We start from the raw sequence: 115,343 nt of genomic DNA, 5'->3' as shown, positions 1-115,343 counted from the left end.
ACGGGGTCACGTTCGGTGTCGAGGCGGGGGAAGCCGTCGGGTACGTCGGGCCGAACGGTGCCGGCAAGTCCACGACGATCAAGATGCTGACCGGGATCCTGGTGCCGACCAGCGGCCACATCCAGGTCAGCGGTGTGGATCCGGCGAAGGAGCGACGCGATCTCGCCAAACGCATCGGCGTCGTGTTCGGCCAGCGCAGCCAGCTCTGGTGGGACCTGCCGCTCAAGGACAGCTTCGACCTGCTGAAGTCCATCTACCGCGTGCCCGCGCGGGACTACGGGGTGAGGCTCGAGGAGTGCGTCGAGCTCCTCGGCCTGCAGGAGCTTCTGATGACCCCGGTGCGGCAGCTGTCGCTCGGGCAACGGATGCGCGGGGAGATCACGGCGGCACTGCTGCACGCCCCGGAACTGCTCGTCCTCGACGAACCGACCATCGGCCTGGACCTGGAGTCGAAGGAACGCCTGCGGGAGTTCCTGAAGGAAATCAACACCCGCCGCGGCACGACGCTCCTGCTCACCACGCACGACCTGGACGACATCGAGCGGCTCTGCCCTCGGCTGATGGTGATCGACCACGGCCGGGTGCTCGCCGACGGGCCGCTCGACGAGCTGCGGGCCGAAGTGACCCCGGAGCGTGAGCTCGTCATCGACCTCAGGGAACCCGGACCAGCGCCGGACGTCCCCGGAGTGACAGCGGTGCGCAGCGAGGCCAACGGAATGCGACACCATCTCACGTTCAGACGAGCGGAGACGACGGCGGCTCAGTTGATCACTCAGGTGGTGCGCCAGGTCGAGGTGCACGATCTCGCCGTGGTCGAACCGCAGATCGACGACGTCATTCGGAAGCTCTACCAACGCGAGGTCGCGCAGGATGTACATCGGTAGAGTCGTAAGCAACACAAACGGACACATCGGGCAGAAGGAGAGCGAATGCGCCTAGTCGGACCGCTGGCGGCAGCTGTCATCGCGTTGGGTGGCCTGACGGCCTGCGACACGATCCAGGGCGTCAGTGACACCGCGGACAAGGTGAAGCTGTGCGCTGACGCGATCCAGCTGGTGGGTTTCTCGCCGGACATGAGCGACCCGCAGAAGGCGCTGGAGGACACCAAGGCCAAGGCCGCCGAGCTGGAGAAGCTCGCGACCTCGTCGCCCGACGAGCAGGTGAAGAAGGCGCTCGAGGAAGCGGCGAACGGGATGCAGAACGTCAACTCCGCAGCCGATTGGGTGACGCAGAAGGCCGCGCTCGTCGAGAAGGTTTCCACGGCCTGCGGCGGATGAGCACTTGAGCCCTGTTGCGCGCCTCCGGTGTCGGCCTAGGCTTTAACGCGTTCAACGCGCCATGCCTCACGCCGCACACCGGAGGTGTCGCAGCACATGCACGCAACAGTTGGTGACAGGCTCCACGTCCACAGCCGCTCAGTGGGGCTCGAGGAGCGTCTGGGCGAGATCCTCGAAGTGCGCGGGACCGACGGCCAGCCGCCGTATCTGGTCCGCTTCAACGACGGCCACGAGGGCCTGGTCTTCCCCGGTCCCGACTGCATCGTCGAGCCGCGCGGAGAGATCTAACCCAGGACCGTGCTGATCAACTCCTCGGCGAGCTGAGGAGTCGCTGCCGCCACGCCTGACCACCGGTGGGTCAGGTCGGGTTCGAACGTGAACGGCCGCCCGCGCAGGTCGACCAGCACCCCGCCCGCCGCGGGCACGGTGACCAGTGCCGTCGCGAGGTCCATGATCCGGTGCGTGTCGGTGCCGGGGTCGATGAAGGCGTCGACGGTGCCCTCTGCGACGAGCATCGTCTCCAGGCAGGTCGTGCACAGCACCCGGATGCGGTCGGCGCGGTTCGCGATGCGCAGCCACGCGTCCTGTGTGCCGGTCTTGGGACGCATCAGGCAGACGGACGCGCCATCCAGAGTTGTACGTCCGGTCGTGCGGAACGACGTCGGAACTCCTGCGCGCGCATGCCACGCACGGCCTGTGTCGAACCACGTCGTCAACGCTTCTTTGGCCGTGCCGTCCTCGACGAGCGCACCGGCGAAGCAGGAGAGAGGAACGCCGAACGCGGCGTTCGCCGACCCGTCGACCGGGTCGATGACCAGGGTGATCGAGGAACCGTTGTCGACGAACCCGGCTTCCTCGGAGAGCAGGTTCACGCGGTTGCGGTGGATGGACTCCAGCACCGCGTCCTCGACGATGCGATCGACGCGCATCGTCGGTGTTCCGTCGGCGCCGTCCGCCACTTCCTCGCGGAGTTCGAGGCGCGTGTGCAACGAGCGGGCGCGCCCGTACGCCGCCGACGCCGCGCGGGCGGCATCGGCGAGCGCAGGGTGCACGTCATCGGAGATCTGTGGCTGGGGCACGTCCCATGGAATCCGCACGTGCCCCACATTGCCACGGATCAGATCAGGCCGAGGCCCTTCACCGCGTCGCGCTCCTCGACCAGCTCGGCCACGGAAGCGTCGATGCGGGCGCGGGAGAACTCGTCGATCTCGAGGCCCTGGATGATCTCGTAGCTGCCGCCGGAGCACTTGACCGGGAACGACGAGATGATGCCCTCGGGCACGCCGTACGAGCCGTCCGACGGGATGGCCATCGAGGTCCACTCGGTGCCGTTGACCCAGTCGTAGATGTGGTCGATGGCGGCGTTCGCGGCCGAAGCGGCCGAGGAGGCGCCACGGGCCTCGATGATCGCCGCACCGCGCTTGGCGACGGTCGGGATGAAGTCGTTCTCGAGCCACGCCTGGTCGTTCACGGCCTCGGCGGCGGTCTTGTCGCCGACCTTGGCGTGGAACAGGTCCGGGTACTGGGTGGCCGAGTGGTTGCCCCAGATCGTCATGTTCTTGATGTCCGTGACCGCGACGCCCAGCTTCTTGGCGAGCTGCGACAGGGCGCGGTTGTGGTCCAGGCGGGTCATCGCGGTGAAGCGCTCGCGCGGGACGTCCGGCGCGTGCTGCTGGGCGATGAGGGCGTTGGTGTTGGCCGGGTTGCCGACCACGAGCACCTTCACGTCGTCCGCGGCGCCGGCGTTGATCGCCTCGCCCTGCGGCTTGAAGATGCCGCCGTTGGCCTCCAGCAGGTCGCCGCGCTCCATGCCCTTCGTGCGGGGGCGGGCGCCGACGAGCAGGGCCACGTTCACGCCGTCGAACGCGGTCTTCGCGTCGTCGGTGATCGTGATGCCCTTGAGCAGCGGGAAGGCGCAGTCGTCGAGCTCCATCGCGGTGCCCTCTGCGGCCTTCAGCGCCGGGGTGATCTCCAGCAGGCGCAGGTTGACCGGGGTGTCCGGGCCCAGCAGGTGGCCGGAAGCGATGCGGAAGAGCAGTGCGTAGCCGATCTGGCCGGCTGCACCGGTGACAGTGACGTTCACGGGCGTGCGGGTCATGAGCCTTCCCGAATGACGGTCCTCGTTGACGTCGGGCAGGTCGCCCGGCGTCCCGCACGTTACCAACACGTGGACAGTGGCAGAGTGTGAGAGTGGACAACCCTTCGGAAGAGATCGCGCCGGAAATCGATGCCGACTACGCCGACGCCAACCTGCCGGGCCAGCACTGGGAGAAGCGGTCTTTCACCGACTGCGACTTCACCGAAGCCGATCTCCGCGAGCTCGTGACCTCGGGCTGCACGTTCACCCGCTGCGACTTCACCCGGACGGACCTCGGTGAGTCGAAGCACCAGGCGACCGCTTTCCGGCAGTGCACCTTCGACCGCACGGTGCTGACGAGGTCGACCTTCACCTCGTGCAGCCTCATGGGTTCGAACTTCGTCGACTGCGTGCTGCGGCCGATCACCTTCACCGAGGTGGACTTCACGCTGGCGTCGTTCGTGAAGGCGCCGCTGTACGACCTGAAGCTGAACGGGCAGCGGTTCCGCGAGACGAACCTCAGCGAGGCCGACCTGCGCAACACCGACCTCGCCGAGGCGGACCTGATGGGCGCGCGGCTGCTCGACGCCAAGCTGGAGGGCGCTGACCTGCGCGGGGCGAAGGTGGACGCGAACGGGCTCCGGCAGGCCAAGCTCGCCGGAGCCCTCATCGACGTCGACCAGGCGATCGCTTTCGCGGCCGCCCACGGACTAGTTGTGTCGTGACGTGATGCGCACGGACGGGTGGATGCGCACGCGCATCTCCCCGTCCCCGAAGTCCACGGCGACGTGCGACTCGCCGTCACCGGACCACACGCGCAGCCGGTTCGCGTCCTCGCGGTAGAGATCGACCACCGGCTCGTCACCCTGGAACCACCGCACCCGCACGGAAGCGGCGTGCTCGTCGAACGAGACCAGCACGTCCTCGATCCGGACGACCTTGATCCACGGCTCGTCCTCGGCTTCGGGGGCGACGCCGAACGCGTCGACGAACTCGTCGTCGGACGGCACCTGCATCATCGCGCTACCCCTTCGGGATGATCGTGGTGAGCCGCAGGCCGTCCGGCGTGACCTGCCAGGCCGACTCGAAGTGCAGGAAGCCACCTGGCCCCGCGAACAGCGAGTCGCGGATCTGGAACGTACCGTACTCGTCGGTGTAGGTCCGTTTGATGTTCGCGTCGCTGGTCACCGCGTCGTCGAGGTGCTTTTTGATCAGCGCACGGCCCTGCGGCGTGTCGTGCACGCCGATGCGTGCGAGCTGTTCCTTGTTCTGCTTGGACCTCGCCGCGTTGTGCGAGTTCGAGTCGACCTTGCCGAAGAGGTAGTCGTACTTGCCGTTGTCGACCAGCGCGCGGCCGCGCTTGGCCTCCTCCAGCTTCGAACCCGTGTAGATCAGGTCGCCGCCCTTGCGGATGTTCTTCAGGTACCGCAGGAAGAACAGCGATCCCATCGCCCGGTCGGCACCGGACAGCTCCTCGCCGGTCATCGGGTCACGACCGGACACCGCGCCCCACAGGCCCTTCGCGTCACCGACGAACGGCACGAAGTCGACGGCCAGCGAGAACCAGCTGTCCGCCCTGGCCAGTTCCTCCGCCGACGCGCGCTGCCCCCAGATCTTGTCCAGACCGGACAGGTCGAGGTTGTCGAGCGTCACGCGGTAGGTGCTGAAGAAGTTCCACCCGCCGTTGTTGAGCGCGTCGACCGCGCGGTTCATCTTGCCCACGGCGGCGTTCATCTGCGCCATCGCCGCGTTCATCTGGGTGAGCGCGTTGTTGACGACGTCGAGGGCCCGGTTCATCTGGTCCATCGCCGTGTTCATCTGGTCGATCACGACGTTCATCTCGCCGAGGATCCGGGTGGACTCGGTGACCGTGGCGTTGATGTCCGTGAGGGCCGAGTTCATCTTCTCGTAGCCCTGGATCATCTGGTCGAGGATGCCGGGGGTGTCGTTGAGCAGCTGCTTCGTCGTCTTGACGAAGTCGACGGTCATCCTGGTGATCTGGACGGTCCAGCCGAGGCCGGCCTTGGCGAGGTCGACGGCCTGCTCGAACGTCACGTGCGTGCCGAGCTCGCGCCGCACGATCTCCCACAGCGCGGCCATCGGGCCACCGGGTGCCATCGCCGCGTCCACAACGGACTTGAGCGTCTGCTTGTCCGCTTCCTCCAACGGATGCGGGTTCGCCGCGTACTTCGCGACCAGCGGCGCGATCGTGGCCTGGTTGTCCTGCACGAACTTCGTCGCGGCCGTCATGGCGTGCACGATCGGTGAGTCCGGGCCGAGGCTCTGCTGCAACCCGGCACGCAGCTCGCGCAACCCGCGCTCGGTGAGCAGCACGCTCGCGCCGACCGAGGCGATGCGGTGCACCTTCTCCAGCGGGTTCAGGCCGGTGCAGCCGGTGGTCTGCGGCGCGATGTCGCGGGTCGCCGCCCAGCCGGTGCCGATCGAAGTGCTGGGCATGGCGTCGTTGGGCTGCGTGCTGACCCATTCGCCGAGCGCGGGCACGAACCGGTGCCACCACAGCTGGTCGCCGTAGAGCCCGAACAGCGTGTCCGCACCCGCGGAGCCGATCGAGCGGAACCGCTGCCAGCCCTGACCGACCACCGCGTCTCGCTGGAGCCACGTGCCGTCGGAGTAGTGGTGCCGAGTCAGCTCACCGGACGGCGTGCGCGCGTAGAGCACACCGGGTCCGGCCGCGACGATCAGGTTGTATCGGTCCCAGCCCTTGGCGAGCTCCTGGCCGTCGACCGTCCACTTGGCACCGTCGTGGGCGAACCGGCGCAGCGTGCCGTCGGCGTCCACGCGGTAGATGTCACCGACGGCGTCGACGGTGACGAGGTCACGCGCGGTGGTGGCGAACCGTTCCCAGCCCTGCGCGAGCAGGGAACCGGTGCCGTTGTCCCAGCCGGTGCCGTTCCAGGCGAACCGCTTCAGCGCTCCGCCGGTCTCGACGCTGTAGACCTGCCCGCTCGGCCCGGCCATGGTGCGGCCGTTCCACCCGGAGCCGACCTGCCGCGCCTGACCCCAGGTCGGTTTCCCGGACCTGGTCCCCTGGTGCGGATAGAGCCACAGCTCGCCGTTGTCCCGTGCGGCGAACACCGGTACGTCCGTGACGCACGTGGCAAACGCCGCTGCCGGGATCCAGTTGACAGCCTGCGCGGGTTGCGCGGGCACGATGATTCCTGCGCCGACGGCGGCCGTGAGCACGGCGGCACGCCAGCGTCCCCCAGATTTGAACACGGCGAGGAATATAGAACCGCGCCGTCTCGAAATAAAACCGCTGCTCGCTCGCGTGTGGCCAGGATCGCAGGCCTGGCCACACGCGGACGGGCGTCAGTTGTCGGCCGAGCCCGTGATCTCCACGAGGACGCCGTCGGCGACCATCTCCTCGATCGCCTTCGGCAGCAGGTAGGCGGTACCGCCACCGGGCTGCTCGAACCACGGCACCGCGACGCCGGTCAGCACCTCGAGCGGGCGGCGCAACCGGTACACGCGGTACGGGCGGTTGATCCACGACGGCACGAGGCTGCGTTCCGGGAACGGCGTGCCCGCCACGTAGACGAGGTTGCCGCTCTGGTCGCCGTAGCGGTCGACCTCGGTGCCCGCCGGCAGCTCGAACATCTGCTTGTGACGGAACAGCGTCAGCGGCGGTTCGCCGGCGAGCGGGGTGATCGGGAACTTCCGCTTCGACGGCTCCTCCTGCGCGACCGCGGCAGCCACCGGTGCCGGTGCGGGTGCCGGGGCCTGCGGTGGTGGCGGAAGCGGCGGAGCCTGCTGTGCCTGCGGCTGAGGCATCGGCGGGCGCTGCGGCGGGACGGGGCGGCGCGGCTCCTCGCGGAAACCGTTGGCCATCGGGCGCTGCGGCGGCGGAGGCGGGGGCGGCGTCCGCACGATCGTGCGGAAGTTGCCCAGCACCAGCTTGCCGACCAGGTACGCCGAGGCGTCCTCGACCTTGTCGAAGCGCATGGGGCTCTTCGGGCCGTGGTCGAACCAGCACACCTCCCAGCTGTCGCCGTCGAGGCGCAGCGTCCAGGTGCGGTCGGCCGGCTCGCCGATCCGGTACACGCCGTGCGGCACGTTGAGGTCGTCGAGCGCGCGGCGGGTGCCAGCCAGCTCGCGGTCCTCCTCCGGCGTGACGGTGCGCGGCGGTTTCACCGGTTCCGGCTCGGGTTCGGGTTCCGGCTCCGGTTCGTTGAACAGCGCCGCGTCGAACTCGGTCGTCTCCTCGACGTGGGCGGGCGCGGGCACCGGCACCGGCACCGGCACGGAGACCGGCACCACGGGAGGCGCCACCGGCGAGGGCTCGGGGACGGGCTCCGGTTCGAACGACTGGGGCTCGAAGGGCTGTTGTTCGAACGGCTGCTGCTCGAACTTCTGCTGCTCGAACTTCTGCTGTTCGAACGGCTGCTGCTCGAACGGCGGCTGGTCGAAGGCCTGGGGCTCGAACGCGGCGGTGGACTCGATCTCGTCCTCCGCCAGGTCCGGCTCGTCCTCGGCGACCGCGACGACCGGGTGCTCCTCGGTGACCTCGGCCGCGGTCTCCAGCGGCTCGTCGAGGACCGGGCTCCACGCCATCGTGTCCTGCATGACGTCGCGCGGGCGTTCCTCGGTCTCGGCGACGAGGCTGTCCGTGCGCTCCTCCTCGCGGTGGTGCGTGAGGAGCTCCGGCTCGTCCGGGCCCGCGGTCGGGATCTCGGGTTCGTCGGCAACGTCCACGGCGTCGTCTTCGTGGCCGAGGTCCGTTTCGTTCGGTTCGTCGGCGACGATCTCCGCGACGGGCTCGGGTTCCTCGGTCTCGCTCGCGTGCGGGGCGAAGAGGTCCATGCCGGCGCCGTAGGTGTCGCGCAGGCGCCGCTCGTCGACGTGGTCGGGCACACCGTCGGAGTCGAAGACCACCCGATAGGGCGGACCGTCTCCGGCCTGCACCGGCACCGCGACCGTGGGGCCGACGTCGCCGGACTCCTGCTCGTCCTCGACCTGCGGCTGCTCGGTGGTGACCTCGGCGGCCTGCGGTTCGGGCACCAGCGGCTCGAAGTCGTACTCCTCCGGCTCCTCCTCGTCCTCGAACTTCGGCTGCGCCACGTACATCGTCGCGTCGGACTGAGGCTGGGGTTCCGGCTCCGGCTCCGGTTCCGCCTCGAGCAGCTGGGTGCCGGGAGGCGCGGCTGGCGCGCCGAGGTTCGCGGCGGCGGCGAGCCTCGACTCCTCGGAGACCTCCGGCAGGCTGAAACCGGCGGCCCTGGCGCGTTCGACCAGCTCGGGCTCCGGCGGCACGCCGTACTTGCGCAGGTAGTACGAGACTCCCGCGGGCCAGATCCACGCGCCGTCCGTCTGGAATCCGGACGGCACGACCTGCGGCGAGTCGGGGTGCAGGACGTCGGCGTCGAAGCCGCGCCCGGCGACCGCGACCGGCGCGTTCGACAGGTACGCGAGCAGCGGCGCGACCTCGGGCTCCGGCACCGGTGGCCGGTTGACCGAGGGACGGCCGCCGGGACCGGCGCCGTCGAACACGCGGACGGTGCGGAACACCGGCGTCGGCGGGTTCAACCTGCGGCGCAGCCAGTCGGGGACGTTCTCGTCCACGCGGGGGAAGAACCGCATCTCGTCGAAGTACGCCTGCTGCGGAGGAGGTGTCTGCCAGCTCGGCTCGGCGCGGTCGAAGTCGAGGTTGTAGCTCGACGGGTGATCGAGCTGGTAGCGGGCGTTCGTCCAGCTGCCCCGCCCCTCGCGATGCATGCCCGCCCGCAGCCGGGCGAACAGCGAGGCCACGTCCTGCGGCGGCGCCCAGGAGTGCGAAGTGCCGTCCTGCAGCCGCAGCTCGGCCTCCAGCTCGAAGTACCGGCCCGTGGCTCGGTACTGCGCGATCACGCTGCGCCAGTCCTCCGGCGCGGCCCGCATGAGAGTCAGGCCGATCTGCTTAACCAGAGCGTCCTGCTCGGTAGGGTTCAACGGCTTCGGCTCGGACACGCCAACATCTTCCCCTGCAAGTCGCCGGATCGCACACGTCCCCCGCCGCTGCGCCGAACGGTGGAGGCCCGACCATAACGCGGTGGACCTCCCCGGTTAAAGCTGATCAAGAACACCCCCGTCTCGGCTGGAGGAGCTTTGTCGCGGTCCGCGCAGTTGACCGGAGGCCTGCTGGCGGCGGTCGGCGGAGTGGCCATCGCGGTCCAGGGGCGGGTCAACGGAACCCTGGCGCAGTCGTTGCAGAACGGGTTCCTGGCGGCGTTGATCTCCTTCGGCGGCGGGTGGCTCGTGCTGGTCGTGGTGGTCCTGTCGCGACAGTCCGGGAGGGACGGGCTGGCGCGGTTGCGGGAGTCGCTGGTCAGCCGCCGGATTCGCTGGTGGGAGTGCGTCGGCGGGCTCTCGGGCGCGTTCCTGGTGGCCTCGCAGGGCATCGCGATCGCGACCATCGGTGTGGCGGTGTTCACGGTCGCGGTGGTCGTCGGCCAGGTGGTGAGCAGCCTGGTCGTGGACCGGAGCGGGATGGGACCCGGTGAGCCGAAGCCGTTCACGGTGACCAGAGGGCTCGGGGCGGCGGTCGGCGTGGTCGCGGTGGTGGTCGCCGTGTCGCACCGGTTCACGTCGCCCGGTTCGTTGTGGCTCGCCGTGCTGCCGCTGGTCGCCGGGCTGCTGATGGGCTGGCAGCAGGCGGTGAACGGGCTGGTCCGCGAGGCCGCCGGACACTCGGTGACCACCATTCTGGTGAACTTCACCACCGGCACCGCGGCGCTGCTGCTCGTGAACCTCGTGGCCGCCCGCGGGGTGGCCGAGTTCCCCGCACAGTGGTGGCTCTATCTCGGCGGGCTGCTCGGCATCGTCGGCGTGGGTGGCGCGATCGTGTCCGTGCGGTTCATCGGCGTGCTGATGGTCGGGTTGTGCGCGGTGTGCGGGCAGCTCGTCGGGGCCGTGCTGCTGGACGCGTTCAGCGGGCACCTGGCGTTGCCGACGGTGATCGGCGTGGTGCTGACGCTGGTGTCGGTGGGCGTGGCCGCGCTGCCCAGTGGGAAGATGAGACCGTGACTGCGACGCTGCTCAACGGCAACGAAACCCGGAACGCGCTGTTCGAGGACCTCAAGGCGCGGGTCGCCGCGCTACCGGTGCCGGTGGGTCTGGCCACCGTGCTGGTGGGGGACGACCCCGGTTCGCACTCGTACGTGAAGGGCAAGCACAGGGCGTGCGAGAAGGTCGGCATCAAGTCGATCCGCCGCGACCTGCCGGAGGCGACCACGCAGGAGGAGCTGGAGGCCGTCATCGACGAGCTGAACGCCAACCCCGAGGTCACCGCCTACATCGTGCAGCTGCCGCTGCCCAAGCACCTCGACGCCGGCCCGATCCTGGAGCGCATCGACCCGGCCAAGGACGGCGACGGCCTGCACCCGGTCAACCTGGGCAAGCTGGTGCTCGGCATCGACGCCCCGCTGCCCGCGACGCCGCGCGGCATCGTGGAGCTGCTGCGCCGCTACGACGTGCCGCTCGCGGGCGCGAACGTCACCGTGGTCGGCCGCGGTGTCACCGTGGGCCGCCCGATCGGCCTGCTGCTCACCCGCCGCAGCGAGAACGCCACCGTCACGCTGTGCCACACCGGCACCAAGGACCTCGCCGCCGAGGTGCGCCGCGCGGACATCGTGATCGCGGGCGCCGGCAGCGCGGGCCTGATCACCAAGGACATGGTCAAGCCGGGCGCGGCCGTGATCGACGTCGGCATCACCCGCACCGAGGCCGGCCTGGTCGGCGACGTGGCTCCCGACGTCCGCGAGGTCGCCGGCTGGCTGGCCCCGATCCCCGGCGGCGCCGGCCCGATGACCGTGGCGATGCTGCTGACCAACACCGTCGAAGCCGCCGAGCGCGCCCATGCAGCGGTCTGACGCAGAGGCGCTCATGCCGGAACAGCGCTGGCGCTCGGGTCCCGCGAAGCACCTGCCGTTCGCGCTGGTGCTCGGGATCAGCGTGCTCGGGCTGGTGCGGATCTTCCAGTACCACTGGCGGCAGGGCGCCGTGCTGCTCGGCGTGTCGCTGCTGGTGGCGGCCGTCCTGCGGATCCTCGTGACCGACGAGCAGGCCGGGCTGATCAAGATCCGCGGCCGTGGCATGGACGCATTCCTGTACTCCACCCTGGGCATCGTGGTGATCGCCGTGGCTCTGACGATCACCGGCGGCCCGCTGAGTCGTTAGCTCGGGCCGATGGCGCGGTCGACGAGGACCTCGACGACTTCGTCGAGGTCCATCGGCTCCACGATGCCCGGCAGCGTCAGCCGCTCGTAGATCAGCCCCGTCATCGCGAAGTACATGAGGATGACGGTCATCCGGTCGCCCGGCAGCTTCGAGTCCTCGTTGAACGCGATGTTGAACTCGAGGTTGTCTGCCATCGTCCTGGTGAGCGCGGTGCGGAGGTCCGGCCTGCGCGTGGCCTCCAGCCGCAGCTCCATCAACGCCAGGTAGCTGGCCTGGTCGGCATCCGCCCGCTTGATGATGTCGTGCATGAACTTGACGCTCAGCGACTTGTCGCGGGGCAGCGCGAGCGACTCCGCGATCGACTCGTCGGACGGCGTGAGCCGCTGGGTCACCCTGATCGCCACCTCCGACATCAGGTCGTCGCGGCTCGCGAAGTAGTTGGACGCCGTGCCCGCCGGCACCTCGGCCTTCGCGTCGATCGCGCGGTAGGTCAGCCCCCGCGCACCCTCTTCCGCCAGGACTTCGATCGCCGCGTCCAACAGGGCGGTTCGCCGTGCTTCGTTCCGGACCACAATTCCTCCTTGACAACCACTACAGACATAGTACTACAGTTGTCGTGGTTGAAGCGAGTTCGTGTCGGTCGTCGACTTCCAGACGAACTCGCCGCCGTCTGCGGAGCAGCGGCAATCGAACACTGAGGGGATTGATCTGTATGCGAAAGCTCGTCTACTACGTTGCAGTGACGCTGGACGGGTTCATCGCGGCCGAGGACGGGACCTTCGACGGGTTCATCTTCGAAGGCGACCACATGGCCGGCATCAACGCCGAGTACCCGGACACGCTGCCCACCCAGTTCCGGGAGGCACTGGGCCTGCTGGACGCACCGAACCCGAACTTCGACACGGTGCTCATGGGGCGCAACACCTACCAGGTGCCGGGCGGACTCGCCTCGCCCTACGCCCACCTGCGGCAGTTCGTGGTGACGTCGCAGGAGCTCGACACACCGGACGACGTCGAGCTCATCCGCGAGAACGTCGCCGGCCGCGTGCAGGAGCTGAAGGAAGAGGACGGCCTCGACATCTGGCTGTGCGGCGGAGGCAAGCTGGCCGCCGAACTGCTGCCGTTGATCGACAAGTTGCTCCTCAAGATCCACCCGGTCGTGTTCGGCCGCGGGATCCCGCTGTTCGACGGGAAGGCCGACATCACGCGGTTCAAGCGCACCGACGCGCGCCTGTTCGAGAGCGGCGTTTCGTTCATGACTTACGAACGCCCTTAAAAATGATTGACGCACGCCGTGTGCGCCCGTAATACTTGACCCATCATCAAGCCGAAAGGGAACGTCATGACGAGCCAGCAGATGCGAGTGGAGCGCTTTGACAGTGCTGCTTTCGCTGACGCGCAACCGTCTGACGATCGCGGCTCACGACGCCCGTTCGCGTCGTTCACCTGCGGAAACGGCTCCCTGCCGTGACTTGAGATCCAGGTCGCAACCAAGGAAGCCGCCCCCATCGGGAAACCGATCGGGGCGGCTTTCTTCATTCCGTGCACACATTTCTTTTTCCGCTTCACCGCACCCTTGTAGCTCAATGGAAAGAGCGCGGCGCTACGAACGCCGAAGTCCAGGTTCGACTCCTGGCAGGGGTACGAAGCTCACGTGGCCCAGCGGCTAGGGCACCGCATTGTCGATGCGGCGATTCGCGGGTTCGAGTCCCGTCGTGAGCGCAGTCGCCCAGGCCGGCCTGGGCGCACCAACGGATGCGAGGGAGACGGCAACCCGCCTCATTTGGGATGAGGACACACCGCGTTCGACTCGCGGGCATCCGACTGGCGCTCCATCGGGGGCGCACCAGGCTCTTCAGCTCAACTGGCAGAGCACCGGGGTGAAGATCCGGAGGACGGGGTTCGACTCCCCGGGGAGCCACGCAGCACTTGGAGGATTGGCCGAGCCCGGTAAGGCATCCGTCTCGAAAACGGTGGTCGGCGCGCGAGCGCCGCGCAGGTTCGAATCCTGCATCCTCCGCCATGCCCCTCGAACCCCGTCATGAACCCTGACCGACGGTATCAGCGTCGTCGCGGAACGTGACAGGATTCGGACGATCAGCGGAAGTCGCGTGACTTCGACGGGATGCGCAGGTCGAGGTGCTGCAACCGGTCCGCCATCAGGCTGACCACACCCTCCGCCGACTCGACCACACCTCGCACGAGCATCGCCCCGCTGCTGCGCGCCACTCGTCGATACCGCGCCCAAAGCCCAGGCGAGCACACGACGTTCACCATCCCCGTCTCGTCCTCGAGGTTGAGGAACGTGACCCCGCCCGCCGTCGCCGGCCGTTGCCGATGGGTCACCGCGCCACCGACGAGCACCCGAGTCCCCGGCTCGACCGAGGACAGCGCGGCGGTGGGCAACGCACCCATGGAGTCCAACGTGGACCGCACGAACTGGGTCGGGAAGCTGTCCGGCGACAGGCCCGTGGCCCACACGTCCGCCACCGCCAGCTCGACGTCGTCCATGCCCGGCAACGAGGGCGCGTCCACCCCGACCGTGGTGCCCGGCAAGCGATCCGGCCGGATCGCGGCCACCGCGCCCGCCGCCCACAACGCCTCACGGCGTTCGAGGCCGAAGCAGGAGAAGGCACCGGCGGTGGCCAGTGCCTCCACCTGGGCGGTGGTGAGCTGCACCCGTGAACCGAAGTCCTCCATGTCGCGGAACGGTTGTGCCGCAACGATCCGCTCAGCGTCCGCGGTGCCGATCCCGCGCACCGCCTCCAGTCCGATGCGGACGGCGTTGGCACCCTCGAAGGGTTCCAGGCCCGCGTACGGCAGTGACGAGTTCACGCACGGACCGTGCACGGTGACGCCGTGGCGGCGGGCGTCGGCCACCAGGGACTGCGGCGAGTAGAAGCCCATCGGCTGGGCGCGGAGCAGGGCCGCGCAGAACGCCGCCGGGTAGTAGAGCTTGAACCACGCGCTCACGAACACCAGATGCGCGAACGACAGCGCGTGCGACTCCGGGAAGCCGAAGTTCGCGAACGCCAGCAGCTTGGCGTAGATGCGGCCTGCCAGTTCCTCGCCGATGCCGTTCGCCGTGCAGCCCTCGTAGAAGCGGTCACGCAGGCGTTCCATGCGGGCGGTCGAACGCTTGGCGCCCATGGCCCTGCGCAGTTCGTCGGCCTCGGCGGCGGTGAAGCCGGCCACGTCGACCGCGATCTGCATGAGCTGTTCCTGGAACAGCGGCACCCCGTAGGTCTTCCTGAGCGCGTTCTCCAGCAGCGGGTGGTCGTAGTCCCACTTCTCGGTCTCGTTGCGGCGCCTGATGTACGGGTGCACCGAGCCGCCCTGGATCGGGCCCGGCCGGATCAGGGCCACCTCGACGACGAGGTCGTAGAACGTGCGCGGCTTCAGACGCGGCAACGTCGCCATCTGCGCGCGGCTCTCCACCTGGAAGACGCCCACGGAGTCGGCTTTCTGCAGCATCTCGTAGACACGTTGGTCGGTGAGGTCGATGCGGCCCATGTCCACGTCGACGCCCTCGTGGTCGCGCACGAGGTCGATGGCGTAGTGCAGGGCCGAGAGCATGCCGAGGCCCAGCAGGTCGAACTTCACCAGGCCGATGGACGCGCAGTCGTCCTTGTCCCACTGCAGCACCGTGCGGTTGGGCATGCGCGCCTTCTCCACCGGGCACACCTCGCTGACCGCGCGGTGGCAGATCACCATGCCGCCGGAGTGGATGCCGAGGTGGCGCGGGAAGTTCTCCAGCTGCGCGGACAGTTCCAGCACCGGACGCGGGATGTCGCAGTCGTCGGTGGTGGTGCTGAGCGGTCCCCACCTGTCTATCTGCTTGCTCCACGCGTCCTGCTGGCCCGGCGAGTGGCCGAGGGCGCGGGCCATGTCGCGCACGGCGGAACGGGCGCGGTAGGTGATGACGTTCGCGACCTGCGCGGCGTGGCGGCGGCCGTACTTCTCGTAGACGTACTGGATCACCTCCTCGCGGCGGTCGGACTCGATGTCGACGTCGATGTCGGGAGGGCCGTCGCGGGCGGGGGCGAGGAAGCGTTCGAAGAGCAGGTCGAAGCGGACCGCGTCGACGTTGGTGATGCCGAGCGCGAAGCACACCGCGGAGTTGGCGGCGGAACCCCTGCCCTGGCAGAGGATGTCGTTGCGCTTGCAGAAGTTCACGATGTCCTGCACGACCAGGAAGTAGCCGGGGAAACCGAGCTCTTCGATGATCTTCAGCTCGTGCTCGATCTGTCGGAACGCCTTCTCGTTGTCGTCGTCGTACCTGCTTCGCGCGCCCTCGTAGGTGAGCTTGCGCAGCCAGGTGCTCTCGGTGTGGCCTGGCGGCACGTCGAACGGCGGCAGCTTCGGCGCGACCAGCCTCAGGTCGAACGCCAGCTGCATGCCGAGCAACGCGGCGTTGTGCACGGCGCCGGGGAAACGCCGGAACCGGTGCCACATCTCCTCTCCGCTGCGCAGGAACGCGGCGGGCGACGGCGGCAACCAGCCCGCCATGTCGTCGAGGCTGCTCCTGGCGCGCACGGCGGCCATCGCGGCGGCGAGCCTGCCGCGGTTCGCGGTGGCGTAGTGCACGGCATTCGTCGCCACGACGGGGAGTTTGAGCTGCTGCGCCATCGCGAAGAGCAGGTCGTTGCGCCTGCTGTCCTCCGGCAGTCCGTGGTCGGTCAGCTCGACGTAGACGCGCCCAGAGCCGAACAGGTCGGTGAGCCGCACGATCTCCCGGTACGCCGCCTCCGGTCCCTCTCTGGTCAGTGCTCTGCGGACGGTTCCCTTGCGGCAGCCCGTCAGCACCACGACCTCGCCCTTGGTGTCCTCGACGATCTGGTCGAGGTCGTAGACGGGCTTGCCCTTCTCCGCGTCGTCGTGGAGGTGGCCGGTGGTGAGCGTGCGGCACAGCCGGTGGTACCCCTCCTGCTGGCGCGCGAGGAGGAGCAGGTGGTCGCCCTCGGGATCCGGTTCGCCGTTGGCGGGCTTGCGGAGCCCGATGCTGAGCTCGGCGCCGAACACCGTGTGCATCCCGAGCTCCTTCGCGGCCTCGGCGAAGCGGACCACGCCGTACATGCCGTCGTGGTCGGTGATCGCGATGGCGTCGAGCTTGAGCCGCTGTGCCTCCTCGACGAGCTCCTCGGGGTGGCTCGCGCCGTCGAGCCAGCTGAAGTTGGAGTGGCAGTGCAGCTCCGCGTACGGCACGCGCTTGCGGGTGACCGCGAGCTCGTCCACGCGCAGCTCGAAACCCGGCGGCGCGGTGTACCGGTCGCGGTGGCGTGACCACCCCGGACCGTCGCCGCCGTCGGGTTTCTGCTCGACGGGTTTGCCGGAAAGCGCGCGTTCCAGCTCCTTCCATCGAACCGGCGGGTTGTTCCAGCCCATCAGGAACCTTTGCGCGGCAACGGGATCAGGAGCTCCAGCAGATCCCAGTACTGCTCGTCGTGCATCAGTCGTACACCCCTTCCAGAAACCACCTCTGGTCCCTGCGGATCAGCAGGAACGCCTGGTCCGGCGTCTGCACCTGGATGCGCGCGGCCCGGTGCGGGTCCGGCGCCCACCACCGCTCGTCGACCGGCCACGGTCCGGCCCACGCGGTCACCTCCTGCGCTTTTCCATTCACCACAAGGCTTTTCGGCCGTGCGGTGAGTTCGAGACGGCCGGTCACACCGACCTCGTCACCGGCCGCGTCCCTCAGCTCGGCGGGGTCGTCGGCGAGCGTCGCGGGTGCCCTGGTCAGCCGGCCAGGCCACGGGTGGTCCGGGTTCTGCAGCGGCACCCGTTCATCACCCCACGGCACGAGCCTGACCTGTTCCCTCGGTCCCCTGCCGCCGTCGAGCACCGGCGTGAGCACGCCGTCCGGGCCGAGCAGGCCCTGGACGTGCAGGAGTGCCCGCACCGCGCGTTCGTCGTCGTGGCCCCACAACCCGAGCTGGAGCGCGGTGCCGTTGACGACCTCGACCGGTTCGAGGGTGAGCGTCCTGATGCCGGAGGTGAGGCGTTCGCGGGTGAGCCAGCCGTCGAGCTGCCAGCGCACGCGGTCCGCGATTCCCCGCGGTGTCAACGGTTCCGCGGCCCGCCACACCCGGTGCAGCTCCTCGTCGTTCTCGGTGCGGGCGTGGATGCCGAGCCTGGTGCACGCGAGACCGCGGTTCGCGAGGTTCTCGTGCAGCCTTTCCGAGAGGATCTTCGCGGCGAACGCGGCCGAGTCGATCCGGTCGACCGGATCGTCGAAGGTCTCCGCGACGGCCAGCTCCGGTGCGGGCCTGCGCTTGTCGAGCGGGCGTTCCGGCAGGCCGCGCGCGAGACGGTGCTGTCTCGTGGCCGGTCCGCCGAACCTCGACGCCACCGCGTTCTCCGGCACGTCCGCGAACGCGCCGAGGGTTTTCAGGCCGAGTCTTCTGAGCAGGTCGACCAGTTCCGGGGCGTCGAGCTCGTGCACGCCCAGTGGCCGGAGGAACTCCGCGGTCCGGTTCGGCGGCACTATCACGTTGCGGTGCGCGGCTTTCGTGGCCGCGAAGAGGCTGTCGGCCACACCCACCTGCGCCTCGACGTTCGTCTGCGCGGCGATGTGGTCGACGATGCGTTCGGCTGCCTGCTCGGCGGACTTGAAGTAGCCGACCGGGCCTCGCGCCGGCACCGCGACCAGACCTGGTTGCACCACCTCGATGCCGGGGGCGAGCTCCTCGACGGCAGCGGCGACCGGCTCGAAGAACCTGGCGTCGCGCTGCGGATCGTGCTCGAAGGTCACGAGCTCCGGGCACATCGACTCGGCCATGCGTTTGCGCATGGCCCTGCGGATGCCCTCGGCGCGCGCCACGGCGGAGGTGGACACGATCTCGTTGCCGTCGAGGACCGCCACCGGCACGTGCTGACTGGTGCCGGTAGCGGTGCAGGCGGCGACCACGGGCCAGTCGGGGCACCAGACCGCGAGCAGACGGGCGTCCCTCACGCAGGACGGTCCCAGGTTGTAGCCCGCCTGGCGGCCAGCTCGTCGACCCGGTCCGGACCGGCATCAGCCGGCTCGTCGGACCCGGTCGGTTCGCCGGCCACCAGCGGGAGCTCGATCTCTTCTTCACCGAACGTCAGCACCATCTGCCGCGGCTTGCCCGCGGAGCCGCGGCCACCGCTGCGCACGCTGATCTGCTGGCGCCGCAACGTTTCCGCGCCGTCGTCGAGCGGGTTCCAGCGCACGGACTCCGCGGTCAGCTCCACGTCGGCCGAAGGCCAGGAACCGAACGCGATCAGCACGGCACGACGTTGACGCGCGCGGGCCGTGAGCCGGCGCGCGAGTGCAGGAGGTAGTGGGCACGCGACGGCCACCAGGTCGATGCCGTCGAGCAGTGCCGCGATGACAGGGCCCGGATCGGCTCCGGGACGTGGGACGAGTGCCAGCCGCTGCACCGAGACCCCGAGCTCGGCCGCGGCCAGCACGCCCACCTGCGGCAGACCGACCACGGCGGCCCAGCAGCCGTCCGCGGTCGCACCCGCGAGCAGGGCGAGCAGCAACGATGTCGATCCGCCCACCGACACCGTGCTGCCTCGCCGCAAGCCGCCCCACGGCAGCAGGCCCGCCAGTTCCCCGCGAACCGGCAACACCCGCCCCGTGGCGTGGTCGGTGGTGGTGCTGGTCAGCTCGCTGGCCGGGTTCACCCCGAGCGCGGCCAACGACGCCGTTGCCGACCTGGACACTCCACCCACCTCCCATGCAGACCGTGCGCACCCCTGTGCACGATCGCCGTGGGAAGTTCGGCGACTTGCTATTCGAACGCTTGTTCGAACGAACGGGATGATCGTAGCGCGCCACAGCACCCCTGTGTCAATGCCAGAAGCCACCCGATCGGGCGAACCGCATTCACCGAGACGCACCACGCGAACACATGAGGTCAACTACCTTGACCCGGACCGTTCTTTCTGACGAGGAACCTCCGTGAACTCACCTCAGGGCTGGCCGCAGCAACCTCCGCAGCAGGGCTGGCAGCAGCAACCGCCGCCCCCGCAGGGCGGCTACCCGCCCCAAGGCCACCACCCGCAGCAGCCGGGCTACCCGCCGCCGGGCTACCCGCCGCCGCAGCAGCAGAAGGGCAAGGGTCCGGTCATCGCGGTGGCGATCGTCGCCGTGGTCCTGCTCCTCAGTGGGCTCGGCACCGGTGGTTTCTTCTTCTTCAACATCCGCAGGGACCAGGGCGAGCCGCTCCGCACCACTTCCCTTCCCGAGGCGTGCAAGAACGTGTCCGCCGAGACGCTGGGCAAGGTGCGCACCACGAACCCCAGGGCGACCGGCAGCTTCGATGACAGCGGCCAGCAGGAATTCCCCGTGGACGGCCAGTTATCGCGGCCATATACGCTCCCCGCTCGCGGCCACTTGTACAGACAGTGACAGTGTCCGGCTTCGGCTGAGTCGCTACGTCCGGGCACCGAGGGCCACCGGGCGCGGGTATCTTCACCGGATGACGGACATCCGCAGCTTCCGGAACGCCTGTTACGAAGCTGCGCGGCGCACCGGTGGCAAGGTGATCGAGTTCCGCGTCGCCGACGACGTGACACCCAACTTCCACCAGGGGCTTATCGCCTACCGCGAGCGCACGGTCGCCATCGCCTGCACGCGCGACTCAGCGGTGCTGGCCCTCGCAGAGCCCCGGACCATCGACTTTGTCGACGGCGTCGGGGAGTCGGGCCCGCTGACGTTTGTCGACGCCCCTGAACTGGTGGCTGTGCTGGCCGCGCTGCTACCGGGGTCTCAGGTGCTCACCCCGCCCGAGCTGAACGGCCCGTTCGACGCCGCAACTTGGCCCCACATCTCGCCAGACGACATCACGTACTGGCGGCCTGGCACCCTCGGTGAAGCGCTCTTCCACTACTGGGACTGAGGAACGCCGGAACCTCACATGCTCCGAGTGCCGTCACGTACCGCGCTCACACCGCGGCCACATAGCTCCCCGCTAAATGGCCGCCAGCGGGGAATCCAAACTGGCCACCGACACTTCGAGCAGAAGAACAGCGACTCGACGCTCACGGCGTGTTCCTGGGACCAGACCGAGGGTCGCGACGGCTCCGGGATGCGGACGCTGACGGTCAAGATCCAGCAGACCCAGGACTACGGCGAGAAGAGCTTCGAACTGGGTCTGCAGGCAGTCCACTCCAACACCGCGGCCTCGACCAAGAACGTCGACGGCGTGGGAGACCAGGCAGCGGTCGTCGTCATTCCCCGCAGCGGCGGTTACCAGGATCTCCACTGGGTCGTCCGCAAGGGCGACGACGTCATCGGCGTCGAGTACCGGGGCTGGGACGCCGGCCTGTTCTCCCGCAGCAACCCGGACGTCGCCGAGCAGGAGGCGGCCGCGAAGACAGTGGTCGACGACGTGCTGGGGGAGCTGTGAACCAGTCACCACCACACGGCTGGCAGCAGCAGATGCCGCCGCAGCAGGGCTGGCAGCAGCCCCCGCCCGGCTGGGGTCCTCCGCAGCCGCCCGGCAAGAGCAAGGCGCCGCTGATCGTCGGGATCATCGCCGGCGTCGTGCTGCTCGCCGTCGCGGGCACCTTCGGGTTCCTCTACCTCGGCGCGAACGCGGACGGCGGCAGTCCCAAGCGCGGTGGCACGATGCCGGGCGTCTGCGCGGACGTCCCGCAGGCGGCGCTGGCCAAGGCACGCACCACGAACGGCAACCCCGCGATGTCGAAGGAGCGCAAGGTCGCGGACGGCACGCAGACGTCGTGCGCGTGGGACCAGACCAAGGGTGTGGACGGGTCCGGGCTGCGCAACACCGACGCGTACGTCGTCGTGGGTGACGCCGCCGGGGAGTACGAGCGGCGCGTGTCGCAGTCGAAGCAGAACAACCAGGGCACGATCAACGAACGCCCGCTCGACGGGCTCGGCGACGAGGCCACGGCCGTGCTGGTGGACGGCAAGTCCGCGTTCCTGCAGCTCGACATCATCGTGCGCAAGGGCGACACCGTCGTCGAGGTCGAACACACCGGCTGGGACTCGGGGATGTTCGGCAACAAGCGGCCGGACGTCGCGGAGTTCGAGGCCGCCGCGCGGGGTGTTGCGGAGGCGTTGCTCGCCGAGGTGTGACGAAGGGCCGCCCGGCGAACCAGGCGGCCCATCGAAACATCAGTGAGCGAAGTGGCGCGTGCCCGTCAGGTACAGCGTGATGCCGGCTTCCTCTGCCTTCGCGATCACCTCGGGGTCGCGCACCGAGCCGCCGGGCTGCACGACCGCACGCACGCCGGCCTCCAGCAGCACCTCGAGGCCGTCCGGGAACGGGAAGAACGCGTCCGAGGCCGCGACGGCGCCCTTGGCCCGCTCACCCGCGCGCTTCACCGCGAGGTGCGACGAGTCGACCCGGTTGACCTGGCCCATGCCGACGCCGACGGTGGCGCCGTTGTCCGCCAGCAGGATCGCGTTCGACTTCACGGCGCGGATGGCACGCCACGCGAACTCCAGGTCCGCCAGCGTCTTCTCGTCCGCGGGCTTGCCGCACGCGAGCGTCCAGTTCGCTGGCGAGTCACCGGTGGCGTCGATGGCGTCGCGCTGCTGCAGGAGCAGGCCGCCGGACACCGGACGCATCTCGGCACCGCCGCGCTGGGGTGCCTCGGCGACGAGGATGCGCACGTTCTTCTTGCGCTGCAACACCTCCACCGCACCGTCCGCATAGGACGGAGCGATGATCACCTCGGTGAAGATCTCCGAGACGAACTCGGCCATCTCCACGGTGACCTCGCGGTTGGCCGCGATGATGCCGCCGAAGGCGCTGACCGGGTCGCACTCGTGCGCCTTGCGGTGCGCGTCCGCGATGCTCACGTCGGACACCGCGATGCCGCACGGGTTGGCGTGCTTGATGATCGCGACGCACGGACGCTCGTGGTCCCACGCGGCACGCCACGCGGCGTCGCCGTCGAGGTAGTTGTTGTACGACATCTCCTTGCCGTGCAACTGCTTCGCCGACGCCAGGCCCACGCGGCCGTCGCCCTGCGTGTAGATCGCGGCGTGCTGGTGCGGGTTCTCGCCGTAGCGCAGCACGTTCGAGCGGTTCCAGGTCGCGCCGACCCAGCCGGGGAAGCCGGAGCCCTCGTCGTCCGGCGCCAGCACGTTGCCGATCCAGGAAGCCACGGCGACGTCGTAGGTCGCGGTGTGCCGGAACGCGTCGGCGGCCAGGCGCTGACGGTCGGCCATCGTGAAGCCGCCCTCGCGGACGTTCTCCAGCACCCAGTCGTAGCGCGCCGGGTCGACGACGACCGCGACGTTCGCGTGGTTCTTCGCCGACGCACGCACCATCGCGGGACCGCCGATGTCGATCTGCTCGACGCACTCGTCGGGGCTCGCGCCGGACGCGACGGTCTGCGTGAACGGGTACAGGTTCACGACCAGCAGGTCGAACGGCGCGATGTCCATCTCACGCAGCTGCTCGACGTGCGAGTCCTTGCGCAGGTCCGCGAGCAGACCGGCGTGCACGCGCGGGTGCAGCGTCTTGACGCGGCCGTCGAGGCACTCGGGGAACCCGGTCACCTGCTCGACCGGCGTCACCGGGACGCCCGCGTCGGCGAGCACCTTCGCGGTGCCGCCGGTGGACACGATCTCGACCCCGGCCGCGTGCAGGCCGGTGGCCAGTTCCAGCAGGCCGGCCTTGTCGGAGACCCCGATCAGGGCCCGGCGGACCGGTCGCCTCTCGGCCTGAGTGGTCCCAGGAGTCGTCACGGAATGCTCACCTTTCGTCCGTTCACGGTGCAGCCCTCGCGGGCCAGCCTGCCGACCGTCTCGACGAGCAGCCGGCGTTCGACGACCTTGATGCGTTCGTGCAGGGTCTCCTCGGTGTCGCCGGGTTCGACGACAACGGCCTCCTGCGCGAGGATCGGCCCGGTGTCCACGCCCGCGTCGACCAGGTGCACGGTCGATCCGGTGACGTGCACGCCGTAGTCCAGGGCGTCCCGCACGCCGTGGGCGCCGGGGAACGCGGGCAGCAGCGCGGGATGTGTGTTGATCATTCGGCCGCCGAAGCGCGCGAGGAACTCCGGGCCGATGATCTTCATGAAGCCGGCGGACACCACCAGGTCGGGCTCGTACGACGCGACCGCCTCGGTCAGCGCGACGTCCCACGCGGCACGGTCGGCGTGGTCGCGCAGCTTCACGGCGAAGTGCGGCACCCCGGCGCGTTCGGCGCGCTTGAGACCTTCGATGTTCTCGCGGTCGGCGCCGACCGCGACCACCTCGATCGGGAGGTCGGCGTCCAGCAACGCCTGCATGAGGGTTCCGGAACCGGAGACGAGTACGACGACGCGCGCCGGTGTGGGAAGCCGAAGTTCGGTGCTCAGCGTCTACTCCTGGTCGTGCGGCGGTGTTGCAGCAGCTCAGGGGCAGCCTATGACGTCACCGTTCCGGCTTGCCGTCCAGGTCCTCGTCGGGCTCCATGCCGAGCGTCTCGTCGAACTCCGCGTCGAAGTCGTCGTCCTCTGCGGCGTCCTCTTCAGCGGGTGGTTCGGCGTCGTCTTCCTCTTCGGGCTCAAGGTCTTCCTCGTCGGCGCCCTCTTCGTCGTCGACGACGTCCTCGGGCTCTTCTTCCTCGTAGTACTCGTCTTCGTCGTAGTAGTCGTCGTCCTCGAGGTCGTCGTCGACCGCGAACTCGTCCTCGTCGACGACTTCGAGCTGCTCGAACTGGTCCGTGAGCTCGTCGTCCTCGAACACGACGTCGGAGTCGGCAGCCGCGTCGCCGTCGAAGCCCGCCTCGGCGAACTCGGCGTCACCGGCCTCGGCGACGGCCTTGTCGCGCGATCCGGCGAGCCAGGCCACCAGCGCGCCCGGCACCAGCACCCACAACGCGACCAGCAACGCGAGCAGACCCGCCGGCACCGTCACGGGGTCGAACGCGCCGGAGGCCAGCCGCCCACCGGCCGTCGCGGCGAGCACGAGGCTGCCCACGGCCGCGGTGATCGCGGCGACCAGCACCGCCCGGAAACGCGAGCTCGGCCGGTCGGAGACCTTGCGGCAGGTCCAGCCGACCAGCACGCCGATCAGCGCGGCTCCCACCAGCACGACCGGGCTCCACACGAACTGGTTCTCCGGCATCGCCGCCAGCAGCGGCACCGGAGGCACCGGACCGCCGACGAACCGCATCGGCGTGACCTCGACCCCGCCCAGCGAGAACCCGGCACCCGCGACGTACGAGAAACCGGCGATGATCGCGTTCGGGAGGTACCCGACGCACAGCAGGAACACGCCGAGCCCGACGCCGAGCGACGGACCGGCTCCCGCGAAGAGTTCGCTGGTCCGCGGCCACGAGGCCGCGAGCCCTGCCGCCACCGCGAGCGAGCCAACGCTGACCAGCGCGAACAACGCCATGAACCCGGCTCGGATGCCGTGCAGCGCCACCGGGTCGAGCTTGTCGAACACCATCTCGACCAGGCCGCAGCGGCGGGCGACACCGATCGTGGCGGCGAGACCGGACACGGCGGCACAGCCGAAGAACGCGACAGCGGGGGTGGCGCGCACGACGCCCTCGCCCATGAGCAACGCGATCGTGCCGCCCACGACGGCGTGCGCGCCGGAGATGCTCAGCACGACACCGCGCGCCTGAAGTGGTTCGTAGAGGCCGAGCCGGTCGGCCGTGCCAGCGGCGGTGCGGCCGATGAGCAGCATCAGCAACGCGGTGGGCAGCAGCGGCAGCACCCCGAGCTGTCCCGCGTCGAAGCGCAACGGCACGTGATGCGCGGCCAGCCACGCGGGTGCGGCGGCGCTCAGCACCCCCGCGGTGGAGAACTCCGCGTACGTGGCCGTCGCGGAGATCAGTGCGAGCAGCGCGGCGACGGCGGCGTACCCGACGACCACCGAACCGACCGCGGCCGCGACGAGCACGCGCATGCGTTCGGAGCGCGAGAACTCCGGTGGGCGCACGGTGGCGACCTCACGGGTCACATCGCGTTGCAGCACGGGCACTTCTCCACTGTGTCAGGCCGGCTGGGCCGTTCGAGTGAGGCACGCCGGGGCATACGACAGGGGTGGTGCCGGAAGCACCGGCACCACCCCTGAAGTCGAACGGTGTTGCGGACCTTACTGCTGCGGTCCTCCGAAGCCACCGGGCGGCGTGCCCGGCGAGCCGAACTGGCCCGGCTGCGGCATGAAGCTGGTCTGCTGCGGCGGCTGCCCCGGCTGGGCGGGCTGCTGCGGCTGCTGACCGAACTGCTGCTGACCGAACTGCTGCGGCGCCTGCTGCTGGGGAGCGTGCTGCTGCGGGTGCTGCCCCTGCTGCGGGAAGGCACCCGACTGCGGGTTCCAGCCACCGGGCTGGCCCGGCTGGCCGCCGTACGGGTTCGCGGGCTTCGGCTCGAACTTGACGATGCCCTCCGCGAGCAGGAAGGCCAGCACGATCGCCGCGGTCTCGAGCAGCGCGACGATGAGCAGGACGATGTCGAGTCCCTGCACCGACGGCGACTTGATGATGCCCTGCAGCTGCAGCAGCGTCTGCACAGCGGCCAGTACCGCACCGACCGGGACGAAGCCCTTCGGAACGCTCGGCAGCACCGAGAGACCGGCGAGCATGCCCGCGGCGAGCAGGTACGTGACGTTGCCGCTCACGTCGTCGGCGAACGCGACGAGGTACGCGACGAGGCCGAGACCCGCCGCGACCAGCGGGAGGATCAAGCCCAGGTTGATGTTGTTGGCGCCGGGGGCGCCAGGGGCCTGATGCGGTGCCTGGTGCTGTGCCGGACCCGGCGGCTGCTGTTGGGGTGCGCCGTAAGGCACGGACATGTCGAGGTCTCCTCCTCCAACCAGGGTTGCGTCGGACGACGCTAGCCGATGCTTTGCTCAGACGATGACCGGATCATGCCGGTTCCGCCAGACGAGCGAGGGCCGGACTCCGAAAGTACTCCGGAATCCGGCCCTGGGGTTGCTCAAACCACGTGATCAGAGGTTCTGCATGATCTCGCGCATCAGCGCGGCGGTCTCGGACGGCGTCTTGCCGACCTTGACGCCGGCGGCCTCGAGGGCCTCCTTCTTCGCCTGCGCGGTGCCCGCCGAGCCGGAGACGATGGCGCCGGCGTGGCCCATGGTCTTGCCCTCGGGGGCGGTGAAGCCCGCGACGTAGCCGACGACCGGCTTGGTCACGTTCTCCTTGATGTACGCCGCGGCGCGCTCCTCGGCGTCGCCGCCGATCTCACCGATCATCACGATCGCGACGGTCTCGTCGTCGGCCTGGAAGGCCTCGAGCGCGTCGATGTGCGTGGTGCCGATGATCGGGTCGCCACCGATGCCGATCGCGGTGGAGAAGCCGAAGTCCCGCAGCTCGTACATCATCTGGTAGGTCAGCGTGCCGGACTTCGACACCAGACCGATCTTGCCGCTGCCCGCGATGTTCGCGGGGATGATGCCGGCGTTCGACTTGCCGGGGCTGATGATGCCGGGGCAGTTCGGGCCGATGATGCGGGTCTTGTTGCCGGTCGCGACGGCGTGCGCCCAGAAGTAGGCGGTGTCGTGCACCGGGATGCCCTCGGTGATGACGACGGCCAGCTCGATCTCGGCGTCGATCGCCTCGACCACGGCGGCCTTCGAGAAGGCCGGCGGGACGAAGATCACGGTCACGTTCGCGCCGGTGGCCTCCATGGCCTCCTTGACGGTGCCGAAGACCGGGAGGACGGTGCCGTCGAAGTCGACCTTCTCGCCCGCCTTGCGCGGGTTCACGCCACCGACGATGTTCGTGCCGGACGCGAGCATGCGCTTGGTGTGCTTGGTGCCCTCGGCACCGGTCATGCCCTGGACGATGACCTTGCTGTTCTCGTTGAGGAAGATAGCCATCGTTCTCAGACCCCCGCAGCCGCGAGCTCGGCGGCCTTCGCGGCCGCGTTGTCCATCGTGTCGACAACGGTCACCAGCGGGTGGTTGGCCTCGGCGAGAATGCGGCGGCCCTCCTCCACGTTGTTGCCGTCGAGACGGACGACGAGCGGCTTGGTGGCCTCGTCGCCGAGGATTTCCAGCGCCTTCACGATGCCGTTGGCGACGGCGTCGCACGCGGTGATGCCACCGAAGACGTTGACGAACACCGAGCGGACGGCCTCGTCGTGGAGGATGACGTCCAGGCCGTTCGCCATGACCTCGGCGGACGCGCCACCGCCGATGTCGAGGAAGTTCGCGGGCTTCACGCCGTACTGCTCACCGGCGTACGCCACGACGTCCAAAGTGGACATCACGAGACCGGCGCCGTTGCCGATGATGCCGACCTCGCCGTCGAGCTTGACGTAGTTGAGGCCCTTCTCCTTGGCCTTCGCCTCGAGCGGGTTCTCAGCCTGCTTGTCGACCAGCTCGGCGTGGGCCGGGTGGCGGAAGTCGGCGTTCTCGTCGAGCGTGACCTTGCCGTCGAGCGCGACGATCTTGTCCTGCGGGTCGCGGACCAGCGGGTTGACCTCGACGAGCGTGGCGTCCTCCGCGACGAAGGTCTCCCACAGCTTGACGATCACGTCGATGACCTGGTCCTTGACCTCGGCCGGGAAGTTCGCCGCGTCGGCGATCTCCTTGGCCTTGGCCGCGTCGACACCCTTGATGGCGTCGATGTGGATCTTCGCGAGGGCCTCGGGCTTGGTGGCCGCGACCTCCTCGATGTCCATGCCGCCCTCAACGCTCGCCATGGCGAGGAAGGTGCGGTTGGCACGGTCGAGCAGGAAGGAGAAGTAGTACTCCTCGGCGATGTCGGAGGCGGGCGTCACCAGCACGCGGTGAACGATGTGCCCCTTGATGTCCAGGCCGAGGATGGCGGTCGCCTTCTCCTCGGTCTCCTCGGGGGTGGAAGCGAGCTTCACACCACCGGCCTTGCCGCGGCCGCCGGTCTTGACCTGGGCCTTGACGACAACAGCCTGGCCGAACTTCGCGGCGATGGCCTTGGCGTCAGCGGGGTTGGTGGCCACATCGCCCGGCAGTACCGGGACGCCGTGGGCGGCGAAGAGGTCCTTCGCCTGGTACTCGTACAGGTCCACTCGGGTCTCCTGCGACGTCGGTGTCGGAACACCGCGCCTGGGTGGTCCTCAAGGGGCCAAGCGAACCCACTTGACGCGGCTGGGCCCAGACACTATCGAGCTGCGGCTACCGCTCGCACGCCACCACCGGTGAGGTCGGTCTCAACGGCGGTGAGGTCGATCACGCGTGCGCGCGCGTATAGAGGAGAAAGCGTGCGCGGCGCCACGTTTAGCGCGTCGCGCGAGCACCCATCAAGCCCGCCGCGACGACCAATGCGGTCACGGACGCCAGCGCCAGCCACGTGCCGGGCCCGGCCACGGCACCCTCGACGCGGTCGCCGGTCAGCGGCAGCTCCAGCGCGCGCACGCCGACCAACAGCACCGCGCCCGCGAGCACCGCGGCTCCGCGAGCGGGCCTCGACCGCAGTGCCACCACGAGCCCGATGCCCAAGAAGACGAGAGAAATGAGCAGCGCCCACGACACCGCGGGATCGGCGTCCGGCACCAGCGTCGGAGCCGCGTAGCCGGCGGAGCGCACGGTCGGCAGCGCGAAGGCACCCGCCGCGAAGAGCCCTGCCAGCAGGACCGCGCCGAGCTCGGTCATCGGCAGCTCCTGCCGCCTTCCCGGTTCGGTGTTCTCCCGTTCGACGGCGCCGGCGAGGCCCGCGCAGATCAACGCGAGCAGGCCGAGCGGGAACTCGGCGACCATCAGCCAGAAGCCTGCACCTGGCTGCGCGATACCCGCCTGGCTGGCGGCCACCACGGGCTGGGTCGCGCCCGCGGCGGCGAGCTGCATCGCGAAATAGCCGAGGAACAGAGCCGGGCGCACCGCAGCGGCGATGGACGGCACGAGCAGCGCCAGACCGAGCACGCCGAACGCGAGACCGGCAGGCCAGAGGAGCTTCGCGGACGCCAGCTCCGGAGCCTCGCCACCCGTCGTGAGCTCGAGCTGCGGCACGACCGCGCCGATGAGCATGAAGACGGCGGCGATCACGCTGAGCAGACCTGATGCCGTGTGCATGCGGCGGATCGACGGCAGTGCGAGGTCGCGCGTGTCGTCGCGCTTGCCGCGCAGCAGCCGCACCAGCCTGGCGAGCAGCGGCAGGGCCGGCAGTACCAGCGCGGCCAGCAACGCGAGCACCGGTCCCGCCGAGATGCCCAGACCGGAGACGACCGTGCCCGCCACCAGCCACGGCAGCACGACGCCGAGCAGGGCGAGCGACACACCGAGCACCCCGCCCTGACGGGTGTCCGGGTCGGGCGAACTGGCCGCGAGCGCGGTGGCGAGCGGCGCGGCGAGCGCCACCAGCAGCCCGCCGGTCAGCCCCAGCACCGGCAAGTCCCACGGCCCGCGGTCGAGCTGGAAGGGGTCCGACGAGGTGAACGGCTTGCCCAGCAGGCCGACGGTCGCCCAGGCGGCGGTGATCACGTGCAGCGCCACGAGGCCGGCGGGCTCGGACTCGTCCGCGGGCATGCCGGCGCGACCGGCTGCCAGCAGGCCACCCGCGATCACCAGCACGTGCCCGGCCAGCAGCACCCACAACCCGGCTGACGGGGTGACCGCGATGAGGGTCGTCGGCCGGAACAGCTCCGGCCGCGCCACGGACATCGGGGCGAACACCAGCTGGAGGTCGCTCAGCAGCCGGCCGAAGGCGAACACGCCCACCGCGGCGATCAGCCCCGCCGCCACGAACGGCCTGCCGCGCATCAGGAGCACGCCCGCGACGACCGGCGGCAACAGCGCCAGCAGAGCGAGCAGCGGCCACGACGTGTAGGCGGGCTCCGCACCGTCGACCACGCCGAGCAGCGGGCCGACGGCGAGGAGGAGACCGCCCGCCGCGGCGAGCGCCCACGAGGTGCGCAGCCGAGCGGCGGCCGGGGTCTGGTTCTCGAGCTGGGTTCGAGTCATCGCGGGCGAACCTAGCAAGACCCGTGGTGGGTTCCGTGTCACCGCTCTACACCAGTTGAGACGAAATTCGTTCGCATGTGGAAAAGATGCGCCGGATACTCCTTGCCGGTGAGTTCATCACTTACCGTCGCTCATATGAGCGACACCGGCCGGTCGTGGATGACGCGTCTGACTGACGCCGTTCTCGATCGGGCCGTCTGGGGTGCGCACACCGCACGGGACGTCGCCGAAGAGGTCAAGGTCGCGTTGCGCGCCATGGCCACCCCCGGCGGAATGCGCGGCGTCGCGATGGAAACGGCCTGGTTGACGGCCCACGCCGTGCTCTACCCCTGGGGCGCGATCACCGAACAGCTGCGCACGGACGGCCAGTTCCGGCACTACCGCACCGACGGCCTGCCACCCCGCCAGCGCGGGCTGATGGTTTCGGCGATGGACGCGGCGGGCACCCCGATCGTGTTGGTGCACGGCATCGGGGACAACCGCTCCGCCTTCGCGGTGCTGTCGGGGGCGCTGCGAAGGCGGGGCTTCGGGGTGGTGCACGCCGTCAACTACAGCGTGCTGACGGCGTTGACGGGGGATGTCCGCCGGTCGGCCGCCCTCCTCGGAGCGCACATCGAGCGGATCTGCGAACAGACCGGCGCGGATCAGGTGCATGTCGTCGGCCATTCGCTCGGCGGTCTCATCGCCAGGTACTACGTACAACGGCTGCACGGCGACTCACGCGTTCGCACTCTCGTAACACTCGGAACGCCGCACAGCGGCACGCTCGCCGCCTATCTGCTGCCGACGCCGCTGACCAAGCAGCTGCGCCCCGGTTCCGAGCTCCTCTCCGAACTCGCCGAGCCGTGCCGGCCGTGCCGCACGCGCTTCGTCGTCGTGTGGTCGGAGATGGATCAGATCATCATCCCTCAGCGCAACGCCCGGCTGGAGCACTCCTCATTACTCGTCGAGGAGCACCAGATACGTGATTCAGGTCACCTTTCTTTGCCGGTTGACACGAGGACTCTTCACGTAGTTGTGACGGCCATCACCCGATCGGATGACTCTGCGGGTCACCCCATCGCCGCTGGCGGCGAGGCGTGTCGGCCGCCTGAAGTGACCGACGGTCACAGTTGACAGTTGAAACCTCCTGGTTGCCGCCTGTTCGGACGACATAACGAACTGGGGTTTGCCCTCCGAGGCTCCCCGCCGTTACTGTCCCCCGGTCCGTTGTCACGGTCTGATCACAGAAGGACACCGAGTCAGAACCCCGAAATCTGGCTCCCCGGGAATCCCCCGCCCGGCAGTCCACAGATCAGGCTCCCCGAAGGCGGAAGGGCAAGCTTTGAGTCACCACCGCTCCCCCGGCGGCCATGAACGCAGTGCTGCGCTTGACGAGGCGGTCGACCGCGCCTCCACGCGCACGGTCAGCTCCCACCGGCTCCCCCCGCCACCGTCGGCGCTTCGCGGACGAATCGTCGTCGCCGCCGTCGCAGTAGGTGCTTTCGCCGCAGCAGGCGCAGGTCAGACCCTGCAGGCCGCTGCGGACGACAGCAAGGACGTCCAGCTCACGAACCACGCGGACGGCGCAGCCACGTTCGACGGCATGGGCGGCGACACCGCCTCCGCCCCGCAGATCCTCGCGGTCTCCAAGACCACCTCCGAAGGCTCCGCCGAAGCTGCGAAGATGCTGCGCAGCCAGCAGATGACCGCGCAGCGCGAGGCCGCGGAGGCCGAGAAGAAGCGTCCGAAGTTCTTCCGCCCCGCCGCCGGTGACTTCACCTCCGGCTACGGCGGCCGCTGGGGCACCATGCACCTCGGCATCGACATCGCCGGCCCCATCGGCACCCCGATCCTCTCCGTCGCCGACGGCGTCGTGATCGAGTCCGGCCCCGCTTCCGGCTTCGGCCTCTGGGTCCGCGTCCAGCACGCCGACGGCACCATCACCGTCTACGGCCACATCGACTCGTCCAACGTTCGCGAAGGACAGCAGGTCAAGGCCGGTCAGCAGATCGCCCGGATGGGTAACCGCGGGTTCTCCACCGGACCTCACCTGCACTTCGAGGTGTGGAACCCCGGTGGGCAGAAGGTCAACCCTCTTACCTGGTTGAACGCTCGCGGCGTCACCGTCTGATTCGGGATCTGCTGAACTACGGCTCAGTAGCTTTCTCGCGGGTTGGCGTGTCGTGTCCGCCGGTCCTGGACGGCTGGAGGCTGTTCGGCGCCTCAGGAGGCCCAGGAGCCTCACCAGTCGCTGTCGACGACGGTGTCGGGTGGCTGTAACGGGACTCGAGGGGCGCTGTAGCGGCTCGGGTTTCCAGGCGCCGCTGTGGCGAGCTGGTTCAGGCGTCGCCGTGGCGGATCTCGTGGCTGATGAAGTAAGCCGTTGCCACTCGCCAGACTGAGCACATGTGTTTTCGCCATCGGGGGCCGCAGGCCTTGCAGGCGCCGGTGTCGGTTGGTTCGTGGAGAGACAGCAGGGTGCGCCAGGCTGCGATCAGCCTTGCTGTCGTTGGGGATTCCAGCTGGGCGAGACTTGCGAACACGCGTTCGCGCAGCAGGCTTGCCAGTACGTGATCCATTTGGAGCGCTCCCGCGGGGTTTGGTCCTCACGCGGTCGATGATGCTCCGGGGGTCTGACAATTTTTGGCGACTGAGCCGGTGCTGTGGCCTGCGATGGGCCTTGCAGCGGCTTGAGCTGGGTGTTCACCCGATGCGGTTGGGCTGGTTTTGCAGTGCGGCCGGACCGCTCTCCCGTTCGGTCCGGCCGCACCTCGCTGCGAAGTTAGGCCCCCGCCGTCACTTCGCTCCCCTTGTCAGCAGGCTGCTCTCCTTGCCCTGGACCGCCCCGAACGTTCCTTGGCTGTGCTGCTTGCGACACCCACATAGACGTACGAGGTGGCTCGTCGTTGCGCTGCTTTTCAGAGTTTCTGTGAGATTTCTGTGCGGTTGGGGTTGGTGCAGGTCAGGTGGGGTTGTTGGGAGCGCGTGGGGTGCGTAGGTCGTCCCCCGGTTGGGTTGGCGTGTTCCTGTTTGGTGTCCGTAGGTGGGCGCGTTGGGTGCTCATGTGGCGGTTGCGCGGGTTTCCTGGGCCCCGCCAATTGATCAAAGACCCACCAGCGCCACGCGCAGGTAGATGGCACGCCTGTTGCGTTGGGCGGCTTGCGGTTGCGTAGGTGGGTTGCGTTTGCGTGGGGCGCGCCCCGTCACGAGCCGTACCGGAGCGAGCCACACCAGAGGGGTCAACGATCGGGCACGACTCGTGACGGGACCCACCCCACGGCAGCCCGCGTTGCAAAAGCAGCTCGGCTTCGCCATCGCGTTCGGCTCGTCTTCGCGAGAGGGAAGGAGAGAGGGAGGACTGGGGTTAGAGCTTGGTCATCGGGACGCTGCCGATCAGCATCAGGCGGACTGTTCCTGAGCCGCCGAAGTCGATCGTTGCGGTTGCTCGCAGCCCCGCGCCGTCCACTGCCACCACTCGGCCCAGGCCGTACTTGTCGTGGGTTACGCGGTCGCCCACCTCCAGCTTGAGGGCCGGGGCGTCCTTCCAGCCCGCCTTGCCGGGGGCTGGGCGGGTCAGGCCTCGGGAGGCTATGCCGCCTGAGGCTGAGCGGCCCCAGGTTGTGGCTGCGGCTGGGGCTGAGCGGGACGGCTCCACGCGGCGCCAGTCGATCAGCTCTTGGGGGATTTCGCCGAGGAAGCGCGAGGCCGGGTTGGCTGAGGGCTGGCCCCAGGCTGAGCGGACCAGGGCCCTGGAGAGGTAGAGGCGGCGCTGGGCTCGGGTGATGCCCACGTAGGCGAGGCGGCGTTCTTCTGCCAGTTCGGCTGGGTCGCCCAGGGCTCGCATGTGGGGGAAGACGCCGTCTTCCCAGCCCGTGGAGAAGACGACCGGGTATTCGAGGCCCTTGGCCGTGTGGATGGTCATCAGGGTGACCACGCCGTCGGATTCGGCGTCTGGGATCGAGTCGGCGTCGGCTACCAGAGAGACTCGTTCCAGGAAGGCCGGGAGGGACGGGACCGGCTCCGCGCCTTCTGGGAGTTCCAGTTCGGTGAACTCCCGGGCCACGGTGACCAGCTCGTTGAGGTTTTCGATCCTCGTGTGGTCCTGGGGGTCCTCGCTGGCCTCCAGTTCGGCTCGGTAGCCGGTCCTTTCCAGGAGGGCTTCGAGGATGTCGGCCACGTCGTCCTCGCGCTCGACCATCTCGCCCAGCTGGTCCATCAGCTCCACGAAGCCGGCGATTGCGTTGCGGGAGCGCGGGTTCAGCATGGGGACTCGGTCGTGCACGGCCTCGCGGAGGGCGGCGGCGAAGCTGATGCGCTCGCGTTCTGCGTAGGCGGCGACGCAGGCTTCTGCTCGGTCGCCGATGCCGCGTTTGGGGACGTTGAGGATGCGGCGGAGGGAGACCGTGTCTTCCGGGTTGGCGAGGGTTCGGAGGTAGGCGAGGGCGTCTCGGACCTCGCGGCGCTCGTAGAAGCGGACGCCGCCCACCACTCGGTAGGGGAGGCCCAGGCGGATGAAGATTTCCTCGAAGACTCGCGACTGGTTGTTGGTGCGGTAGAAGACGGCGATCTCGGAGTTGTTGACCTCTCCGCCGTCGACCAGGCGGTCGATCTCGTTGGCGACGAAGGCTGCTTCGTCGTGTTCGTTGTCGGCCACGTAGCCGACGATCTTCTCGCCCTCGCCGAGGTCGCTCCAGAGGGTTTTGTCCCGGCGGTTCGGGTTGCGGGAGATGACCGCGTTGGCGGCGGTCAGGATGTTCTGGGTGGAGCGGTAGTTCTGCTCCAGCAGGATCGTGGTGGCGTCCGGGTAGTCGCGCTCGAACTCCACGATGTTGCGGATCGTGGCGCCGCGGAAGGCGTAGATCGACTGGTCGGCGTCGCCCACCACGCACAGTTCGGCCGGGGGGATCTCGCCGCCCGCCTTGCCGACCAGCTCGCGCACCAGGGTGTACTGGGCGTGGTTGGTGTCCTGGTACTCGTCCACCAGGACGTGGCGGAAGCGGCGGCGGTAGTGCTCGGCCACGTCCGGGAAGGTCTGGAGGAGTTCGACGGTGCGCATGATGAGGTCGTCGAAGTCGAGCGAGTTCGACTCGCGCAGGCGGCGCTGGTAGACCGTGTAGACCTCGGCCACCCGGCGTTCCAGGTCGTTGGTGGCCTGGGCGGTGGCGGTCTCCGGGTCGATGAGCTCGTTCTTGAGGTTCGAGATGTGCACGGCGAGGGTGCGGGCCGCGTACTTCTTCGGGTCGAGGTCGAGGTCCCTCGCGACGAGCGTGATGAGGCGGCGCGTGTCGTCGCTGTCGTAGATCGAGAAGTTCGACGACATGCCCAGGGTCTTCGCCTCGCGGCGCATGACGCGGACGCACATCGAGTGGAACGTCGACACCCACATCGAGCGGGCGCGGGCGCCCACCATGTCGGCGACGCGCTCCTTCATCTCCGCGGCGGCCTTGTTCGTGAACGTGATGGCCATGATCTGGCCGGGATGCACGTCGCGTTCCGCCAGCAGGTAGGCGATCCGCCTGGTGAGGACGCGCGTCTTGCCGGAGCCGGCGCCCGCCACCACGAGCAGGGGTGAGCCGGCGTGCTCGACGGCACGGCGCTGCGCGGGGTTCAGGTCGTCGAGCAGGTGGCCCGCGCGGGAAACGGGGGGACTTGAGGGCAAGTCGAACAAGGCGCTCATCGTCCATCCACGGTACCGGGCGGCACCGACAAAACAGGTACCACCCGACCATCTGTTCGATGAGGTGTGCGCTGAGGTGCCGGTTCCCACCTGGTGAGCCCGTTCACCGCGCGGACTTGGCTACGGGTGCCGGTTCTGTGCAACACTGAATCCGTGCGCGCGACGTTCTTCGAGTTTTTCTACGGGATCCGGACTCCGGCTCCCGTGGTCGTCCAGCGCTGAAAAAGCCACCACGAAGCCCCGGAGTCCTCGGACCCCGGGGCTTCGTTGCTTCCGGGGCCAGGACGCGAAGAGTCGAGAGGTCACAAAGATGGACACCACCACTACCGCACCCGACATCGACGAGCTGCGCCAGGAGATCGACCACCTGGACGCCGAGATACTGCGGCTCATCCAGCGCCGCGTCGAGGTTTCCAAGATCATCGGTGCGGCGCGGATGGCGGCCGGCGGGACGAAGATCGTGCACAACCGCGAGATCGACGTCCTCAACCGCTACAAGTCGCTCGGTCCTGAGGGCAAGGACCTCGCGCTGATCCTGCTCAAGATGGGCCGCGGCCCGCTCGGCAGGTAGGGAGCTTCCGGCCCGGCGTCACAGGACGCCGGGCCAAAAAGGCCTCAGGGCCGCGCGAACGCGTTCGAAGTCCGCGTCCACGAGCTGGGAGTCGTCCGGCACGTAGGCCAGCGGGTCCTCCAGCAACGGCTCCGGCAGCCGCAGCAGGCCCTCCACCAGCGAGTGCAGGCACAGCGCGGAGTACCCGCGCAGGTAGCCGCCCTCCTGGGTGAGCACGACGCGTGGCCCGAACGACGCCACCCGGCGCCCGATCTCGCGGTAGCCGGCGGCCGTCAGGTTGTGCCGGCCGTTGGGGTCGAACGCCGACCCGTCGAACCCGGACGCGCACACCAGCAGGTCCGGCGCGAACTCGCGCAGCAGCGGGAAAGCGATCTCGTCGAGCGCGCGCAGGTACGCCGTGTCGCCCGCGCCCAGTGACAGCTCGATGTTCACGTTCCGGCCGTCGGCACCCACCTCCGACGGCGCGCCCGTCTGCGGGTGGTTGGTGCCCCACGAGCCGTGGCGCATGTGCACCGAGATGGTCAGCACGTCCGGACGGTCGTAGAAGACCTCCTGCGTGCCGTTGCCGTGGTGCACGTCCCAGTCCAGCACGGCAACCCGCATTCCTTGGCGCCGCGCGGTTTCCGCCACCAGTGCCGCGTTGTTCACGAAGCAGTAGCCGTCCGCCATGCCCGGCTGCGCGTGGTGTCCCGGCGGTCGTACGAGCGCGTAGGCCAGCGGTGCGCCGGACTCCAGTGCCGCCAGTGACGTTCCCGCCGCCGCGCACGCCGCACCCCACGTCTCGGGTCCTACGACCGTGTTCACTTCCAGCGCCACACGCGTGGACACGCGCAACGAGTCCACGTACGAGGCGGAGTGCACGCGCAGAAGCTCGTCAACGGACGCATGGCGTCCCTCGTGCCACTTCAGGTGCGGAGCCACCGGACCGTGCGTCAACGCGTGCCGGAACGTGCGCAGCCGCGCCGCGTTCTCCGGGTGCGGTTCGGCGACGTCCAGCCACGGCCAGGAGCCCGGCAGCTCCCACAGGCCCTCACCGGCGTCGTGCTCGAGACAGTCGTCGTGCCAGAACATGTCCACCCGAACCGGATATCAGGGCGATCACGGATGGTCCACCGGAAAAATCTGGAGGCACACTGGAGACATGGGCATCATCGCCGTACTGATCGCCATCGCAGGCCTGCTCGCCGCCTTGGCGCATGACGCATACCTGGCCATGCTCGGTTCGGCCGCCAACAAGAAAGGGCTCGCGGGCGCGCCCGTCGCGCAGTTCGTCCGCACCCGCTGGAAGACCGCGATCCTGGCGACCGCGGGCGCGGCGATCGGCCTGCTCATCACCGGCGGCGATTCGTTCGGTGCCGACCTGGTCGGCGCGCTTGTCGCGGGCGGCAGCGGTCTGGTCGCCATCAACGGCGTGCAGAAGACGCACAAGCAGCTGAACAGCGGTCAGGCCCAACTGCCACCCCGGTGAGTGCAAGAGCCCGGCGCTCGGTTCACACAATCGAGTGTCACTCGTCCTGAAACCCCCCTTTTGGTTGGTCCGGTACCTCCGGACGGCCCTACGCTGATTGCGTCGCAGAGGGGTGTCGGGGATGGACGTACAGCCGGGCAAACATCGTCTCGACGACGGTGTCGCGCCACCACGGCGCCCCGTCGTCGGTGGCGACCGCATCCCGCTGCCCCGCGGCCGCCAGATCGACCCGCTGCAGGACACCGACGGGCTGCGCAAGTTCAACATCGGCCTGGTGCCCGCCTCGGTCACGCCGCCGCGCACCTGGAAGCGCGCGGCCTGGTTCGCCGTCGTCTCGTCGGTGCTCGTGCTGGTCGGCCTGAGCGTCGCCGCCGCCAAGCTGGTCGGCGGTGGCGGTGAGGTCGAGACGATCGGCCTGCCCGGCTACCCCTCGGACGTGCCACTGATCTCCACGCTGCCCACCGACGGCACGAGCCCGTCGGCCACCAACGGCACCAAGCCGTCCGCTGCGAACACCGGCAGGGGTGCTCCAGTGCCGGGCACCGGTGTCAGCGGCGAGCAGGGCACTGGTGTCAGCGGCGAGCCGGGCACAGGAGGCCGGGGATCGGCCACCAACACCAAGCCGTCCGGGCCGGTGCCGCCCGTGATCACGACGGTGCCGGTCTCGAACGCGCCGGTCGTCGACGGCTCCACTATCGCCCAGCAGACCGAGCACTTCTACCGGGAGATGACGACGAACGCGGACACCGCGCTCGCCATGACCACGGACACGGTGCGCTCGAACGCCGGCGCGTTGCTGGAGGGCCGGCTCGCCGACATCTCGCTGATCGAGGTGAAGGAGATCGTCGTCGACCCGAGCAAGGGCCTCACCGTCAGCCTGCTGCAGGTGACGAAGAAGGACGGCTCGGTCAGCACCGAGAAGCGCGAGCTGAGCTTCACGCTGGGCGACCTGCCGCTGATCAACGGTGAACGGTTGAAGCTCGGCGGCTGAACCGGCTAAAGGTCACGGCCCGAGTTACCGACCGTAGTAAGTAGCACCATCGAGCGAATCCCCGGCACCGCTGAACGCCACGGACGGATGAAGTCCACCAAGATGCTGGCGTCGTCACGCGTAGCCACGGTACGTCTTCTGGTGACCACGGAAAGTACGGAGGACCAGGCCAGTGCAGCGTCCCGCGACGACCGGGCGGAGGCACACCCGCGCCGGCTCGATCAGCGTGGCAGAGCTGATCAAGCAGCAGCCGAGCCCGATGCGCATCCCGTCGAACGAGGAAGCCGCCACCGACGCTCTCGTCACATCACTGCTCGGTCCGACCGAGAACATGACCGCGACCACGGTCACGATCCCCGTCGTCTCCGGCCGTCGCCGGCGCATCAGGCGGAGCCGTGCTGCCAAGGCCGCCGGCCTGCTGACCGGCGCGATCGTGCTCGTCTCCTCCGTCGCGGGCGCGGCGATCCTCGCGAGCAAGCGGCCGGCGAACTACGGCATCCCGGTCTCCGAACGACCCGTCGCGCTGTCCGGCGCGAGCGCGTTGCGTCCCGACATCCTCTCGGCCCAGCTTCCGAACGAGCACACGCCGCTGCAGACCGCCGCCGACACCCCGATGCCGCAGCCGTCCGCTCTTCTGCTGAACATGCCGGAACCGACCACTCCCGAGGTCTCGACCGGCCCTCAGCCGCAGGTGGACGTGGTGAAGCGGTTCTACGAGCTGCTCACGACCAAGCCCAACTCCGCGGCCAAGCTGCTGTCGCCCGACCTGGTCGGCGCCAACCCCAAGGAGTTCGTCGAGTCCTGGGGGATGATCAAGACCGTCAACGTCGACCAGACGTCGCTCCGGCCGGACGGATCGGTGCTCGCGGTCGTCTCCATGCAGGAGCTCGACGGCAGCTGGCTGCGCATCGAACAGCTCTTCTGGCTGACCGACACGACCCAGCCGCGGATCATCGGCACCGAGGTCCTTTCGGCGCAACGGAGCTAGGCCGCACCCGATTGATATCGCCGTTCGCAGTCGAACGGTGACCGCTCGTCGCGGAAACCTAGTTCAGATCGTGAAAATTCCCCCGAAGGGGTTACATCTCGGGTCACGATTCGGTATCCATGTTCCCGCCAGTGCGCAGACGCGAACTTGGAAGGGTGAACGAGCGGTGTCGATTGAGGACCATCGTCGGCGGCTGAACGGTTCGGCTGAGTCGACCGGCCAGCTGTCCGTCGCCGAGCTGATCGCCCGCCGCGAGGCGGAGACCGTGGAGTTCCCGGTGATCACCGACGACATCACCCCCGAAGCGTTCGAGCCGACGATCAAGTTCAAGTCGGTCAAGGCACCGGGCAGCAAGCCCAAGAAGCAGCCCATGAAGGAGCTGCACATCACGGAGCTGCTGCGCCGCGAGGGGCGCACCGACGACACGCAGCGCGGCGGGTTCACCGTCGGCAAGCTGGCCGCCGCGGCCAGCGGTGGCGTGGTCCTCTGCGGTTCGGTCGCCTTCGCCGCCTCGTCGTGGCTGTCCCCGACCGACGAGCGCCCGCTCGCCGAGGTGCGGTTCGACGAGCGCGCCCAGGCCCGCGGCGCGAGCGCCGGCACCGAGGGTGTCGTGAAGCTGCCGTCGAACAAGACGCCGCAGGAAGACGCCGCCCAGCCCGAGCAGGCCGACCCGACGACGAACCCGACCACCCGCGTCGCCCCGTACGTCCAGCAGCAACCGCAGCGCCCGAAGCAGCAGACCCCGCAGACCCAGCAGCCCACCCCCGAGGCGCCGCCGGCCAGCACGCCCCCGTCGTCCACGCCGCAGACCACGCCGGGCCTGAGCACGCCGCCGTCGAGCGAATCGCCCGCTCCGCCGCCGAGCTCCTCCGCGAACCCGCCGAGCAGCACGCCGCCCAGCTCGTCGAACCCGCTGCCCACGCCGTCCAACCCGGTCGACGTCAGCGTGGACCTCGGGCTGCTGGACCCCGTCCTGAACACCGTTGGCGACACCGTGGGCGGCTTCGACTTCTTCGCCCCGGCGAACTGAGGCACAACCGGTAGCTCAGCGACCGCCCACGGCAGGGGTACCCTGTGCGGGCAAATCCGGACGACCGCTGACTACCGCACGAGGAGCACGAGCGTGGGACCTGCTGCCACCGCAGTCTCCCCATCGCCGCGCGGCCAGGTGATCGCGTGACGACGTCCGACGCCACCGACGGCCGGCTGGTCGCCGACCGCTACCGCTTCCTCGACCGCATCGGCTCCGGCGCGATGGGCATCGTCTGGCGCGCCCACGACGAACGCCTCGGCCGTGAGGTCGCGATCAAGCAGCTGCTCCTCGCGCCCGGCCTGGACGAGGCCGAGCAGGACGAGGCCATCCAGCGCGCCATGCGCGAGGGCCGGATCGCCGCCAAGCTGCATCACCCGAACGCCATCGCCGTGTACGACGTCGTCGAGGAAGACGGCGTCCCGTGCCTGGTCATGGAGTACCTGCCGTCCTACAGCCTCGCCGACGCGCTGGCCGAGGGCGGGCCGATGGACCCGATCGAGGTCGCCCACATCGGCGCCCAGTGCGCGGCGGCACTCGCCGCGGCGCACGCGGCGGGCATCGTGCACCGCGACATCAAGCCGGGCAACGTCCTGATCGCCGAGAACGGCGTCGTCAAGATCACCGACTTCGGCATCTCGCGCGCCTCGGACGACATCACGGTCACCAAGACCGGCCTGATCGCCGGCACGCCCGCGTACCTCGCGCCGGAGATCGCGCGGGGCCAGGACCCGACGCCGGCCTCCGACGTCTACTCGCTCGGTTCGACGCTGTTCGCCGCGATGGAGGGCGAGCCGCCCTATGGAGTGAGCGAGAACACTCTCGGTGTTCTGCACGCCGTCGCGGCCGGGCGGATCAACCCGCCGACCGTCGACCACCCGCTCGCCGACACGCTGCTGTACCTGCTGAACTACGAGCCGGACGACCGGCCGACGATGCCCCAGGCGCGCGAGCTGCTCAACGCGGTAGCGCACGGGCGTTCGCCGTCGTTCAGCGGCCTGCCTGTGCCCATCGGTCCTGATCCGACTACGGTCGTGGAGCCCGACCGCACCAGGGTCGTGCCGGTGGCCCGCACCGCACCTGCTCGCACCGCACCGCCGACGGTTCCTGCGGCAGGCAAGCAGCAGGACAACCGGCCGCTGGTGATCGCGGCGATCGTTCTGGCGTTGTTGCTGGTCATCGGTGGCCTGATGGTCGCACTGGGCGTGTTCAACAAAGAAGAGAAGACGCCGTCCGCGCCTCCGGCCTCGTCGTCTCAGGTGACACCGACGACAACTTCTGTCGCAGAGGTGACGACCACCACGCCCGAGGCAACGACAACGCGCGAAACGACGTCTAGCACTACGACGACTACAACTACGACCACCACGACGACTACAACGACGACGACTACAACGCCGCCGCCGCCGTCAAGCACGACGACTACGACAACCACCACGACGCCGCCTGTGGTCAAGCCGACCACCTGAGCGCGTCGTGTCGTAGATATCTCGTAAGGTGGGTACCCGCACCGTTGGGGTGATCTGAACCCGATGGTGTGACGAGCCGTTGAACAGAGAGCTAAGTGACCGCACAGCGGGGAGCAACTGTGACCGACGATGGCCGATTGGTCGCTGGTCGCTACCGATTGAGCCAGCGGATCGGTAGCGGCGCCATGGGCGTCGTCTGGACGGCACACGACGAACGTCTGCACCGCACCGTCGCGGTCAAGCAACTGCTCCTGCAGCCCGGACTCGCCGAAGCCGACACGGACGAGGCGAAGAGACGGGCCATGCGGGAGGGCCGCATCGCGGCACGCCTGCAGCACCCGCACGCGGTCGCTGTCTACGACGTGGCCGAGGACGACGGCCAGCCGTGGCTCGTGATGGAGTACCTGCCGTCCAAGAGCCTCTCCGCGGTGCTCTCGGAGCGCGGCACGCTCCCGCCGCGTGACGTGGCCTCGATCGGCATGCAGGTCGCCTCCGCGCTGGCCGCCGCGCACAACGCGGGCATCGTGCACCGCGACATCAAGCCCGGCAACGTGCTGCTCGGCGACGACGGCACGGTCAAGATCACCGACTTCGGCATCTCCCGCGCGACCGGTGACGTCACCGTCACCGCGACGGGCATGCTCGCCGGCACCCCTGCCTACCTCGCTCCTGAGGTCGCCAAGGGCTACGACCCCGGCTCGCCGTCGGACGTCTTCTCGCTCGGCTCGACGCTGTACGCCGCGATCGAGGGCGAGCCGCCGTTCGGCCTGAGCGAGAACACCATCGCGCTGCTGCACAAGGTCGCCTCCGGCAAGGTCAACCCGCCGCGCAACGCCGGCCCGCTGACCGCGCTGCTGATGCGCCTGCTGCGCGCGGAGCCGGAAGACCGCCCGACCATGGCGGAGGCCCGCGACGCGCTCGCAGCCGTCGCGAACGGCCAGGCCGCTCCCGCCTTCACCCCGGCCGTGGTCGCCCCGACGCACCCGCCGTCGTGGCGTGGTGCCCCGGTGCAGCAGCAGCCGCAGCAACAGGCCGCCACGCGGGCGCTCACGCCCCAGCAACCGCCTCACCCCGCAGCGACCCGTGTGGACCTGCACACGCCCCCGCGCGCCGTGCCCTCGCAGCAGCCGCCGTCGAACCACCGCCCGGCAGCCGCGCCCCAGTACTCGCAGCGCCCGAAGCAGACGCCGCTGTCGTCGGCGAAGAGCAAGAAGTCGACCGTCTACACGGCGCTCGCCATCGTGGCGGCGGCGGTGATCGGCATCATGTTCGCGAGCATGATCTCGAACAACGACAACAAGACCCCCGGCAACGACCAGGCCGGCGGCAACACGAAGGTCCAGCAGACGCAGGACACCTCGAAGCCGTCGACGCCGCCCAAGTCATCGGGCAAGGCTGGTCAGTGGACGACCCAGCCGGGCCCCGAGGACATGCGCGGCTTCCTGAACGACTACTTCAGCACCGCGCCGAGCTCGCCGGAAGAAGCCTGGAAGTTCGGCAACGCCAACTTCCAGGGCAGCTACCCCGGTGGTTACAGCGGATTCCAGACCTTCTGGTCGGGGATCAAGGAAGCCAAGGTCCTCAACGCGACCGAAAAAGAAGGCTTCTACTGGGAAGTCGACGTCGAGTACACCAAGAAGAGCGGCGGCACGACCACGGAACGGCGCGGTATCTCGTTCCAGTGGGCCAGCCCGAACTTCCTGCTGCACAGCGACAAGTCGCTCGGCGGGGTCTAGGCCGGGGCGGTGTCTACGGGGTTGCACCTTCCGTAGCGGCATGTGGTCCAGTGGACTCACGTCCCGATGCCTTTAGGGAAGGTCCCTGCTCGTGCATTCGTCCTTCATGCCACCCCGTCAGGTCAAGATCGGTGACGCGGCGGCCTTCGCCGGCACCACGCCGCGGGCGGTTCGCCATTACCACGAGATCGGCCTGCTCCCCGAGCCCGAGCGGGGCGGTGATGACCGCCGCCGCTACGGGTACGAGGACATGATCCGCCTGCTGTGGATTCGCAAGATGGCCGACGCCGGGATCGCCCTGGACGACATCCGTGACGCCTTCACCACCGCCGGTGCGGACAGCGGAGACGGTGTCGCGGGCATCCTGGAGCGGTTGGAGGACACCCTCGCCGAGCAGGAAGCGGAACTGCGGCGGCAACGGACCGCCGTGCAGCGGATGCGCACCGAAGGCAGCCGGATGGGCCTGCTCTCCGACTTCGTCACCGAACGCCTCAAGAGCCTGCCGGAAGGCTCCCTGCGTCAGGCGGACCTGGACACTCTGCTGGTCACCGAGCGGATCTTCGGTCCGCTCGGCGCGGCCGTCCAGGCCACCCGCTTCGTCGTCCTGGCCACGCATCCCGCTCTGCGGGAGGAATCCGACCGCATCGATGCCGCCGAGGAGGCACTCGACGACAGCGTCGCCGTCGATGATCCACGGGTAGCTCAAGTGGCCGTCGAGCGGCACGCCTTCGAAAACGCCCTGCACGCCGTCATCGAGGAGTCCGGCGCGGATGAGGCCGACGATGCACTCTTCGACGCCTGGGACGCTTTGCACCCTGCTACCGCCGATGACGGTTCTGGCAGACGGGAGGCCGGCTCCATGAGCGCGTTCGAAGCCATCGGCAAGATGCCCTACGACTTTTCCCCGGCCCGCCTGCGCTGCATGGAACTGGCTGCAGAGCTGTCCGCCCAGGACTCACCCGCTGCCCAGAACACGCCCTAGGGGTGTTCTGAGCCCGGTCAGGAGGCCCGTGCGGCCTTCTCCAGGGCTTCGGCCAGCGCCACCACGGCGGGGTTCGACGCTGCTTCCTCGCGGTACACGACGTGAATGTGCCGCACCGGCTCTGGATTGCGCACCTTGCGCAGCACGACGCCCGGATGCGCATACCCCAGGCCCAGCCGGGGAATGATCGTGACACCGAGCCCGGCAGCCACGAATCCCTGTGCGGTCGCGTAGTCGTCGCTTTCCACGACGACCTTCGGCGCGAATCCCGCGCCGGCGCACGCGTTCACCACCAGGTCCTTGCACGGCCCCGTGGCGCCGAAGTCAGCGAAGATCCACGGCTCCTCCGCGAGCTCGCCCAGGTCGATCACGCGCTTGCGGGACAGCGCGTGGCCGCGGGGCAGCACGGCGAAGAACGGGTCGGCGAGCAGGTGCCGGGCGACCACGCCCTCGGGAGCGGGCTCGTCGGGTTCCAGCACGGTGATCGCGACGTCGGCACGGCCGGCGGCGAGCTCCTCGAACGGGTCGGTCGGCTCGGTGAGCTTCAGGTCCAGCTCGACGCCGGAGCGTTCGGCGCGGAACTGGGCCACCGCGGGCGGCACGAGCGCCGCTCCCGCCGTGGCGAAGTAGCGGACGCGCAGGATCCCGGCACAGCCCTGGCGCAACGCCGTCAGCGCGCTCTCGGCCTCGGCGAGCTGCTCGGCCACGCGCGCGGCGTGCTCGGTCAGCAGCCGGCCGGCGGCGGTCGGGCGGACCCCGCGGCCCACCCGCTCCAGCAGCGGCAGGCCCGCCTGCTTCTCCAGGCCCGCGACCTGCTGCGAGATGGCGGACGGGGTGTAGCCGAGGTTCGTCGCCGCCGCGGTGATGGAACCCGAGGTCACGACCGCCCTGAGCACCTGCATGCGTCGCACGTCCAGCATCCCTCAACCTTACAGCTCTGCTTAAAGGTTATGCACAACAATTAAATTGTATTTACGGGTTGGAGCACGCATCGTTGACATGTGAACCAACGCGGAACGTTGATCAGGATGGGCGTGCTCGCCCTGCTGTGGGGATCCAGCTTCCTGTGGATGAAGCTTGCACTGGGGAGCCTCGCTCCCCTGCAGATCTCGCTCGTGCGGACGTTCTTCGGCGCGGCCGTGCTGTTCGTCGTGCTCGTCACGGCGAGGATGACGCTGCCGCGCGACCGGCGGATCTGGGGACACATGCTGGTCGTCGCGCTGTTCGGCAGCGCGATCCCGTTCACCCTGTTCGCGATCGGCGGCCAGACCGTCGACTCCGGCGTGTCCGGCGTCCTCAACTCGACGACGCCGCTGTTCGCGCTGGCCATCGGACTGGTGCTGGGCACGGAGAAGTTCAGCAACCTCGTCCGGATGCTCGGCCTCGGCACGGGTTTCGCCGGCGTGCTGCTGATCTTCGCGCCGTGGCAGGCGGCCAACTCCATCGCGAGCTGGGGTGCGGTGCTGTGCCTCATCGGGGCCGCGAGCTACGCCGTCGGCTACTCCTACGCCGGCCGCAAGCTGGTCAACACGGGTGCGACCTCGACGCAGCTCGCCGCGATGCAGCTGACCACCGCGATGGGCCTGCTGATCCTCGCGGTGCCGTTCGGCGGGCTCGAGCCGGTGCACCTGCACTGGATCGGCATCGTCGCCGTGGCGATCCTGGGCATCTTCGGCACCGGCGTGGCGTTCATCCTCAACTACCGCGTCATCGCGGACGAGGGCGCCACCACGGCAACTACCGTCGGTTACCTTCTGCCCGTGGTCTCGGTACTCCTTGGAGCGATCTTCCTCGGGGAGCAGCTCAACACGAGGGTCGTCGCGGGCATGATCGTGGTGCTCCTGGGCGTTGCACTGACCAGGAGGCAGCCCGTCTCGACTGGTCAGAACGTCTCACCAAACGAGACGCGCGACCTGGTCAAACGCTGAGGGGTGAGACGCCCGTCTCCCCCAGAAGGATGGTTCCGAGACGAATCGCGTCCTGATCCGGCTGCTTGGCCGTCTCCTGTTTGTGAGCGGACATGGAGACCAGCCTGGGAAGGACATCGACATGAACAACGAGAACCTGAAGGTCACCACGCGGACGACTTTTCAGCTACTGGCCCCTGGCGCGGCTCCAGCGCCGGTGGTGGCCGAACTGGTCTACGACCCGGAGGACCCGTACGCGGTCGCCATCGTGTTCCACACGGGCACGGGCCGCGTCGAGTGGATGTTCGCCCGCGACCTGCTGGCCGACGGTCTGCTGACCCCGTCCGGTGAGGGCGACATCCTGGTCCGCCCCGCGTCCGACGACCCGGAGCGCGTCCTGGTCGAGCTGAACGCGCCGACCGGGTTCGCCATCCTCAGCGCGGTCGCCGAGGACGTGGCGGCGTTCCTGGACAGCTCCTACGACGTCGTCCAGCCGGGCGAGGAGGACCTGTGGATCGACTTCGACCGGGAGCTGCAGAAGCTGGTCTCGACGATCGACTAGTTCTGCGGCGGGTGGTCTGACGGGCGCGGGAGACCACCTGAGGGTTCGTCGTCGTGGGCAGCGACGGCGAAGAGCTGGACAAGTCCCCACCGGTGACGGGGATCCGCAGGGTTCGGCGGTGGTCTGCACCACCTGTTGAGCGTGAACCCCGGATGTCGGTCTCCGTGATTGATTACTCTCGTGGTGTGACAACCACCATCGGCGGCCGCTACACGCTCCTCGAGCGCGTCGGCAGCGGCGCGATGGGGGTGGTCTGGCGGGCGCGCGACGAGCTGCTGGCGCGCGAGGTCGCGGTCAAGCAGCTCATCACCGGAGACCACCAGCGGGCGATGCGCGAGGCGCGCAACGCGGCCCGGCTGCACCACGCGCACGCGATCGCGGTGTTCGACGTCGTGGGAGACGAGCACGAAGAGCCGTGGATCGTCATGGAGTACCTGCCGTCCCGCAGCCTGTCGGCGCTCATCGCCGAGCAGGGGCCGCTCAAGCCGGCCCAGGCCGCGAGCATCGGCGCCAAGGTCGCGTCGGCACTGGCCGCGGCGCACGCGGCGGGCATCGTGCACCGCGACATCAAGCCAGGCAACGTCCTGATCGGCGACGACGGCACGGTCAAGATCACCGACTTCGGCATCTCCAAGGCCAGCGGTGACGGCACGCTGACCGAGACCGGCATGATCTCGGGCACTCCCGCCTACCTCGCGCCGGAGGTGGCGCGCGGCGAGCAGCCCGACGAGGCGTCCGACGTGTTCTCCCTGGGCGCCACGATCTACGCGGCCGTCGAGGGCGAGTCGGTCTTCGGGCCCAGCGACAACAGCTTCGGCCTCATCTACCGGGCCGCCAGCGGGCAGCTGCGGGATCCCAAGAACGCGGGCGAGCTCACCCCGTTGCTCATGCGCCTGCTCTCCCAGGACCCGAAGGACCGGCCGAGCGCGCAGGAGGCCGCGGACCTGCTGGCCGCCGAGCCACAGCCGTCCCAGCCGCTTCCCATCCCCGAGCCGCGCAGGCTCAAGCCGCCGAACCGGCGGATCCTGGTGATCCTCTCGATCATCGGGCTGCTCGGGATCGGGGGTGGCGCGGCCGCCGCGTACTGGTCGGGCACCGGCGACCTGACCCCGATCAACGAGGCGAGCTTTCCCGACCAGCAGGAGGTCCGCTACTTCACGGCCCCCGAGGCGAGCACGTTCGTCTCCGAGCACTACGCCCAGCTGCCCGGCAACCCCGACGGGGCGTGGGCGAACCTCTGGGAACGCGCGAGCGAGCCGCGGGAGAAGTACGTCGCCCGGTGGAAGGGCTACACCGAGCTCCAGTGTCGCGACACCAGCGTGCCGGTGCGGTCGGCAGGCGCGAACTGGGTCGTCACCGTCGAGCTCGTCATGAAGACGATCAAGGGCGAGCAGCAGCGCGGTGTCTACGAGGTCGAGGTCGGCAACGTGAACAGCCAGATGAAGATCGTCAGCTCCAAGCAGATCAGCTGAGCAGCCAGAAGCTGCCGCCGCCCACGATCACGCCCATCGCCGTCCCCGCCAGCACCTGCGCCGTCGTGTGGTCACCGAGCTCGACGCGCGACCACGCCACCAGCGCCGCCGGCAGCGCGATCAGCAGCAACCACGGGCCGTAGACGATCGCCAATGTCACGACGGCCGCCCACGCCACCGCGGCGTGCAGCGAGATCTTCCACCTCAGCCCGAACGTGATCGCCATGCTGACGATCAACGACGCGAACATGCTGCCCGCCAGAGCGAGCATGCTCGACGGCGCGCCGCCCAGCACCATGATCACCGTGCCGGCGGCCAGCGACGCACCGGCCGTGACCAGCGGAACGAGCCGCCCCTCGCGGTTCGTGACGTGGTGGCCGTCCCACTTGCCCTTGCGCGCGCCTCTGACGATGACGGCCATCGGGATGACGGACGCCGTCACGGCGACCACGACCCCCCACAGCAGCGTCTTCCAGAAGCTCTCCGTCGCCGCGGCCACGGCGAACGGCAGCAGAATCACCCAGACCCACGGTGCCAGCACCTCGGTCGCACCGCGGGCGACCTTTTTGATCAAGTCCCCCGGAAACCCTTCAGACCAGTCTGCGATCAGTGGCCCAGCGGGAGAGCTCGTACCGGTTGGAGAGCTGCGTCTTCCGCAGGACGCTCGACACGTGCGTCTCCACCGTCTTCACGCTGATGAACAGCTCGGACGCGATCTCCTTGTAAGCGTAGCCGCGCGCGAGCAGCCGCAGGACGTCCCGCTCCCGCGGCGTCAGCAGGTCGAGCTCGGGGTCGCTGATCGGCGCGGCACCCGGCCGGTCGGCGAACGCGTCCAGCACGAACCCGGCCAGTCGCGGGGAGAACACCGCGTCGCCCTCGCTGACCCGCACGACCGCCTTGACCAGCTCCTGGCTGGAGATCGTCTTGGTGACGTAGCCGCGGGCACCGGCGCGGATGACGTTGATGACGTCCTCCGCCGCGTCCGACACGGACAACGCGAGGAACGTGACCTCGGGAATCTTGGTCCGGATCTGCCGCAGCACCTCGGCGCCACCGCCGTCCGGCATGTGCACGTCGAGCAGCACCACGTCCGGTTTGTGGTGCGCGATGCCCGCCACCGCCTCGCCGACGCTGCCCGCCTCGCCGACCACCTCCACCTCGTCGGTGATGGTGTCGAGCTCGGCCCGCACCCCCGCTCGGAACAACGCGTGGTCGTCCACCAGGAACACCCTCACGGTCACGTCCTGGCCTCCGTCTTCCTCGGCATCTCCAGCTGCACCTCGGTCCCCTCACCGGGCGCGGTGCGCAGCCGCACCTGTCCGCCGTGCCGGTCCATCCTCCCCCGGATGCTGCCCGCGAGGCCATGCCGGTCCTCCGGCACGGCGTCCGGGTCGAAACCCTTGCCGCGGTCGCGCACGAACACCGTCACCTTGTCCGGTTCGATCTCGGCGTACAGGCTGACCTCGGCGACGCCTGCGTGCTTGGCGGCGTTCACCATGGCCTCCTTGGAGGCCTGGATCAACGCGAACATCCCGTCTTCCAGCTCGCAGTCGCCGACCACGACCTGCGACACGGCGATCGCGAAGTCGTCCTCCACCTCCGCGCACGTCTGGGCGATGGCGATGCTCATGGTCGTCGGCTGCTCGCCCACCTCACGGCCGTAGAGCCAGCTGCGCAGCTCGCGTTCCTGGCCGCGGGCCAGGCGCTTCACCTCTCGCGGCGACTCGGACTGCTTCTGGATGAGCGCAAGCGTTTGCAGCACGGAGTCGTGCAGGTGGGCGGCGATCTCGGCGCGTTCCTCGGTCCGGATGCGTGCCCGGCGTTCGGTGTCCAGATCGCGCACCAGCCGCATCCACAGCGGCACGGTCAGGACCGCGACACCGATCAACGTGGCGAGCACGGAGAGCACGACGGTCGAGAGGTTCTGGACCGAGTCGTTCGCGACGAGGAAGGCGGCCACGCCCGCCAGAACCAGCGCACCTCCCGCCACCGTTCGCACGATCCCCGTCTTCCCCTGCGCCAGCGCCCCGTCTTTCCAGCGACGCCGCTGTGCCTCGTCCGCCTCACGCCACACGACCGCGGCGCCCACGAGTGCCACGGCGATCGGGCCGGTGATCCAGCCGCTCGCCGCGCTGCCGATCAACCCGGTGAAGACCGCGACGCCGATGCCGACGGCGGCGAGACCGACGGCCTGCTGCCACTCCTTGCGGTCCTTCTCGGTCTCCGGTTCCGTCACCGTCGACTGCGGGACGAACATCCAGAGCAGGGCGTAGGCGATGATTCCGACACCGCTCAGCGCGGCGAACACGGCGAAGATCGCGCGCACCCAGAAGACCGGTGCGCCGAGGTGTTCCGCCAGCCCGCTCGCGACGCCCGCGACGACCCGGCCGGTGCGTCGGCGGCGCATCGGCTCAATCCGTGCACTCACCATCCGATCGTCACACGTCCTGGCGAGTTGTTCATCAGGGATGACCCCGGTTCCGCGAATCAGGGCTGGTCCCTGATGTGGTTCCAGGCGTGGGAGCGCAACCTTGTCACCGTGAGCGGGACTGAGAAGGCAATGCAGGGCGTGGCGGACACGCTCAGGGAGTTCTGGGCCCACCGGCCGGTGCGGCCCCGCGCGGGGCGCAAGATCGGCGGCGTCGCCACCGGTATCGCCATGCGCTACCAGATCGACCCGGTGATCGTGCGGATCGCGTTCGTCGCGCTCGCGTTGTCGGGCGGCGTCGGACTGCCGATGTACCTGGCGGGCTGGCTGCTGCTGCCCGAGGAGGGCGACGAGGTCTCCCCGCTGGAAGCGCTGATCAACAAGGGCACCAGCTCCATGTCGCAGGCGCAGACGGTGCTGCTGAGCTTCCTGATGTTCCCGGCGCTCGCGTTCACGTTCGGCAGCGGCGGGTTCCAGGTCATCGTGACGCTGGCCGCGACGATCGCGTGCATCTACCTGCTGCAGAAGAACCGCGGGCACCTCGCGCCGGCCGCCGTCGCCGAGCCCGCACACGTGCCACCGGTGGCGGGGGCGCCGGCCTGGGACCCGCTCGGTGCCGCCCCGTTCGCGTGGGACCTGCCGGAACCGGCGGCCGCGCCGCAGCCACCGGCCCCCAGGCCGCGCAAGCCGCGTGTCGCGCTGGCGACGGCAGGCGTGGCGGCGCTCGTGATCGCGGGATCCGCGATCGCCTGGACCTGGGCGCCGTGGTTCACGGTCCCGCACGTCATCGGCCTGCTGATCGCGGTGCTGGCGGCCGGTCTGCTGATCGGGTCGTTCACCGGCGGCGCCCGCGGCCTGATCTGGCTGCTGGTTCCGCTGTCCGTGGCGGGCTTCGGCATGACGGCGGTCGGGTTCGAGGGACCCCACAACCTGGGCAGCCTCTCGGACACGCCCAAGTCCGTCGCCGACGTGAAGGACCGCTACCGGATCGGTGTGGGCAGCGTGATGCTCGACCTCCGGCAGCTGCCGGACTCCGGTGCGGTGAAGACCGCGGTCGAGGCGGACCTCGGTGAGCTGATCGTGCACGTGCCGAAGAACGCGGACGTGACGTTCAACTGCGAGGCCACGTCCATCGGCGAGCTCAACTGCTTCGGGAAGACGGCCGAGGGCAGCGTCGAGCAGGTCAGCGGCACCGACTTCGGCGACAACGGCGAGGGCGGCTTGAAGATCGACCTGGACGTTCGGACGAACGTCGGAGAGGTGAAGGTGCTCCGTGACTGAGCCGGTGACGCGCAGGCGGATCGACCTGCTCAGCCTGATCTTCGGGATCGGTGGCGGGCTGATGGCGGCCTACGTGCTGAGCAACGGGACGTTCTGGTTCGACTTCCGGTGGGCGCTGGGAGGAACGGCCATCGTGGTCGGAGTGGTTCTGCTGACCAACTCCTTGAGGCGGAAGTCCCCGAAATGAGAAACGGCCCCCGGTCAGCTGACCGGGGGCCGTTTCTTCAGGTCACTCCCACTCGATGGTGCCCGGCGGCTTGGACGTCACGTCCAGCACCACGCGGTTGACCTCTGCCACCTCGTTGGTGATCCGGGTCGAGATCCGCTCCAGCACCTCGTACGGCAGCCGCGTCCAGTCCGCGGTCATCGCGTCCTCGGACGACACCGGGCGCAGCACGATCGGGTGGCCGTACGTGCGGCCGTCACCCTGCACACCGACGCTGCGGACGTCCGCGAGCAGCACGACCGGGCACTGCCAGATCTGGCGGTCGAGACCGGCGGCGGTGAGCTCCTCACGCGCGATGGCGTCGGCCTGGCGCAGCGTGTCGAGGCGGTCCTGGGTGACCTCGCCGATGATCCGGATGCCGAGGCCGGGGCCGGGGAACGGCTGGCGCTGGACGATCGTCTCCGGCAGGCCCAGCTCGGTGCCGACGCGGCGGACCTCGTCCTTGAACAGCGCGCGCAGCGGCTCGACCAGCTCGAACTGCAGGTCGTCCGGCAGGCCGCCGACGTTGTGGTGCGACTTGATGTTCGCGGTGCCGGTGCCGCCGCCGGACTCGACCACGTCCGGGTAGAGCGTGCCCTGCACCAGGAAGCGGTAGTCGCCCTCGGCCTTGAGGTCGCGCTCCGCCTGCTCGAACACGCGGATGAACTCGCGGCCGATGATCTTGCGCTTCTCCTCCGGGTCGGTGACGCCGGCGAGTGCGTTGAGGAACCGCTCGCGCGCGTCGACCGTGATCAGGTTGACGCCCGTGGCGGCCACGTAGTCGCGCTCGACCTGGGCGCGCTCACCGGCGCGCAGCAGGCCGTGGTCGACGAAGACGCAGGTGAGCCGGTCACCGATGGCGCGCTGGACGAGAGCGGCGGCCACGGCGGAGTCGACACCGCCGGACAGGGCGCAGATCGCCTTGCCCTCACCGATCTGCTCGCGGATCCGCGTGACCTGCTCGTCCACGATGGACGACGTGGTCCACTGCGGACGGATGCCCGCGATGTCGTGCAGGAACCGGCGCAGCACCTCCTGGCCGTGCGGCGAGTGGTGCACCTCCGGGTGGTACTGCACACCGGCGAAGCGGCGTTCGGTGTCCTCGAACGCGGCGACCGGGGCACCCTCGCTGGTCGCGGTGACGGTGAAGCCCTCCGGCGCCTTGGTGACGGCGTCGCCGTGGCTCATCCACACCGGGTGGTGACCGGGCAGCTCCTCGTGCAGCGAGCCGCCCGCGCCGGTGACGCCGAGCTCGGTGCGGCCGTACTCGCGGGTGCCGGTCTGTTCAACTGCGCCGCCGAGTGCGCGCGCCATGGCCTGGAAGCCGTAACAGATGCCGAAGACGGGGACGCCGGTCTCGAACAGCTTCGGGTCGACCTGCGGCGCGCCCTCCTCGTAGACGCTCGACGGGCCACCGGACAGCACGATGGCCAGCGGGTTCTTGTCGAGGATCTCGCTCAACGTCGCGGTGTGCGGGACCACCTCGGAGTAGACCTGGGCCTCACGCACGCGTCGGGCGATCAGCTGCGCGTACTGGGCGCCGAAGTCGACGACGAGAACAGGGCGGTTGCTGGTGTCGGACACGCCGCCAAGGATGTCATGCGTGGACGGAGAGCTGCTGACCGGAGGCGGGCTGAACCAGGTGTTCAGGGTGGGTGACGCGGTGCGCAGACCGGCCGGTCCGTGGGCCCCTCGGGTGCACGAGTTGTTGCGGCACTTGGCACCTCTGGGGATCGCGCCGGTTCCGCTCGGACTGGACGGCGAGCACGAGCTGCTCAGCTACCTGCCCGGTGACGTTGGCCACGTGTTCCCGTCCGACGACGCCTCGTTGATCGAATCGGCGTTGATGCTGCGCAGGCTCCACGACGCGACACTCCCCCTCGTCGATCGGCTCGACGGGTGGCAGCACCCCGTCAGAGAGCCGGTCGAGGTGGTGCTCCACGGCGACTTCGCGCCGTACAACACCACCTATCGAGACGGTCTGCCCGTCGGCATCTTCGACTTCGACTCGGCGCATCCGGGACCGCGCTGGTGGGACGTCAGCTGGGCGATCATCCAGTTCGTGCTGGGGCTCCCCCACGAGCGCAAACGCCGTGCTCAGCTGTTCTGCGAGGCCTACGGATGCGTCTACAACGACGAGCACGTGCTGCAGCGACTGGACGACGCGATTCGCACCATTCGCGAGCATCCGGCGTTCGTGCAGCAACGCGCGGAACGTCACGACGACTACTACAAGGGACTCATCGAGTACGTGCAGGCCAATAGGGCTTAACGTGAGTCACATGGACGCGTTCACGCCGCAACCCAGGCCGTGCTGGATCGCCGGCCGCCCCGAGCAGGGCGAGCAGGCGTTAGAGGTCTTCCACCCGTTCGACGGCACCGAGGTCGCCTCGGTCGCGGTACCAAGCAGAGACCAGGTGGAACGTGCGGTGGCGGCGGCCGCGGCGGTGGCCAAGGAGTTCCGCCGAACACCGGCGCACGTGCGGGCCGAGGCACTGCTGCAGGTGTCGCGGACGCTGGCCGAGCGCGCGGAGGAGATCGCCGAGACGATCACCGCGGAGAACGGCAAGCCGCTCAAGTGGGCCGAGATCGAGGTCTCGCGCGCGGTCAACACGTTCCGGTTCGCCGCGGAGGAGGCCCGGCGGTTCACCGGTGGGCTGCAGCGGCTCGACACCGACGCGAACGGCGTGGGCAGGATGGCGATCGTGCGCCACGTGCCGCGCGGGCCGGTGCTGGCCGTGGCGCCGTTCAACTTCCCGCTGAACCTGGTGGCGCACAAGGTCGCGCCGGCGCTCGCGGTGGGTGCACCGGTGATCGTGAAGCCCGCGTCCGCCACGCCGTTGAGCGCCCTGCTGCTGGGCGAGATCCTGGCCGAGACCGATCTGCCGGAGGGCGCGTTCTCGATCCTTCCCGTGCGCGGCAAGGACATGGACGCGTTGGTCAGCGACGAGCGGCTGCCGGTGATCTCGTTCACCGGGTCCACGAAGGTCGGCTGGTCGCTGATGGAAGCCGCACCGCGCAAGCACGTCGTGATGGAGCTGGGCTCCAACGCGGCCGCGATCATCTGTCCCGACTGGACGGACCTGGACCACGCGGCGCAGCGCATCGCGACGTTCGGCAACTACCAGGCCGGTCAGTCGTGCATCGCGGTGCAGCGGGTGATCGTGGACCGCTCGGTCGCCGACGAGTTCGTGCCGAAGCTCGTGGAGGCGGTGGGAGCGCTGAAGACCGGTGACCCGCACGACCCCGAGGTCGAGGTCGGCCCGTTGATCGACGAGGACAACGCCCGCCGCGTCGAGGAGTGGGTCCACATGGCCGCCGACGCGGGCGCGCGCGTGCTGCTCGGCGGCAAGCGGACCGGGACGACCGTCGAGCCGACCGTGCTGGCGGACGTGCCCTTCAACACCAAGCTGTGGACCGAGGAGATCTTCGGGCCGGTGCTCGTCGTCTCGGTCGCCGACGGCGTCGAGGACGCGTTCGCGCAGGCCAACGACACCAAGTACGGACTGCAGGCCGGCGTGTTCACCCGCGACGTGCAGGTGGCGTTCGAGGCCGCGGCCGAGCTCGAGGTCGGTGGCGTGATCATCGGTGACGTGCCGTCCTACCGCGCCGACCAGATGCCCTACGGCGGTGTGAAGGGCTCGGGCACCGGGCGTGAGGGCGTCCGGTCGGCGATGGAGGACTTCACCGAGGAGCGCGTGACCGTCCTGACGGGGATCCCGCTATAGCCCCTGCGGGAACGCCAGCACGCGGTCCGGGTCGTACCGTCGCGCGACTCGCCTGAGTCGCGCGAGGTTGCGGCCGTAGTAGGCGGTCGGCCAGTCCGGCATCTCCGGGTCGATGTAGTTCACGTACCCGGTGGTGCCCGCGCCGAGCCCGTCCCGCACTGCCGCGACCACCCGGCGAGTCTCCGCCTCTGTCCTGTCGCCGGCACCGAAGAAGATCTGCGCGCTGGTCCTGGCGTCGCGGTGCGGGAACGCGGTGGCGTCCGGCGCGACCCGGTTGAGCGCACCGCCGAACGAGTCGAACAGGATCGCGCCGTCGCGCTGCCCGTCCATCAGGGCCGCGACCCGCGAGCCGGGCACGTGGTGGCGGAGCATGCGCGACGACGCCACGAACGGGAAGCCAGAACTCGGGTTTCCCGCGTAGTAACGCATCGTCTCCAGGTAACCCATCTCCTGGAAGGTCCGCTCCGCGGGCGGCATCCGGTCCAGCAGCGGCACCAGGTTCTTCGCCGTGCCCACGTAGGCGCCGCCGACTCTGGCGGACGACACGGGGCCGGCCTCGACGGTGCAGCTGGACCACAGCTCGTCCGGTGCCTGAGCCATCCACTCCTGCCAGGCGTCGAACACGTCCGCCGACGCAGCCCGCGGGTAGCTGAGCGCGAACACGGTCAGGCCGGGCGCCGGGTCGGTGCGGAACGTGAACTGCGTGACGATGCCGAAGTTGCCGCCACCGCCGCCGCGCAAAGCCCAGTACAGATCGGGTTCCTCGTGCGCGGACGCGGTGCGCAGGCAGCCGTCCGGCGTGACGATCCTGGCGCTCACCAGGCGGTCGCAGGTGAGTCCGTACTTGCGGCCGATCACGCTGATGCCGCCGCCGAGCGTGAGCCCGCCGATGCCGACCGAACGGCACGTGCCGGCGGGCAGAGCCTGTCCGGCGGCACCGATGGCCTCGTAGACCGGCAGGAGCTGGGCACCCGCGCCGACCCGTGCTCGACGGCCGGCGACGTCCACCGCGGCGATCCCGGCGAGGTCGACGACCAGGCCGTTCTCCGGCAGCGAGTAGGCCGCGTAGCTGTGCTTGCCGCTGCGTGCGGCGACCGGGATGCGTTCGTGCGACGCGAAGTCCAGGCAGGCCTGGACATCTTCATGCCTGACGCACCTCGCGATCGCGGCCGGCCTGCGATGTGCGTAAACGTGGTTCCACGGCATCCGCAGCTGGTCGTAGCCGGGGTTCTGTGGCAGCACGAGCCGGTTGCCGAGCCGTTTGCGCAGCTTCGCCCAGTTGGTGTCGGCCACGGCCGTCCCGGTGCCCATCCCCAAGCCCGCGACGGCGAGTGCGCTCGTTTGCAAGAAAGTTCGTCTGTTGATCTCCATGACTTGAACACCCCCGAGACCGATGGTGGTGCCTGGGTCACTCCTCACCAGCCGAGTGCGCGGAGCTTCACCTGATCGTCGCAACGGTGTGCGGCAACATGCCCATCCGGCCTGATCAGCCAGCCGTCCCTCGTCGTGAAGCCGGGTCCCGCGGTGCGGGAGCCCGGGATCAGGTCGCCACCGTCGGTCGTGAGCGGGGAGTTCTCGTAGGAGAACGGCGTGAAGAGCTTGCCGGAGTCGATGCCTTCGCCTGTCTCGAGTGCCTTCTGCCGGTGTGCGCGCTCTTCTTCGTTCCCCGGCACCAGGAATCGCATCGTGTCGCCGGTGATCCTCAGGTTCTCGTCGGCGGCCTGCCCGCGTTCGATCTCGTAGGAGTCGAGGAGGTGCGGGCCCGCGTAGCCGGTGCGGTCGGCCGCGATCTTCCACGCCGCGTTGTCGGCGTCGCAGATGCCGGAGTTCAGGCCGCGGGCGCCGAACGGGCTCATCACGTGCGCGGCGTCGCCGGCGAGCAGGATCCTGCCCTTTCTGAAGGCTTTCGCGCGGCGCTGGTGGAAGCGGTAGGTGGACTGCCAGACCACCTCGTACGGCTTGTCCCCGACGATCGCGCGGATGTGGTCGTCGGTGAGCTGGACGTCCTCGGCCACCTGCCAGTCGATCCGCCAGACGCCCTCCGGTTGCGGGTGCAGAAGCACCTGGCGGCCGGGATTCCACGGCGGGTCGAAGTAGAAACGGCGTTCTGGTGTCTCGAAGTCCAGGTCGACGCGGACGTCGGCGATGATGAACCGGTCGTCGAACGAGAAGCCCTCGAACGGGATGTCCAGGAGCTGTCTCACCGTCGAGTGCACGCCGTCCGCGGCGATGCAGTGGGTCGCCGCGATTCCGTCCTGTGTGGACACTCCCTCGTCGTCCTGGATCAAAGTCGTGAGGGCGCGGCCGTAGCGGAGCTCGATGAGCGGCTCGGTGCGGACGCGTTCTTCCAGCAGCTGCTCGACGACGGTCTGCGGGGTGTTCACGAACGGCGGGAAACCCTTGACCTCCGGGAAGGTCAGGGTCAGCACCTCGCGGTCGCGGTGGTAGGTGCGGCCGGTGTACCAGGTGACACCCGCGTCGGCGACCGCCTGGCCGACGCCGATCCGTTCGAGGATCTCCAGGACGTCGCGCTGGACGCAGATCGAGCGGCTGCCCTGCCGGCTGCGCCGCTCGGCCTTCTCCAGGATCACGCTCGGCACGCCGGCGCGGGCCAGGAAGAGCGCGGCGGTGAGGCCGACCGGCCCGGCACCGACGATGAGCACCGGTTTCACTGGAGGGCGTCCCACACGGCGCGGTCGCGTTCGGCGGTCCAGATCTCCGGCCAGTCCTTGCCGTCGCACTCGTCCCAGTAGCGCTTCACGTTGAACGGCAGGCAGTGCTCGAAGATCGGCCAGCGCCCGTAGCGGGGTTCGAGCGTCCTGTGCGCCAGCTCGAAGGCCTGCTTGAGCGTGCCGCCGTCGGCGTGCACCCCGCCGACCGTGCGGCGCAGCTCGTTGAGGAAGTGCCTGCTCTGGTTGATCGCGGCGTCGACCTCGATGCGGTCGCGGGCGACCCTGCCCCGCCCGCCGACGAGAACCTCCGCGCCCAGATCCTCGACCTCGTCCAAAGTGGACGTCGCCCACTCGTCGTGGAAGGCGTCACCGGTGTAGAGCGCGGCCTGCGACTCGACGAGGTCACCGGCGAAGAGGATGCGCTGCTGCGGCAGCCACGCCACGATGTCGCCCGCCGTGTGCCCGCGGCCGAGGTGCTGCAGCACGAGGTCGCCGCGCTCGTCGCCCAGCGGGATCGTCATGCGGTCGGAGAACGTGAGCGTCGGCCAGGTCAGGCCGGGAATCTCCTCCGGCTTCTCGAAGAGCCGAGGCATGCGGCCGTACTCGCTCGCCCAGTCCTGCTGCCCGCGTTCGGCGATCAGCACCCGCGTCATCTCGTGCGCGACGATCTCCTGGGCGTCGAACGCGCTGGCGCCGAGCGTGCGGACGGCGTGGTAGTGGCTGAGCACCAGGTACCGGACCGGCTTCTTCGTGTGTTTGCGCAGCGTGGTGAGCCACCGGCGCGCGGCCGCGGGTGTGGCGCGCGCTTCGAAGCAGATCAGGAAGTCCTCGGCCTCGATCGCCCCGACGTTGGGGTCGCCTTCGGCGGTCAGGGCGTAGACACCCTCGGCGAGCTCGACGAACACCTCGTCCTTCGGGGCGAGGTCGGCGCTGGAGGCAAAAGGCTTTTTGGCCATGACTCCACCGTGTCAGGACGCCTTCACGATCGGCAACCGCAATGCGGCTGGAGCTTGATCGGGCACCGCCGGGTTCCTCGGCCTCGTCGGGCTGATCCTCCGGTACGGCTGGTGCTGGTCCGGCCGCTGGTCCTGCTCACCCTTGTTCGGCCACAGCGAGAACGCCCGCTCTGCCTGCGCGGTGATCGTGAGACTCGGGTTCACGCCGAGGTTCGCACTGATCGCTGCACCGTCCACAACGGACAGTCCTGGGTAGTTGAAGACGCGGTGGTACGGATCGATCACGCCGTCTTCCTCGGTGGCGCCGATCGCGCAGCCGCCGATGAAGTGCGCGGTCAGCGGGATGTTGAACAGCTCACCCCACGTACCGCCGGCCATGCCGTCGATGTGCTTGGCTGCCAACAGGTTCGCCTCGTGACCGGCGGGGATGAACGCCGGGTTGGGCTCGCCGTGCCCCTGCTTGCTGCTGAGTTTGCCGCGCTTGAGGAACGTGGTGATGGAGTTGTCGAGGCTCTGCATCACCAGCAGGATCACGGTTCGCTCGCTCCACCGGTGCACGCTCAGCAGCCTGAGGACCTTCAACGGGTGCTTCACCGCTTCTTTGAGGAACTGCAGCCACCTCGGAGTGCTCGCCGCACCGTCCGTGGCGAGGGTCTGCAGCAGTCCCATGGCGTTGCTGCCCTTGCCGTAACGGACGGGCTCGATGTGCGTGATCTCGTCGGGGTGGATGGAGCTCGTGATCGCGACACCCTTGGTGAAGTCGTTGTCCGGGTCGACCGAGTACCTCGCGGCCCCGATGATCGACTCGGAGTTGGTGCGGGTGAGCTCACCGAGCTTCTTCGAGATCTTGGGCAGGGTGGTCGCCCTGGCCCGGTGCAGGAGCTGCTGCGTGCCCCACGTGCCGGCGGCGAGCACGACCTGGTCGGCGGTGAAGATCTTCTTCGCCCTGCCGCCGGTCGTCTTGGTCTCGATGGTCCACCGGCCGTCGTTCTCGTCGAGCCTGGTGACCGTGGTCAGCGGGTAGACCTGCGCGCCGAGCTTCTCCGCGAGGTAGAGGTAGTTCTTGACCAGCGTGTTCTTGGCGCCCACCCGGCAACCGGACATGCAGCTGCCGCACTCGGTGCACCCGGTGCGCTCCGGCCCGGCACCCCCGAAGTACGGGTCCTCGGCCTTCTTGCCCGGCTCGCCGAAGTACACGCCGACAGGCGTCGGGTGGTAGCTGTCCTCGACGCCCATGTCCTTCGCGACCTTCTGCATGACGACGTCGCTCGGGGTCGTGGTGGGGTTCGTGACGACACCCAGCATGCGGCTCGCCTGGTCGTAGAACGGCTCCAGCTCGTCCTGCCAGTCGGTGATGTGCGCCCACTGCCGGTCCTCGTAGAACGGCTTGAGCGGCCGGTAGAGCGTGTTGGCGTAGACGAGGCTGCCGCCGCCGACTCCCGCCCCGGCCAGCACCATGACGTTGCGGAGGAGGTGGATGCGCTGGATGCCGAAGCACCTGAGCTGCGGCGCCCACAGGTACTTGCGGAGGTTCCAGCTGGTCTTGGCGAACTCGTCGTCGGCGAACCTGCGTCCCGCCTCCAGCACGGCGACGCGGTAGCCCTTCTCGGTCAGGCGGAGCGCGGCAACGCTGCCACCGAACCCGGAGCCGACGATGACGACATCGAAGTTACCGGCGAGTTCACCCATGGACCGGAGAGTAGGCGTTACTTCCGGTAACGCCTAGTCCCCGATCGGTTCAGACGCGGAGGGAGAACTGATGAAGGCAGTCCAGAGGTCGACCGCCTGTTCAAGACTCAGGGCGGCCACCTTCTCCACCGGCACGCCCGCGGTGTGCACGAGTCTTTGCGCCAGCCAGTCCGGGACCGGCTCCCGCACCACGGGCTGCTCGACGATCACGTCTCCCGCGAGCCGGCCGAGCCTGCCGATCACGTCAGCCAGCCTGGCCAGCGTCGAGTCCCGGTCCGCCACCTCGGCGACCCTCGCCGACGCCTCGGCGTAGACCTCGGCGTCCGAACGGGCACCAACGCACCAGACTTCGCACACCTCGACCGCGCCGTCGGCGGCGATCCGGTAGACGATCCGCCAGTGGTTGCGCCCGACCACCAACTTCCGAAAGCCGGTGAGCTCACCACCGAGCGGATGCCCCGCCTGCGGATCGTCGACCAGAATCTGGATCTTCTTGAGCACCTTGGGCACGACATCCGGCCCGAGGCGACGCAGGTCGTCGATCGCCGCGTCGGTGAACAGAACCTCAGTCATCGAGCGCGTCGTCGTCCTTCATCGCCGCCAGCGACTCACGGGTGTGCCCGAAGGCCGCCAGCACATCGTCGAGGGAGGTGCGGCGGCCGGAATCGGCGGCCGAACGCGCCAGCACGAGCGCCAGATCCCTCAGGTCAGCGGCCGCTTCGTCGATCTCGGACAGGCGGCTCATGGGGACGACTGCGGCGACCGGACGACTGTGCCTGGTGACAACCACCGGACCGCTTTGCTCGGCGTCGGCGACCAGACCGGCGACACCACGCTTTGTGGCCTCGGTGACGGTCAGCTCACGAGCCTCGTGAAGAGCAGCCATGCAGAAAACTATACAGAAAAAGTGCACAGATGACAGAGGGCCCGCCGGACCTACAGGACCAGGCCCTCGATGACCCACACCATGAAGGCGACGGCCAGCGCGGTGATCACCAGGCCGCCGCAGATGAACAGGGCCAGGACCTTCCAGCCGATGCCGTTCTCCTCGGGTGCGTCCTCGACGTCCTGGACCTCGGCGTCCGTGTCGATCGTGTCCAGATCCGTGCTGTTGTCACTGTTGCCGCCGAACAGGATGTCCAAGTCCATGCCTTTCAGGACGCGTGAGTGGCGGGGCCGGTTGCAAGATCAGCTTTGGGCCCAGGCCGCCACCGGGAGGCTCAGGTAGATGCCGATGTCGTTCAGCCCTGTCGCTTCCGCGACCGCCGCGCACAGTCCGTCGACGCGGTCCTGACGGTTGGCGGCGCGGCTCTCGAACCACTTGGAGCGGATCTCGATCACCACGTCCACGCCGTCCGAGTCGAACGGGCCGCGGGCGCGGAAGCGCAGTTCCACGTCACCGGGCTGGAGGTTGCCGTCGTAGGGCTCCTCTGGGCACTCCACGGCCACCGACACCGCGTGCGGGAGCATCGCGGCGAGTTCCTTCAGCGCTTTGTGGGGGACGTGAGGTGCGTAGGTGATCTCGACGAGCGGCACGGTTCCAGCAAAGCAGAAGGGTGCGCCCCGGCTGGAGCGCACCCTTCTGGATGATCGAGTTCAGCCGCGGATCGTAAGGCCGACCTTCTGGAACTCCTTGAGGTCGGAGTAGCCGGTCTTGGCCATGGCCCGCTTGAGCGCGCCGAACAGGTTCGTCACGCCGCGCGGGTCGGAGGACGGGCCGAACAGCAGCTTGCGCAGGTCGAGCTCCTGGTCCACGGCCTCCGCGACCAGGCTGCGCGGCACCGACGGGTGCGCGGACGAGGCGGTCCAGTACAGGCCCTGGCCGGGCGCCTCGGTCGCGGCGGCGAGGGGCTCGCCCAGCATCACGGCGTCGGCACCGCAGGCGATGGACTTCGCCACGTCGCCAGAGGTCGTGATCCCGCCGTCCGCGATGACGTGCACGTAGCGGCCGCCGGTCTCGTCGAGGTAGTCGCGGCGGGCGGCCGCGGCGTCGGCGATCGCGGTGGCCATCGGCACGCCGATGCCCAGCACGGAGTCGGTGGTGGTGACGCCCGGCGTGTAGCCGTAGCCGACGATCACGCCCGCCGCGCCGGTGCGCATCAGGTGCATGGCCGTGCGGTAGTCGCCGACACCACCGGCGATCACCGGGATGTCGAGGTCCGCGATGAACGACTTCAGGTTCAGCGGCTCACCGTCGCGCGACACGTGCTCGGCCGAGATGATCGTGCCCTGCACGACCAGGATCTCGACGCCGGCGGCCAGCAGGTCCGGGGTCAGCTCCGCGGCGCGCTGCGGGCTGACGCGGACCGCGACGGTGACGCCCGACTCGCGGATCTGCTTGATCGCCTCGGCGACCAGGTCCATCCGCAGCGGGGCGGCGTGCAGCTCCTGCAGCACCTTCACGGCCGCGGCCGGGTCGTCGCTGTCCTCCGTGGCCTGCACCAGGCGGAACAGCGCCTCGTCGACGTCGCCGTGCCGCGCCCAGAGGCCCTCGGCGTTGAGCACTCCGAGACCGCCCAGCTCGCCGACCGCGACCGCGACGCCCGGCGACACGATCGCGTCGGTCGGGTGGGTGATCAGCGGGATGTCGAAGCGGTAGGCATCGATCTGCCACGTCGTCGAGACGTCCTTCGACGACCTCGTGCGACGGGACGGGATGATCTCGATGTCGTCCAGCTCGTAGGCCCGCCTCGCGGTCCGGCCCATGCCGATCTCGACCAGATCGCGCACCTGTGGTTCCTCTCCTTCGTCCGGGGGTCTGGGGGCCGCCCCCAGCAAAGACACTGCGAGCGACGCGGTCCGCGCTTTCCGCGGACACACTTCCCCCGAGCGAGCCCGAACACCCTAACGGGTGGTGTAGTTCGGGGCTTCGACGGTCATCGTGATGTCGTGCGGGTGGCTTTCCTTCAGGCCCGCCGCGGTGATGCGCACGAGCTGCTGGTTCTGCAGCTCGGCGATCGTGCGGGAACCCGTGTAGCCCATCGCCGCGCGCAGGCCGCCGTTGAGCTGGTGCACGACCTGGGACAGCGGCCCGCGGAACGGCGTGCGGCCCTCGATGCCCTCGGGGACGAGCTTGTCCTCGTTGAGGACGTCGTCCTGGAAGTAGCGGTCCTTCGAGAACGACTTGTTCTCGCCGCGGGACTGCATCGCCGCCAGCGAGCCCATGCCGCGGTAGGTCTTGAACTGCTTGCCGTTGACCAGGATCAGGTCGCCGGGCGCCTCGGTCGTGCCCGCGAGCAGCGAGCCGAGCATCACGGCGGACGCGCCGGCCGCGATGGCCTTGGCGATGTCGCCGGAGTACTGGATGCCACCGTCACCGATCACCGGCACACCGGCGGGGCGGCAGGCGAGCGAGGCCTCGTAGATCGCGGAGATCTGCGGCACGCCGACACCCGCGACGACGCGCGTGGTGCAGATCGAGCCGGGCCCGACACCGACCTTGACGCCGTCCGCGCCCGCGTCGACCAGCGCCTGGGCACCGGACCGCGTCGCGATGTTGCCGCCCACGACGTCGACGGAGTCGCCGAGCTCCTTCTTGATGCGGGCGACCATCTCCAGCACGCCGCGCGAGTGGCCGTGCGCCGTGTCGACCATCAGCACGTCCACACCGGCGTCGGCGAGCGTCATGGCGCGCACGAAGGAGTCCTCGCCCACACCGACGGCGGCGGCGCACAGCAGGCGGCCGTCCGGGTCCTTGGTGGCGTTCGGGTACTGCTCGGTCTTGACGAAGTCCTTGACCGTGATCAGGCCCTGCAGCTTGCCGTCACCGTCGACGATCGGCAGCTTCTCGACCTTGTGACGGCGCAGCAGCCCCAGCGCGGCGTCGGCCGACACGCCGACCTGCGCGGTGACCAGCGGTCCGTTGGTCATGACCTCGCTGACGCGCTTGGTGTGGTCGAGCTCGAACCGCATGTCGCGGTTCGTGATGATGCCCACCAGCTTGTTGTTCGCGTCGGTGACCGGCACACCGGAGATGCGGTAGCGGGCGCACAGCGCGTCGACCTGAGCCAGCGTGTCGTCCGGCGAGCACGTGACCGGGTCGGTGACCATGCCGGCCTCGGACCGCTTGACGGTCTCCGCCTGCCGGGCCTGGTCCTCGACGCTCAGGTTGCGGTGCAGCACGCCGATGCCGCCCTGACGCGCCATCGAGATCGCCATCCGACCCTCGGTGACCGTGTCCATCGCGGCGCTGGCCAGCGGAATCTTGAGGGTGATGTTGCGCGAGATCCTGGTGCTCGTGTCGACGCCGCTGGGAACGACGTCGGACTCGGCCGGCAGCAGGAGCACGTCGTCGAAGGTCAGTCCCAGCATGGCGAACTTGCTCGGGACTCCGTCAGCGTTGAGCTCGCTGGTCATAGCGGGTGACATGCCTTCCGTCGTGCGGTCTGCCCCTCTGCCCGCGGGTCAGGTTTCCGCAGGCGGAGGCGGTGCTGCCCATGGTATCTGGACGCCCGTGGGGGTACGGCGGGTACCGTGCGGGGTCGTGCCGCACGACGCGTTGCCACCAGACCCCTTCGAGGGCGACCCCGAGGACCCCGCGCTCACTCTCGGGGAGCCGGACCACGACCATCCCCCGATGGACGAAGACGAACGAGCGGAGCTGGTCAGCGATCTGAGCGACCTCGCCGTCTACCAAGCCCTGCTGGAACACCGCGGGGTGCGCGGCATCGTCGTCGACTGCGGCGAGTGCCAGGAACCCCACTACCACGACTGGGCGCTGTTACGAGCCTCACTCGAACAGCTGCTCGCCGACGGCCGCATGCGCCCGCACGAACCCGCCTTCGACCCGGACCCCGGCGCTTACGTGAGCTGGGAATACTGCCGCGGCTACGCGGACGGCGTGACGGCCACGGAGTCGGCGCGCTGACGCCCCTGGCCTTCGAGTGATGCTGCGCACCCGCCGGGAAGCGCCCGGCGGGTGTGAACGCCAGGGGCGAGCAGCCCGATCACATTCCACCTGACGTGTGACCACCAAATGCGTGTGAACGGCCCCTGACCTCGAAAGATCAGGGGCCGTTCACACTGCGTCTCAGTTGGGGTCTCAGTTGGACCCGGTCTGCCCGGCACTCTCTCCGGTAGCTCCGGCGGAACCAGGCGTCTCCCCGGTGCCAGTGGCGGGCGGAGGCGGCGGCGGAGGCGGCTCGCCGTTCGACGTCGGTGGCGGCGGGGTCGCCGACGAGGTCGACGGGGTCGGCTGCGTCGTGACCGGCGGCTCGCTCGACGGCGGCGCGGACGAGGTTGAGGGCTGCGTGGGCTGCGTCGGCTGGGTGACCGGAGGCGTCGTCACGGGCGGCGCGGTGGTCGAGGTGTTGGTGTCGAGCTCCTTTTCGAGCTCCTTGTGCTTTTCCTCGAGCTGGGCCTTGCCGTCGTCGGTCGAGACCGACTCCAGGCTGGCCTCCACCTTGTCGAGCTTCTCGCGGGCCTCGTTGACCTTGCCTTCGCGCAGCGCGAGGCGGGCCGAGTCGAGGTCGCTGCGCACGATTGCCGCGGCTTCGATCGACTTCGCGTGCTCGGAGTAGAGCACTCGGGTGAGGCCCCAGAGGGCGTCGCCGGGCTGGGCGTCGCGGGCCACCAGGCTCACGCCGGTGAAGGCGATGGCCAGTACCGCGGCGGCGCTTGCCAGGGGGATCAGGTAGCGGTGCCTGCTCACCGGCTGCGGGCGGGCAGCCTGGATCGTGACGATGGCGGTCTCGGTGTCGACCAGCTCGCCGAAGGGCGCGGTCTCCACCTCGTTGCGCCATGCGAGCAGCAACGCGTTCAGCTCGTCGTCGACCAGGGAGCCGGCCGCACCCGGCGTTGCCGCCCCCAGTGCGTCGAGCAGCCTGTCATCGGCCTGTACAGCCGAAAGATCGTCTGCGACGGGTTCGTGCGGGGTTCTATCGTCCTGTCCGCGCACTTGCTCGTCGTCCTTTCCATGCTCGTCGGCCACTCAGACCACCTCCTCCGCTGCCAGCGACTTGCGGAGCCGAGCCAGCGCACGGTGTTGCGCCACCCGGACCGCACCCGGCGTCGAACCGACCGCCTCGGCAGTTTCCTCGGCGGATAGTCCGACCACCACCCTCAACAGCAGGATCTCCCGCTGCTTCTCCGGCAGGACGCGCAGTAGTACAGCCATCCGATCGGAGAGCTCGCCCTGCATCGCCCGCTGTTCCGGACCAGCTTCGGTCTCCGGCGCGTCGGGAACTTCGGGAACGGGCTCTGAGCGGTTCCTGGCGGCAGACCGATGTGAATCGGCGACCTTGTGTGCCGCGATCCCGTATACGAACGCGAGGAAGGGCCGACCCTGATCGCGGTAGCTGGGCAATGCCGTGAGCACCGCGAGACACACCTCCTGGGCCACATCGTCCGCCGAAGCGAAGCTTCGTTCCTGCCTGCCAACTCTGGCGCGGCAGTACCGCACCACAAGAGGACGAATGGAGGCCAGCAGGCGTTCGATCGCCTGGCGGTCGCCGTCGACGGCCGCGCCCACTTCGGCGTCCAGTCCGTCCCCCAAGTTGGTCATCGCAGACAACAGCCCTGGTGTTACTTGTTGGCGTACCGACATGAAACAGCACGAGTCACTCACGGCGACTCGTTGCAGCAGTACTCACCGTACCGGTCTTAGCGCCTTCTGTTCATCAGTGGGGTATGGACACCCCGCGTGACCAGCAGACACGCCGAACGACTCCAGCCCGGCGACATTGTCACCGGGCTGGGCTAAATGCGCGACCCGAAAGCTCAGCCAATACCGCTGGTGAGCCGTCTCACGCCACCGGCCCCGCGTCCCCACATGCGGCATATGAGGACGCGGGGCCGGTGCGGCGAAGAGCTACTGGACGAGGCCTCGCCGGAAGCCGTGCGCGACCGCCTGAGCGCGGTCACGAACACCGAGCTTGCGGAAGAGACGACGGGCGTGCGTCTTGACCGTGTCCTCCGACAGGTAGAGCTCGCGGCCGATCTGGCCGTTGCTCTTGCCCTGGCTCATGCCTCGCAGCACCTGGAGCTCGCGCTCCGTGAGCTGCACGCCGGGGTCGGAGGGCTGGCGCGGCGCCGGCACCGAGGTGCTGGCGAGCGTGTGCGCGAGGGCTGCCACAAGCTCGGGACGCGACGCGTCCCACCTCAGGTAGCCGCGGGCGCCACCGGCGATCGCGGCGGCGATGCTGCCGGCGTCGTCAGGTGCTCCGAACACGATGACGTTTGCCTGCGGATTGGCGGAGACGAGTCGCCTTGTTGCTTCCACCCCGGTTGGGACGGCGCGCTGGGTTCCCACCAGAACGACGTCAACCGGCTGCCTGGAAAAGCGAGCCAACAACTCGTCACCGTGCGCTACGCAGTCGATGCGGCTAACCCCGGGGACAGCCGACATCACGCGGGTGAGACCCTCCCGCACACTGCGCCGGTCGTCGCAAATAAGGACCGTGGTCACGGGGACTCCTTCCTGCAGCCGAGTGACGTTCCATCTCCCCTATCGGACGCTCGCGGCCCAACCTTGACACGATCCGGTGCTTAATCCGTCAAGAAGTTCATCTGAGGGTCTGCGTTCGGGGGTTCCCCGGAACGGAGCAGCCCACTCGGCACCCACGGGGAATCAAGGGCGACCTGACGGCTGACGGGATCAGCTCTGCGTAACACGCAGCTCAGAGCCTCCGTCGCCCGGTCGATGGCGACTGCGCCCACCGTGGGGGCATGGCCCACCAGGACAAGAGCGCTCGGCCAGATCAACGGATGAAGCCCTCTCGTGGCACTGTGATTTAGCTCACACTCGACTAGTTCAACGCCTCTTGTCGACCCGTCGGGTGTCCCCCACACGACCAACGCGGTGCCGAGAACCAGTGCCGACTTGAGCTCGTGCCGGAGGGCGTTTCTGCTCGTCGCTACGCCGTACGCCTCCTCGGCGGGCGCCACCGCGGCGTGCGCCTGACCGGACGCGAGCTCGATCTCGGCGGCCACCCAGCCCCGCCGGACCCGGCTCCTCCACGAACCCGTCCGGACCAGAGCGAGCAACCGGCGGGCTTCAGCGAGCCGGCCTGCCCCGAGCGAGTCGGCCGCGAGACCGAGCAGAGCGTCCGTTCGGGCACCGTCCGCGTCGACACCGTCCGGATCGCCCCCACCGGTCGACCGAACGCGCGCGAGAGCGGCTCCATCGAGTGGGCGAGCGAGGTGATGCGCCCCGAGCTGACGGTGGTGCGACGCGCGCGTCGAGAGAGAAAGGGACGCGATCACCGGGTCGGGGTCGTGACGGAGCGCATCCAGCACGGTGGCCGCCGCCGCGTAGTGCCCCTGGCCACCGAGCACCACGGCAGCGAGCCATCGAACGCGGGAGTTGGCGGACGAGAGGGCGGACCAGACGTCGCGATCGGGTGAGTCACCGAAGGCGGCTCGGCGCAGCTCCTCTTCCACACCGCAGAGTGTGCCGTCAGGTGACGGCCACCTCGACGGCAGGCACGCTGCCGTCAGGTCACCGCGCTCTCGACGGCGGCCACGGCGTCCGCGAGATCTTCCACGCGTTCGGCGGGTGTGGTGACCACACCGCGCCGCCATCCGGGCCCGCCCACGAACAGCCGCACCTGCTGCCGGGTCCGCGGCAGCGCGGTCAGCACTCCGGGATCGGCGTACCGGGGCAGCTGCGCCCACAACACCACGGCCGACGGCGCGGTCCGGCGCACAGCGGCTGCCAACGCGTCCACGGGCAGCGCGGCCCCGAGCTGCCGCACGACCACACCGCGCTGCGCCAGCTCAGCAGCCAACGGATAGAGAGGAAGGTTGTGCCTCTCCTCTGGCATGCACGCCAGCAGCACGGGCCGATGGTTGCGCCCAAGAGTGACGAGCGGCGTCGCGCGCACGAACGCAGCGAGCACGCACTCGTTCAACAGATGCTCCACCTCGACCCCTGCACCGGACAGCTGCCACCGCGCGGCAACGGCCGTCAGCACCGGGCGCACGACCTCGATCCACGTCGCGATCACGCCGTCGGACGCGAGCGAGTCGGCGAGCATCTCCTGCACCGCGATGGAGTCCATCGCGAGCGCCGCCCTGCCGAGCCCGCGCGCCAATCGAGACGCACCGGCCAATTTCAGGCCACGCCCGCCACCCGTTCGTGCGGCAGGAACCTCGCCGTGCGTCATCGAAGATTTCGAGTCGAGCGCGAAACGGGCCGCCTCGGCCGATGAGGCACCACGAAGAAGAGCGCGCTGCATCAATTCCAGGCGAGCAACATCCCGTGGCCCGTATTTGCGGTGCCGCCCGGTCGTGTGATCGCTCGGCCCGAGCCCGTAGCGGCGGTCCCAGGTGCGAAGGGTGGCGGGAGCCACGCCGAGTCGCCTGGCCACCGCGGCCACTGAGAGAAGGGGCTCACTCGTGTGACCACCGGCAGATCTGCGCTCCGGCTGTGTCATCACGAGAGCCATGTTCCGTTCACCTCATCCGGGCGGCAACTCCGGGCGGTGAGTGATCGAACACGCGTGCCGTCACCCATCAGTTGATTTGGGTCTTCAGCCTCTTGAACAAGTTTTGACGCGGTTCTACGGTGGATCATCGTTAAGCCGAATGGAGCAGTCGTCACGGAGGCGGTCTCGATGGCGGACACCCGAAGGCTTCCTGGTCCCAACGCAGATCTGTGGGATTGGCAGATGCGCGGTTCGTGCCGGGGTATGGACAGCGCGTTCTTCTTCCACCCCGACGGTGAACGGGGCCCGGCGAGAGCGCGGCGGGAAGCTCGCGCCAAGGCCGTCTGCCTCGACTGCCCGGTGCTGGAGATGTGTCGCAGACACGCGCTGGCGGTGCAGGAACCGTACGGAATTTGGGGCGGGCTCTCGGAATCGGAGCGCGACCACATCATCAAGGCCCGCAAGCGCCAATTGGCGATCGTCTAGACGAAAACCGGGTCGGCACCAAACGAAGGTGCCGACCCGGTTTCTCTTTTGAGTTCGAAAAAACTCAGTGGCCGTGCCCGTGCCCGTGGCCGTGGCCCGCAGCGGGAGCCTCGTCCGCCTTCTTCTCGACGATGGCGCTCTCGGTCGTGAGCACCATGCGCGCGATGGAGGCGGCGTTCGCGACAGCCGAGCGGGTGACCTTGACCGGGTCGATGATGCCCTGCTCCAGCAGGTCGCCGAACTCGAGCTTGGCGGCGTTGATGCCGAAGCCCCACTCGCCCTCGCGGACCTTGTTCACCACGACGGCGCCCTCGAGGCCGGCGTTCGCGGCGATCCAGAACAGCGGCGCGGACAGGGCCTTCGCGACCAGCGCGACACCCGTGGCCTCGTCACCGGTCAGGCCCAGGCCGCCGTCCAGCACCTTGGCGGCGTGGACCAGCGCGGAACCACCGCCGGGGACGATGCCCTCCTCGACCGCGGCCTTCGTAGCGGCGACCGCGTCCTCGATGCGGTGCTTGCGCTCCTTGAGCTCGGTCTCGGTGGCGGCGCCGACCTTGATCACGGCGATGCCGCCGGAGAGCTTCGCGAGGCGCTCCTGCAGCTTCTCGCGGTCCCAGTCGGAGTCCGTGGCCTCGATCTCGCGGCGCAGCTGCTCCGCGCGGCCGGCGATGTCGGCCTTGGTGCCGCCGCCGTCCACGATCGTGGTGTCGTCCTTGGTCACGACGACGCGGCGGGCGGAGCCCAGCTGGTCGAGCGTGGTCTCGGACAGCTTCAGGCCGATCTCCGCGGAGATCACCTCGCCGCCGGTGACGACCGCGAGGTCGTCCAGGAACGCCTTGCGGCGGTCACCGAAGAACGGCGCCTTCACGGCGACGACCTTCAGCGTCTTGCGGACGGCGTTGACCACCAGCGTGGACAGGGCCTCGCCCTCGACGTCCTCGGCGATGATCAGCAGCGGCTTGCCGGACTCCGCGACCTTCTCGAGGATCGGGAGGACGTCGGCGAGCGCCGAGATCTTCTCGCGGTGCAGCAGGATGCGGACGTCTTCGTAGACGGCCTCCTGCGCCTCGAGGTCGGTCGAGAAGTGCGTCGACACGTAGCCCTTGTCGAACTGCACACCCTCGGTGATCACGAGCTCGGTCGCGAGCGTGGACGACTCCTCGACGGTGATGACACCGTCCTCGCCAACGCGCTCGATGGCCTCGCCGAGCAGGGCGCCGATCGACTCGTCACGCGAGGAGACGGTGCCGACCTGAGCGATGTTGTCGCGGCCCTTGACCGGGGTGGCCTTGCCCTTGAGCGCGTCCACGACGGCGTCGGCGGCGGCCTGGATGCCACGGCCGAGCGCGGTCGGGTTCGCCCCCGCGGCGATGTTGCGCAGGCCTTCCTTAACGAGGGCCTGCGCCAGCACGGTGGCGGTGGTGGTGCCGTCACCCGCGACGTCGTTGGTCTTGGTGGCGACCGACTTGGCGAGCTGCGCGCCGAGGTTCTCGAACGGGTCGTCCAGCTCGATCTCGCGAGCGATGGTCACACCGTCGTTGGTGACGGTCGGACCGCCGAACTTCTTGTCGAGGACGACGTGGCGCCCGCGCGGCCCAAGGGTGACCTTGACCGTGTCCGCGAGCTTGTTCACGCCGCGCTCGAGCGCCCGACGAGCGTCCTCGTCAAAGCTGATCTGCTTGGGCATTTACCTCAAAGCCTCTCTGGGTAGCGAAACGCCCCGGTAGCCCCGGGGTGGGGCGCCGGGGCGTCAGGCATGTCAGCCGCAGCGTCTTAGTTGACGACGGCCAGCACGTCGCGGGCGGAGAGGATCAAGTACTCCTCGCCGTTGTACTTGACCTCGGTGCCGCCGTACTTCGAGTAGATGACGACGTCGCCGACAGCCACGTCCAGCGGGACGCGGTTGCCCTTGTCGTCGATGCGGCCGGGGCCGACCGCGAGGACCTTGCCCTCCTGGGGCTTCTCCTTCGCGGTGTCCGGGATCACGAGGCCGGAGGCAGTGGTCGTCTCGGCCTCGGAGGCCTGAACGACGATCTTGTCCTCGAGCGGCTTGATGTTCACGCTCACCGGGATGACCTCCACGGGTCGTTGGCAGGTTTCGTTGTTACGGCTCCTGCCACCCCGCCGTCGCGGGGGTCGGGGCGGTGCTGGTGCCGTGCAGTTGGCACTCTACCCATGAGAGTGCCAACGCTTCAACGAGGGCCCCGAACCGCTCACCCATCGGGAGCCGTATTCAGGGCATGCCCACCTTTTCGCGCCGAACGCTGCTGCTCGCAGGCGTGGCGGGAGTCACAGCGTTCACCGCCACCGCGGACGCCAGACCGAGCGACCCTTTCACACTGGGTGTGGCCTCGGGTGACCCGACACCCGACGGGGTGGTCCTGTGGACCCGGCTGGCCGTCGAGCCGCTGGCGGAGGACGGCATGGGTGGCATGCCGAACCGTCCGATCGAGGTGCGGTGGCAGGTCGCCGACGACGAACGGTTCACCCGGATCGTGCAGCAGGGCTCCACCCTCGCTCGACCGGAGGACGGCCACAGCGTCCACCTCGAGCTCACCGGACTGGAACCGGGTCGCGAGTACTTCTACCGCTTCAGGACGCTCAACCACATCTCCCGCACGGGCCGCACGCGCACCGCTCCTCCTCCGGAGGCCTTACAGGTACCGCTGACGATGGCCTTCGCGTCGTGCGCGCAGTACGAGCACGGCTACTTCACGGCGTATCGGAGGCTGGCAGAGGACGAACCCGACCTGGTGCTGCACCTCGGCGACTACACCTACGAGTACGAGGCCGGCATCCACGTCGCGCCGACGGGCAACGTCCGCCACATCGAAGGGCCGACCACCACGACGCTCGCGGGCTACCGCCGACGGCAGGCGCAGTACAAGAGCGATCCCGACCTGCAGGCCGCGCACGCCGCCGCGCCGTGGGCGGTGATCTGGGACGACCACGAGATCGCCAACAACTGGGCCGGACTGCAGCCGGACACACCCCAGGCGGACTTCGCCAAACGCCGCGCGGCGGCGTTCCAGGCCTACTACGAGAACATGCCCGTGCGCAGGTCACCAAGGCTGTACCGGCGGATCCGATGGGGATCGCTCGCCACGTTCCACATGCTCGACACCCGCCAGTACCGGACCGACCAGGCCTGCGGGGACGGGTTGCAGCTCTGCCCGGAACGACTCGCCCCCGAGCGGACGATGCTCGGCGATGACCAGGAAAAGTGGCTGTTCGACGGGTTCCGCGAGTCTGCGGCCCGCTGGGACGTCCTCGGGCAGCAGGTCTTCTTCTCGCAGTACGACTACATCCCCGGCGACGTCGACAAGTTCCTGCTGGACGCGTGGGACGGCTACGTCGCGGACCGGGACCGGGTGGTGGCGGGGTTCGCCGGCGTGCGGAACGCGATCGTGCTCACCGGCGACGTGCACGCGGCGTGGGGCGCGGAGGTCAAGCAGCGCTGGGACGACCCGTCGTCGAAGACGCTCGCGACCGAGCTGGTGACCACGTCGATCACGGCCGGCGGCGACGGTTCCGAGGAGTACCAGGACACGCCGCTGTGGCTCAAGGAGAACCCGCACGTGAAGTACTTCAACAACCGGCGCGGGTACACGCTGACCAGGTTCACGCCCGATGAGCTGCGCACGGACTTCCGCGGGCTGGACCACGTGACGCGGCCGGGCTCGCCCGTCCACACCAAGGCGTCGTTCGCGGTGGAGGACCGAGTCCCGGGGCTCCACAGGCTTTAGGGAAGCGTTCACCTGACAGCCACCCTGGTGGGTGAAGGTCTCACCATGACTCGAGTGACGCGACGCGCACTCCTCATCGGGGGACTTGCGCTCACCACCGTCGGCGCCGGGTCGGGCAGGCTCGCCGACCCGTTCACCTTGGGGGTCGCTTCCGGCGACCCGACCTTCGACAGCGTGGTCCTGTGGACCCGCCTCGCACCCACCCCGCTCGCGGAGGACGGCCTGGGCGGCATGCCGTCCCGCGTCGTCGAGGTGAAGTGGGAGATCGCACTGGACGAGCGGTTCCGGCGCGTCGTCCGGCGCGGCACGGCCCACGCGCGGCCGGAGGAGGGCCACAGCGTCCACGTGGACGTGCGCGGGCTGCTGCCCGGCCGCGAGTACTTCTACCGCTTCTCCGCCGAAGGCCACCTGTCACGGGTGGGCCGGACCAGGACGGCGTTGGCACCGTGGGCGCTGGGCAGCGGGCTCACGATGGCGTTCGCCTCCTGCTCGCAGTTCGAGCACGGCTACTTCACCGCGTACCGCAGGATGGCCGAGGACCAGCCGGACCTGGTGCTGCACCTCGGCGACTACCAGTACGAGTACGCCAAGGGCACGTACGTGGCACCGGGTGGCAACCCGCGCGACCACGAGGGCCCGGAGACCGAGACGCTCGCGAACTACCGGCAGCGGCACGCGCAGTACAAGACCGACCTCGACCTGCAGGAGGCGCACGCCGTGGCGCCGTGGGCCGTGGTGTGGGACGACCACGAGATCGACAACAACTGGGCGGACGAGGTCTACGAGAAGCCGCAGATCCCGCAGCCGAACTTCCTGGCGCGGCGGGCGGCGGCGTTCCAGGCCTACTACGAGAACATGCCGATCAGGAACAAGCCCAACGGCATCGACCTGCAGCTCTACCGGCGCATCCAGTGGGGCGGGCTCGCGAACTTCCACATGCTCGACACCCGGCAGTACCGCGACGACCAGCTCTGCGGTGACGGTTTGAAGGCGTGCCCCGAGCGGCTCAACCCGACGCGCACGATCACCGGTGCCGAGCAGGAGAAGTGGCTGCTCGACGGTCTCAGGCGCTCGCGAGCGCGTTGGGATGTGCTGGGACAGCAGGTGTTCTTCTCGCAGCTCGACTTCGCGCCCGGTGCCGGCGAGACCAACAACATGGACGCGTGGGACGGCTATGCCGCGAACCGCGACCGCGTCGCCGCAGGCTTCGCCCACACGCGCAACACCGTCGTGCTCACGGGCGACGTGCATGCGGCGTGGGCGGCCGAGGTGAAGGAGAGGTGGAACGACCCGACGTCGAGGACCGTTGCCACCGAGCTGGTGTCGACGTCGATCACGTCCGGTGGCGACGGGTCGGAGGAGCGCCCCGAGACACCGGCGATCCTGGCCGAGAACCCGCACGTGAAGTACTTCAACAACCGGCGCGGGTACGTTCGGACCAGGTTCACCGCGCGTGAGGTGCGAGCGGACTTCCGTGCGCTCGACTACGTGCAGAGGCCCGGCGCTCCGGTGACCACGAAGGCGTCGTTCGTGGTGGAGGACCGCAGGCCGGGCCTCAACAGGGTCTGATCAGCCCGACCAGTTGCCCGACACGAACATCAGGTAGAACAGGGTCTGTGTGGTCAGACCCAGGTACATCACCGCGTAGACCACGGACTTCAACGCGGGGACGCGCTGGCCGAGCAGCACCAGCGCCAGGTAGATGCCGAAGCACGGCAGCAGGTAGCGGTGCACCGAGACCAGGTTGCCGTTCAGCGTGAGCATGATCAGCGACGCGACGCCGTAGAGGCCCACGGGCACCAGGTCGCCCCTGCGCTGCGCCAGCAGGTAGATCGAGCCGGCGATCAGCAGGACGATGCCGGCCAGCGGTACCACGTGGTTGGTGAGGTTCCACGTGTTCAGGTCGGCCGGCTTCGTCAGGGTGTTGACGCTCATCAGCAGCTCGTTCCAGAGCGTGCCGAAGATGTTCGGCGTGAACTGGTGGTACGACCAGGCCGGGGCCTTCTCGTACGCCGACGTCATGCCGAGCGGATCGCCGACCAGAATTTTCAGGTACAGCGCGAAGCCGAGAAAGCCCACGGCGCTCGCGGGGAACCACAGCAGGTGCCACGACAGCAGGCCGCGGAACTTCCAGTCCTTGCTGCGCCAGAACTCCAGGAAGCACAGGCCCACGAACAGGACGGCGGTGATCCGCACACCGGTCAGCGGCATCAGGCACAGGCCCATGAAGACCCACTGGCGGCGCAGCGCGAAGAGGTACGCCCAGAAGCCGAGCGCGATGAACACGGCCTCGCTGTAGAACGCGTGCAGGAAGTACGCCGACGGCCACGTCAGCATCGCCATCACGACGAGCCACGGCGCGCGCTCGCCGGTCAGGAAGGTCCTGGCGATCTTGAGCAGCGCCACCGCGCCGAGCCACGTGGCGACAGTGTTGACGATGATGCCCGCGGCCAGCGTGCCGATCTTGCCGAGGAACACCATCTTCACGAGCCACACGACGGCCGGGAAGGCGGGGTAGAACGCCTGTGAGGTCGGGACGTTCTGGTAGGCCGTGCCCTCGGCGATGCCGGTGAAGTTCTCGGCGTCCCAGCGATGCGTGTGCGAGAGCAGCGTGTCGACCGTGCGTGACGAGACCGGCGTGCCCTCGAAGATCGGCAGCAGCGGCTCGAGCACCCGCCCGAGCACGGTCATGAAAATCTGCCAGGCGAACACCAGCAGGAAGACCTTCGCGAAGTCACCCGTCAGTGCGGTCTTCCACCGGGGAACTGGTCTGTGCGCCTCCTCGGCGACGACCTCCGGCTCACGGATCGCGGTGTCAGTCATGAACGGGTTCCTTTGCAAGCTCTTCGGCAGGGCGGAACACGAGCTTGCTGTAGAGCACGTAGTTCCAGACGAGGGCGACGCAGATGCCCGCGAACTTGGGCACCGCGATGGCGAGCGTCTCCGGCAGACCGGCGAACGCGTCGCGCGTGAGCAGGATGACCAGCGGTTGGATGACCCACAGGCCGATGCCCGTGACCAGCACGAACAGCACGACCTGGCGGGCCACGCCGCCGCCCGCCGCGCGGAACGTGAAGCTGCGGTTGAGGGTGAAGCTGAGCGCCATGCCCATCGTGGTCGAGATCAGGTTCGCGATCACGAGAGGCGTGCCGAGCGCGAACAGCACCGTGTAACCGACCAGGTCGACGAGGGTGTTGCCCACACCGACCAGGCCGAAGCGCAGCTGCTGGGCACTCAGCAGCTTCTTCACGACGCGAGGACCCTGGCGTCGTTCGGCACGTTCGTCCCGGTGCGCACCGACGCCACGCTGTAGAGCGGGCGAGCCTGCACCTCGGTGTAGATGCGGCCGACGTAGCTGCCGAGCACGCCGAGCATGATCAGCTGGATGCCGCCGAGGAAGAACACCGCGCTGGTGATGAACGCCCAACCGGGAACGGCGGTGTCCGGCAGGAACAGCTTCACGCCGACGACGTAGCAGATACCGACGAACGCGAGGAACGAGATGAAGTAGCCGACCTTCGAGATCAGCTTCAGCGGGGCCGCGGAGAAGCCGACGATGCCGTCCGCCGCGAACCGCAGCATCTTGCGCAGCGGGTAGCCGGTGACGCCCGCGTGGCGCTTGTCGCGGTCGAACTGGACGGCGGTCTGACGGAACCCGATGAAGCTCACCAGGCCGCGCAGGAACCTGTTGTGCTCGCGGAACTTGCGCAGCTCCTCGACGACCTTGCGGTCGATCAGGCGGAAGTCGCCGGTGTTCTCCGGGATGTCGATCTCGGCGACCTTGCGCAGGAACCAGTAGAACGCCCGCGCGGTGGCCTTCTTGAACGCCGTGTCCTGGCGCGAGCGGCGCTGGGCGTAGACGACGTCGTAGCCCTGCTCCCACTTCTCGACGAGCTCGAGGCTCACCGAGGGCGGGTCCTGCATGTCGCTGTCCATGATGATCACGGCGTCGGCGTCCGCGAGGTCGAGCCCCGCGGTCACGGCGAGCTGGTGGCCGAAGTTGCGCGACAGGTCGATGACGGTGACCCGGTCGTCGGCGTCCGCTACGGCGTTGAGCAGCGCGAGCGAGTCGTCGCGGCTGCCGTCGTTGACGTAGATGAAGTTGACCCGGTACCGGTCTTCCAGCGGCTTCACGACTTCGGAAACCGTCTTGTGCAGCAGATCGATGTTCCCGGCCTCGTTGTAGATCGGGAACAGGTACGTGATCGTGCGCATGGGTTCAGCGCTCACCGCTTACTCCAGTGTCAGGTCCGCCCCAGGAATGGGGTCAGAGTATCTGCACGGTCCCAACAGGCAGACCCGGCGTCGTCGACAGGTCCATCGGCGACGGCTTGGCACCGGCGGCGACCAGGTGAGCGCCGAGTGCGGCGATCATCGCGCCGTTGTCGGTGCACAGCCTGGGCCTCGGCACGCGCAGTTCGATGCCGGCCTCGGCGCAACGCTCGGCGGCCAGGCCGCTCAGGCGCGAGTTCGCCGCGACACCGCCGGAGATGACCAGCGTGTCGACCTTGAGATCCTTCGCCGCGCGGATCGCCTTGGCGGTCAGCACGTCCGCGACCGCCTCCTGGAACGACGCGGCGACGTCGGCCAGCGGGATCTCCTCACCGGCACGTTCCGCGCGCTCGACCCAGCGGGCGACCGAGGTCTTCAAGCCGGAGAACGAGAAGTCGTACTTCGCGTCGCGCGGGCCGGTGAGGCCGCGCGGGAACGCGATCGCGCACCCGTTGCCCTGCTTGGCGAGCTTGTCGATGGGCGGGCCACCGGGGTAGGGCAGGTCGAGCAGCCTCGCGACCTTGTCGTACGCCTCACCTGCGGCGTCGTCCACCGTGGACCCGATCTCGGTGATCGAGTTCGCCAGGCCACCCTCGACGAGCAGCAGCTGGGAGTGGCCACCGGAGACGAGCAGCGCGAGGCAGCGGTTCGGCAGCGCGCCGTGCTGCAGCGTGTCCGCGGCGACGTGGCCGGCGAGGTGGTTCACGCCGTAGAGCGGCTTGTCGAGCGCGGCGGCGTAGGCCTTCGCGGCGGACACGCCGACCAGCAGCGCGCCGGCAAGGCCAGGACCGGCGGTGACGGCGATGGAGTGGATCTGGGAGAGCTCGGCACCGGACGCGTCCAGCGCGCGGCGCATGGTCGGCACCATGGCTTCGAGGTGGGCGCGGGAAGCGACCTCCGGCACGACGCCGCCGAAGCGGGCGTGCTCCTCGACGCTGGAGGCGACCTCGTCGGCGAGCAGTTCGAGCGAGCCGTCCTCGCCGAGGCGGACGATGCCGACGCCCGTCTCGTCGCACGAGCTCTCGATGCCCAGAATCAAGCGATCAGACACTGTGAGCAGGCCTTCCCATCGTGTACGCGTCGGCACCCGACGGCTGGTAGTAGCGGCGGCGCACGCCGAGGTGCTCGAAGCCGTGCGCCAGGTACATGGCGATCGCGGGCTCGTTGTCCGTGCGGACCTCGAGGTAGACCGGGACGCCGATCTCGTCCACGCGGGCGAGGAGGTCGTTCAGGAGCTTCTTGCCGACGCCCCTGCCCTGCCAGTGCTTGATCACCGCGATCGTGTGCACGCTGGCCTCGTGCTCCGAGGCGGCGAGCCCCGCGTAGCCGATGAGCTCATCGCCCGCGTACGCGCCGATGTAGTAGTTGCCGTTGTCGAGCTCGCTGTGGAACGCGTTCTCGCTCCACGGGTCCTCGCCGGGGAACAACTGCAGCTCGATCTCGTGGCACCTCGGCACGTCGGCGTGCCGCAGCGGCGCGAGCGTGACGGTGCCGGTGGTCATGCCCTGGTCACCCGCTTGCGTCCGGTGGGCTCGACCGCGTCCGGGCGGCGCAGGTAGAGCGGGGTGAGCGCGGCAGGACGGGCCTTCGCGAGCACCTCGGCGGCCGCGGCGGCGACCAGGCCCTCCGGCGTGGGGTGCTTGGCCCCGAGCAGCTCCAGGCCGAGGATCTCCTGGTAGATCTCCGCACCCTCACCGGTGGCGTGGTGCACGCCCAGCGCCGGCAGCTTTTCCGCCAGGTCCTGCGGGCGCTCGACGTGCGGGCCGTCGGTGCGGCGGCCAGCGGCGTCGTAGGCGGCCCAGTAGAGCTCCTTGCGCCGGGCGTCGGTCGCGACGAGCAGCGGGTGGCCGCTGGCGGCGTCCCTGGCGATGGCGTCCGTGGTGGCGACCGGGTAGACCGGGCGGTTGAGCGCCTGGCCGAGCGCGGCGGCGGTGGCGAGGCCGACCCGCAGGCCGGTGAAAGGGCCGGGACCTGCGCCGACGACGATGGCGTCGAGGTCGGCGAACGTGTGGCCGGCCTCTTCGAGCGAGTCGCTGATGTGCGGGGTGAGCAGCTCACCGTGCGCCTTGGCGTTGAGCGTCACCCGCTTCGCCAGCAGGCGCGGCGGGGAATCGGGTGCGAGTTCGACCACACCGGCGGTGACTGCGGGGGTGGCCGTGTCGACGGCGAGCACTAGCACGATTGTCCAGAGTAGTACGAGGTCGTGTCGGCCATCCGGTCGCCTCTTGCTGTCAACCGCCGAAGGCGATTCGGCGGCAAGCGGCGGCCGGATGGCCGGCTTCCCGACGACCTCGTCGCCATCTGCGCAGCAGGGGCAATCGAACACCGTGGTCGAAGCCACACTTCCGATGCGTCCTCGAGGCACGGGCACCACCCTGGATCCATGTTCGCTGAACCGAGTGACCGCGAAGCTCTCCGCTTCGGTGAGAAGTCCCTGACCCACGCCGAGCTGCACCGGGCCGCGGGCACTCTGGCGGAGCGGCTGAAGGGCAACAGCCGCGTCGCCGTGTGGGCGACTTCGACGCTCGAAACCTGCGTCTCGGTGGTCGCAGGGCTGCTCGCGGGCGTCGCGATCGTGCCGCTCAAGGGCGTGGTGCTGCCCCGCAGGGCGCTGACCTCGAACATCGACGCGCTCGCCGAGGCGTGGCAGTGGACCGGCGACGACGTGCTGGTGCACGGGTTGCCGCTGTTCCACGTGCACGGCCTGGGCATCGGCATCCTCGGCGCGCTCCGGCTGGGCGGCTCGGTGCGGCACGTGAGGTTCTCTCCCGCCGCCATCGGCCACGAGCTCGCGACCGGCGCCACGATGATGTTCGGCGTCCCGACGATGTACCACCGGATCGCCGAGGCGGTGGAGCAGGACACCGCGCTGGCGGACCGGTTCCGGCGAGCACGGCTGCTCGTCTCGGGTTCGGCGGCGCTGCCGGCGAGCGACCACGAGCGGATCGCCAAGGCCACCGGGCAGGGCATCGTCGAGCGGTACGGGATGAGCGAGACGCTGATGAACGTCAGCGTGCGGTTCGACGGCGATCGCCGTCCGGGCGCGGTCGGCCTGCCCGTGGACGGCGTCGAGGTGCGGGTCGTCGACGAGCAGGGGGACGACGTCGGCATCGGCGCCATCGGCGAGATCGAGGTGCGCGGGCCGAACCTGTTCCTGGAGTACCTCAACCGGCCGGACGTGACCGAGGCTGCGTTCCGCGACGGGTGGTTCAAGACCGGCGACATGGCGGCCCGCGACCCCGACGGTTACCTCAGGATCGTCGGGCGGCGGGCCACCGACCTGATCAAGAGCGGCGGCTACAAGATCGGCGCAGGGGAGATCGAGAACGCCCTGCTGGAGCACCCGGCGGTGGCCGAGGTGGCGGTGACCGGCGAGCCGGACGACGACCTCGGCGAGCGGATCGTGGCCTGGGTGGTGCCGTCTGGCGAGGCGCCGGCACCGTCGGTGCTGAGCGACCACGTGGCGAGGCTGCTGTCGCCGCACAAGAGGCCACGGGTCGTGCGTTACCTCGATGCCCTGCCGCGCAACGAGATGGGCAAGGTGCTCAAGCGCGAGCTGTCCTGACTGGACAGCCAGGCGTTGTCGGCGATGCCGACCTCACACAGGCAGGGTGCGAGCCGTCCAGTCGCCGTGCGGGATCAGCTGGGCCGTGCGAACGTCGTCGGCTCCGCGCTCGAGGCGGATGAGCAGATGATCTTCACTCAGGCGTTCCGCGACGCCCTCGCCCCACTCGACCGCCACCACGGCGTCGACCAGGTCCGTGTCCAGATCAAGATCGTCCAGCTCGTCCAGGTGACCCCCGAGCCGGTAGGCGTCGACGTGCACCAGCGGCACACCCCTGCCATCCTCGGCCGGCTCGTGGACGCGGGCGATGACGAACGTCGGCGACGACACGCGGCCCTGCACACCGAGGCCGCGCGCGAGCCCGCGCACCAGTGCCGTCTTGCCTGCACCCAACGGCCCGGCGAGCAGCAGCAGGTCGCCCGCCCGCACGACTTCACCCAGCTTGCGGCCGAACTCCTCGGTGTCCTCCACCAGGGGCAGTTCGACGGTCTTCACGCTCGGCGCCACCACTTCTTCCGACTCTCTCCGCGATCGGCCGCGCAGCGTTCGACGAGCGCGACCAGGTGGTCGTTGACGAGATCAGCCTGCTCCATCATCACCATGTGCCCGGCACCGGGGGCCCTGACGAGCGTGGCGTGCGGCATCTCCTCCGCCATCCGCTCGGCGTGCGAGAAGGGCGTGAGCTTGTCCGCGTCACCGCTCACGATCAGCACCTCGCAGTGCCGCAGCCCGGCGAGCGCCCGGTAGCGGTCGTGCGTGCCGAGGGTCTCCAGGAACTCGGTGAGCACCTTCACCGTCGTCCCGTTGATCATCTGCTCCATCAGGTCCACAAGGGACGGTGCCACCTTGCGGTCACCGAACGCCAACGCCCGGATGCCGCTCCACGTCAGGGTTTTCGCGCCACGGCGCACCCACTCTACGAGGGCCGGTTGCAAACCGGCGAGCCGTCCGATGCCGAGCGTCACCGGGTTGTACCGCGACAGCACGGACTTCGGCAGTCCCGCACCACCGACCGCGCCCGCAGCCGTGCCGATCAACGCGACACCGCGCACCCGTTCGGCGAAGAGGTCCGGCTGCTTCTCGGCCAGCGCCATGATCGTCATGCCGCCCATGGAGTGGCCCACGAGCACGAGCGGTCCCTCCGGCACGACCGAGCGGATCACCGCGTCGAGGTCGTGCGCGAGCTGCTCGATGGTGCTGGCCTCGGCGGCAGAACGGCCGGACCGGCCGTGGCTGCGCTGGTCGTAGATCACCTGGTGCACCCGCGGGTCGATCAGTTCCGCGAGGTCACGGCGCTGGAAGTGCCAGCAGCGGCGGTCCAGCGCGAAGCCGTGCACGAGCACGACGGTGATGTCGGCCTCGCCACCGTCGGCGGGGTCGACCTCCTCGACGGAGATCGGCACGCCGTCGTCCGCGGCCACGGTCGACTCGCGATCGGGCAGCAGCTGTCCTAACGGCTCGTCGGCGAGGCTGTCGGTGGCGGTCTTGCGCTGGTGCGACACCTTCGCGGTCTGCGCGACGGCAGCACCCGCGACGGCGGCGCCGAGCGCACCACCGACCCACCCGACGACCTTCCACACCGGCTTCACGTGTAGATCCTCCGCACCCGCGGCCGGTACATCCCGCAGACGATCTCGTAGTCGATCGTCCCGGTCAGCTCCGCCCACTCCGTCGCCGTCGGCTCCCCCCGGCGCCCGTCGCCGAACAGGACAACTTCCGCACCCTCGCGGACCTCGTCGTTCCCGCAGTCCACGACGATCTGGTCCATGCAGACACGCCCGGCCACCGGGCGGCGCTTCCCGTCCAGAAGCACCTCCATCCGGCCGGAGAGCACCCGCGGGACACCGTCCGCATACCCGGCCGGCACCAGTGCCAGCGTCGTGTCCTCCTGCGCGGTCCATGTCATCCCGTAGGAGACCGACTCGCCGGCGGGGATACGTTTCGTGAGGGCGACGTACGACCGGTAGCTCATGACCGGACGCAGGTCGTGGTCGGTCGGTACCGGGTTCAGCCCGTAGATCGCGATGCCGGGCCGCACCATGTCGAAGTGCAGATCGGGCCTGGTCAGCAGGGCCGCGGAGTTGGCGATGTGCCGCTTCGGATCGAGACCGTGGGCCTTCGCCACCTCGTAGGCGTCGTCGAACCGCTTGGCCTGCAGGTCGACCGACGGATGACCGATTTCGTCAGCGCACGCGAGGTGCGACCAGATGGCGACGACCTCGTGCTTCCTGGCCTGTTCCACCAGCTCCGGCCAGTCGTGCGGCTGGCAGCCGTTGCGGCTCAGACCCGTGTCGATCTTGAGGTGGATCCGGGGCCGGGCGTCGGCTTCCTCCGCGGCCTGTTCGACGCGGCGCAGGTCGGTCAGGGACGCGACGGACAGGTCGACGTCGGCCGCGATGCCGGCGGCCAGGTCCTCGTCCGGTGCGTCGAGCCAGGCCAGGATCGGTGCCCGGATGCCGGCGGCTCTGAGCGCGAGAGCTTCCTGCGTGGAACAGGAACCCAGCCAGGTGGCGCCGGACTCGAGGGCGGCCCGTGCGACCTCCACCGCGCCGTGGCCGTAGCCGTCCGCCTTGACGACAGCCATCGTCTCCGAGGCAGGTGCAAGGGCGGCGAGCAGCGAGACGTTGTGCCGCAGCGCACCTAGGTCGACGACAACTTCTGAGCGGGCCATAACCTTTTCATCGTGCCATGACTCCGCAGCTCATCGGGTGTGAGCGAGCGCTCAGGACCGTCGAAGTGCCCGGATGGCCGCCGGGATCGCCTCCATCAGCCCGGAAGCCGGCACCGGCGCCCCGTCCGCCGCCAACTCCGCCGCCAGGACGTGCGCGTAGGCCGCGTATCCAGCTGCCAGGAACGGTTCCACGCCACCGGCCAGCAGCGCGCCGATGATCCCGGACAACACGTCCCCGGATCCGGCCGTCGCAGGCCACGACGACGTCGCCGAGTTGACCAGCGCCCGTCCGTCCGGCGCCGCCACCACGGTCCGGTGGCCCTTCAGCAGGACCACGGCGTTGAACCGCTGAGCCGCCTTCCGCGCCGCCGCGACCCGATCCACGCCGACCGGACCGGCCAGCCGTTCGAACTCCCTGTCGTGCGGCGTCAGCACGAGCGGGGTGTCCGGGTCGCGCGCGTCCCACAGCGTGGGGTGCTGCGCGAGCAGGGTGATGGCGTCCGCGTCCGCGATCACCGGCACACCGGCCTCCAGCACGGACCTCAGCACGCCGTCCGACGACGAGCCGGTACCCGTGCCCGGTCCCACGACCCAGGCCTGCACGCGGCCGGCGTCCGTGATCGAGCCGGTACAGATGGTCTCCGGCCAGCGCGCTCGAATCGCGTCGGCAGCCGGACCCGCGTAGCGGACCATGCCGGACGTGGCGAGAACGGCGGCACCGGTCGAAAGCACCGCGGCACCCGGATAGGTCGCGCTGCCGGCCGCCACGCCCGTGACGCCCTGCGTGTACTTGTCGTCGGACGGGCCCGGCACCGGCCAGGCGATGTCCGAGCGGTCCAGCAGCACGAAGTCCGGGTCCGTCGGCCGCAGACCGATGTCGACGAGGTGCACGTCACCGCAGTCGGCCAGCGCGTGCACGGGCTTGAGGCAGCCGAACGTCACGGTGGTGTGCGCACGTACGAAGGGCCCGGAGATCTCGCCGGTGTCCGGGTCGATGCCGGAGGGCAGGTCCACAGCGAGGATCGGCGCGCGCACGCTCTCGACGAGCGCGGCCGCGTCCGGGCGGAGCGGGCCTCGTGCGGACAGGCCGACTATGCCGTCGATCACCAGGTCCGGGGTGCCGACCTCGTCGACGATCCGGCCGCCGGCGCGCCGGAAGGCGGAGAGTCCCTCGGCATGCGCTTTGGCCGGGTTGAGCAGGATCGCGGACACCCCGACACCGCGGCGGCGCAGGAAGTAGCCGGCCCACAGGGCGTCGCCGCCGTTGTTGCCGGCGCCGACCAGCAACGTGACGCGGCGACGTCCGGAAAGAAGCCTGAGGGCGTGGGTGGCCACACCGAACGCGGCCTTGCGCATCAACGAGCCCGGCGGAACAACCGCCATGAGCTCCTCTTCAGCGGACTTGACGCGTTCGGTGTGCCAGACGCCTCTCACTCACTCGACCGTAACGGACTTCGCGAGGTTGCGGGGCTTGTCCACGTCGTAGCCGCGGCTGCGGGCGATCTCGGCGGCCAGCACCTGCAGCGGCACCGTCGAGATGAGCGGTTGCAGCAGGGTCGGGACGGCCGGAATCTCGATCAGGTGGTCGGCGAACGGGCGCACGGTCTCGTCGCCCTCCTCGGCGATCACGATCGTGCGGGCGCCGCGGGCCTGGATCTCGCTGATGTTCGACACCAGCTTCGAGTGCAGGACGGCGCGGCCCTTCGGCGACGGCATGACCACGACGACCGGGAGGTCCTTCTCGATCAGCGCGATCGGGCCGTGCTTGAGCTCGCCGGCCGCGAAGCCCTCGGCGTGCATGTAGGCGAGCTCCTTGAGCTTGAGCGCGCCCTCCAGTGCCACCGGGTAGCCGACGTGGCGGCCGAGGAACAGCACGGCCTTCGAGTCGGCCAGCTCACGACCGAGCTTGCGGACCTGCTCGACGGTGCCGAGCACCCGCTGCACGGCCTCGGGCATGGCCTCCAGCTCGTGGAACTCGCGGGCGACCTCGTCCGGGTACTTGGTGCCGCGAGCCTGCGCCAGGGCCAGACCGACGAGGTAGTTCGCCGCGATCTGGGCGAGGAACGCCTTCGTCGACGCGACACCGATCTCCGGACCGGCGTGCGTGTAGAGGACGGCGTCGGACTCACGCGGGATCTGCGCGCCGTTCGTGTTGCAGACGGCCAGAACGCGGGCCTTCTGCGCACGCGCGTGACGCACGGCCTCCAGCGTGTCCGCGGTCTCGCCGGACTGCGACACGGCGACGACGAGCGTGTCGCGATCGAGCACGGGGTCGCGGTAGCGGAACTCGGAGGCGAGCTCGACCTCGACGGGCAGGCGGGTCCAGTGCTCGATCGCGTACTTCGCGACGAGGCCGGAGTGGTAGGCCGAACCACAGGCGATGACGAAGACCTTGTCGACGTCACGCAGGTCCTGGTCGGAGAGCCGCTGCTCGTCGAGGACGATGCGGCCGTTCGAGAAGTGGCCGCGCAGCGTGTTCGCCAGCGCCTCCGGCTGCTCCTCGATCTCCTTGAGCATGAAGTACTCGTGGCCGCCCTTCTCGGCGGCGCTGAGGTCCCAGTTGACCGTGAACGGCTTGGCCTCGGCCGGCTCGCCGTCGAAGTCGGTGACCTCGTAGCCCTCGCGGGTGATCACGACCATCTGGTCCTGACCCAGCTCGACGGCCTCGCGGGTGTGCGCGATGAACGCCGAGACGTCGCTCGCCACGAAGTGCTCGCCCTCGCCGACACCCACGACCAGCGGGGAGTTGCGGCGGGCCGCGACGACCTGGTCCGGCTCGTCGGCGTGCGTGAACACGAGCGTGAACGCGCCCTCCAGGCGGCGCACGATCTTGCGCACGCTGGCGGGCAGGTCGCCCTTCGTCTCGCCGTCGCCGTAGGCGAACGCCACGAGGTGCGCGACCGTCTCGGTGTCGGTGTCGGACGCCATCTCGACGCCGAGACCCTCGAGCTCGGCGCGCAGCGCGGCGAAGTTCTCGATGATGCCGTTGTGCACCACGGCGACGCGGTTCGTCGCGTCGCGGTGCGGGTGGCTGTTGCGGTCGATCGGCGCACCGTGTGTCGCCCACCGCGTGTGTCCCATGCCGACGGTGCCCGCGAAGTTGTCGCGGCCCACCTCGTCGAGCCTCGTCTCCAGGTTCTGCAGCCGGCCCGCCTTGCGTTCGACGGCGAGTTCGCCCTCGCCGATGACCGCCACGCCTGCCGAGTCGTAACCCCGGTACTCGAGCCGCCTCAGCCCGTCCAGTACGACGTCGAGCGCCGCCCGGTGACCCACGTATCCCACGATTCCGCACACGCGAAACAGACTAGCTAGACCACGCCGCTAACCCTAATGAGTGGGGACGACCCATCACCGCTGGTCAGAGACACGTTTGGTGTAGACCAATCTCGAATGTGGTGCGCACGACAGGATCGACTACGGTTCACCCCATGGCTCGCCGCGTGATCACGCTGACCGCGAAACAGGCCCTCGAGCAGCTCAGCAGGCCCGGTCCGCACCCGGTGCTGCGCGGCGATCTCGCCCTCGTCGGCCTGCCGGGCGTCGTCTTCACGCCGGAGTCGGGTCTGGGCCTGCCGGCCGTCGCGTTCGGACACGGCTGGATGCAGCCCGTTCGCCGCTACCACGGGCTTTTGCGGCACCTGGCGTCGTGGGGAATCGTCGCCGCCGCCCCGGCGGTGGAACGCGGGCCGCTGCTGTCGGCACGCGTGCTGGCCGCGAACCTGCTGACCACTTTGGACATCTGCACCGGCGTGCGGCTGGGATCCGGGAAGATCAGCGTGGACCCGGCCAAGGTCGCGCTGGCCGGGCACTCGATGGGCGGCGGCGCGGCGGTGCTGGCTGCCGCCGAAGCCGAGCGTGTCCGCGCCGTTGTGACTTTGGCCGCAACGGAGACGAGGCCGTCCGCACTGGACGCCGCGCGCGAGGTCCGCGTACCCGGCCTGCACCTCGCGGCCGGTGAGGACCGGATCGCGCCGCCCGTCGGGCACTCCGAGGCGATCGCCCAGGCTTGGGGCGGCCCGGTCCAGCTGCGGCTGCTCCCCAAGGCCTCGCACCTCGGGTTCACCGAGGGCAGGCACTGGAGCGAGCTCCTGCTCGACGGCCACGCCGAGCGGGGATCGCACAAGCTCGGCCGCGCGCTGGCGACGGCGTTCCTGCTGCGGGTGCTGACCGGTGAGCGCCTGTACGACGAGCTGCTCGACAGCGACCTGAAGAACGCGAACGTCGTCTTCCAGCGGGAAGCACTGCGCCGGCGCTGACGTGCTCCCCGTGATGCCCGGAACTCAGAACCAGGGCTGCACCAGGCCCCAGCCGGAGCAGTTCCAGGGACCGTCACCGGGCAACGGCTTGCGCATCGGCCTGGCCGCGCTGGAGGCGTGCTGATTGCCGTCGCGATCCCCCGGTCGCCTCCGCTGGCCGCGCACTTCCAGAGCAGGACTGCCTGGTGGGCACGGCCGGGGTGGGGAACGCCGCTGCGACATCAGCAGATGCCGCAGCAAGGACCTCAGCAGTCCGCAGGGGCATCCTCAGCAGGGTTACGGCCCGCACCGCACCCGCTAGATTGCTCAGCGTGATGCCGAATCAGGGTTGGCAGCAGAACCAGCCCCAACAGCAGTGGGGTCCGCCGCCACCACAACCGAGGGGCGGCAGCTTCGCGATGGCTGTGGTCGTCGCGGTGGGTGCGTTCGGAGTCGCCATCTACTGGGCGATCCTCGGGGTCATGAGGCTCATCATCAAACGGCCTCACCAGTCGGAACCCGAAGTCGTCGCGCTCCTGCTGCAGGAGACCGGCGGCAACGGCGACCTGCTGGCGCCGCTGAGCATCGCTGACACAGTGCTCAAGCTGCTCGCAGCGGTGGTGCTCGTGTTCGGCGCATTGCTGGTCGTCCTGCGCAAGATGCCCGGTGCGTTCCTCATCGCGGGCGCCGTCCTGGTGGGACTGCTCGCCGCCGGGTGCCACTTCTTCTACTACCAGCAGATCGGCTGGAGCGGCACCAGCGACACCTACATCGCGGCCGTGCTCACACTGATCGTCGGGGTCGTGGCGATCCTGCCACCGGTGACCAACGCGTTGAAGCCCGCCGCAGGGCCGCAGGGCGGTCAGCCCCAGTTCCCGCACCAGCCGCCACCACCCGGTTATGGGCCTCCCCAGGGCCCGCCACCACCTGGCTACGGCCCGCCGCAGGGCCCGCCTCCCCCCGGCTACGGCCCGCCGCGCTGAACCAACGAGAACGCCCCCAGATGATCTGGGGGCGTTCGTCGCTCAGGACAACCAGCTCTGGTTGCTCAGGTCGTCGTCATCGTCGACGACGGGACGCTGCGGCCGCCTGGGCGGCGCCTGGCGCACCGGCGGCGGAGGCGCCACCGGTTGCTGGACGACCGGCGGCTGCTGCACCGGCCGCTGCGGCTCCGGCCTCACCCCCGTCATGAAGCCCTCGGACTGGGCACGCAGGTCCTGCGCCCGCCACTCCTTCGCGATCCGCTCGACCTCCTCATCGAGGTCGTCCTTCGCGATGGCGGTTTCGTCGTCGAGGCCGAAGGAGAGCTCCTTGTTGCGCTCCTTCGGCTGGCCGCCGCCGTGCTGGGTCCTGGCCATCTCGCGCAGGCGCTCGGCGAGCCGCTGCTTGCGGTCGGCGAACTTGTCGTGGTTCTCCTGAGTCTGCTTGGTCGACTCGGCGAACTTCTCCTTGGCGTCCGCCATGCGCGAGGAGTGCTCCGACTCGATGCCCGCGAGCTTCGCCTTGAACGCGGCGAGATCGAGATCACTCACCACTGACCACCCCGGTTGCCGTCGTCACCGCTGAGCACGCCCTGGGCGCTGCTCAGCGGATTGCTGTTGTCCTCGTCGAACAGCGAACCCGTGGTGCGCCACTGGCTCGCGCCGCGCTCGGTGTCGCCGCCCTGCTGACCGCCGGCGCCCGCACCACCCATCATGCCGCCGCCCATCATCCCGCCGCCCATCATGCCGCCGGCCGCGGGCCCTGACGTGGGCTGACCGTGAGCGTCCTGCATGGACGGCAGGTTCGCCGAACCCGCCTGGCCCGCCTCGGAGGCGTTCGTGTTGAACGCACCACCGTTGTCGCCCTGGGACGGCGTGCTCCAGGCGCTGTCGGCCGGCGACGAACCACCGAGCACCGACTCGCCGCCGGAGGACCCACCGCCGGTGAAGGAGACACCGGACGCCACCGTGCCGTCCGGGGCCGCGACGATCCTGGGCTCGCCGACGTTCGGCATGATGCCGTTGTCCTGGATGTAGTTGGGGCCCACGGGCGGACCCGCCGAGCCCGGCGGGCTCCAGACCTGCTCGCCCTGGGCGGGCATGGTGTGGAACTCACCCTGCGCCGGCGCGGGCATCGGCTGGAACTCGCTCTGGGCCGGCATGGTGTGGAACTCACCCTGCGCGGGCGCCGGCATCGGCTGGAACTCACCCGGAGCAGGCGCCGGCATCGTCTGGTACGCGCCGTCGACAGGCTGCGGGAAGTCCTGGTCCGGGATGTTCAACGGCTGGTCGAGCCGCAGATCCCCGGTCATGCCACCGGAACCACCGCCACCGACGCCCGCGGGATCGGTGCCCGCGGCCGGGTTCTCGTCCTCGCCGAAGCTCACGCCGATCTGGTCGGGCGTGCCGTCGCCGTTGTCCGCGGTCAGGTTGATCTCGCCGGTCTGCGTGTTGACCTCGGCGGTGAAGTTGACGCCGTCCTGCTCGATGTGGATCTTGCCGTCGGCGCCGACCTCGACCGGGATCGGGTTCGACTCCGAGCCGGGCGCTCCCATGCCCGTGCCACCGGGAGCACCGCCGCCGGGCGTCGGCGTGCCGCCCGTCGGAGCGGGAGCGCCGGGCGCCTGCGAGCCCTGGGTGGGCGTACCGGTGAGCTGATTGGCCATGGCCGTGATGGCCTGCGCGCCGTTCTGACCCATCAGCGCCTTGGCGGCCTCGGGGTTCTTGCTGAAGTCGAGGTCGTAGGTCTTCGGCTCGCCCTTGGGCGTGTCGATCGTCATCTTCACGTGCCCGTTCGAGTCGGGCTCCGTGACCTTGATCGTGTTGTCGCCCGCCTTGACCGTGACGGTCTCGAGGTTCTCCTCGGGCTTGGGCAGCTGCTGCTGGTTGTCGGGCTTGCCGTCGCCGTCGAGGTCGTCGATCTTGCCGTCCCCGTCGGTGTCGCCGGGCAGGTCCGGCTTGCCGTCGCCGTTCTTGTCGAGCGGGTTCTCCGGCTTCGGGATCTCCGGCATGCCGCCACCGCCACCACCACCGCCACCGGTCGGGCCGCCACCGCCACCGCCACCGCCGCCGCCGGGGTTCTGGTTCTTGCCGCCACCGCCGGGCTTCTCGGCGGGCGTCTCCTCCTTGGCGGGCTCGAACGGCTTGGTGTTGATCTTGTCGATCTCGGCACCGAGCGCGTTCCAGGCGTCGTCGACCGCCTTCTTCGTGTCCTTGCAGAGCTTCTCGAAGTTCGTCCACTTCTGGCTGACATCGTTGTGGAAGGTGCCCTGCAGCCAGTCACGGGCGCCGATGCGGACCTGTTCCTTCCACCTGTCCTCGTCGCAGGCCTCATCGTTGATCTGGATGCCCACGTGACCGGCGGCCCGCCTCAGCACACCCTCGTCGTCGCTGGTCGCGGCCTGCACGATCTCGCGGATCTGCGGCGGCGTCTTGCCCGCGATGTCGAACGGGCTGCCCACACCGTTCAGCACCGCGTTCGCCTTGTCGTTCACCAGCTGCGAGACCGTGTGGCACGCCGCGCGCGTCGCGTCGGCGATGTGGTTGATGCCGTCCGCGACGGCCGCGGCCTTCTTCGAGAAGTCGGCGACGAAGGCGCGCGAGTTGTCCGCGGCCTTGCCGTCCCAGGTCGACCAGAGCTTCGACATCGACTTCTCGGAGTCGGCCTGCTGAGTGCGCAGATCCGTGGAGACCTGCCGCATCTCCTTGATGTCTTCGTCGATCTTGTGGAAGTCGATGTCGCGCTGCTCTTCGTAGAGCGTCTTGACGGCGTTGAAGTCCGTGGGGACGTTCGAGGCGCCGACACCGATGACCTTCTTCGCCTCCACGTAGACGGGAAGGAAGTTCTCGAAGTACTTGAGGCCGGGTGCGCCGGCGTCCAGCAGGAAGTTCGAGTTGCCGACACCCGCGCCACCGTCCGCGGCGCGCTGCTCGGACTGGTCCAGCGTGTTCTGACCGGACTTCTTGGCGTTGTTGTGATCGTCGATCTTCTTCTGACCGGCGTCACCTGACTTCTTCGCGATGTCGTAGGCGTTGTTCAGCCGGTCTTCCGAGCTGTCCGACCACGGCATCGCGTTCGACAGCGACTGGCCGAAGCCGTCGCCGTAAGAAACGTCGTAGTCGTCGAGGTACTTCTCGAGCTCGTCGTTGTGCGTGCCCGTGAAGTCCTTGTCCATCTCGGTCGTGTAGTACGCCTCGAGAAGGGCCTTTTTCTGGTCTGGCGGGACCTCGGGGTTGTCGCAGAGCTTCTTGACTTCTTCCCAGGTGGGCATCTGCGACTACCCCTTCTGCTTGTTGATGTTGGCGGCGTTGGCCTCTTCCGTCCACGCGTAGCCGTTCGCGGACTCGCGGAGCTTGTCGGAAAGGCCCTTCATCGCCGCGGAGTAGGCACCGATCGCCTCGGCTAGTTTCGGCAGGCCGGCCTTGTACTTGGCGCCACCGGCGGTGTGCGCGCGACCGAAGTCCTTCTCGCTCACAGCGCTCGCGGTGATCTTGGCCTTGTAGTTCTCGATCTCGGTCGCGATCCCCTGGATGGTCGTCGCGGACGACATCATTTCGCCGGCGTTCGCCTGATAGCCAGACATGTGGTCCCTGCCTCCCCTAGTCCCCGATCTGACGCAGTTCGGCTCAGCGGGGTTCCGCCATACAGTGCCAGCTCAGGTCACACGACCGCCTGAGCTCTGTGATGTCGGTTGCCTTAGTAAACAGCCATTCGGCGGCATTCGCCGACGATCACCACTGATTGGGCGGCGGCGGCTGCTGACCAGGCGGTTGCTGGGGCCATTGCTGGCCGGAGGGCGGGCCCTGCTGACCGGGAGGAGGCCCTTGTTGCGGCCATTGCTGCCCTGGGGGGAAGGGCTGCTGAGGCGGATGAACCTGGCCGGAAGGCGGGCCCTGCTGCGGATGCTGGTGCCCTGGCGGGAAGGGCTGCTGGGGCGGGTAGCCGTGGCCGGGAGGGAACTGCTGCGGGTGCTGAGCCCGCTGCTTCTTCTGGTTCTTCACGACGATCACGACCACCAGCACGACCGCGACGAGAGCGAGGACGAACAGGGTGATCAGCAGCTGGGCCGGTCCGAACTTCACGACTGATCACCAACCGTTCTGCGTGGGCGGCTGCTGGCCGGGCGCGGGTTGCTGTGGATGTCCCTGTGACGCGTAGTGCTGCTGCGGGTACGCCTGCTGGCCTGGCGGGAACTGTTGCTGCTGGTACGGGTATCCCTGCTGCGGCGGATACGGCGGCCGGGCGGGCTTGCGCCTGGTGGTCAGCACGACCACCAGGACCACCCCGAGCACCACCAGCACGAGCAGGACGAACAGCGCCAACCAGATAGCCACGGGCCCTCCGAAATCCTCAGTGGACCGAGGAAACCACACCCGCCAGGCGTTGCGCTGCCGACTCCGCCTGTTCGTGGCTCGTCGCCTCGACCATCACACGCACGAGCTGCTCGGTGCCGGACGGGCGCAGCAGCACGCGGCCGGTGTCGCCCAGTTCGGCCTCGACCTCGGCGACGGCCTCGCTGACAGAGGTGGCCTTGGCCACGGCGGCCTTGTCGGTGACCTTCACGTTGATCAGGACCTGGGGCAGGCGGCGCATCACCGAGGCGAGGTCGGCGAGGGACTTGCCGGTCTCGGCCATGCGGGCCATCAGGCGCAGCGCGGTGAGCAGGCCGTCGCCGGTGGTGGCGTGGGCGGGCAGCACCACGTGGCCGGACTGTTCGCCGCCGAGCGAGTAACCGCCGGCCTTGAGGTCCTGCAGCACGTACCGGTCGCCGACGGCGGTGGTGCGCAGCCGGATGCCCGCCTCCCGCATCGCGAGGTGCAGGCCGAGGTTGCTCATCACCGTGGCGACGAGGGTGTCCTCGTACAGCTCGCCCGCGTCACGCATGGCGAGCGCGAGGATCGCGAGGATCTGGTCGCCGTCGACGATGGCGCCCTCGGCGTCCACGGCGAGGCAGCGGTCGGCGTCGCCGTCGTGCGCGATGCCGAGGTCGGCGCCGTGCTCGCGGACCGCGGCGGCGACGACGTCGATGTGGGTTGAGCCACAGCCGGCGTTGATGTTGAGGCCGTCCGGGGTGGCGTTGATCGCGATGACCTCGGCGCCCGCGCGGCGGTACGCGTCCGGTGCGGCCACCGACGCGGCACCGTTCGCGCAGTCCACCACGACCTTGAGGCCGTCGAGGCGGTGCGGCGTGACCTTGAGCAGGTGCTCGACGTACTGGGTCTCGGCGTCGGGGACGTCGCGCACCCGGCCGATCGCGGCACCGGTGGGACGCTCGAAGCCGGTGCCCATGAGCTGCTCGATCTCGTCCTCGACCTCGTCCGGCAGCTTGTGGCCGCCCGCGGCGAAGAGCTTGATCCCGTTGTCCGGCATCGCGTTGTGCGACGCGGAGATCATCACGCCGATGTCGGCGCCGAGTGCGGCGACGAGGTGCGCGACGGCCGGGGTGGGCAGGGCGCCGACGCGCAGCACGTCCGCACCGGCCGAGGTGAGGCCCGCGGTGACGGCGGCGTCGAGCATCTCGCTGCTCGCCCTGGGGTCGCGGCCGACGACAGCGACCGGGCGATGGGAACGGTCGTGCTCGGCGAGCACACGTGCCGCTGCGGCGGCGACGGACATCGCGAGCTCTGGGGTGAGATCGGCGTTGGCGAGACCACGAACTCCGTCGGTGCCGAACAGGCGGGCCATGAATCCTCCGAATTGGACACTGCGAGGCGACGGGAAAAGACCCGGAAAACACTGCGGGAGCAGCAGTTCGAGATGAACTGCTGCTCCCGCAGGTACAGCTGAGGTGATGCTCAGCGCTTGGAGTACTGAGGCGCCTTGCGGGCCTTCTTCAGACCGTACTTCTTGCGCTCCTTGACCCTCGGGTCACGGGTGAGGAAGCCGGCCTTCTTGAGCGCCGGGCGGTCCTCGGAGTCGACGGCGATCAGCGCACGCGCGATGGCGAGACGCAGCGCACCGGCCTGGCCGGTGATGCCGCCGCCGCGCAGGTTGGCGATCACGTCGAAGGTCTCGGGCTTCTCGGTGGTGACGAGCGGCTCCTTGATGAGCTGCTGGTGCACCTTGTTCGGGAAGTAGTCCTCGAGGGCCTTGCCGTTCAGGGTGAACTTGCCGGTGCCGGGCACGAGGCGGACGCGGACGACGGCCTCCTTGCGGCGGCCGACGGTCTGCGCGAGGTGCGCGGCGCCGTTCAGCGAGGGCGCGACCACCGGCGCGGAGGTCTCGACGACCTCAGCCTCGGCGGCCTCGGCCTCGGGAGCCTCGACGACCTCGGCCTCGACCTCGACGGCCTCGACGGCCTCGGGGGTCTCGTTCTCAGGGGTGGTCACAGGAACTTCCTCGGTGTACTCGTCGCTCACTGGGCGATCTTCTTGATCTCGAAGGCCTGCGGCTGCTGCGCCGCGTGCGGGTGGTTCGGTCCGCTGTAGACCTTCAGCTTGTTCGCGATCTGACGGCCCAGGCGGTTCTTGGGCAGCATGCCCTTGATCGCCTTCTCCACCAGGCGGTCCGGACGGGTGTCCAGGACCTCGCCGAAGGACTGCTTGCGCAGACCGCCGGGGAAGCCGGAGTGGCGGTACTGGAACTCCTGGTCCCGCTTCGAGCCGGTCAGGGCGACCTTGTCAGCGTTGATGATGACCACGAAGTCACCGGTGTCAACGTGAGGGGCGTAGGTCGGCTTGTGCTTGCCGCGCAGCAGCGTCGCGGCCTGGGTGGCGAGCCGGCCGAGCACCACGTCCTGGGCGTCGATCACGTGCCAGGTGCGGGTCACCTCACCGGGCTTCGGGCTGTACGTGCGCACGGGTCTACCTCGTCGTCACTTGCGTCTGGGGTCACTGCGGCGGTTGCCCCAGACCGATCTTGGACAGGCCAAGCGGTGGTTCCGAGACAGGCGCGGCGCACACGGGCGCCAGCTACCGCACAACAACGTAAGAAGATACCGGATGGGTGGTGCGGGGACCAAAACGGCCCCCTCCGAGCCCTGTCTCCGGACGTACGCGAGCCCCGGACCACGTGGTTCCGGGGCTCGCGAAGGTCTGGCTGTACCGCGGCGGTCTTACCAGCGGCTGATGTTGCGCTGCTCGGCCTCCTGGTAGCCCTCGCCCGCCTGCTGCACGGCGGTACCGATGGCCGCGAGGACCTTGTTCAGGTCGTCAGCACCCTGGTCCCACTTGGCCTGCGACGCCTGGTAGGCCTCGGCGCCCTGGCCGGTGTAGCCGCCGAGCGTCTTCGTGACCTCCTGACGGAGCTCGTCGAGCAGGGCGTCAACCTCGCGCGACTGAGTCGAGATGGTGGTCGCGGCCTGCAGGATCTCCGCAAAAGTGACTTCGATGGACATTTTCGATTCTCCCCTGAGGATGTCTAGTGAGTTGAGGAATGCGGAACGAAGCGTCAGGGTCAGCCGAGGCGGTTGCCGATGGTGCCGATCGACTGTTCCTGCGCCTGCTCGTTCTGCAGGTAGGTCTTCGACGACTCGGAGATCTGCGACGCGATCTCGCGGAGCGCTTCCTGCACCTTGGCCGCGTCAGCGTCGAAGCGGTCGATCAGGTTCTGGAACGCGGTCGACGCGGTGCCCTTCCAGGACGCGCGGACGGTGTCGGCAGCGTTGCGCACCTGGCGAAGCTTCGCCTGCGCCTGCTCGTCGACCTCGAGGATGCGCTTCGCCAGCGCGTCGAGCTCCTCGGATGAAACGCCAAATCCAGACATTGGGAGATGCCCCCTTCGGAGAACTTCAGGCCGTAACTTCTTGGTTGGTACGCCTCTTCCGACGAGGACCATGCCACGTCGGTTCCACCCTGTCGCGACTTCTTTCGAAGTAGTTGCTCTAGTAAACGGTTCCGAGTGAACCCGGATGTCAGTAGAGGATTCGCGACTGCGAAAAGTCCTCGTCATCGTCACTCGCACGGGGAAGCTGACCACTCGGACCGGCGACCGCGATAGAACCGAGAGTGGCGACGGGGGCCGTCTCAACCGCTGGGTGAGCCTGCGGAGCGGTCAGTTCGACGGCATCCGGCAGCTGCTCGACGGGCAGGCCGCGGTCGGTGCGGAACCCGGTGGCAGCTTCCCGCACGTCGGACGAGGTCGCCCGAGCACCCGGTTCGACTCCGCGCTCACGGGCCTGCCGAGCGAGTTCACGCGTGCGTTCCCGCAGCTTGGCGTTCCGTTCGCCGACCTCACCGGCGGCGCGGCGGGCACGGGTGACGGCGGCTCCCACTTCGGCGCGGAACCGGCCAAGGGCCTCGGTGGCGGACATCGGCAACTCCCCTGACGTTGCTACTGCGGCTTGATGACCAGCGAGCGGACGATCTGCTCGCAGGCGGCGCCGACGGCGGCCTTGCCGGCATCGGTCGCCTGACAGCCCACGCTCACCTGAACCCTGCCGACGAACTGGATGTACCAGTCGACCGCGGCGCCCTTCACTTCTTCGCGATAGTGAACAACAGACTTGCCGGCGAATGTGGCCGCTTCGGCGAATCCGGAGACCTTGTCCCCCTCTTCCGCGCGCTTGTCGTATTGGTTCTGCAGTTCTTTGAGCGCCCGAGTGCGATCGACGTCGCTGTCGTAGGTAAGTGTTTGCTCCTGCACAGCAATACGATCGACCGGCGATTCCTCGCTGGTGAATTTGCGGTCAATCGGTTGCAAAAGCACCTGCCGGTCCACCGGCGCGCCGCCCGTCTGCTCCCATCCGTCCGGCCTGGTGAAGCTGTAGTCGTACACGGCGATCTGGTTGGCCGGCGGCTGCTGCTGCGTCTTCTCACGGCTCTTGAGCCAGAAGTAACCACCGGCACCGGCCGCGGCGAGCACCACCACGACACCGACTGCGACGAACAGCGACGCCCTGCTCTTCTTCGGCGGTGGCGCCGCGGGGAACGCCGCGGGGAACTGTCCTGCGGGCGGCGGCGTGATCCGGCGGGTGATCTTGCGGGTCGTGTCGTCGGTCACCCGCAGGTTGTGAGTGACCTCGCCCGGCCCGCCTTTCGGGGGTACCTGCAGCGAGCCCTGCGGCGCCACACCGCCGGTCCGTTCGGGATCGAGACTGACGGCCCGCAGCGCGCCACGGGCGACGACGGTCTCCGGCTGGTCGATGCTCGTCGGCACCACGCGGGTGTGCTCGTGCACCAGCCGGGCGACGAGCGGGATCCGGCTCGACCCTCCGACCAGGAACACCCCGGCGAGCTGCTGAGGCACCAGCCCTGCGTCGCGGACCGCCGCACCTACCAGCGCGGCCGCCCGGTTCAACGGCGCGGTGATCAGTTGCTCCAGGTCGGAACGGGTGACGTGCGCGTCGGGGAACGGCGGCGGCATCGGCACGTCGGTGTAGGCGTGCCGGGACAACGTCTCCTTGGCACCGCGGACGTCCTGCCGGAGCACCCGCCGCTTGCGCCGGTCGGCCATCTCGCGGCCTTCGACGAGCTGCCGCCACGCCTCGGGGTCCTTCGCCGCGACGAGGCCACCGACGTGCTCCAACAGCGCCTGGTCGACATCCGCGCCACCGAAGCTCGGGTCTCCCTTGGCCGACAGCACCCGGAAGCTCTTGCCCGCGCGCGCCACCACACTCGCGTCGACGGTTCCGCCGCCGAGATCGAGCACGGCGAGCGCGGCACCGTCCGGAACGGAGTGGCTCGCCGAGTGGAACACGGCGGCCGCGACGGGCTCCGGCACCAGCACGAGCTCACGGCCGAGACCTCGCGCCGCCTGCAGCAGCACGCGGGTGCGCACGGTGCCCCAGTCGGCGGGGTGGGTCAGGACGAGAAGGTCGACCGGCGCGCCGCCACCGACCCGGCGCGCTTCGCCGACCGCACGGGTCAGCACCGCGCGCACCACGTCCACGACCGGCAGCACCGTGCTGCCCAGCAACAGCTCACCCTCGTCGACGCGGCGCTTCGGGTGCGGCTCGTAGCGGGCAGGGTCGACCGCGGCCTGACGCTCGGCCTCGTGACCGACGAACAACGTCCCGTCGGCGGCGGCGAACACGGCGGACGGCACCAGCGGCTGGCCGTCGAACACGACCACCTGCGGCTCCCGGCCGTGGGCCGAAACGGCGACGCAGGTGCTGGACGTGCCGAAGTCGACCGCGACGTGCAGGCTCATGCACCTTCCCCTCTTCCGCGCACATGCTTACCCGATGAGGCAGGCCTGGACGACACGGATGGCGAAGTCGGTCGTTCCGCGCCTGGCTCGCCGAACGCGGAGGTGAGCGGTCGGCGGTTCGCCGAAGTCCTGGCAGGTCCCCCCGACGTTCACCGTCCACGCCGGACTTGGATCACGTCCTGGCTCGTAGAATCCGCTCGTGCGGGGAGCCGAGTACCGGGTGCTGGGGCCGTTGGAGGTGCTCTTCAACGGGGAACCGATCGCCGTCCCGGCCGGCAGGGGACGCGCGCTGCTGGCGACCTTGCTCATGCGACCCAACCAGTTCGTGTCCTCCGACGAGCTCGTGGACCGGCTGTGGGAAGGCTCGCCGCTGTCCGCGGACCGGGCGACGAAGACCCTGCACATGACCGTTGCCAGGCTGCGACAGGCGCTGGGACCCGCGAACTGCGTCTCCACCACGACCAACGGCTACCTGGCCGAGGTCGGGAACCTGGACCTCCTCCGGTTTCGCGCACTGGCCGGGACCGACCCGCACGCCGCGTTGGAGTTGTGGCGCGGGCCCGTGCTGAGCAACGTCGACTCGGACGCCCTGCATCGCGACGATGTGCCGAAGCTCGTCGAAGAACGGCTGACGGTGCTGGAACGACGGATCGAGCAGGACCTCGGCCGCGGCCGCGCCTCGGAGCTGGTGCCGGAACTGAGGTCGTTGACCGCCGAGCACCCGTTGCGCGAGCGGTTCTGGGCGCAGCTGATGGTGGCTCTCTACCGCTCGGATCAGCAGGCAGCGGCGCTGGAGGCGTTCCGCGAGGTCAGCGACCTGTTGGCGGACGAGCTGGGCATCGACCCCGGCCCGAGCCTGAAGGAGCTGCACCAGTCGATCCTGCGCGCGGAACCGGAGCTCACCGCGCGGCGGGACACCGTCGTCCCGCGCCAGCTGCCGCCCGACCTCGGGGGCTTCACCGGCCGCGATGAAGACCTCGCCCGGCTCGACCGGCTCCTGTCGTCCGGTGAGTCCACGCAGACGGTCGTCATCTCGGCCATCGCGGGGTCCGCGGGGGTCGGCAAGACCGCGCTCGCCGTGCACTGGGCGCACCGGGTGAGGGCTCGCTTCCCGGACGGGCAGCTCGCGGTGAACCTGCGCGGCTACGACCAGGAGAACCCGCTGACCCCGCACGACGCGCTCGGTCAGCTGCTGCGCGGGCTCGGCCGGTCCGCGAAGGAGATTCCCGACGACACCGACCAGCGCATCGGCGAGTACCGGTCGTTGCTCGCCGATCGCCGAGTGCTGGTGCTGCTCGACAACGCCCGTGCGGCGGAACAGGTGCGGCCGCTGCTGCCGGGCGGCCGATCGGTCGCACTGGTCACGAGCCGCTCCGACCTGCGTGGCCTGGTGGCGTTGAACGACGCGAAGGTGCTGAAGCTCGGTGTGCTGCCACTGGACGAAGCGGTGCAGCTGCTGGGAAAGGTCATCGGCACGAACCGCACGGACGCGGAACCCGAAGACACGGCCGAACTCGCGCGGCTGTGCGCGTGTTTGCCGCTCGCCCTGCGCATCGCGGCGTCGTTTCTCGCGAGCGAGCCGGACCTGCGCGTGCGGGACCTGGTGGACCAGCTGAGCACCGAAGACCGGCTGGCGGAGCTGGAGATCGGCGACGACCGGCAGGCGGCGGTCCGGGCAGCGTTCGACCTCTCCTACACCGCGCTCGGACCCGACGAGCAGCGGATGTTCCGGGTGCTCGGACTGGCGCCGCGCGCCGATTTCACCCCGATGTCCGCCGGTGCGCTGATGGGTGTGCCGAGCGGTCAGGCGTTGCAGCTCCTCCGCACGCTGGCGAGGGCTCATCTCGTCGAGGAGCACGAGCCCCAGCGGTTCTCCCAGCACGATCTGCTGCGGCTGCACGCCCGCGAACGTGCCACCGGAGAAGAGAGCGAGGAAAGCCGGAAAGCCGCAGTCGTACGGTTCCTGGACCACCACCTGCACTCGCTCGGCAACGCCGAAGCCGCGGTGCCTCTTTTCCGAGCCGAGAAGACGCTGACCGAGCGCGATCCAGTGGTCGAGGTGGCCGTGTTCAGCGACAAGGACGCCGCGATCGCCTGGTGCCGGTGTGAACACGACCTGCTGTTCGAACTGTGCGAGTTCGCTCTGGCCGAAGGACATCTCGAACACGCGTGGAAGCTGGCGTACTCGATGATCAGCTACATCCAGCTCTCGTGTTCCAACGAGGACCGCTCCCGCGTCTTCACGATCGCGCTCGACGCCGCCCGTCGCCTGGGTGATCGGTTCGCGGAAGCCGTCGCGTTGCACTCGCTGGGTATCGCCGCCAAGAACAGGCACGAATTCGAGGCAGCGGAACGCATGCTGCGCGAAGGACTGCAGATCCGTCGCGAGATCGGCCACCGGCGCGGAATCGCCATCTCGGAGGCCGAGCTCGCCAGCACGTACCTCTGGCAGGGCCGCCACGACGAGGCGCTGCTGCACTACCGCGAGTCCGTCGAGCAGTGGCGGCTCACCGGCAACAAGCGAGGGTGGGCGACGTCGATGAACAGTCTCGCCTACACCCACGTGCGCAACGGCGACTTCGTCGAGGCGATCGCCATCTCCGAGCAAGCGTTCGAGGCGCTCGAACAGCTGGACACGGTCACCCCGTCCGCAATGGACACGCTGGCTCAGGCGTACGCCGGGATGGGTGACGTCGGCAAGGCCGCGCAGTTGTACCGCGAGATCTTCTCCTCGCACGGGCTCGGCTACATCGGTGTCCGGCCGCAAGCCGAGATCCTCTTCCACGGCGCGCAGGTCTTGGACCGCGCGGGGCACCGGCAGGAAGCCCTGCCCCACGCCCGCCAGGCGCTGGCGCTCGCCGAGCAGGGCCGCCTCGGCATGGTGGCCGACGTCCGGCAGCTCGTGCGGGACCTGGAGAACTGATCAGGCGGGTGTCGACGCCGGGTGATCGCAGTGTGAGCGAAGTGTGAGCGGACTCGGGCAGAGTTCTTCTCAGCGGTGCTGGTGGCGAAGTTCCTGGGGGGCCACCAGCACCGCTCATCAGTCTCGGGAGCGACGTGTGACCGGATTGTGAGTGCCGTCCACGACCCTAGACTGGCCGGTCCCGCAGCGGTTACCTCCCTCTTCACCGCGGTGGGACCGGCCTCTGCAAAGCCTCCAGCCGCGCGGCCAGCCCGTCCGCGCGACGATCCTTCACGGCGCGCCAGATGTCGATGGCACGCTGCCACTCCACCGCGGCCTCGTCGGGCCGGCCCTGACCGACCAGCACCTCTCCGATCAGCACCGACCCGTCGGCCACTCCTTCGGTGTCGCCGACCCGCCTCATCACCTCCACCACCGCACGCAGCTCCGGCTCGGCCTCGGCGTACCTGCCCAGACCGGCGAGCGCCTGGGCCCGGAAGCCGCGCACCCGGACGGTGAGGTACTCGTCGCCGACTCGCTCGGTGAGAACCGCTGCCCGGTCGACCTCCTGCAGCGCCTCCTCCCAGCGTTCGTCGCGGTTCAGCCGACTGGCGAGGTTGCAGTGACAGATGAGCTGCGTGTACACCGCGTCGATCTCGACCGCGATGGCGAGAGCCTCACGGAGGGTGGCGTCCGCTTCTTCACGGCGGCCGAGAGTGCTGTAGAGCTTGGACAGCAGGTTCAACGCCACCGCGACCGAGATGCGCTCGCCCTCCGCCCGCAGCAGCGGCAACCCGATGTCGTGACTGCGCAGCGCGTCGTCCAGGCGTCCGACCCACTCGTAGACGCCGGCCAGCTTGATGTGGACGATCCCCTGCTCGACCACCGAGCCGAAGCCACGCACCGCCTCGAAGAGATCGATCGCGTCGTTGCGGTAGGTGTTGTCGACCACGAGGTAGCTGTGCAGGTGGACCGGGATCAACAGGGCCTGCCGCTGCCAGCCCCACGCGATCGCCGCGAACGCGATCGCCTTGAGGTTGGCCCATTCCTGACGACGCCACCGGAGCGCGTCGGACCACGACGAGAAGCCTTGCGGCACCACACCGGAGGTCACCTCGCCGGCGTGCACCATGATCTGCGCCGGGTCCTGGGACGTCGCGTTCTCCAGTGTGTGGACGTACCACTCGGTCAAACGCAGCGCCGCTTCTTCGTCGTCACCGCACAGCTCCGCCGAGTACGCGCGCAACAGGTCGTGCAGGTCGTATCGGCCGGGAGTCCGCGACTGGACCAGGTGATCGGCGACGAGCCGTTCCAGCAGACGACGGGCGTGGGCAACGGAGACACCGACGAGCGCGGCCGCCGCACTGATGTCGAAATCCGCACCGGGATGCACGGACAGCAGCCGGAACATCCGCGCCGATTCGTCGTCGAGCGCCCGGTACGACCACGAGAAGACCGCCCGCACGTCGACGTCGTCGAAGTCGGTCAGCGCGTCGAGCCTCGCGCTTTCCAGCTCCGCCACGAACTCCCGCAGCGACACGTCCGGGAAGCGCGCGACCCGTTCCGCGAACACCCGCAGTGCCAACGGCAGGCCGGCGCAGCGCTCGACGATCTCGCGGGCGGCTTCCGGTTCGGCATCGAGCCGCTCCGCGCCCAGCACCGCCGCGAGCAGCGTCCGTGCCGCGCCGAAGTCCAGCTGGAGCAGGCTGATCGCGGTGGCGTCGTGCTGCGACACGAGCGCACGCAGCTGGTTGCGACTGGTGATCACCACTCGGACACCGGAGGCTCCTGGCAACAGCGGGAGGACCTGGCGTGGCGAGGCGGCGTTGTCCAGGACCAGCAACAGGCGCCGGTCGACGAGCGTGGTGCGCAGCAACGCGAACCGAGCGTCCGCGGCGGCAGGGACGTCCTTCACGCCCAGGCCGACCAGCAGCGACTCCGCTGCGGCCGCGGGTTCGACGGGCTGCCCGTCCGGGTCGAACCCGCGCAGGTTCACGTACAGGTCGCCGTCCGGGAACTGCTCCCGCGCCTGACGTGCCCAATGCAGCACCAGCGCGGTCTTGCCGACGCCACCGACGCCGTGCACGACGGTGACACCGCTCGCTTTGTCGAGCAACCGGTGCTCCTCGTCGCGACCGACGAAGTTGCGCACTCCGGCAGGCAGTTGGCGCGGCACCTGACGCCCGCTGACGGACACCTCGGCGCGCAGGATCTGCTGGTGCAGCTCCTGCAGTGGCCGGCCGGGATCGACACCGAGCTCGTCCGCGAGCTTCTCCCGCACCTTCTGGTAGGCGGTGAGCGCCTCGGCCTGCTGACCCGCGCGGTACAGGGCGAGCATCAGATGCCGCCAGAACGACTCGCGCAACGGGTGATCGGCGACCAGCGAACGCAGCTCGGCCACGAGCTCGCGGCCGAGACCGCGGTCGAGGTCGGTCTCGATGCGCAGTTCCAGCGCGTCGAGCCGTTCGTCGGCCAGCCTCGGCACGTCCTCGCGGTGCAACGCGTCCGACGAGACGTTGCCGAGCACCGGACCGCGCCACAACGCCGAAGCCGCGCCGAGGTCACCCGAGCCCACCAACGCGCGGAACCGCAGCAGGTCCAGCTGATCCGGTTCCACGACGGCCAGATAGCCACCGGGGCGCGTGTGCACGCAGTCCGCCGCACCCAGCGCGGATCTCAACCGCGCGACCACCATGTGCAACGTCTTGCGCGCGCGGTCGGCGGTCGGCGGCGCACCGTCCCAGATCCGCTCGATCAGCTCGTCGACCGTGACGACCTGGTTGGGCCGCAACAGCAGAGTGGCGAGCAGCACCTGGCTCCGTCCGACCGGGACGGTGACCGGCCGGCCGTCGAGCAGCACCTCCAACGGCCCCAGCACGCGGTACTCGGCTCGCACGTCGTCCCTCCCCCGGTGTGACGAACGTCGAGTGTAGGGGCGTGGACTCGGTGTGACCGAAGTGTGAGCACAGCCGGGCAGAGTGTTGTTCAGCCGGAAGACGAGAGTGACAACGAGGTTTGGGGGGTGTCACGAACGTCAGGCTCTGACCGTGCCGATCCTCCCCAGTGGAGCGGTGCGGAGGGAGATCCGGTCAATGGGGGAACCGGACAGTCCCCTGCTGTTCGGTTGGGCCCGCGGCTTGAAGCTGCGGGCCCTTTTACTTCGCCCTGGAAACCGCTCTCACGCCGCCGACAGCGGATGTCATTGATCCGTGAGCGGCGCGATAGAGGCGTACGGCAGAGTTCTCCTCGACCGGTTCGACGGAGGCAGGCAACACCTGGGGGAACCTCCGAAGAAGCCCGGCCGGTGCGGTCTCCTCCCTCTTGACCGCATCGGATCCGGGTTCGGCCATGGGGGGAGCAGGTAGAACCCCTGCTACCTGAGCGGGCCCGCAGCTTCGGCTGCGGGCCCTTTCACTTTGCGCGAAACGCACGTGGGGACCTTTCGCACTGTCGGACAGTGCGAAAGGTCCCCACGTTCCGTGCGTGACTACTCGGGCGCGATCCAGGCGAACTGGATGCGCTGCTGACCGTGCTTGCGGGTCACCATCGTGCCCCGGCCAGGAGGCTGCGGCGACGGCTTGAGGTTGCCGACGATGTTGCCCTCCTCCTTCGAACCGGAACCGACGAAGATCGGCGCCGCGATCTCCTTCAGCTTGCCGAGCACAGGGTCGTACATCGCGCGGGACGCACCACCCATGCGGCGGACCGCGACGATGTGCAGACCGACGTCCTTCGCCTGCGGGATGAACTCGGCCAGCGGCTGCAGCGGGTTCGTACCGCCCTGCGGTGCCACCAGGTCGTAGTCGTCGACCACGATGAACACCTCGGGCCCCGACCACCAGGACCGGTTCTTGAGCTGCTCCTGGGTGACGTCCGGGCCGGGCATGCGCCTGGTGAGCGAGCCGCGGACCTCCTTGACGTTCTCCGCGAGCTGGTTGCTCGACACCGCGTAGCTCAGCAGGTGGTCGGTGTCGATGAAGCCGAGCATCGTGCGGCGGAAGTCCGCCAGCAGGATCAGCGCCTCCGAGGGGGTGTAGCTGGTCATGATGCCGCGGACGATCGTGCGCAGGATGTTCGTCTTGCCCGACTCGCCGTCGGCCAGCGCGAAGAAGTGCGGGTCCGCGTCGAAGTCCATGTAGACCGGCGCGAGCTCGTCCTCGTTGACGCCGACCGGGACCAGGTGGCCGCGGTTCGGGTTGACCTGCTGGACCTGAGCCATGAACTGGCCGTAGTCGAGCAGGTCGGGCAGCATCCGGACCTGCGGCGCGCGCGGGCCCTGCCACGCCTGGTTGAGCTTGTTGCTGAGGTCCTGGACACCGGCGGAGATCGTGGTCGGATCCTGCGAGGTGTCGATGCGCGGCAGACCGGTGAGGAAGTGCAGCTTGTCACCCGTCAGACCGCGGCCGGGACGGCCGGGCGGCACGTTGACCGCGACCTTGCGGTCGATCTCGGACTCGCTCGGGTCACCGAGACGCAGCTCGAACCGCGTGCCGAGGAGGTCCTTCATCGCCGGCCGGATCTCCGCCCACCGGTTTGCCGCGACGATCACGTGCACGCCGTAGGACAGACCCTGTGCGGCCAGCGCCTGGACCTGTGGCTCGACCGCCTCGAACTCCTGGCGGAAGTTCATCCAGCCGTCCACGATCAGGAACGCGTCGCCGAAGGCATCGTCCTTGATCTCACCGCGGCGCTTGCGGTTGCGGAACTCGGCCATCGAGTCGATGCGCTGGTCGCGCCAGCGGAGCTCGCGCTCGGTGATCAGGGTCTGCAGCTCGGCCACCATGCGGCGGACCTTGTCGACGTCGAGACGACCGGCGAACCCACCGACGTGCGGCACGTCCTCCATCGACGCGAGCGTTCCACCACCGAGGTCGATGCAGTAGAACTGCGCCTCTTCCGGCGTGTGCGTGAGCGACATCGACGCGATGATCGTCCTGAGCAGCGTCGACTTGCCCGACTGAGGACCACCGACGACCGCACCGTGACCGGCGGCACCGGAGAAGTCCGCCCACAGCAGGTCGCGGCGCTGCTCGAACGGCTTGTCGACCACGCCGACCGGAATCTGCAGCACGCCGTTCGCCGGGAATCCGGGTGACGTGAGACCGCGGTCGGGCGTCACGTCGAGCGGCGGCAGCATCGTGTCCATCGTCGGCGGCTCGTTGAGCGGCGGCAGCCACACCTCGTGCGCGGGCGGGCCCTGACCGACGAGGCGGTTGACGATGAGCTCGAGCTGGGTCGGCTCGTTCGCGTCCTCCTTGACCGGCGCCTCGACCTTGACCGGCTCGAGCGGCCGCTCCGGCTCCTTCGGGATCTCGATGAAGTCCGGCACGAAGAACCGTGGGCGCTTGTCGCTGCGAACCGCCACCGACTCACCGGCGGACTGCATGCCCGACGGCCGGTAGGTGCCCGAGACGTAGAGCGCCTTGAACCTGGTCAGCGGCATGCCCTGCACGCTCAGGTAACCCGAGCCCGGGATCGGCGGCAGCTCGTAGGCGTCCGGCACACCGATCGCCGCACGCGACTCGGCCGCGTTGAACGTCTTCAGACCGATCCGGTACGAGAGGAACGTGTCCAGACCGCGCAGCTTGCCCTCCTCCAGTCGCTGCGACGCGAGGAGCATGTGCATCTGCAGCGACCGGCCGACACGACCGATCTGGAGGAAGATGTCGATGAAGTCCGGCTTCGCCGTCAGCATCTCGGAGAACTCGTCGATGCAGATGAAGAGCGCGGGCAGCGGGTCGAGCTGGGCACCGTTCTCACGGGCCTTCTCGTAGTCCCAGACGTTCTTGTAGTTGCCCTTCGCCAGGACTTCCTGACGACGCGACACCTCACCGGCGATGGCGTCCTTCATGCGGTCCACCAGGGTGAGGTCGCCGGCCAGGTTGGTGATCGTCGCGGCGACGTGCGGTGCCTTGTCCAGACCGAGGAACGTCGCACCACCCTTGAAGTCGACGAGGATCATGTTGAGCGCCGTCGACGAGTGCGAGGCCAGCAGACCGAGCACCAGGGTGCGGAGGAACTCCGACTTGCCGGAACCGGTCGCGCCGATGCACAGGCCGTGCGGGCCCATGCCGTCCTCGGCGGCCTCCTTGATGTCGAGCTCGACCGGCTGGCCGTGCTCGCCGATGCCGAACGGGATGCGGTAGCGGTCGCGCTTGGGCCGCGGCCGCCACGCCTGCTGCACGTCGAACGTGATCGGGTCGCCGGGGATGCCCATGAACTCGAGCAGCGGCGGGTTGTTGCTCATCGCCAACGGGTCTTCGCCGCTGTCGCCACCGGCCTCACCGGCGGCGCCCATGCGGTAGGGCGAGAGCCTGCGGGCGAGCGCCTCCGCCTCCACGATCGACAGCCGGTCCGGCGTTCCGAACCACTCGACACCGCTCGCGGAGCGGGCACCGAGCTGGTTGTTCTCGACGACCAGGCGCAGACCGCGGCGGGCCGTGAGGTTGCCGAGGCACTCGGACAGGTCCAGCAGCGTGACGCCGACCAGACCCTCCTCCAGGATGATCATCTCTTCGCGGCTGATGTCGCCGTCGTCGATGACGATCACGATGTGCGGCTGGTCGGGCGGCGGCGGGGCGTTGCGGGTGAACCGCTGCCGGTCGCGCAGGTTCTCGTCCAGCATCGCCTCGATCTCGGCGAGCGAGTTCGCCATCATGCGGCGCTGGCCGATGCCGTCGATGTCGGTGGGGTGCTGCACGTGCGGCAGCCACTTCGCCCACTCCCACAGCTGCTTGGTGCGGCCCGCGCTGACGACCGCGATCAGCAGGTCGTCCGGGGCGTGGAAGGTGACGAGCTGGGCGATGAGGGCACGCGCGAGGTCGCGGCGGTCCTCGATCTCGCCGAGCAGGCCGACCGCGGCGAAACCGCGCAGTGCGATGGAGATCGGCAGGTCGGGCACGAGCGAGTGGGCGCGCACGAACCGGCGCAGCGCCAGCGTCGCGATCGGCTCCAGCTCCTCGACGGGACCGGTCTGCGGCGGCACCAGGCGGGTGGCGAGGCGCTGCGAGCCCCGTCCCGCGCGCAGGTGGCAGAAGTCGGGGTCGTTCTGGCGGCGTTCCCACATGCGCCGGGTGGTGGCGAGCGACCACAGCATCTGCGGGTCGGGGTGCACCCACTCGCGTTCGGCGCGCTGTTCGTCGGCGGCCTCGCGAGCACGGTCGCGCATCTGGCCGAGGTACCGCAGGTAGTCCTTGCGGTCCTCGTTCATCTCGGCTTTCTTCTGGCCCTTGCCGGAGCCCATGCCGCTCGCCATCATGCCGATGGTCGAGATCATCATCATGCCGGGCATGATCATCGCCGCCGGCTGCCGCGGGGCGAAGTAGAACATCATGCCCATCATGCCCACGGACGCGACGATCATCACGACGGGCATCGCCTTCATCATGATGTTGCCGGGGATGATCCGGGGAACCTCGGGTGGCGGCTCGAGGTGGACCTCACCGCCAGGAGGCCGGGGAGCAGCAAGGCGTGCCGTTCGCTTGAACTGCAGCGTGCTCAACTGACAGGCACCTCTTCGACTCTCGTTACGCCACCAGTAGCAACCGACACTATTGCGCATCTGCGCGCGTCACGAAGGTGGGTCGGGAAAAAACCCAGTCGAACGTGTTCCGCGAACACCACGTGCGAAGGGCGCCGGTGCGGCCATACTAGGGCCGCCCGGCGCACGTCCGAGTGGACCAATAGGGTCGGGCACATTGTTTGCAAGCGCTGATCTGACTTAGGGGGCCCTGGTGGCGACCGGTACGACGGTGTTCAGCCGTGTCACGGTGGTGGCACCTCGAACGCGTATCGACGTCGCGCTGCCTGCCGACGTGGCGGTGGCCGATCTCCTGCCGATGCTGTTGGACATGGCGAGAGAAGCCACTCCGGACGGTGGTGTCCGGCACGGCGGCTGGTGCCTCGCGAAGCTCGGCGACAGCCCGCTCGACCCGGCGCGCACGCTGGCGTCGCTCGGTGTCGTCGACGGCGAGCTGCTGCAGTTGCGCCGCCGCAACGAGAACCCGCCGCCGCCGTTGTACGACGACGTCGTCGACGCGATCGCGGAGTCCGACCCGGACTCGTTCCGGCCCTGGACCAAGGAGACCGCGCAGAAGTTCGGTCACATCGCCGGCGCGCTCGCGTTGATCGCCGCCGCGGTGGCGCTGTTCCTGTCCGCCCCTGTCGCGCCCGGTGACCGGGGTGGCAGCGCCCTGGCCGCCGCGATCGCCGCGGGTGTCGCCGCCATCGCCGCGCTGGCAACGGGCGCGACCATCGCGCGGGCGTACCGGGCGGCGTCGACGGGCGTGCTGATCGCCGCGTGCGGTTCGCTGCCGATGGCGTTCGTGGCGGGCTTCCACGCCGTACCCGGTGTCGGGTTCAACCCGAAGATGCTGCTCGGTTCCGCACTGCTGATGATCTTCGCGTGGGGCGGCATCCTGCTGATCGGCCAGGGCATCACGGTGTTCATCGCCGCGGCGACGGGCGGCACCCTGGTGGCGCTCGCGTTCCTGGTCGCGACGTTCGTCGACCACCCGCTCACCGGTGTGGCCGCAGCGACCGGTGCCGTGGCACTCGCCGCGCTGTCGATGCTGCCCCGGCTTACGCTGCAGCTGGCCAAGATCCCGCCGCCCGTCGTGCCGACGAACGCGGAGGACCTCAAGGAGGACACCGGCTTCCCGGAGTTCGCCGTCATCGAGCGCCGCACCGCCGTCGCGCACGAGTACCTCACCGGCATGATCATCGGTACGGGTGTCGTGGCCGCGCTGGCCGCCATCGTCGCCGCGTCCGCCGCCACGGTCTGGGGCCCGATCTACGGCGTCGTCGTCGCGATCGTGCTGATGATGCGCGGCCGGGCGTACGCGAACGGCGCGCAGGCCGTGGCACTGCTGTCCACCGGCCTGTTCGCCAGCGCCGGCATCCTGCTCGGCTGGCTGATCTCGTCGAGCGAGTTCAACCGCATCGTCTTCGTGTTCGGCACGCTGCTGATCCTCGGCGCGGCCGCGCTGGTGCTCGGCGTCGTGTTCCCCGGCCAGAAGTTCTCGCCGCCACTGCGCCGCACCGTCGACATCATCGAGGCGGTCCTCATCGCCGCGGTGGTGCCGGTGGCGCTCGCGGTGATGGACATGTACTCGGTCTTCAGGGGCCTGATCAACGTATGAGGACCGGCATGAGGCGCACCACGGCGGCTGCGACCGCCGGACTGCTGCTGCTGACGGGGGCGGTGCCGCACGCCTCCGCGCAGCCGTCCTCCACCCCGGCCGCGGCCCGACCGAACTCGGTTCCGCCGGACCTGCCGCCGAACACCCCTCCGCCGGAGGACAAGGGCATACCGGACGTGAAGTACGAGCGCACCACCAAGGGGTGCGTCGAGTCCGACACCAAGAGCGAGCTGATCAAGTACATGCCGTGGGGGCAGGTCCACCTGAACCTGCAGCAGGCGCACACCTTCGCGACGGGCAAGGGCGTCCGGATCGCGATCATCGACACGGGCGTCGACCCGCGGAACCCGCGCTTCGGCAACCGCGTCATCCCCGGTGGCGAGTACGTCGACAACTCGAACGGCAAGAACGGCACCGACGACTGCGACGGCCACGGCACCGAGGTGGCCGGCGTCGCCGCGGCGGCCAAGACCGAGGGCGACTTCGTCGGCGCCGCACCGGAAGCGGAGATCCTGGCGATCCGCCAGACCAGCGACCGGTACGAGTACAAGGGCGACGCGAACAACGAGAAGCGCGCCTCCGCCGGCAAGGTGAGCACGCTGGCCCAGGCCATCGTGCGCGCGGCGAAGCAGAACGCCAAGGTCATCAACATCTCGCTGACCAACTGCGGCACGCCCAAGGGCTTCAGCCCGGACGACAAGCAGCTGCAGGCCGCGATCAGGTGGGCCGTCGACGTCCAGGACGCCGTGATCGTCACGGCGGCCGGCAACCTGAGCGACCAGGGCACCGGGTGTCCCAAGCAGAACGACAACCTGGACCCGACCAACGTGAACTCGATCTCGTCGCCGGCGTGGTTCGCCAACGACGTGCTGTCGGTGGGGTCGATCTCGCGCTCGGGCGCGGTGTCCTCGTTCAGCGTCTGGGGTCCGTGGGTAAGCATCGCCGCGCCGGGTGAGGAGATCATCTCCGTCGACCCCAAGGGCACCGGCCTGACGAACGCGAACGTCACCGCGCAGGGCACGACCGACATCAAGGGCACCAGCTTCGCCTCGCCGTACGTCGCCGGCATCACCGCGCTGGTGCGCGAGCGGTTCCCGAACCTCAAGGCGCGCCAGGTGATGGACCGGCTCAAGGCCACGGCCCTGCACCCCGGCAACGTGTCCGGAAAGGACAACAAGATCGGCTACGGCATGATCAACCCGGTGGCCGCGCTGACCGCGGTGCTGCCCTCGGAGGCGCCGGGGTTCCAGAAGCCGCAGCCGAAGGAGCTGAACACCACCGTCACGCCGCCCGCCGGCCTGGACTGGCCGCCGATCATCGTGGCGCTGTCCGGCATCGGTCTCGGCGGCGCGCTGCTGATGCTGACGTTGTTCGTGCGCAACTCGCTCAACCGCAAGCGCGGCAGACAGGCCTAGCCCGCGCAGCGCGATGAGAACGGCCCCACCGGAATTCACCGGTGGGGCCGTTCTCGTTGTGCTGGACGACTTTCAGTCGTCGTCGCCGATCACCTTCGGCGCCGCCTTCTTCGGTTTGCCGAGCAGGTCGTCGATCGAGCCGGTGAGCCGCTGGCGCGGCTTGTGCTCCTTGTCGCCGCCCTGCTGACCGCCACCGCCCATCATGCCGCCCATCATCGGCATGCCGCCCATCATTCCGGCACCGCCGGGCACGCCCCCAGGACGTCCACCAGCGGCCGGGGCGGCGGCACCACCCTTCTCCGCGGGCGG

General features: G+C 69.2%; 105 protein-coding genes and 4 tRNA genes (2 of these 109 running past the window's edge). 44 read left to right on the top strand and 65 right to left on the bottom strand.

Annotated features, from left to right (window positions below; translation table 11 throughout):
• The 3 genes from ABFX45_RS29695 to ABFX45_RS29685 all read left to right on the top strand — a co-directional run.
• Positions 1-884, top strand: partial view of an ABC transporter ATP-binding protein gene (locus tag ABFX45_RS29695; protein WP_346133451.1) — the 3' portion only. The gene continues 88 nt to the left of window position 1, outside the view; only the last 884 of its 972 coding nucleotides appear in the window; the start codon falls outside the window, past its left edge; its stop codon occupies positions 882-884.
• Between the two features lie 45 nt (positions 885-929).
• A complete protein-coding gene (locus tag ABFX45_RS29690) occupies positions 930-1,277 on the top strand; it encodes a hypothetical protein (protein ID WP_109639061.1) in 348 nt (115 codons plus the stop codon).
• 96 nt (positions 1,278-1,373) lie between these two features.
• The gene (locus ABFX45_RS29685) at positions 1,374-1,565 is read left to right on the top strand and encodes a DUF1918 domain-containing protein (protein WP_109639060.1); all 192 of its coding nucleotides are present in this window, start codon (positions 1,374-1,376) and stop codon (positions 1,563-1,565) included.
• Here ABFX45_RS29685 and ABFX45_RS29680 read toward each other — a convergent pair.
• Together ABFX45_RS29680 and ABFX45_RS29675 are read right to left on the bottom strand one after the other, a co-directional pair.
• Positions 1,562-2,374 (bottom strand): inositol monophosphatase family protein, encoded by an 813-nt coding sequence (locus tag ABFX45_RS29680; protein WP_346133448.1) that lies wholly within the window; start codon positions 2,372-2,374, stop codon positions 1,562-1,564. The genes ABFX45_RS29685 and ABFX45_RS29680 overlap by 4 nt on opposite strands.
• Positions 2,375-2,394: 20 nt before the next feature.
• Entirely contained in the window at positions 2,395-3,375 is a 981-nt protein-coding gene (locus ABFX45_RS29675) for a malate dehydrogenase (RefSeq protein ID WP_109639058.1), read from the bottom strand.
• Between the two features lie 92 nt (positions 3,376-3,467).
• Between ABFX45_RS29675 and ABFX45_RS29670 the strand changes: the two genes are divergently transcribed.
• Positions 3,468-4,079: a pentapeptide repeat-containing protein gene (locus tag ABFX45_RS29670; RefSeq protein WP_109639057.1), complete on the top strand. Its 612-nt coding sequence runs from the start codon at positions 3,468-3,470 to the stop codon at positions 4,077-4,079.
• Here ABFX45_RS29670 and ABFX45_RS29665 read toward each other — a convergent pair.
• From ABFX45_RS29665 to ABFX45_RS29655, 3 genes are all read right to left on the bottom strand, one after another.
• Positions 4,065-4,373 carry a hypothetical protein gene (locus ABFX45_RS29665; RefSeq protein WP_109639056.1) on the bottom strand — a complete coding sequence of 103 codons (309 nt, stop codon included), beginning with the start codon at positions 4,371-4,373 and terminating at the stop codon, positions 4,065-4,067. The two genes, ABFX45_RS29670 and ABFX45_RS29665, sit on opposite strands and share 15 nt — an antisense overlap.
• 4 nt (positions 4,374-4,377) lie before the next feature.
• A complete protein-coding gene (locus ABFX45_RS29660; RefSeq protein WP_346133445.1) occupies positions 4,378-6,591 on the bottom strand; it encodes a tachylectin-related carbohydrate-binding protein in 2,214 nt (737 codons plus the stop codon).
• A 93-nt stretch (positions 6,592-6,684) separates the two neighbouring features.
• Positions 6,685-9,318, bottom strand: coding sequence for a glycohydrolase toxin TNT-related protein (locus ABFX45_RS29655; protein ID WP_346133443.1), 2,634 nt, complete (start codon positions 9,316-9,318; stop codon positions 6,685-6,687).
• A 138-nt stretch (positions 9,319-9,456) separates the two neighbouring features.
• Between ABFX45_RS29655 and ABFX45_RS29650 the strand changes: the two genes are divergently transcribed.
• The 3 genes from ABFX45_RS29650 to ABFX45_RS29640 are packed head-to-tail and all read left to right on the top strand — an operon-like array spanning position 9,457 to position 11,526.
• Positions 9,457-10,374 (top strand): DMT family transporter, encoded by a 918-nt coding sequence (locus ABFX45_RS29650; protein ID WP_109639054.1) that lies wholly within the window; start codon positions 9,457-9,459, stop codon positions 10,372-10,374.
• On the top strand, positions 10,371-11,219 hold the full coding sequence (locus ABFX45_RS29645) for a bifunctional methylenetetrahydrofolate dehydrogenase/methenyltetrahydrofolate cyclohydrolase (protein WP_109639053.1): 849 nt from the start codon (positions 10,371-10,373) through the stop codon (positions 11,217-11,219). The genes ABFX45_RS29650 and ABFX45_RS29645 overlap by 4 nt, the downstream gene beginning before the upstream one ends.
• 13 nt (positions 11,220-11,232) lie before the next feature.
• The gene (locus tag ABFX45_RS29640; protein ID WP_109639332.1) at positions 11,233-11,526 is read left to right on the top strand and encodes a DUF3017 domain-containing protein; all 294 of its coding nucleotides are present in this window, start codon (positions 11,233-11,235) and stop codon (positions 11,524-11,526) included.
• Here ABFX45_RS29640 and ABFX45_RS29635 read toward each other — a convergent pair.
• Entirely contained in the window at positions 11,523-12,098 is a 576-nt protein-coding gene (locus tag ABFX45_RS29635) for a TetR/AcrR family transcriptional regulator (protein ID WP_346133440.1), read from the bottom strand. The genes ABFX45_RS29640 and ABFX45_RS29635 overlap by 4 nt on opposite strands.
• Positions 12,099-12,238: 140 nt before the next feature.
• On the opposite strand from ABFX45_RS29635, the gene ABFX45_RS29630 reads away from it, so the two are divergent.
• The 5 genes from ABFX45_RS29630 (at position 12,239) to ABFX45_RS29610 (ending at position 13,549) form a co-directional block, all read left to right on the top strand.
• Positions 12,239-12,802 (top strand): dihydrofolate reductase family protein, encoded by a 564-nt coding sequence (locus ABFX45_RS29630; protein ID WP_346133438.1) that lies wholly within the window; start codon positions 12,239-12,241, stop codon positions 12,800-12,802.
• Positions 12,803-13,098: 296 nt separating this feature from the next.
• Positions 13,099-13,170 (top strand) — tRNA-Arg (locus ABFX45_RS29625).
• Positions 13,171-13,174: 4 nt separating this feature from the next.
• Positions 13,175-13,248 (top strand) — tRNA-Asp (locus tag ABFX45_RS29620).
• 127 nt (positions 13,249-13,375) lie between these two features.
• Positions 13,376-13,447 (top strand) — tRNA-Phe (locus ABFX45_RS29615).
• Between the two features lie 10 nt (positions 13,448-13,457).
• Positions 13,458-13,549, top strand: a tRNA-Ser gene (locus tag ABFX45_RS29610).
• A gap of 74 nt (positions 13,550-13,623) precedes the next feature.
• Here ABFX45_RS29610 and ABFX45_RS29605 read toward each other — a convergent pair.
• From ABFX45_RS29605 to ABFX45_RS29595, 3 genes are all read right to left on the bottom strand, one after another.
• Positions 13,624-16,911 (bottom strand): error-prone DNA polymerase, encoded by a 3,288-nt coding sequence (locus ABFX45_RS29605; protein ID WP_346133436.1) that lies wholly within the window; start codon positions 16,909-16,911, stop codon positions 13,624-13,626.
• Positions 16,912-16,975: 64 nt separating this feature from the next.
• The gene (locus tag ABFX45_RS29600) at positions 16,976-18,478 is read right to left on the bottom strand and encodes a DNA polymerase Y family protein (protein ID WP_233439966.1); all 1,503 of its coding nucleotides are present in this window, start codon (positions 18,476-18,478) and stop codon (positions 16,976-16,978) included.
• Entirely contained in the window at positions 18,475-19,218 is a 744-nt protein-coding gene (locus ABFX45_RS29595) for a hypothetical protein (protein ID WP_233439965.1), read from the bottom strand. Before ABFX45_RS29595 ends, ABFX45_RS29600 begins: the two co-directional genes overlap by 4 nt.
• Before the next feature lie 238 nt (positions 19,219-19,456).
• Between ABFX45_RS29595 and ABFX45_RS29590 the strand changes: the two genes are divergently transcribed.
• The 4 genes from ABFX45_RS29590 to ABFX45_RS29575 all read left to right on the top strand — a co-directional run bounded on the left by ABFX45_RS29590 (position 19,457) and on the right by ABFX45_RS29575 (position 21,601).
• The gene (locus ABFX45_RS29590; RefSeq protein WP_346133434.1) at positions 19,457-19,906 is read left to right on the top strand and encodes a hypothetical protein; all 450 of its coding nucleotides are present in this window, start codon (positions 19,457-19,459) and stop codon (positions 19,904-19,906) included.
• 70 nt (positions 19,907-19,976) lie between these two features.
• Positions 19,977-20,396, top strand: coding sequence for a hypothetical protein (locus ABFX45_RS29585; RefSeq protein WP_346133433.1), 420 nt, complete (start codon positions 19,977-19,979; stop codon positions 20,394-20,396).
• A gap of 189 nt (positions 20,397-20,585) precedes the next feature.
• Positions 20,586-20,906, top strand: a complete 321-nt coding sequence (locus ABFX45_RS29580; protein WP_346133432.1) for a hypothetical protein — start codon at positions 20,586-20,588, stop codon at positions 20,904-20,906.
• Positions 20,903-21,601 (top strand): hypothetical protein, encoded by a 699-nt coding sequence (locus ABFX45_RS29575; protein WP_346133430.1) that lies wholly within the window; start codon positions 20,903-20,905, stop codon positions 21,599-21,601. The genes ABFX45_RS29580 and ABFX45_RS29575 overlap by 4 nt, the downstream gene beginning before the upstream one ends.
• A 39-nt stretch (positions 21,602-21,640) precedes the next feature.
• Here ABFX45_RS29575 and purH read toward each other — a convergent pair whose 3' ends face one another.
• The 7 genes from purH to ABFX45_RS29540 all read right to left on the bottom strand — a co-directional run bounded on the left by purH (position 21,641) and on the right by ABFX45_RS29540 (position 30,373).
• Entirely contained in the window at positions 21,641-23,224 is a 1,584-nt protein-coding gene (gene purH, locus ABFX45_RS29570) for a bifunctional phosphoribosylaminoimidazolecarboxamide formyltransferase/IMP cyclohydrolase (RefSeq protein ID WP_346133429.1), read from the bottom strand.
• Positions 23,221-23,838 carry a phosphoribosylglycinamide formyltransferase gene (gene purN, locus ABFX45_RS29565; protein ID WP_109639046.1) on the bottom strand — a complete coding sequence of 206 codons (618 nt, stop codon included), beginning with the start codon at positions 23,836-23,838 and terminating at the stop codon, positions 23,221-23,223. The genes purH and purN overlap by 4 nt, the downstream gene beginning before the upstream one ends.
• 55 nt (positions 23,839-23,893) lie before the next feature.
• Positions 23,894-25,450 (bottom strand): cell division protein PerM, encoded by a 1,557-nt coding sequence (locus tag ABFX45_RS29560; protein WP_346133427.1) that lies wholly within the window; start codon positions 25,448-25,450, stop codon positions 23,894-23,896.
• A gap of 120 nt (positions 25,451-25,570) precedes the next feature.
• Positions 25,571-26,269, bottom strand: coding sequence for a DUF5336 domain-containing protein (locus tag ABFX45_RS29555; protein WP_109639045.1), 699 nt, complete (start codon positions 26,267-26,269; stop codon positions 25,571-25,573).
• 156 nt (positions 26,270-26,425) lie between these two features.
• Positions 26,426-27,313 carry a succinate--CoA ligase subunit alpha gene (gene sucD / locus ABFX45_RS29550; RefSeq protein WP_109639044.1) on the bottom strand — a complete coding sequence of 296 codons (888 nt, stop codon included), beginning with the start codon at positions 27,311-27,313 and terminating at the stop codon, positions 26,426-26,428.
• 5 nt (positions 27,314-27,318) lie between these two features.
• Positions 27,319-28,485 carry an ADP-forming succinate--CoA ligase subunit beta gene (gene sucC, locus ABFX45_RS29545; RefSeq protein ID WP_109639043.1) on the bottom strand — a complete coding sequence of 389 codons (1,167 nt, stop codon included), beginning with the start codon at positions 28,483-28,485 and terminating at the stop codon, positions 27,319-27,321.
• 208 nt (positions 28,486-28,693) lie between these two features.
• A complete protein-coding gene (locus tag ABFX45_RS29540) occupies positions 28,694-30,373 on the bottom strand; it encodes a hypothetical protein (RefSeq protein WP_346133424.1) in 1,680 nt (559 codons plus the stop codon).
• 135 nt (positions 30,374-30,508) lie between these two features.
• Between ABFX45_RS29540 and ABFX45_RS29535 the strand changes: the two genes are divergently transcribed.
• Both ABFX45_RS29535 and ABFX45_RS29530 read left to right on the top strand, forming a co-directional pair.
• Positions 30,509-31,489 (top strand): esterase/lipase family protein, encoded by a 981-nt coding sequence (locus ABFX45_RS29535; RefSeq protein ID WP_346133422.1) that lies wholly within the window; start codon positions 30,509-30,511, stop codon positions 31,487-31,489.
• Positions 31,490-31,697: 208 nt separating this feature from the next.
• Positions 31,698-32,486, top strand: coding sequence for a M23 family metallopeptidase (locus ABFX45_RS29530; RefSeq protein WP_109639041.1), 789 nt, complete (start codon positions 31,698-31,700; stop codon positions 32,484-32,486).
• Positions 32,487-32,694: 208 nt separating this feature from the next.
• On the opposite strand, the gene ABFX45_RS29525 is transcribed toward ABFX45_RS29530, so the two are convergent.
• A complete protein-coding gene (locus ABFX45_RS29525; RefSeq protein ID WP_146231699.1) occupies positions 32,695-32,934 on the bottom strand; it encodes a hypothetical protein in 240 nt (79 codons plus the stop codon).
• A gap of 785 nt (positions 32,935-33,719) precedes the next feature.
• The gene (gene pcrA / locus ABFX45_RS29520) at positions 33,720-36,032 is read right to left on the bottom strand and encodes a DNA helicase PcrA (RefSeq protein WP_346133420.1); all 2,313 of its coding nucleotides are present in this window, start codon (positions 36,030-36,032) and stop codon (positions 33,720-33,722) included.
• A gap of 145 nt (positions 36,033-36,177) precedes the next feature.
• Here pcrA and ABFX45_RS29515 point away from each other — a divergent pair, with 145 nt between their 5' ends.
• Entirely contained in the window at positions 36,178-36,603 is a 426-nt protein-coding gene (locus ABFX45_RS29515) for a chorismate mutase (protein WP_346133464.1), read from the top strand.
• A gap of 18 nt (positions 36,604-36,621) precedes the next feature.
• Here the strand turns inward: ABFX45_RS29515 and ABFX45_RS29510 are convergent, their stop codons facing one another.
• Complete coding sequence (locus tag ABFX45_RS29510) at positions 36,622-37,674, bottom strand: arginase family protein (RefSeq protein ID WP_346133462.1); 1,053 nt, start codon at positions 37,672-37,674, stop codon at positions 36,622-36,624.
• 70 nt (positions 37,675-37,744) lie between these two features.
• Here ABFX45_RS29510 and ABFX45_RS29505 point away from each other — a divergent pair, with 70 nt between their 5' ends.
• From ABFX45_RS29505 to ABFX45_RS29475, 7 genes are all read left to right on the top strand, one after another.
• Positions 37,745-38,071 carry a hypothetical protein gene (locus ABFX45_RS29505; protein ID WP_109639038.1) on the top strand — a complete coding sequence of 109 codons (327 nt, stop codon included), beginning with the start codon at positions 37,745-37,747 and terminating at the stop codon, positions 38,069-38,071.
• A 121-nt stretch (positions 38,072-38,192) separates the two neighbouring features.
• Positions 38,193-39,062: a hypothetical protein gene (locus tag ABFX45_RS29500; RefSeq protein WP_109639037.1), complete on the top strand. Its 870-nt coding sequence runs from the start codon at positions 38,193-38,195 to the stop codon at positions 39,060-39,062.
• A gap of 172 nt (positions 39,063-39,234) precedes the next feature.
• A complete protein-coding gene (locus ABFX45_RS29495) occupies positions 39,235-40,050 on the top strand; it encodes a hypothetical protein (protein ID WP_109639036.1) in 816 nt (271 codons plus the stop codon).
• Positions 40,051-40,216: 166 nt separating this feature from the next.
• Positions 40,217-41,080 (top strand): hypothetical protein, encoded by an 864-nt coding sequence (locus ABFX45_RS29490; RefSeq protein ID WP_346133417.1) that lies wholly within the window; start codon positions 40,217-40,219, stop codon positions 41,078-41,080.
• A 146-nt stretch (positions 41,081-41,226) separates the two neighbouring features.
• On the top strand, positions 41,227-42,549 hold the full coding sequence (locus ABFX45_RS29485; protein ID WP_346133415.1) for a serine/threonine-protein kinase: 1,323 nt from the start codon (positions 41,227-41,229) through the stop codon (positions 42,547-42,549).
• Between the two features lie 119 nt (positions 42,550-42,668).
• Positions 42,669-44,285: a serine/threonine-protein kinase gene (locus tag ABFX45_RS29480; RefSeq protein WP_346133413.1), complete on the top strand. Its 1,617-nt coding sequence runs from the start codon at positions 42,669-42,671 to the stop codon at positions 44,283-44,285.
• Positions 44,286-44,376: 91 nt separating this feature from the next.
• Positions 44,377-45,267, top strand: coding sequence for a MerR family transcriptional regulator (locus tag ABFX45_RS29475; protein WP_346133411.1), 891 nt, complete (start codon positions 44,377-44,379; stop codon positions 45,265-45,267).
• Positions 45,268-45,284: 17 nt separating this feature from the next.
• Here the strand turns inward: ABFX45_RS29475 and ABFX45_RS29470 are convergent, their stop codons facing one another.
• The gene (locus ABFX45_RS29470) at positions 45,285-46,187 is read right to left on the bottom strand and encodes a LysR family transcriptional regulator (protein ID WP_112226798.1); all 903 of its coding nucleotides are present in this window, start codon (positions 46,185-46,187) and stop codon (positions 45,285-45,287) included.
• Between the two features lie 81 nt (positions 46,188-46,268).
• Here ABFX45_RS29470 and ABFX45_RS29465 point away from each other — a divergent pair, with 81 nt between their 5' ends.
• The 3 genes from ABFX45_RS29465 (at position 46,269) to ABFX45_RS29455 (ending at position 49,208) form a co-directional block, all read left to right on the top strand.
• Positions 46,269-47,195, top strand: a complete 927-nt coding sequence (locus ABFX45_RS29465; RefSeq protein ID WP_346133408.1) for a DMT family transporter — start codon at positions 46,269-46,271, stop codon at positions 47,193-47,195.
• Positions 47,196-47,316: 121 nt separating this feature from the next.
• On the top strand, positions 47,317-47,736 hold the full coding sequence (locus ABFX45_RS29460; RefSeq protein ID WP_109639031.1) for an SsgA family sporulation/cell division regulator: 420 nt from the start codon (positions 47,317-47,319) through the stop codon (positions 47,734-47,736).
• A 185-nt stretch (positions 47,737-47,921) separates the two neighbouring features.
• Positions 47,922-49,208: a serine/threonine-protein kinase gene (locus ABFX45_RS29455; protein WP_267900083.1), complete on the top strand. Its 1,287-nt coding sequence runs from the start codon at positions 47,922-47,924 to the stop codon at positions 49,206-49,208.
• Here ABFX45_RS29455 and ABFX45_RS29450 read toward each other — a convergent pair.
• The 3 genes from ABFX45_RS29450 to ABFX45_RS29440 are packed head-to-tail and all read right to left on the bottom strand — an operon-like array spanning position 49,201 to position 51,615.
• Positions 49,201-49,782, bottom strand: a complete 582-nt coding sequence (locus tag ABFX45_RS29450) for a phosphatase PAP2 family protein (RefSeq protein WP_325051068.1) — start codon at positions 49,780-49,782, stop codon at positions 49,201-49,203. The two genes, ABFX45_RS29455 and ABFX45_RS29450, sit on opposite strands and share 8 nt — an antisense overlap.
• Positions 49,783-49,798: 16 nt before the next feature.
• Positions 49,799-50,449, bottom strand: coding sequence for a response regulator (locus ABFX45_RS29445; RefSeq protein ID WP_109639029.1), 651 nt, complete (start codon positions 50,447-50,449; stop codon positions 49,799-49,801).
• Positions 50,446-51,615 carry an ATP-binding protein gene (locus ABFX45_RS29440; protein ID WP_428834200.1) on the bottom strand — a complete coding sequence of 390 codons (1,170 nt, stop codon included), beginning with the start codon at positions 51,613-51,615 and terminating at the stop codon, positions 50,446-50,448. Before ABFX45_RS29440 ends, ABFX45_RS29445 begins: the two co-directional genes overlap by 4 nt.
• Positions 51,616-51,747: 132 nt before the next feature.
• On the opposite strand from ABFX45_RS29440, the gene ABFX45_RS29435 reads away from it, so the two are divergent.
• Both ABFX45_RS29435 and ABFX45_RS29430 read left to right on the top strand, forming a co-directional pair.
• Positions 51,748-52,917: a PspC domain-containing protein gene (locus tag ABFX45_RS29435; RefSeq protein ID WP_346133405.1), complete on the top strand. Its 1,170-nt coding sequence runs from the start codon at positions 51,748-51,750 to the stop codon at positions 52,915-52,917.
• Positions 52,910-53,104 (top strand): hypothetical protein, encoded by a 195-nt coding sequence (locus ABFX45_RS29430; RefSeq protein ID WP_109639027.1) that lies wholly within the window; start codon positions 52,910-52,912, stop codon positions 53,102-53,104. The genes ABFX45_RS29435 and ABFX45_RS29430 overlap by 8 nt, the downstream gene beginning before the upstream one ends.
• 42 nt (positions 53,105-53,146) lie before the next feature.
• Here ABFX45_RS29430 and guaA read toward each other — a convergent pair whose 3' ends face one another.
• Positions 53,147-54,706 (bottom strand): glutamine-hydrolyzing GMP synthase, encoded by a 1,560-nt coding sequence (gene guaA / locus ABFX45_RS29425; RefSeq protein WP_346133403.1) that lies wholly within the window; start codon positions 54,704-54,706, stop codon positions 53,147-53,149.
• 19 nt (positions 54,707-54,725) lie between these two features.
• Here guaA and ABFX45_RS29420 point away from each other — a divergent pair, with 19 nt between their 5' ends.
• Both ABFX45_RS29420 and ABFX45_RS29415 read left to right on the top strand, forming a co-directional pair.
• Positions 54,726-55,394, top strand: coding sequence for an aminoglycoside phosphotransferase family protein (locus ABFX45_RS29420; RefSeq protein ID WP_346133401.1), 669 nt, complete (start codon positions 54,726-54,728; stop codon positions 55,392-55,394).
• A gap of 10 nt (positions 55,395-55,404) precedes the next feature.
• Positions 55,405-56,850 (top strand): aldehyde dehydrogenase family protein, encoded by a 1,446-nt coding sequence (locus tag ABFX45_RS29415; RefSeq protein ID WP_346133399.1) that lies wholly within the window; start codon positions 55,405-55,407, stop codon positions 56,848-56,850.
• On the opposite strand, the gene ABFX45_RS29410 is transcribed toward ABFX45_RS29415, so the two are convergent.
• The 10 genes from ABFX45_RS29410 to guaB all read right to left on the bottom strand — a co-directional run bounded on the left by ABFX45_RS29410 (position 56,845) and on the right by guaB (position 66,523).
• Complete coding sequence (locus tag ABFX45_RS29410; protein ID WP_346133397.1) at positions 56,845-58,221, bottom strand: FAD-binding oxidoreductase; 1,377 nt, start codon at positions 58,219-58,221, stop codon at positions 56,845-56,847. The genes ABFX45_RS29415 and ABFX45_RS29410 overlap by 6 nt on opposite strands.
• A gap of 44 nt (positions 58,222-58,265) precedes the next feature.
• Positions 58,266-59,513 carry an FAD-dependent monooxygenase gene (locus tag ABFX45_RS29405; protein WP_346133395.1) on the bottom strand — a complete coding sequence of 416 codons (1,248 nt, stop codon included), beginning with the start codon at positions 59,511-59,513 and terminating at the stop codon, positions 58,266-58,268.
• A 5-nt stretch (positions 59,514-59,518) separates the two neighbouring features.
• Positions 59,519-60,478 carry an MBL fold metallo-hydrolase gene (locus tag ABFX45_RS29400; RefSeq protein WP_109639022.1) on the bottom strand — a complete coding sequence of 320 codons (960 nt, stop codon included), beginning with the start codon at positions 60,476-60,478 and terminating at the stop codon, positions 59,519-59,521.
• A gap of 12 nt (positions 60,479-60,490) precedes the next feature.
• Positions 60,491-62,167 carry an FAD-dependent oxidoreductase gene (locus ABFX45_RS29395; RefSeq protein ID WP_109639021.1) on the bottom strand — a complete coding sequence of 559 codons (1,677 nt, stop codon included), beginning with the start codon at positions 62,165-62,167 and terminating at the stop codon, positions 60,491-60,493.
• A 33-nt stretch (positions 62,168-62,200) separates the two neighbouring features.
• A complete protein-coding gene (locus tag ABFX45_RS29390) occupies positions 62,201-62,740 on the bottom strand; it encodes a type II toxin-antitoxin system RelE family toxin (RefSeq protein ID WP_346133392.1) in 540 nt (179 codons plus the stop codon).
• On the bottom strand, positions 62,733-63,053 hold the full coding sequence (locus tag ABFX45_RS29385) for a type II toxin-antitoxin system Phd/YefM family antitoxin (protein WP_346133390.1): 321 nt from the start codon (positions 63,051-63,053) through the stop codon (positions 62,733-62,735). Before ABFX45_RS29385 ends, ABFX45_RS29390 begins: the two co-directional genes overlap by 8 nt.
• A gap of 50 nt (positions 63,054-63,103) precedes the next feature.
• Entirely contained in the window at positions 63,104-63,316 is a 213-nt protein-coding gene (locus ABFX45_RS29380; protein WP_346133388.1) for a hypothetical protein, read from the bottom strand.
• 39 nt (positions 63,317-63,355) lie between these two features.
• Positions 63,356-63,703 carry a hypothetical protein gene (locus tag ABFX45_RS29375; RefSeq protein WP_109639017.1) on the bottom strand — a complete coding sequence of 116 codons (348 nt, stop codon included), beginning with the start codon at positions 63,701-63,703 and terminating at the stop codon, positions 63,356-63,358.
• Between the two features lie 60 nt (positions 63,704-63,763).
• The gene (locus ABFX45_RS29370) at positions 63,764-64,897 is read right to left on the bottom strand and encodes a GuaB3 family IMP dehydrogenase-related protein (protein WP_109639016.1); all 1,134 of its coding nucleotides are present in this window, start codon (positions 64,895-64,897) and stop codon (positions 63,764-63,766) included.
• A 114-nt stretch (positions 64,898-65,011) separates the two neighbouring features.
• Positions 65,012-66,523, bottom strand: coding sequence for an IMP dehydrogenase (gene guaB / locus ABFX45_RS29365; RefSeq protein WP_109639015.1), 1,512 nt, complete (start codon positions 66,521-66,523; stop codon positions 65,012-65,014).
• Between the two features lie 127 nt (positions 66,524-66,650).
• Here guaB and ABFX45_RS29360 point away from each other — a divergent pair, with 127 nt between their 5' ends.
• Positions 66,651-67,034 carry a DUF5319 domain-containing protein gene (locus ABFX45_RS29360; RefSeq protein WP_204763241.1) on the top strand — a complete coding sequence of 128 codons (384 nt, stop codon included), beginning with the start codon at positions 66,651-66,653 and terminating at the stop codon, positions 67,032-67,034.
• A 174-nt stretch (positions 67,035-67,208) separates the two neighbouring features.
• Here the strand turns inward: ABFX45_RS29360 and ABFX45_RS29355 are convergent, their stop codons facing one another.
• From ABFX45_RS29355 to ABFX45_RS29340, 4 genes are all read right to left on the bottom strand, one after another.
• Positions 67,209-68,096 (bottom strand): anti-sigma-D factor RsdA, encoded by an 888-nt coding sequence (locus ABFX45_RS29355; protein ID WP_346133385.1) that lies wholly within the window; start codon positions 68,094-68,096, stop codon positions 67,209-67,211.
• Entirely contained in the window at positions 68,097-68,669 is a 573-nt protein-coding gene (locus ABFX45_RS29350) for a sigma-70 family RNA polymerase sigma factor (protein ID WP_086663889.1), read from the bottom strand.
• Positions 68,670-68,975: 306 nt separating this feature from the next.
• A complete protein-coding gene (locus ABFX45_RS29345; RefSeq protein WP_030471988.1) occupies positions 68,976-69,572 on the bottom strand; it encodes a response regulator transcription factor in 597 nt (198 codons plus the stop codon).
• A gap of 1,027 nt (positions 69,573-70,599) precedes the next feature.
• Positions 70,600-71,541, bottom strand: a complete 942-nt coding sequence (locus tag ABFX45_RS29340) for a MerR family transcriptional regulator (RefSeq protein WP_346133460.1) — start codon at positions 71,539-71,541, stop codon at positions 70,600-70,602.
• Positions 71,542-71,721: 180 nt separating this feature from the next.
• On the opposite strand from ABFX45_RS29340, the gene ABFX45_RS29335 reads away from it, so the two are divergent.
• Complete coding sequence (locus ABFX45_RS29335; RefSeq protein ID WP_109639009.1) at positions 71,722-72,018, top strand: WhiB family transcriptional regulator; 297 nt, start codon at positions 71,722-71,724, stop codon at positions 72,016-72,018.
• 64 nt (positions 72,019-72,082) lie between these two features.
• Here the strand turns inward: ABFX45_RS29335 and groL are convergent, their stop codons facing one another.
• Positions 72,083-73,705, bottom strand: coding sequence for a chaperonin GroEL (groL, locus tag ABFX45_RS29330; protein ID WP_112226782.1), 1,623 nt, complete (start codon positions 73,703-73,705; stop codon positions 72,083-72,085).
• Between the two features lie 86 nt (positions 73,706-73,791).
• Positions 73,792-74,085, bottom strand: coding sequence for a co-chaperone GroES (gene groES / locus ABFX45_RS29325; RefSeq protein ID WP_030478362.1), 294 nt, complete (start codon positions 74,083-74,085; stop codon positions 73,792-73,794).
• Between the two features lie 173 nt (positions 74,086-74,258).
• Here groES and ABFX45_RS29320 point away from each other — a divergent pair, with 173 nt between their 5' ends.
• Together ABFX45_RS29320 and ABFX45_RS29315 are read left to right on the top strand one after the other, a co-directional pair.
• Positions 74,259-75,764 carry an alkaline phosphatase D family protein gene (locus ABFX45_RS29320; protein ID WP_346133381.1) on the top strand — a complete coding sequence of 502 codons (1,506 nt, stop codon included), beginning with the start codon at positions 74,259-74,261 and terminating at the stop codon, positions 75,762-75,764.
• Positions 75,765-75,809: 45 nt separating this feature from the next.
• On the top strand, positions 75,810-77,333 hold the full coding sequence (locus tag ABFX45_RS29315) for an alkaline phosphatase D family protein (RefSeq protein WP_346133379.1): 1,524 nt from the start codon (positions 75,810-75,812) through the stop codon (positions 77,331-77,333).
• On the opposite strand, the gene ABFX45_RS29310 is transcribed toward ABFX45_RS29315, so the two are convergent.
• From ABFX45_RS29310 to tsaB, 6 genes are read right to left on the bottom strand one after another with little or no spacing between them, the layout of a single operon-like run.
• Positions 77,334-78,587 carry a hypothetical protein gene (locus ABFX45_RS29310; protein ID WP_109639006.1) on the bottom strand — a complete coding sequence of 418 codons (1,254 nt, stop codon included), beginning with the start codon at positions 78,585-78,587 and terminating at the stop codon, positions 77,334-77,336.
• Positions 78,580-79,014, bottom strand: a complete 435-nt coding sequence (locus ABFX45_RS29305; protein ID WP_346133376.1) for a GtrA family protein — start codon at positions 79,012-79,014, stop codon at positions 78,580-78,582. Before ABFX45_RS29305 ends, ABFX45_RS29310 begins: the two co-directional genes overlap by 8 nt.
• Positions 79,011-79,994, bottom strand: a complete 984-nt coding sequence (locus tag ABFX45_RS29300; protein ID WP_346133374.1) for a glycosyltransferase family 2 protein — start codon at positions 79,992-79,994, stop codon at positions 79,011-79,013. Before ABFX45_RS29300 ends, ABFX45_RS29305 begins: the two co-directional genes overlap by 4 nt.
• Before the next feature lie 37 nt (positions 79,995-80,031).
• Positions 80,032-81,087: a tRNA (adenosine(37)-N6)-threonylcarbamoyltransferase complex transferase subunit TsaD gene (tsaD, locus tag ABFX45_RS29295; protein WP_346133372.1), complete on the bottom strand. Its 1,056-nt coding sequence runs from the start codon at positions 81,085-81,087 to the stop codon at positions 80,032-80,034.
• A complete protein-coding gene (rimI, locus tag ABFX45_RS29290) occupies positions 81,080-81,538 on the bottom strand; it encodes a ribosomal protein S18-alanine N-acetyltransferase (protein WP_346133370.1) in 459 nt (152 codons plus the stop codon). The genes tsaD and rimI overlap by 8 nt, the downstream gene beginning before the upstream one ends.
• A complete protein-coding gene (tsaB, locus tag ABFX45_RS29285; protein WP_346133368.1) occupies positions 81,535-82,215 on the bottom strand; it encodes a tRNA (adenosine(37)-N6)-threonylcarbamoyltransferase complex dimerization subunit type 1 TsaB in 681 nt (226 codons plus the stop codon). The genes rimI and tsaB overlap by 4 nt, the downstream gene beginning before the upstream one ends.
• Positions 82,216-82,419: 204 nt before the next feature.
• Here tsaB and ABFX45_RS29280 point away from each other — a divergent pair, with 204 nt between their 5' ends.
• On the top strand, positions 82,420-83,601 hold the full coding sequence (locus ABFX45_RS29280) for an AMP-binding protein (protein ID WP_346133366.1): 1,182 nt from the start codon (positions 82,420-82,422) through the stop codon (positions 83,599-83,601).
• 33 nt (positions 83,602-83,634) lie between these two features.
• Here the strand turns inward: ABFX45_RS29280 and tsaE are convergent, their stop codons facing one another.
• The 5 genes from tsaE to glmS are packed head-to-tail and all read right to left on the bottom strand — an operon-like array spanning position 83,635 to position 89,566.
• Positions 83,635-84,096 carry a tRNA (adenosine(37)-N6)-threonylcarbamoyltransferase complex ATPase subunit type 1 TsaE gene (gene tsaE / locus ABFX45_RS29275; protein ID WP_346133364.1) on the bottom strand — a complete coding sequence of 154 codons (462 nt, stop codon included), beginning with the start codon at positions 84,094-84,096 and terminating at the stop codon, positions 83,635-83,637.
• A complete protein-coding gene (locus tag ABFX45_RS29270; protein ID WP_346133362.1) occupies positions 84,093-85,190 on the bottom strand; it encodes an alpha/beta fold hydrolase in 1,098 nt (365 codons plus the stop codon). Before ABFX45_RS29270 ends, tsaE begins: the two co-directional genes overlap by 4 nt.
• Positions 85,187-86,272, bottom strand: coding sequence for an alanine racemase (gene alr, locus ABFX45_RS29265; RefSeq protein WP_346133360.1), 1,086 nt, complete (start codon positions 86,270-86,272; stop codon positions 85,187-85,189). The genes ABFX45_RS29270 and alr overlap by 4 nt, the downstream gene beginning before the upstream one ends.
• Before the next feature lie 51 nt (positions 86,273-86,323).
• Entirely contained in the window at positions 86,324-87,706 is a 1,383-nt protein-coding gene (locus ABFX45_RS29260) for an NAD(P)H-hydrate dehydratase (protein WP_346133358.1), read from the bottom strand.
• On the bottom strand, positions 87,707-89,566 hold the full coding sequence (gene glmS, locus ABFX45_RS29255; RefSeq protein WP_109628699.1) for a glutamine--fructose-6-phosphate transaminase (isomerizing): 1,860 nt from the start codon (positions 89,564-89,566) through the stop codon (positions 87,707-87,709). It lies immediately after the preceding gene.
• 134 nt (positions 89,567-89,700) lie between these two features.
• Here glmS and ABFX45_RS29250 point away from each other — a divergent pair, with 134 nt between their 5' ends.
• The gene (locus ABFX45_RS29250) at positions 89,701-90,528 is read left to right on the top strand and encodes a dienelactone hydrolase family protein (RefSeq protein WP_346133356.1); all 828 of its coding nucleotides are present in this window, start codon (positions 89,701-89,703) and stop codon (positions 90,526-90,528) included.
• Between the two features lie 311 nt (positions 90,529-90,839).
• Positions 90,840-91,490: a hypothetical protein gene (locus tag ABFX45_RS29245; RefSeq protein WP_346133354.1), complete on the top strand. Its 651-nt coding sequence runs from the start codon at positions 90,840-90,842 to the stop codon at positions 91,488-91,490.
• 42 nt (positions 91,491-91,532) lie between these two features.
• Here the strand turns inward: ABFX45_RS29245 and ABFX45_RS29240 are convergent, their stop codons facing one another.
• From ABFX45_RS29240 to ABFX45_RS29195, 10 genes are all read right to left on the bottom strand, one after another.
• Positions 91,533-92,039 carry a hypothetical protein gene (locus ABFX45_RS29240; RefSeq protein ID WP_346133352.1) on the bottom strand — a complete coding sequence of 169 codons (507 nt, stop codon included), beginning with the start codon at positions 92,037-92,039 and terminating at the stop codon, positions 91,533-91,535.
• Positions 92,036-94,759 (bottom strand): WXG100 family type VII secretion target, encoded by a 2,724-nt coding sequence (locus ABFX45_RS29235; protein WP_346133350.1) that lies wholly within the window; start codon positions 94,757-94,759, stop codon positions 92,036-92,038. Before ABFX45_RS29235 ends, ABFX45_RS29240 begins: the two co-directional genes overlap by 4 nt.
• A 6-nt stretch (positions 94,760-94,765) precedes the next feature.
• Entirely contained in the window at positions 94,766-95,071 is a 306-nt protein-coding gene (locus tag ABFX45_RS29230; protein ID WP_109628709.1) for a type VII secretion target, read from the bottom strand.
• 148 nt (positions 95,072-95,219) lie between these two features.
• Complete coding sequence (locus ABFX45_RS29225) at positions 95,220-95,570, bottom strand: hypothetical protein (RefSeq protein ID WP_346133347.1); 351 nt, start codon at positions 95,568-95,570, stop codon at positions 95,220-95,222.
• A gap of 6 nt (positions 95,571-95,576) precedes the next feature.
• Positions 95,577-95,822, bottom strand: coding sequence for a hypothetical protein (locus ABFX45_RS29220; protein ID WP_233439074.1), 246 nt, complete (start codon positions 95,820-95,822; stop codon positions 95,577-95,579).
• 16 nt (positions 95,823-95,838) lie between these two features.
• Entirely contained in the window at positions 95,839-97,173 is a 1,335-nt protein-coding gene (gene glmM, locus ABFX45_RS29215) for a phosphoglucosamine mutase (protein ID WP_109628711.1), read from the bottom strand.
• 110 nt (positions 97,174-97,283) lie between these two features.
• Complete coding sequence (gene rpsI, locus ABFX45_RS29210; protein WP_109632781.1) at positions 97,284-97,817, bottom strand: 30S ribosomal protein S9; 534 nt, start codon at positions 97,815-97,817, stop codon at positions 97,284-97,286.
• 26 nt (positions 97,818-97,843) lie between these two features.
• Positions 97,844-98,287 carry a 50S ribosomal protein L13 gene (gene rplM, locus ABFX45_RS29205; RefSeq protein WP_030472013.1) on the bottom strand — a complete coding sequence of 148 codons (444 nt, stop codon included), beginning with the start codon at positions 98,285-98,287 and terminating at the stop codon, positions 97,844-97,846.
• Positions 98,288-98,542: 255 nt separating this feature from the next.
• A complete protein-coding gene (locus ABFX45_RS29200) occupies positions 98,543-98,824 on the bottom strand; it encodes a WXG100 family type VII secretion target (RefSeq protein WP_346133344.1) in 282 nt (93 codons plus the stop codon).
• Positions 98,825-98,883: 59 nt separating this feature from the next.
• A complete protein-coding gene (locus ABFX45_RS29195; protein ID WP_346133342.1) occupies positions 98,884-99,192 on the bottom strand; it encodes a WXG100 family type VII secretion target in 309 nt (102 codons plus the stop codon).
• 271 nt (positions 99,193-99,463) lie between these two features.
• On the opposite strand from ABFX45_RS29195, the gene ABFX45_RS29190 reads away from it, so the two are divergent.
• A complete protein-coding gene (locus ABFX45_RS29190) occupies positions 99,464-99,754 on the top strand; it encodes a hypothetical protein (protein ID WP_109628717.1) in 291 nt (96 codons plus the stop codon).
• A 5-nt stretch (positions 99,755-99,759) separates the two neighbouring features.
• On the opposite strand, the gene ABFX45_RS29185 is transcribed toward ABFX45_RS29190, so the two are convergent.
• Complete coding sequence (locus ABFX45_RS29185) at positions 99,760-101,577, bottom strand: type VII secretion-associated protein (protein ID WP_346133340.1); 1,818 nt, start codon at positions 101,575-101,577, stop codon at positions 99,760-99,762.
• Positions 101,578-101,776: 199 nt separating this feature from the next.
• Between ABFX45_RS29185 and ABFX45_RS29180 the strand changes: the two genes are divergently transcribed.
• Positions 101,777-104,500 (top strand): AfsR/SARP family transcriptional regulator, encoded by a 2,724-nt coding sequence (locus tag ABFX45_RS29180; protein ID WP_346133338.1) that lies wholly within the window; start codon positions 101,777-101,779, stop codon positions 104,498-104,500.
• Positions 104,501-104,702: 202 nt separating this feature from the next.
• Here the strand turns inward: ABFX45_RS29180 and ABFX45_RS29175 are convergent, their stop codons facing one another.
• Positions 104,703-107,375, bottom strand: a complete 2,673-nt coding sequence (locus tag ABFX45_RS29175; protein WP_346133336.1) for an AfsR/SARP family transcriptional regulator — start codon at positions 107,373-107,375, stop codon at positions 104,703-104,705.
• Positions 107,376-107,966: 591 nt separating this feature from the next.
• Positions 107,967-111,980, bottom strand: coding sequence for a type VII secretion protein EccCa (gene eccCa, locus ABFX45_RS29170; RefSeq protein WP_346133334.1), 4,014 nt, complete (start codon positions 111,978-111,980; stop codon positions 107,967-107,969).
• A 232-nt stretch (positions 111,981-112,212) separates the two neighbouring features.
• On the opposite strand from eccCa, the gene eccD reads away from it, so the two are divergent.
• Positions 112,213-113,619 carry a type VII secretion integral membrane protein EccD gene (eccD, locus tag ABFX45_RS29165; protein ID WP_346133332.1) on the top strand — a complete coding sequence of 469 codons (1,407 nt, stop codon included), beginning with the start codon at positions 112,213-112,215 and terminating at the stop codon, positions 113,617-113,619.
• An 8-nt stretch (positions 113,620-113,627) separates the two neighbouring features.
• Positions 113,628-115,034 (top strand): type VII secretion-associated serine protease mycosin, encoded by a 1,407-nt coding sequence (gene mycP / locus ABFX45_RS29160; protein ID WP_346133330.1) that lies wholly within the window; start codon positions 113,628-113,630, stop codon positions 115,032-115,034.
• A 72-nt stretch (positions 115,035-115,106) separates the two neighbouring features.
• Here mycP and ABFX45_RS29155 read toward each other — a convergent pair whose 3' ends face one another.
• Positions 115,107-115,343, bottom strand: the 3' portion of a protein-coding gene (locus ABFX45_RS29155; protein ID WP_346133328.1) for a WXG100 family type VII secretion target. 822 nt of this gene lie beyond the right edge of the window; 237 of the gene's 1,059 nt are visible here — the last part of the coding sequence; its start codon lies off the right edge, out of view; the stop codon is at positions 115,107-115,109.

Source organism: Lentzea roselyniae, assembly GCF_039537795.1.
Taxonomy (GTDB): Bacteria; Actinomycetota; Actinomycetes; order Mycobacteriales; family Pseudonocardiaceae; genus Lentzea; species Lentzea atacamensis.
This window is presented reverse-complemented; position numbering and strand designations above follow the sequence as displayed.

Excerpts from the sequence above, each read along its gene's own strand:
- groL (WP_112226782.1), bottom strand. The coding sequence starts at position 73,705 with ATGCCCAAGCAGATCAGCTTTGACGAGGACGCTCGTCGGGCGCTCGAG.
- ABFX45_RS29415 (WP_346133399.1), top strand. The coding sequence starts at position 55,405 with ATGGACGCGTTCACGCCGCAACCCAGGCCGTGCTGGATCGCCGGCCGC.
- sucD (WP_109639044.1), bottom strand. The coding sequence starts at position 27,313 with ATGGCTATCTTCCTCAACGAGAACAGCAAGGTCATCGTCCAGGGCATG.
- ABFX45_RS29525 (WP_146231699.1), bottom strand. The coding sequence starts at position 32,934 with ATGGATCACGTACTGGCAAGCCTGCTGCGCGAACGCGTGTTCGCAAGT.
- ABFX45_RS29380 (WP_346133388.1), bottom strand. The coding sequence starts at position 63,316 with ATGGACTTGGACATCCTGTTCGGCGGCAACAGTGACAACAGCACGGAT.
- ABFX45_RS29665 (WP_109639056.1), bottom strand. The coding sequence starts at position 4,373 with ATGATGCAGGTGCCGTCCGACGACGAGTTCGTCGACGCGTTCGGCGTC.
- mycP (WP_346133330.1), top strand. The coding sequence starts at position 113,628 with ATGAGGCGCACCACGGCGGCTGCGACCGCCGGACTGCTGCTGCTGACG.
- ABFX45_RS29585 (WP_346133433.1), top strand. The coding sequence starts at position 19,977 with ATGACGGACATCCGCAGCTTCCGGAACGCCTGTTACGAAGCTGCGCGG.
- ABFX45_RS29250 (WP_346133356.1), top strand. The coding sequence starts at position 89,701 with ATGGCTCGCCGCGTGATCACGCTGACCGCGAAACAGGCCCTCGAGCAG.
- ABFX45_RS29230 (WP_109628709.1), bottom strand. The coding sequence starts at position 95,071 with ATGTCTGGCTATCAGGCGAACGCCGGCGAAATGATGTCGTCCGCGACG.
- ABFX45_RS29340 (WP_346133460.1), bottom strand. The coding sequence starts at position 71,541 with ATGACACAGCCGGAGCGCAGATCTGCCGGTGGTCACACGAGTGAGCCC.
- pcrA (WP_346133420.1), bottom strand. The coding sequence starts at position 36,032 with ATGAGCGCCTTGTTCGACTTGCCCTCAAGTCCCCCCGTTTCCCGCGCG.
- ABFX45_RS29580 (WP_346133432.1), top strand. The coding sequence starts at position 20,586 with ATGCGGACGCTGACGGTCAAGATCCAGCAGACCCAGGACTACGGCGAG.
- ABFX45_RS29685 (WP_109639060.1), top strand. The coding sequence starts at position 1,374 with ATGCACGCAACAGTTGGTGACAGGCTCCACGTCCACAGCCGCTCAGTG.
- ABFX45_RS29640 (WP_109639332.1), top strand. The coding sequence starts at position 11,233 with ATGCCGGAACAGCGCTGGCGCTCGGGTCCCGCGAAGCACCTGCCGTTC.
- ABFX45_RS29320 (WP_346133381.1), top strand. The coding sequence starts at position 74,259 with ATGCCCACCTTTTCGCGCCGAACGCTGCTGCTCGCAGGCGTGGCGGGA.
- ABFX45_RS29500 (WP_109639037.1), top strand. The coding sequence starts at position 38,193 with ATGGACGTACAGCCGGGCAAACATCGTCTCGACGACGGTGTCGCGCCA.
- ABFX45_RS29390 (WP_346133392.1), bottom strand. The coding sequence starts at position 62,740 with ATGACTGAGGTTCTGTTCACCGACGCGGCGATCGACGACCTGCGTCGC.
- ABFX45_RS29505 (WP_109639038.1), top strand. The coding sequence starts at position 37,745 with ATGGGCATCATCGCCGTACTGATCGCCATCGCAGGCCTGCTCGCCGCC.
- ABFX45_RS29630 (WP_346133438.1), top strand. The coding sequence starts at position 12,239 with ATGCGAAAGCTCGTCTACTACGTTGCAGTGACGCTGGACGGGTTCATC.
- ABFX45_RS29395 (WP_109639021.1), bottom strand. The coding sequence starts at position 62,167 with ATGGGTGAACTCGCCGGTAACTTCGATGTCGTCATCGTCGGCTCCGGG.
- rimI (WP_346133370.1), bottom strand. The coding sequence starts at position 81,538 with ATGACCACCGGCACCGTCACGCTCGCGCCGCTGCGGCACGCCGACGTG.
- ABFX45_RS29335 (WP_109639009.1), top strand. The coding sequence starts at position 71,722 with ATGGCGGACACCCGAAGGCTTCCTGGTCCCAACGCAGATCTGTGGGAT.
- ABFX45_RS29350 (WP_086663889.1), bottom strand. The coding sequence starts at position 68,669 with ATGACCAACTTGGGGGACGGACTGGACGCCGAAGTGGGCGCGGCCGTC.
- ABFX45_RS29470 (WP_112226798.1), bottom strand. The coding sequence starts at position 46,187 with ATGCTGGACGTGCGACGCATGCAGGTGCTCAGGGCGGTCGTGACCTCG.
- ABFX45_RS29310 (WP_109639006.1), bottom strand. The coding sequence starts at position 78,587 with ATGACTGACACCGCGATCCGTGAGCCGGAGGTCGTCGCCGAGGAGGCG.
- ABFX45_RS29555 (WP_109639045.1), bottom strand. The coding sequence starts at position 26,269 with ATGTCCGTGCCTTACGGCGCACCCCAACAGCAGCCGCCGGGTCCGGCA.
- ABFX45_RS29195 (WP_346133342.1), bottom strand. The coding sequence starts at position 99,192 with ATGTCTGGATTTGGCGTTTCATCCGAGGAGCTCGACGCGCTGGCGAAG.
- ABFX45_RS29235 (WP_346133350.1), bottom strand. The coding sequence starts at position 94,759 with ATGCCCACCTGGGAAGAAGTCAAGAAGCTCTGCGACAACCCCGAGGTC.
- ABFX45_RS29185 (WP_346133340.1), bottom strand. The coding sequence starts at position 101,577 with ATGAGCCTGCACGTCGCGGTCGACTTCGGCACGTCCAGCACCTGCGTC.
- ABFX45_RS29690 (WP_109639061.1), top strand. The coding sequence starts at position 930 with ATGCGCCTAGTCGGACCGCTGGCGGCAGCTGTCATCGCGTTGGGTGGC.
- ABFX45_RS29400 (WP_109639022.1), bottom strand. The coding sequence starts at position 60,478 with ATGGCCAAAAAGCCTTTTGCCTCCAGCGCCGACCTCGCCCCGAAGGAC.
- ABFX45_RS29535 (WP_346133422.1), top strand. The coding sequence starts at position 30,509 with ATGAGCGACACCGGCCGGTCGTGGATGACGCGTCTGACTGACGCCGTT.
- ABFX45_RS29460 (WP_109639031.1), top strand. The coding sequence starts at position 47,317 with ATGAACAACGAGAACCTGAAGGTCACCACGCGGACGACTTTTCAGCTA.
- ABFX45_RS29540 (WP_346133424.1), bottom strand. The coding sequence starts at position 30,373 with ATGACTCGAACCCAGCTCGAGAACCAGACCCCGGCCGCCGCTCGGCTG.
- ABFX45_RS29410 (WP_346133397.1), bottom strand. The coding sequence starts at position 58,221 with ATGGAGATCAACAGACGAACTTTCTTGCAAACGAGCGCACTCGCCGTC.
- ABFX45_RS29675 (WP_109639058.1), bottom strand. The coding sequence starts at position 3,375 with ATGACCCGCACGCCCGTGAACGTCACTGTCACCGGTGCAGCCGGCCAG.
- ABFX45_RS29605 (WP_346133436.1), bottom strand. The coding sequence starts at position 16,911 with ATGGGCTGGAACAACCCGCCGGTTCGATGGAAGGAGCTGGAACGCGCG.
- glmM (WP_109628711.1), bottom strand. The coding sequence starts at position 97,173 with ATGGCCCGCCTGTTCGGCACCGACGGAGTTCGTGGTCTCGCCAACGCC.
- ABFX45_RS29510 (WP_346133462.1), bottom strand. The coding sequence starts at position 37,674 with ATGTTCTGGCACGACGACTGTCTCGAGCACGACGCCGGTGAGGGCCTG.
- guaB (WP_109639015.1), bottom strand. The coding sequence starts at position 66,523 with ATGACCAGCGAGCTCAACGCTGACGGAGTCCCGAGCAAGTTCGCCATG.
- ABFX45_RS29385 (WP_346133390.1), bottom strand. The coding sequence starts at position 63,053 with ATGGCTGCTCTTCACGAGGCTCGTGAGCTGACCGTCACCGAGGCCACA.
- alr (WP_346133360.1), bottom strand. The coding sequence starts at position 86,272 with ATGGCCCGCTCAGAAGTTGTCGTCGACCTAGGTGCGCTGCGGCACAAC.
- ABFX45_RS29280 (WP_346133366.1), top strand. The coding sequence starts at position 82,420 with ATGTTCGCTGAACCGAGTGACCGCGAAGCTCTCCGCTTCGGTGAGAAG.
- ABFX45_RS29200 (WP_346133344.1), bottom strand. The coding sequence starts at position 98,824 with ATGTCCATCGAAGTCACTTTTGCGGAGATCCTGCAGGCCGCGACCACC.
- ABFX45_RS29315 (WP_346133379.1), top strand. The coding sequence starts at position 75,810 with ATGACTCGAGTGACGCGACGCGCACTCCTCATCGGGGGACTTGCGCTC.
- ABFX45_RS29440 (WP_428834200.1), bottom strand. The coding sequence starts at position 51,615 with ATGCGCCGCCGACGCACCGGCCGGGTCGTCGCGGGCGTCGCGAGCGGG.